The 115,343-nt window shown below is 39.1% G+C and carries 106 protein-coding genes, 2 pseudogenes and 1 riboswitch (1 of these 109 cut by a window edge); of the genes and pseudogenes, 32 read left to right on the forward strand and 76 right to left on the reverse strand.

Annotated features, from left to right (window positions below):
- Positions 1–803: the 5' portion of a GerAB/ArcD/ProY family transporter gene (locus tag CEF16_RS13235; protein ID WP_245917861.1), read on the reverse strand. It extends 244 nt beyond the left edge of the window; only the first 803 of its 1,047 coding nucleotides appear in the window; it begins with the start codon at positions 801–803; its stop codon lies off the left edge, out of view.
- A gap of 515 nt (positions 804–1,318) precedes the next feature.
- Here CEF16_RS13235 and CEF16_RS23315 point away from each other — a divergent pair.
- Positions 1,319–1,621 (forward strand): hypothetical protein, encoded by a 303-nt coding sequence (locus CEF16_RS23315; protein ID WP_091583692.1) that lies wholly within the window; start codon positions 1,319–1,321, stop codon positions 1,619–1,621.
- 313 nt (positions 1,622–1,934) lie between these two features.
- On the opposite strand, the gene CEF16_RS13245 is transcribed toward CEF16_RS23315, so the two are convergent.
- On the reverse strand, positions 1,935–2,411 hold the full coding sequence (locus CEF16_RS13245) for an RDD family protein (protein ID WP_245917862.1): 477 nt from the start codon (positions 2,409–2,411) through the stop codon (positions 1,935–1,937).
- A 242-nt stretch (positions 2,412–2,653) separates the two neighbouring features.
- Between CEF16_RS13245 and CEF16_RS25335 the strand changes: the two are divergent.
- Positions 2,654–2,811 (forward strand): annotated as a pseudogene (locus CEF16_RS25335) (Ada metal-binding domain-containing protein).
- Between the two features lie 291 nt (positions 2,812–3,102).
- Here CEF16_RS25335 and sdaAA read toward each other — a convergent pair.
- The 4 genes from sdaAA to CEF16_RS13270 form a co-directional block, all read right to left on the reverse strand.
- A complete protein-coding gene (sdaAA, locus tag CEF16_RS13255) occupies positions 3,103–3,993 on the reverse strand; it encodes an L-serine ammonia-lyase, iron-sulfur-dependent, subunit alpha (RefSeq protein WP_091583687.1) in 891 nt (296 codons plus the stop codon).
- Entirely contained in the window at positions 3,983–4,510 is a 528-nt protein-coding gene (locus CEF16_RS13260; protein ID WP_091583684.1) for a serine dehydratase beta chain, read from the reverse strand. The genes sdaAA and CEF16_RS13260 overlap by 11 nt, the downstream gene beginning before the upstream one ends.
- A gap of 84 nt (positions 4,511–4,594) precedes the next feature.
- Positions 4,595–5,845: a serine hydroxymethyltransferase gene (gene glyA, locus CEF16_RS13265; protein ID WP_091583680.1), complete on the reverse strand. Its 1,251-nt coding sequence runs from the start codon at positions 5,843–5,845 to the stop codon at positions 4,595–4,597.
- Positions 5,846–5,994: 149 nt separating this feature from the next.
- Positions 5,995–6,096, reverse strand: a riboswitch (glycine riboswitch).
- Between the two features lie 6 nt (positions 6,097–6,102).
- Entirely contained in the window at positions 6,103–6,306 is a 204-nt protein-coding gene (locus tag CEF16_RS13270; RefSeq protein ID WP_091583677.1) for a hypothetical protein, read from the reverse strand.
- A 381-nt stretch (positions 6,307–6,687) separates the two neighbouring features.
- Here CEF16_RS13270 and CEF16_RS13275 point away from each other — a divergent pair, with 381 nt between their 5' ends.
- Together CEF16_RS13275 and CEF16_RS13280 are read left to right on the forward strand one after the other, a co-directional pair.
- Positions 6,688–6,882: a hypothetical protein gene (locus tag CEF16_RS13275; RefSeq protein ID WP_091583675.1), complete on the forward strand. Its 195-nt coding sequence runs from the start codon at positions 6,688–6,690 to the stop codon at positions 6,880–6,882.
- A gap of 124 nt (positions 6,883–7,006) precedes the next feature.
- On the forward strand, positions 7,007–7,600 hold the full coding sequence (locus CEF16_RS13280) for a DJ-1/PfpI family protein (RefSeq protein WP_091583672.1): 594 nt from the start codon (positions 7,007–7,009) through the stop codon (positions 7,598–7,600).
- A gap of 392 nt (positions 7,601–7,992) precedes the next feature.
- On the opposite strand, the gene CEF16_RS13285 is transcribed toward CEF16_RS13280, so the two are convergent.
- On the reverse strand, positions 7,993–9,960 hold the full coding sequence (locus CEF16_RS13285) for a penicillin-binding transpeptidase domain-containing protein (RefSeq protein ID WP_091583669.1): 1,968 nt from the start codon (positions 9,958–9,960) through the stop codon (positions 7,993–7,995).
- Between the two features lie 396 nt (positions 9,961–10,356).
- Between CEF16_RS13285 and CEF16_RS13290 the strand changes: the two genes are divergently transcribed.
- Positions 10,357–11,259: a 5'-3' exonuclease gene (locus tag CEF16_RS13290; RefSeq protein WP_091583666.1), complete on the forward strand. Its 903-nt coding sequence runs from the start codon at positions 10,357–10,359 to the stop codon at positions 11,257–11,259.
- A 376-nt stretch (positions 11,260–11,635) separates the two neighbouring features.
- Positions 11,636–12,135: pseudogene (locus tag CEF16_RS13295) on the forward strand (MFS transporter); the annotation flags it as partial.
- 114 nt (positions 12,136–12,249) lie between these two features.
- On the opposite strand, the gene CEF16_RS24890 reads toward CEF16_RS13295, so the two are convergent.
- Together CEF16_RS24890 and CEF16_RS13300 are read right to left on the reverse strand one after the other, a co-directional pair.
- A complete protein-coding gene (locus CEF16_RS24890; RefSeq protein ID WP_281259174.1) occupies positions 12,250–12,378 on the reverse strand; it encodes a hypothetical protein in 129 nt (42 codons plus the stop codon).
- Between the two features lie 438 nt (positions 12,379–12,816).
- Positions 12,817–13,104, reverse strand: coding sequence for a hypothetical protein (locus CEF16_RS13300; protein WP_091583661.1), 288 nt, complete (start codon positions 13,102–13,104; stop codon positions 12,817–12,819).
- Positions 13,105–13,398: 294 nt separating this feature from the next.
- Here CEF16_RS13300 and CEF16_RS13305 point away from each other — a divergent pair, with 294 nt between their 5' ends.
- The gene (locus CEF16_RS13305; protein WP_091583658.1) at positions 13,399–13,728 is read left to right on the forward strand and encodes a helix-turn-helix domain-containing protein; all 330 of its coding nucleotides are present in this window, start codon (positions 13,399–13,401) and stop codon (positions 13,726–13,728) included.
- A 239-nt stretch (positions 13,729–13,967) separates the two neighbouring features.
- Here CEF16_RS13305 and CEF16_RS13310 read toward each other — a convergent pair whose 3' ends face one another.
- From CEF16_RS13310 to CEF16_RS13335, 6 genes are all read right to left on the reverse strand, one after another.
- Complete coding sequence (locus CEF16_RS13310) at positions 13,968–14,237, reverse strand: hypothetical protein (protein ID WP_091583656.1); 270 nt, start codon at positions 14,235–14,237, stop codon at positions 13,968–13,970.
- A gap of 360 nt (positions 14,238–14,597) precedes the next feature.
- Positions 14,598–15,914, reverse strand: a complete 1,317-nt coding sequence (locus tag CEF16_RS13315) for a DUF4062 domain-containing protein (protein WP_170031927.1) — start codon at positions 15,912–15,914, stop codon at positions 14,598–14,600.
- Positions 15,915–16,213: 299 nt separating this feature from the next.
- Complete coding sequence (locus CEF16_RS13320) at positions 16,214–16,891, reverse strand: DUF3889 domain-containing protein (protein WP_245917863.1); 678 nt, start codon at positions 16,889–16,891, stop codon at positions 16,214–16,216.
- Between the two features lie 122 nt (positions 16,892–17,013).
- Positions 17,014–17,373, reverse strand: a complete 360-nt coding sequence (locus CEF16_RS13325) for a DUF4064 domain-containing protein (RefSeq protein WP_091583650.1) — start codon at positions 17,371–17,373, stop codon at positions 17,014–17,016.
- Positions 17,374–17,574: 201 nt separating this feature from the next.
- On the reverse strand, positions 17,575–18,498 hold the full coding sequence (locus tag CEF16_RS13330) for a CobW family GTP-binding protein (RefSeq protein WP_091583647.1): 924 nt from the start codon (positions 18,496–18,498) through the stop codon (positions 17,575–17,577).
- Positions 18,499–18,542: 44 nt separating this feature from the next.
- On the reverse strand, positions 18,543–18,911 hold the full coding sequence (locus tag CEF16_RS13335; protein WP_091583644.1) for a (2Fe-2S) ferredoxin domain-containing protein: 369 nt from the start codon (positions 18,909–18,911) through the stop codon (positions 18,543–18,545).
- A gap of 269 nt (positions 18,912–19,180) precedes the next feature.
- Between CEF16_RS13335 and CEF16_RS13340 the strand changes: the two genes are divergently transcribed.
- Both CEF16_RS13340 and CEF16_RS13345 read left to right on the forward strand, forming a co-directional pair.
- A complete protein-coding gene (locus CEF16_RS13340; protein ID WP_091583641.1) occupies positions 19,181–19,615 on the forward strand; it encodes a helix-turn-helix domain-containing protein in 435 nt (144 codons plus the stop codon).
- A 201-nt stretch (positions 19,616–19,816) separates the two neighbouring features.
- Positions 19,817–20,254, forward strand: coding sequence for a hypothetical protein (locus CEF16_RS13345; protein WP_091583639.1), 438 nt, complete (start codon positions 19,817–19,819; stop codon positions 20,252–20,254).
- Between the two features lie 640 nt (positions 20,255–20,894).
- On the opposite strand, the gene CEF16_RS13350 is transcribed toward CEF16_RS13345, so the two are convergent.
- A complete protein-coding gene (locus tag CEF16_RS13350; RefSeq protein WP_091583636.1) occupies positions 20,895–21,272 on the reverse strand; it encodes a winged helix-turn-helix transcriptional regulator in 378 nt (125 codons plus the stop codon).
- A 236-nt stretch (positions 21,273–21,508) separates the two neighbouring features.
- Between CEF16_RS13350 and fdhA the strand changes: the two genes are divergently transcribed.
- The gene (gene fdhA / locus CEF16_RS13355; RefSeq protein ID WP_091583633.1) at positions 21,509–22,726 is read left to right on the forward strand and encodes a formaldehyde dehydrogenase, glutathione-independent; all 1,218 of its coding nucleotides are present in this window, start codon (positions 21,509–21,511) and stop codon (positions 22,724–22,726) included.
- Positions 22,727–22,810: 84 nt separating this feature from the next.
- Here fdhA and CEF16_RS13360 read toward each other — a convergent pair whose 3' ends face one another.
- Positions 22,811–23,350 carry a helix-turn-helix domain-containing protein gene (locus CEF16_RS13360; protein WP_091583630.1) on the reverse strand — a complete coding sequence of 180 codons (540 nt, stop codon included), beginning with the start codon at positions 23,348–23,350 and terminating at the stop codon, positions 22,811–22,813.
- 173 nt (positions 23,351–23,523) lie between these two features.
- Here CEF16_RS13360 and CEF16_RS13365 point away from each other — a divergent pair, with 173 nt between their 5' ends.
- On the forward strand, positions 23,524–24,306 hold the full coding sequence (locus CEF16_RS13365) for a dioxygenase family protein (RefSeq protein WP_091583627.1): 783 nt from the start codon (positions 23,524–23,526) through the stop codon (positions 24,304–24,306).
- Between the two features lie 34 nt (positions 24,307–24,340).
- On the opposite strand, the gene CEF16_RS13370 is transcribed toward CEF16_RS13365, so the two are convergent.
- Positions 24,341–25,234, reverse strand: a complete 894-nt coding sequence (locus CEF16_RS13370) for a hypothetical protein (protein ID WP_091583625.1) — start codon at positions 25,232–25,234, stop codon at positions 24,341–24,343.
- Between the two features lie 228 nt (positions 25,235–25,462).
- Between CEF16_RS13370 and CEF16_RS13375 the strand changes: the two genes are divergently transcribed.
- Complete coding sequence (locus CEF16_RS13375; RefSeq protein WP_091583622.1) at positions 25,463–26,815, forward strand: bifunctional folylpolyglutamate synthase/dihydrofolate synthase; 1,353 nt, start codon at positions 25,463–25,465, stop codon at positions 26,813–26,815.
- Between the two features lie 7 nt (positions 26,816–26,822).
- Here CEF16_RS13375 and CEF16_RS13380 read toward each other — a convergent pair whose 3' ends face one another.
- The 7 genes from CEF16_RS13380 to CEF16_RS13410 form a co-directional block, all read right to left on the reverse strand.
- Positions 26,823–27,617, reverse strand: a complete 795-nt coding sequence (locus CEF16_RS13380) for an ATP-grasp domain-containing protein (protein WP_170031930.1) — start codon at positions 27,615–27,617, stop codon at positions 26,823–26,825.
- A 277-nt stretch (positions 27,618–27,894) separates the two neighbouring features.
- The gene (deoB, locus tag CEF16_RS13385; RefSeq protein ID WP_091583616.1) at positions 27,895–29,073 is read right to left on the reverse strand and encodes a phosphopentomutase; all 1,179 of its coding nucleotides are present in this window, start codon (positions 29,071–29,073) and stop codon (positions 27,895–27,897) included.
- A gap of 114 nt (positions 29,074–29,187) precedes the next feature.
- Positions 29,188–30,405 carry a NupC/NupG family nucleoside CNT transporter gene (locus CEF16_RS13390; protein WP_091583614.1) on the reverse strand — a complete coding sequence of 406 codons (1,218 nt, stop codon included), beginning with the start codon at positions 30,403–30,405 and terminating at the stop codon, positions 29,188–29,190.
- 116 nt (positions 30,406–30,521) lie between these two features.
- Positions 30,522–31,373 carry a 5'-nucleotidase, lipoprotein e(P4) family gene (locus tag CEF16_RS13395; RefSeq protein ID WP_139185935.1) on the reverse strand — a complete coding sequence of 284 codons (852 nt, stop codon included), beginning with the start codon at positions 31,371–31,373 and terminating at the stop codon, positions 30,522–30,524.
- Positions 31,374–31,522: 149 nt separating this feature from the next.
- Entirely contained in the window at positions 31,523–32,809 is a 1,287-nt protein-coding gene (locus CEF16_RS13400) for an NCS2 family permease (protein WP_091583608.1), read from the reverse strand.
- Positions 32,810–32,866: 57 nt separating this feature from the next.
- The gene (locus CEF16_RS13405; protein WP_091583606.1) at positions 32,867–33,694 is read right to left on the reverse strand and encodes a purine-nucleoside phosphorylase; all 828 of its coding nucleotides are present in this window, start codon (positions 33,692–33,694) and stop codon (positions 32,867–32,869) included.
- A gap of 85 nt (positions 33,695–33,779) precedes the next feature.
- Positions 33,780–35,090, reverse strand: a complete 1,311-nt coding sequence (locus CEF16_RS13410) for an amidohydrolase family protein (protein WP_091583603.1) — start codon at positions 35,088–35,090, stop codon at positions 33,780–33,782.
- A gap of 337 nt (positions 35,091–35,427) precedes the next feature.
- On the opposite strand from CEF16_RS13410, the gene CEF16_RS13415 reads away from it, so the two are divergent.
- Both CEF16_RS13415 and CEF16_RS13420 read left to right on the forward strand, forming a co-directional pair.
- Positions 35,428–36,186, forward strand: a complete 759-nt coding sequence (locus CEF16_RS13415) for a TrmB family transcriptional regulator (protein WP_091583600.1) — start codon at positions 35,428–35,430, stop codon at positions 36,184–36,186.
- A gap of 482 nt (positions 36,187–36,668) precedes the next feature.
- Positions 36,669–37,772, forward strand: coding sequence for a GerAB/ArcD/ProY family transporter (locus CEF16_RS13420; protein ID WP_091583598.1), 1,104 nt, complete (start codon positions 36,669–36,671; stop codon positions 37,770–37,772).
- A 31-nt stretch (positions 37,773–37,803) separates the two neighbouring features.
- Here CEF16_RS13420 and CEF16_RS13425 read toward each other — a convergent pair whose 3' ends face one another.
- From CEF16_RS13425 to CEF16_RS13460, 8 genes are all read right to left on the reverse strand, one after another.
- Positions 37,804–38,037, reverse strand: coding sequence for a hypothetical protein (locus CEF16_RS13425; protein ID WP_091583596.1), 234 nt, complete (start codon positions 38,035–38,037; stop codon positions 37,804–37,806).
- Between the two features lie 2 nt (positions 38,038–38,039).
- Positions 38,040–39,263 carry a Ger(x)C family spore germination protein gene (locus tag CEF16_RS13430; RefSeq protein WP_170031933.1) on the reverse strand — a complete coding sequence of 408 codons (1,224 nt, stop codon included), beginning with the start codon at positions 39,261–39,263 and terminating at the stop codon, positions 38,040–38,042.
- 13 nt (positions 39,264–39,276) lie between these two features.
- Positions 39,277–40,902, reverse strand: a complete 1,626-nt coding sequence (locus CEF16_RS13435; protein WP_091583590.1) for a spore germination protein — start codon at positions 40,900–40,902, stop codon at positions 39,277–39,279.
- Positions 40,903–41,155: 253 nt separating this feature from the next.
- Positions 41,156–42,625, reverse strand: coding sequence for an APC family permease (locus CEF16_RS13440; protein ID WP_091583587.1), 1,470 nt, complete (start codon positions 42,623–42,625; stop codon positions 41,156–41,158).
- A gap of 452 nt (positions 42,626–43,077) precedes the next feature.
- Positions 43,078–43,419 (reverse strand): hypothetical protein, encoded by a 342-nt coding sequence (locus CEF16_RS13445; protein WP_091583584.1) that lies wholly within the window; start codon positions 43,417–43,419, stop codon positions 43,078–43,080.
- Between the two features lie 4 nt (positions 43,420–43,423).
- The gene (locus tag CEF16_RS13450) at positions 43,424–44,344 is read right to left on the reverse strand and encodes a selenium metabolism-associated LysR family transcriptional regulator (RefSeq protein ID WP_091583581.1); all 921 of its coding nucleotides are present in this window, start codon (positions 44,342–44,344) and stop codon (positions 43,424–43,426) included.
- A 105-nt stretch (positions 44,345–44,449) separates the two neighbouring features.
- Positions 44,450–46,219, reverse strand: coding sequence for a sulfoacetaldehyde acetyltransferase (gene xsc / locus CEF16_RS13455; RefSeq protein ID WP_091583578.1), 1,770 nt, complete (start codon positions 46,217–46,219; stop codon positions 44,450–44,452).
- Positions 46,220–46,466: 247 nt separating this feature from the next.
- Positions 46,467–47,189 carry a GntR family transcriptional regulator gene (locus tag CEF16_RS13460; protein WP_091583575.1) on the reverse strand — a complete coding sequence of 241 codons (723 nt, stop codon included), beginning with the start codon at positions 47,187–47,189 and terminating at the stop codon, positions 46,467–46,469.
- A 294-nt stretch (positions 47,190–47,483) separates the two neighbouring features.
- Here CEF16_RS13460 and ald point away from each other — a divergent pair, with 294 nt between their 5' ends.
- Genes ald through CEF16_RS13485 form a run of 5 tightly spaced genes read left to right on the forward strand, consistent with a single transcriptional unit; the run spans position 47,484 to position 54,392 of the window.
- Positions 47,484–48,617 carry an alanine dehydrogenase gene (ald, locus tag CEF16_RS13465; RefSeq protein ID WP_091583572.1) on the forward strand — a complete coding sequence of 378 codons (1,134 nt, stop codon included), beginning with the start codon at positions 47,484–47,486 and terminating at the stop codon, positions 48,615–48,617.
- A 14-nt stretch (positions 48,618–48,631) separates the two neighbouring features.
- Entirely contained in the window at positions 48,632–49,993 is a 1,362-nt protein-coding gene (locus CEF16_RS13470; protein WP_091583569.1) for an aminotransferase, read from the forward strand.
- Between the two features lie 15 nt (positions 49,994–50,008).
- Positions 50,009–51,262, forward strand: a complete 1,254-nt coding sequence (locus CEF16_RS13475; RefSeq protein WP_091583566.1) for a M20 family metallo-hydrolase — start codon at positions 50,009–50,011, stop codon at positions 51,260–51,262.
- Positions 51,259–52,719 carry a sodium:solute symporter family protein gene (locus tag CEF16_RS13480; RefSeq protein WP_091583563.1) on the forward strand — a complete coding sequence of 487 codons (1,461 nt, stop codon included), beginning with the start codon at positions 51,259–51,261 and terminating at the stop codon, positions 52,717–52,719. Before CEF16_RS13475 ends, CEF16_RS13480 begins: the two co-directional genes overlap by 4 nt.
- A 17-nt stretch (positions 52,720–52,736) precedes the next feature.
- Complete coding sequence (locus tag CEF16_RS13485) at positions 52,737–54,392, forward strand: amidohydrolase (protein ID WP_091583560.1); 1,656 nt, start codon at positions 52,737–52,739, stop codon at positions 54,390–54,392.
- A 119-nt stretch (positions 54,393–54,511) separates the two neighbouring features.
- Here CEF16_RS13485 and pta read toward each other — a convergent pair whose 3' ends face one another.
- Positions 54,512–55,522: a phosphate acetyltransferase gene (gene pta, locus CEF16_RS13490; protein ID WP_091583557.1), complete on the reverse strand. Its 1,011-nt coding sequence runs from the start codon at positions 55,520–55,522 to the stop codon at positions 54,512–54,514.
- Positions 55,523–55,883: 361 nt separating this feature from the next.
- On the opposite strand from pta, the gene CEF16_RS13495 reads away from it, so the two are divergent.
- On the forward strand, positions 55,884–56,954 hold the full coding sequence (locus CEF16_RS13495; protein ID WP_091583555.1) for a YVTN family beta-propeller repeat protein: 1,071 nt from the start codon (positions 55,884–55,886) through the stop codon (positions 56,952–56,954).
- A 464-nt stretch (positions 56,955–57,418) separates the two neighbouring features.
- Here CEF16_RS13495 and CEF16_RS13500 read toward each other — a convergent pair whose 3' ends face one another.
- The 11 genes from CEF16_RS13500 to CEF16_RS13550 form a co-directional block, all read right to left on the reverse strand.
- Complete coding sequence (locus CEF16_RS13500; RefSeq protein WP_091583552.1) at positions 57,419–58,171, reverse strand: anti-sigma factor; 753 nt, start codon at positions 58,169–58,171, stop codon at positions 57,419–57,421.
- Entirely contained in the window at positions 58,161–58,736 is a 576-nt protein-coding gene (locus CEF16_RS13505) for an RNA polymerase sigma factor (RefSeq protein ID WP_091583549.1), read from the reverse strand. The genes CEF16_RS13500 and CEF16_RS13505 overlap by 11 nt, the downstream gene beginning before the upstream one ends.
- 367 nt (positions 58,737–59,103) lie before the next feature.
- Positions 59,104–59,607, reverse strand: coding sequence for a COG4315 family predicted lipoprotein (locus tag CEF16_RS13510; protein ID WP_245917864.1), 504 nt, complete (start codon positions 59,605–59,607; stop codon positions 59,104–59,106).
- 137 nt (positions 59,608–59,744) lie between these two features.
- Positions 59,745–60,803, reverse strand: a complete 1,059-nt coding sequence (locus CEF16_RS13515; RefSeq protein ID WP_245917865.1) for a YeiH family protein — start codon at positions 60,801–60,803, stop codon at positions 59,745–59,747.
- A gap of 220 nt (positions 60,804–61,023) precedes the next feature.
- Positions 61,024–61,857 (reverse strand): YitT family protein, encoded by an 834-nt coding sequence (locus tag CEF16_RS13520; protein ID WP_091583543.1) that lies wholly within the window; start codon positions 61,855–61,857, stop codon positions 61,024–61,026.
- A 240-nt stretch (positions 61,858–62,097) separates the two neighbouring features.
- Positions 62,098–63,411 (reverse strand): NCS2 family permease, encoded by a 1,314-nt coding sequence (locus tag CEF16_RS13525; RefSeq protein ID WP_211295857.1) that lies wholly within the window; start codon positions 63,409–63,411, stop codon positions 62,098–62,100.
- 33 nt (positions 63,412–63,444) lie between these two features.
- Positions 63,445–65,151, reverse strand: a complete 1,707-nt coding sequence (locus tag CEF16_RS13530; RefSeq protein ID WP_091583540.1) for an adenine deaminase C-terminal domain-containing protein — start codon at positions 65,149–65,151, stop codon at positions 63,445–63,447.
- Between the two features lie 194 nt (positions 65,152–65,345).
- Positions 65,346–65,690, reverse strand: a complete 345-nt coding sequence (locus CEF16_RS13535; RefSeq protein WP_342750477.1) for a Na-translocating system protein MpsC family protein — start codon at positions 65,688–65,690, stop codon at positions 65,346–65,348.
- Between the two features lie 802 nt (positions 65,691–66,492).
- Positions 66,493–67,476 carry a bile acid:sodium symporter family protein gene (locus tag CEF16_RS13540; RefSeq protein WP_091583535.1) on the reverse strand — a complete coding sequence of 328 codons (984 nt, stop codon included), beginning with the start codon at positions 67,474–67,476 and terminating at the stop codon, positions 66,493–66,495.
- Positions 67,473–68,867: an FAD-binding oxidoreductase gene (locus CEF16_RS13545; protein ID WP_091583533.1), complete on the reverse strand. Its 1,395-nt coding sequence runs from the start codon at positions 68,865–68,867 to the stop codon at positions 67,473–67,475. The genes CEF16_RS13540 and CEF16_RS13545 overlap by 4 nt, the downstream gene beginning before the upstream one ends.
- Positions 68,868–69,152: 285 nt before the next feature.
- A complete protein-coding gene (locus CEF16_RS13550; protein ID WP_091583530.1) occupies positions 69,153–69,725 on the reverse strand; it encodes a substrate-binding domain-containing protein in 573 nt (190 codons plus the stop codon).
- 111 nt (positions 69,726–69,836) lie between these two features.
- On the opposite strand from CEF16_RS13550, the gene CEF16_RS13555 reads away from it, so the two are divergent.
- On the forward strand, positions 69,837–70,283 hold the full coding sequence (locus tag CEF16_RS13555) for a GntR family transcriptional regulator (RefSeq protein ID WP_170031936.1): 447 nt from the start codon (positions 69,837–69,839) through the stop codon (positions 70,281–70,283).
- Between the two features lie 44 nt (positions 70,284–70,327).
- On the opposite strand, the gene CEF16_RS13560 is transcribed toward CEF16_RS13555, so the two are convergent.
- The gene (locus CEF16_RS13560; RefSeq protein WP_091583525.1) at positions 70,328–71,326 is read right to left on the reverse strand and encodes a LacI family DNA-binding transcriptional regulator; all 999 of its coding nucleotides are present in this window, start codon (positions 71,324–71,326) and stop codon (positions 70,328–70,330) included.
- Between the two features lie 230 nt (positions 71,327–71,556).
- Here CEF16_RS13560 and CEF16_RS13565 point away from each other — a divergent pair, with 230 nt between their 5' ends.
- Both CEF16_RS13565 and CEF16_RS24080 read left to right on the forward strand, forming a co-directional pair.
- Positions 71,557–72,012, forward strand: coding sequence for a hypothetical protein (locus CEF16_RS13565; protein WP_211295858.1), 456 nt, complete (start codon positions 71,557–71,559; stop codon positions 72,010–72,012).
- Entirely contained in the window at positions 72,012–72,179 is a 168-nt protein-coding gene (locus CEF16_RS24080) for a hypothetical protein (protein ID WP_211295859.1), read from the forward strand. Before CEF16_RS13565 ends, CEF16_RS24080 begins: the two co-directional genes overlap by 1 nt.
- A 171-nt stretch (positions 72,180–72,350) precedes the next feature.
- Here the strand turns inward: CEF16_RS24080 and bglA are convergent, their stop codons facing one another.
- Complete coding sequence (gene bglA / locus CEF16_RS13570) at positions 72,351–73,790, reverse strand: 6-phospho-beta-glucosidase BglA (protein ID WP_091583522.1); 1,440 nt, start codon at positions 73,788–73,790, stop codon at positions 72,351–72,353.
- Between the two features lie 13 nt (positions 73,791–73,803).
- Positions 73,804–75,711 (reverse strand): beta-glucoside-specific PTS transporter subunit IIABC, encoded by a 1,908-nt coding sequence (locus CEF16_RS13575; RefSeq protein ID WP_091583519.1) that lies wholly within the window; start codon positions 75,709–75,711, stop codon positions 73,804–73,806.
- 168 nt (positions 75,712–75,879) lie between these two features.
- Between CEF16_RS13575 and CEF16_RS13580 the strand changes: the two genes are divergently transcribed.
- On the forward strand, positions 75,880–76,590 hold the full coding sequence (locus CEF16_RS13580; protein WP_091583517.1) for a GntR family transcriptional regulator: 711 nt from the start codon (positions 75,880–75,882) through the stop codon (positions 76,588–76,590).
- Positions 76,591–77,793: 1,203 nt separating this feature from the next.
- On the forward strand, positions 77,794–78,210 hold the full coding sequence (locus CEF16_RS13585; RefSeq protein ID WP_245917866.1) for a hypothetical protein: 417 nt from the start codon (positions 77,794–77,796) through the stop codon (positions 78,208–78,210).
- A gap of 51 nt (positions 78,211–78,261) precedes the next feature.
- Here the strand turns inward: CEF16_RS13585 and cysC are convergent, their stop codons facing one another.
- The 6 genes from cysC to CEF16_RS13605 form a co-directional block, all read right to left on the reverse strand.
- Entirely contained in the window at positions 78,262–80,088 is a 1,827-nt protein-coding gene (gene cysC, locus CEF16_RS13590; protein WP_091583512.1) for an adenylyl-sulfate kinase, read from the reverse strand.
- Between the two features lies 1 nt (position 80,089).
- Positions 80,090–80,989: a sulfate adenylyltransferase subunit CysD gene (gene cysD / locus CEF16_RS13595; RefSeq protein WP_091583509.1), complete on the reverse strand. Its 900-nt coding sequence runs from the start codon at positions 80,987–80,989 to the stop codon at positions 80,090–80,092.
- Between the two features lie 285 nt (positions 80,990–81,274).
- On the reverse strand, positions 81,275–81,739 hold the full coding sequence (locus CEF16_RS24440; protein ID WP_245917867.1) for a transposase: 465 nt from the start codon (positions 81,737–81,739) through the stop codon (positions 81,275–81,277).
- Positions 81,740–81,757: 18 nt separating this feature from the next.
- A complete protein-coding gene (locus CEF16_RS24445; RefSeq protein ID WP_245917868.1) occupies positions 81,758–82,198 on the reverse strand; it encodes an IS110 family transposase in 441 nt (146 codons plus the stop codon).
- Positions 82,199–82,342: 144 nt separating this feature from the next.
- Complete coding sequence (locus tag CEF16_RS24895; protein ID WP_281259176.1) at positions 82,343–82,477, reverse strand: hypothetical protein; 135 nt, start codon at positions 82,475–82,477, stop codon at positions 82,343–82,345.
- 822 nt (positions 82,478–83,299) lie between these two features.
- Complete coding sequence (locus tag CEF16_RS13605) at positions 83,300–84,874, reverse strand: cation:proton antiporter (protein WP_091584065.1); 1,575 nt, start codon at positions 84,872–84,874, stop codon at positions 83,300–83,302.
- A 359-nt stretch (positions 84,875–85,233) separates the two neighbouring features.
- Between CEF16_RS13605 and CEF16_RS13610 the strand changes: the two genes are divergently transcribed.
- From CEF16_RS13610 to CEF16_RS13620, 3 genes are all read left to right on the forward strand, one after another.
- The gene (locus tag CEF16_RS13610) at positions 85,234–85,824 is read left to right on the forward strand and encodes a TetR/AcrR family transcriptional regulator (RefSeq protein WP_091583506.1); all 591 of its coding nucleotides are present in this window, start codon (positions 85,234–85,236) and stop codon (positions 85,822–85,824) included.
- A gap of 104 nt (positions 85,825–85,928) precedes the next feature.
- The gene (locus tag CEF16_RS13615; RefSeq protein WP_091583503.1) at positions 85,929–87,335 is read left to right on the forward strand and encodes an MFS transporter; all 1,407 of its coding nucleotides are present in this window, start codon (positions 85,929–85,931) and stop codon (positions 87,333–87,335) included.
- A gap of 417 nt (positions 87,336–87,752) precedes the next feature.
- Positions 87,753–88,313: an NADPH-dependent FMN reductase gene (locus tag CEF16_RS13620; RefSeq protein WP_091583500.1), complete on the forward strand. Its 561-nt coding sequence runs from the start codon at positions 87,753–87,755 to the stop codon at positions 88,311–88,313.
- Between the two features lie 139 nt (positions 88,314–88,452).
- On the opposite strand, the gene CEF16_RS13625 is transcribed toward CEF16_RS13620, so the two are convergent.
- The 15 genes from CEF16_RS13625 to CEF16_RS13695 all read right to left on the reverse strand — a co-directional run bounded on the left by CEF16_RS13625 (position 88,453) and on the right by CEF16_RS13695 (position 104,408).
- Complete coding sequence (locus CEF16_RS13625) at positions 88,453–88,749, reverse strand: hypothetical protein (protein ID WP_091583497.1); 297 nt, start codon at positions 88,747–88,749, stop codon at positions 88,453–88,455.
- Between the two features lie 411 nt (positions 88,750–89,160).
- On the reverse strand, positions 89,161–89,919 hold the full coding sequence (locus CEF16_RS13630; protein ID WP_245917869.1) for an HpcH/HpaI aldolase family protein: 759 nt from the start codon (positions 89,917–89,919) through the stop codon (positions 89,161–89,163).
- 4 nt (positions 89,920–89,923) lie between these two features.
- The gene (locus tag CEF16_RS13635; protein ID WP_091583495.1) at positions 89,924–90,631 is read right to left on the reverse strand and encodes an alpha/beta fold hydrolase; all 708 of its coding nucleotides are present in this window, start codon (positions 90,629–90,631) and stop codon (positions 89,924–89,926) included.
- Between the two features lie 41 nt (positions 90,632–90,672).
- Positions 90,673–91,935: a histidinol dehydrogenase gene (gene hisD, locus CEF16_RS13640; protein ID WP_091583492.1), complete on the reverse strand. Its 1,263-nt coding sequence runs from the start codon at positions 91,933–91,935 to the stop codon at positions 90,673–90,675.
- Positions 91,936–91,956: 21 nt separating this feature from the next.
- Positions 91,957–92,796 (reverse strand): carbohydrate ABC transporter permease, encoded by an 840-nt coding sequence (locus CEF16_RS13645; protein WP_091583489.1) that lies wholly within the window; start codon positions 92,794–92,796, stop codon positions 91,957–91,959.
- On the reverse strand, positions 92,796–93,674 hold the full coding sequence (locus tag CEF16_RS13650) for a carbohydrate ABC transporter permease (protein WP_091583486.1): 879 nt from the start codon (positions 93,672–93,674) through the stop codon (positions 92,796–92,798). The genes CEF16_RS13645 and CEF16_RS13650 overlap by 1 nt, the downstream gene beginning before the upstream one ends.
- A gap of 107 nt (positions 93,675–93,781) precedes the next feature.
- Positions 93,782–95,131: an ABC transporter substrate-binding protein gene (locus CEF16_RS13655; protein ID WP_245917870.1), complete on the reverse strand. Its 1,350-nt coding sequence runs from the start codon at positions 95,129–95,131 to the stop codon at positions 93,782–93,784.
- A gap of 183 nt (positions 95,132–95,314) precedes the next feature.
- Entirely contained in the window at positions 95,315–96,682 is a 1,368-nt protein-coding gene (locus CEF16_RS13660) for an amidase (RefSeq protein ID WP_091583483.1), read from the reverse strand.
- Positions 96,683–96,713: 31 nt separating this feature from the next.
- On the reverse strand, positions 96,714–98,000 hold the full coding sequence (locus CEF16_RS13665; RefSeq protein ID WP_245917871.1) for an ester cyclase: 1,287 nt from the start codon (positions 97,998–98,000) through the stop codon (positions 96,714–96,716).
- Positions 98,001–98,092: 92 nt separating this feature from the next.
- Positions 98,093–98,701: a cupin domain-containing protein gene (locus CEF16_RS13670; RefSeq protein WP_091583480.1), complete on the reverse strand. Its 609-nt coding sequence runs from the start codon at positions 98,699–98,701 to the stop codon at positions 98,093–98,095.
- Between the two features lie 35 nt (positions 98,702–98,736).
- The gene (locus tag CEF16_RS13675; protein WP_091583476.1) at positions 98,737–99,504 is read right to left on the reverse strand and encodes an SDR family NAD(P)-dependent oxidoreductase; all 768 of its coding nucleotides are present in this window, start codon (positions 99,502–99,504) and stop codon (positions 98,737–98,739) included.
- 125 nt (positions 99,505–99,629) lie between these two features.
- The gene (locus CEF16_RS13680; RefSeq protein WP_091583473.1) at positions 99,630–100,655 is read right to left on the reverse strand and encodes a LacI family DNA-binding transcriptional regulator; all 1,026 of its coding nucleotides are present in this window, start codon (positions 100,653–100,655) and stop codon (positions 99,630–99,632) included.
- A gap of 144 nt (positions 100,656–100,799) precedes the next feature.
- Positions 100,800–102,080 (reverse strand): histidinol dehydrogenase, encoded by a 1,281-nt coding sequence (gene hisD, locus CEF16_RS13685; RefSeq protein WP_091583471.1) that lies wholly within the window; start codon positions 102,078–102,080, stop codon positions 100,800–100,802.
- Between the two features lie 473 nt (positions 102,081–102,553).
- Entirely contained in the window at positions 102,554–103,156 is a 603-nt protein-coding gene (locus CEF16_RS13690) for a flavin reductase family protein (protein WP_091583468.1), read from the reverse strand.
- On the reverse strand, positions 103,146–104,408 hold the full coding sequence (locus CEF16_RS13695) for an MFS transporter (protein ID WP_091583466.1): 1,263 nt from the start codon (positions 104,406–104,408) through the stop codon (positions 103,146–103,148). Before CEF16_RS13695 ends, CEF16_RS13690 begins: the two co-directional genes overlap by 11 nt.
- 277 nt (positions 104,409–104,685) lie before the next feature.
- Here CEF16_RS13695 and CEF16_RS13700 point away from each other — a divergent pair, with 277 nt between their 5' ends.
- The gene (locus tag CEF16_RS13700) at positions 104,686–105,348 is read left to right on the forward strand and encodes a GntR family transcriptional regulator (RefSeq protein ID WP_091583463.1); all 663 of its coding nucleotides are present in this window, start codon (positions 104,686–104,688) and stop codon (positions 105,346–105,348) included.
- A gap of 763 nt (positions 105,349–106,111) precedes the next feature.
- Here CEF16_RS13700 and CEF16_RS13715 read toward each other — a convergent pair.
- Together CEF16_RS13715 and CEF16_RS23800 are read right to left on the reverse strand one after the other, a co-directional pair.
- Positions 106,112–106,612 carry a flavin reductase family protein gene (locus CEF16_RS13715; RefSeq protein WP_091583455.1) on the reverse strand — a complete coding sequence of 167 codons (501 nt, stop codon included), beginning with the start codon at positions 106,610–106,612 and terminating at the stop codon, positions 106,112–106,114.
- A gap of 177 nt (positions 106,613–106,789) precedes the next feature.
- Entirely contained in the window at positions 106,790–106,939 is a 150-nt protein-coding gene (locus CEF16_RS23800) for a hypothetical protein (protein ID WP_170031939.1), read from the reverse strand.
- A 165-nt stretch (positions 106,940–107,104) separates the two neighbouring features.
- Here CEF16_RS23800 and CEF16_RS13720 point away from each other — a divergent pair, with 165 nt between their 5' ends.
- The 3 genes from CEF16_RS13720 to CEF16_RS13730 all read left to right on the forward strand — a co-directional run bounded on the left by CEF16_RS13720 (position 107,105) and on the right by CEF16_RS13730 (position 109,967).
- Positions 107,105–107,341, forward strand: coding sequence for a hypothetical protein (locus tag CEF16_RS13720; RefSeq protein WP_091583452.1), 237 nt, complete (start codon positions 107,105–107,107; stop codon positions 107,339–107,341).
- 281 nt (positions 107,342–107,622) lie between these two features.
- Positions 107,623–108,876: a YheC/YheD family protein gene (locus tag CEF16_RS13725; protein ID WP_091583449.1), complete on the forward strand. Its 1,254-nt coding sequence runs from the start codon at positions 107,623–107,625 to the stop codon at positions 108,874–108,876.
- Positions 108,877–108,911: 35 nt separating this feature from the next.
- Positions 108,912–109,967 (forward strand): YheC/YheD family protein, encoded by a 1,056-nt coding sequence (locus tag CEF16_RS13730; RefSeq protein WP_091583447.1) that lies wholly within the window; start codon positions 108,912–108,914, stop codon positions 109,965–109,967.
- A gap of 453 nt (positions 109,968–110,420) precedes the next feature.
- Here CEF16_RS13730 and CEF16_RS13740 read toward each other — a convergent pair whose 3' ends face one another.
- From CEF16_RS13740 to CEF16_RS13760, 5 genes are all read right to left on the reverse strand, one after another.
- Complete coding sequence (locus tag CEF16_RS13740) at positions 110,421–111,602, reverse strand: pyridoxal phosphate-dependent aminotransferase (RefSeq protein ID WP_091583441.1); 1,182 nt, start codon at positions 111,600–111,602, stop codon at positions 110,421–110,423.
- 128 nt (positions 111,603–111,730) lie between these two features.
- Positions 111,731–112,510 carry an SGNH/GDSL hydrolase family protein gene (locus tag CEF16_RS13745; protein ID WP_091583439.1) on the reverse strand — a complete coding sequence of 260 codons (780 nt, stop codon included), beginning with the start codon at positions 112,508–112,510 and terminating at the stop codon, positions 111,731–111,733.
- 387 nt (positions 112,511–112,897) lie between these two features.
- Complete coding sequence (locus CEF16_RS13750; RefSeq protein ID WP_091583436.1) at positions 112,898–113,338, reverse strand: hypothetical protein; 441 nt, start codon at positions 113,336–113,338, stop codon at positions 112,898–112,900.
- Positions 113,328–113,786 (reverse strand): DUF2243 domain-containing protein, encoded by a 459-nt coding sequence (locus tag CEF16_RS13755; RefSeq protein ID WP_245917872.1) that lies wholly within the window; start codon positions 113,784–113,786, stop codon positions 113,328–113,330. Before CEF16_RS13755 ends, CEF16_RS13750 begins: the two co-directional genes overlap by 11 nt.
- Before the next feature lie 143 nt (positions 113,787–113,929).
- Entirely contained in the window at positions 113,930–114,871 is a 942-nt protein-coding gene (locus CEF16_RS13760; RefSeq protein ID WP_091583430.1) for a C40 family peptidase, read from the reverse strand.
- Positions 114,872–115,343: the final 472 nt, after the last annotated feature.

Here is a 115,343-nt window from a genome sequence, read left to right on the forward strand (position 1 = left end):
TTAATAAAACCACCGATAATAAGCGCAATCATAAAAAAGACATCTAACCGTTCCAGAAATTCGGCCACCTGAATCGATTGGATTGTGGAAAGGAGAGGAAACTGCGAGCGTGTATAAATATCAACACCAAGAACCGTGATATTAACTGCCATAACAATCGCAAGATTAATGCCGACAATACCAATGGCCGACATTCCAGCAATTTTCACTTTTTTCGGTCTGTTGACATATGGCAGTATCATAGTAAAAACGATAATCTCTCCAAAAGAAACGTACCATGTTTGCGTAAAGAAGGTGTTAAGCACACGACCTATACCTTCTTCGAGAACCGGTTTCAAATTGTTTAAATCCATGACACCGGAAATCACAAGTAATAAGAATCCAACAACCGCAAATATATATATTAATACAAAAAGGAATTCTCCCATTCTCGCTAATACTTCAATGCCTTTACAGACTGCATATACGATGACAAGAAGCAGCAGGACATTGGTAATAAACAGCGGAGTCTCCTGATAGGAGAACGTTACGAGCATTTCACCAAAATCCCGCAATATTCTTGCAGCAAGATATAAAAAATACACGATATAAACACAAGCAAGAATCTTGCCGAAACATTTCCCGATTATTTTTTGTATATACTCTGTTGGCATCATATCCGGATAACATCTATAAAGACGGTAATGGATAAAAAACATGAACAAGCCGCCTGCCATTCCTAAAAGAACGGCAATCCAGGCATCTTGCTTTGCATCAATACCAAGAGGGATCAAGATAGCACTACCATGTCCGAACAAAAACATCAGAACAAAGAGCTAGCTTGCATTGATCTTTGCTTTCTCCACTCATTGGTCACATCCTTTTATTCTTACAATGATTTGATTATTATTCATGGGCGCCGTAAGAAAGTATTAATCGTAATATGCACGTCGCATTTGAGAAATAAACTCGGTTCTAATCAATACTAGTGATCCTAAAAACATGGAAGCCAAAAGTTTAGAATATCCCCACACGGATTTTTATTCATTTATAAAAATCTTCCTTGCGAAAATTTACAAATTTAATGATATTAAAAGCAAATTAACAATCGTCCCTAACAATTTCAATTTAAACCAATAATTACCATAATGTCATGTGATAATATAAAACAGCTTCAAAAACAGACGCAAGACATAGACGAATCTCCCCCCCTCTGGTAGGTTAGCTTTAGCTGATTAGAAAAATTTGGCTTTCTGCTAAGTCCAAATGGGAGAAGTCTTAGTCTTTTCTCATGTAAAATCAGCGCCCAAAATCTAACCTGAAATGAGGGATTTACAAGATGAACAAAAAAATGCTTTACACTGCTGCTTCAGCTTTAATGGCCATGGGAGTACTTACAGCTTGCGGCGGAGAAGCGGAAGAAGAGGAACCGGCCGTGGAAGAGGAACCAGCAGAAGACGCAGGAACCGATTTGAATGAAGATACAGAACAGAACACAGAAGAGGAAGGAACAGAAGAAGAAGGAACAGAAGAAGAAGGAGCAGAAGAGGAAGGAGCAGAAGAGGAAGAAATGGAAGAAGGTGATTTAGAACTAGATGACGCAGAAGATGACAGCGAGGAAGAGACAGAAGAAGGTGCATAATTAGGAAAACTTGGCTTACCGCCTAGTCCAAATGCCGGAAGTCGTAGTTTTGCTTATACTTTAATCCTTTAACAAAGTTAAACATTCTTAAAGTATAAAAAGGAACAGTATGTATTTTAAATAAATCATTCATTTTTCATAACGTTGTCCACTGCATCCCCGTTCTCATAAGGACAATTCCAGGCCCCTTTATCCGGTACAAAAAGGATTGCCTCTTTCTAAGGATAAGCAATCCTTTCCTAGCCGGATATTTTCATAAAACAATCCCATTTATGAAGGAGAAACATTTATAACGCGAGTTTTCGTTATCAGATCATAGTGATTGTTTCTTTCTCGTAACCACCGCACTCCATATATACACGAATATAAGTATATAAACCATTCCTCCCATAACATAAAAAGTGAACGATATTTCTCCATCTCCAGCACTGATTATCCGATACACGAAAAAGTGTGACAGTTCCCATGGCAGAAACTTTAATAACGTTCGAAAAAAACCGAGTCGTAAAGAAAGACCTTCCCCGTTTTTATCGACGACGCGAAGCCCCATTTTCCGTTTACCCAACGATTGACCACCAATTTTGGAATCACTAATAATAAAGTAGAGAGATACCGGCAAAGTCACCATGAAGAAACCTGCAAACTGCGCTGTAATAAGCGATCCACTGAACCACATTTGCATGGACGGAAAGAAAAACACATTTATCACAAGAAGCAGACCTAGGTAAGCAAAAATAAAGACATAGTCAATCATAAACGCTTTAAAACGATGCATCAGAGAAGCATTCATTCTTGTCACCTTTTTTATAGAGATAAATGTTGCAGACATAGAGTACGAATGATTTGTATTCTCTTATTCGAACTCAAGTACTACAAGGCAAGAAAGTAAATTGAAAAGTACCCATGATGTGAAATAAAAGCTTTATAACAATATCGCTTCACGGAGGCTGATTATCATGGAATACACATACACTTCCCCCTTGTCTTCTGATCCAAAATGGGAGGCTGTCATAACTGGTAATAAGCTTTGAAATGTTTTATTATGCTATAAGGACGACAGGTATATGCAGACCATCCTGCTCTTCTAAAACCCCCAAAAGGATCAATGTATTATTTTTCAGGAGCGTACAAGAAGCGGAAACAGAAGGTTTCGGCCTTGCAAGCGATGCAGGCCGGAACTAACACTCTAATGAAGAAATGGTAAAACAAGCAAATTCTTTTTAAAAAAACTCGGCTTGCCGCCAAGGTGGAAGACGTAGTTTTACTTTGATACTTTAGCAAATGTAAACTCCCTCATTGAAGTAAGGTTATCTTTATTTTTTTCTTGATTACTCATTATTTCAATGTAGGAATGTGAAGGCCCTCTCGTATTTTTGGACAGTTTTACCTATTCGTGTTTTCTTGATTTCTTGTTTCAATGTTTTCAATTTTTTAAAGGCTGGAGTAGTAAAAGTTATAACCATATAGAGAGCACTTTTCCTTTACTCGAAACCACCTTTTTTCTTAAACATTCTTTCTTTTACTTGTTGGCCGGTTTCCGTTGCAGCCAGCCCGCCAAGTGCAGTTTCTTTTAGAGTTCGAGGCATTTCGCTGCCAATATCATACATGGCTTTAATCACTTCATCACATGGAATTCTGCTTTTTACCCCTGCCAGAGATAAATCAGCAGCTGAAAATGCTATGGCAGTGCCCATAACATTCCGTTTAATACAAGGTACTTCGACAAGCCCTGCTACTGGATCGCATACCAATCCCAATAATGACTTAAGAGCAATAGCTGCAGCATGAACCGCTTGTTCAGGTGACCCGCCTTTAAGTTCTACGATGGCCCCTGCAGCCATGGCCGTAGCAGAACCTACTTCTGCCTGGCACCCTCCTGCTGCCCCTGAAATAAATGATCGATTAGCAATGACATATCCAAGGGCGCTTGCGGTAAATAATCCTTCTACTAATTTTTCAAAAGGAGTATTATCGTTTTTGTGTAAAGAAAAGAGAACACCTGGCAATACGCCCGCAGCTCCAGCAGTAGGCGTTGCTACTATAATCCCCATTTTGGCATTACTTTCAGAAGTTGCTATAGAGAAACTCATCGCATCACCAATGTAATTGCCCGAGAGAATAGATTCTTTTTTTACATACTCATTAACACGTAGTGCATCTCCGCCAGAAATTCCGCTAGGTGAAGATGATGGATCCTGAATACCGAGGTCAATGGTATCTTTCATTTGTTGTAAACGAGCTGTCATTTTATCAATTAATGCTTCATGGGTTTTTCCAGAATTTTCAACTTCCATATCCAACATAACTTCACTGATTGTTTTTCCCTCTTCTTCACATTGTTGAATCAGCTCCTTCATTGATTCAATCTTCATAAGATCCTCCCAATGAAGTTTGTCTTTTTAAACTGCACATGTAAGGTTGTGCAAGCTTCGAAATATTTTCATTTGTACTTATTGGTATATCTACTGTTTTTCCATTTAATAAAAAGATTTTTGACAGGCCGCCGCCTAAAGAGGCTCCCCCTGCAACCATTGTATATCCTTGTCTTCCAGCTTCTACTTTTACCGTATTCGGATGAGAAAAATAAGGACAGTAATCCTGTAGATGGATGTCAAAGATAAACCCTCGCTTATTAGCAATTTCCACTGCGGATTTAATATTTGAATCGTTTGTACGCATTCCTAACATTCCACCTACTAAAGCTTTATCTGTACCATGGCCCAAATGAGTTTCAGAGAACGATTCATAAAGTGTGATGGAAGCATATTCAGGAGGGCCGCCTAAAAGTTCATAAATAAAATTTCCAATAGAAACAACACCTGCTGTATGAGAGCTTGAGGGACCGACCATGATAGGGCCGATAATGTCAAAACAACTTTTAAATTCCATGGTGTTACCTCCTCCGCCTAATTAATGCAATAATCTTTAGTGACTTCATCCTGTATAGGGAGCAGGAGTATATCTGCGACATTCTTATACTTTTATCGAAGGTTGGAATACTGGATAACGTTGGCATATCGACTTTGTTGTCTCTTTAGCCTTATTAAGAGCTGATGCACTCCCTTTGTTTTTTAAGATGGAAGCTATAACTTTTGCTATATCCTTCATTTCGTCATTTTTCATCCCCCTGGTTGTTAAGGCAGCTGTTCCCATTCGAATGCCGCTAGTAACAAAAGGGCTTTGCGAATCAAATGGAATGGTGTTTTTATTAACCGTTATTCCAGCTTGCTCCAAATATTGTTCTGCTTCTTTTCCTGTTAGTCCCCACGATTCGACATTTAAAAGGACAAGGTGGTTATCCGTTCCATTTGATACTAAGGAAGCTCCATGTTGTTTAAGTGCCTCTCCCAAGGTATATGCATTGCTCATTACTTGTTTTGCATAGATAGTAAAATCTGGGGCTAATGCTTCAAGAAAACTTACTGCCTTAGCAGCAATAACGTGCATTAAAGGGCCGCCTTGGATTCCTGGAAAAACAGCTTTATTGACTTTTTTTATCATTTCTTCATCGTTCGACAAAATAAATCCCCCACGCGGACCTCGTAATGTTTTGTGCGTAGTACTGGTTACCACATCTGCATATGGAAGCGGCGAAGGATGGACACCTCCAGCTATCAGGCCGGCAATGTGTGCCATATCGACCATTAAAATCGCTCCCACTTTGTCTGCGATCGCTCTAAAGTTGGCGAAATTGATTATTCTAGGGTAAGCGCTTGTTCCAGCGATGATTAATTTGGGCTTTTCTTTCATTGCTATGGCTTCCAATTCTTCATAATCAATCGTTTGATTATCTTCTCGTACTCCATATGACACAACATCAAACCATTTTCCTGATATACTAACTGGACTCCCATGTGTTAAATGACCTCCGTGAGACAGATCCATACCCATTACTTTATCCCCAGGTTTAAGTAAAGCGTAAAATACTGCTAAATTTGCTTGTGCACCTGAATGCGATTGAACATTAGCGTACTTCGTACCAAACAACGATTTTAAACGTTCCATAGCAAGATCCTCGACTATATCCACATATTTACATCCTCCATAATAACGCTTGCCAGGATAGCCTTCTGCATATTTATTTGTCAGTTCACTTCCCATTACTTCTAACACATCTGGACTCACAAAATTTTCTGATGCAATCAATTCCAACGTATTATGCTGGCGTGACTTTTCTTGTTCGATCGCTTCATAAATCTTCGGATCATTCACTTTTACACTCATATAAAGAGTCCTCCTTCGAAATAATTTTGGACATAAAAAAGGACAGAGAAAGGTGGTATGTTCACCCTTCTCTGTCCTTTTACCTGAGAGTTTAGCCTTTAGTAAGGCAGCCCCTTTGGTGGCATTAATTAATGCGCTCTCCAGAGATGCGTCTCATTGTGGTACATATACCTGAGAGATTGGTTCCAAGGGTTTGTTTTTGGAACTTGCTCCTTCGGTGGCTAAGCTTTGCGCTCTCCCACAATGATCATTCGCCTTTATTTGAATTTATAATAATCTAAAAATTCACCATTGTCAATATTTAAAATTGCAAAAACTTTTTGAGTATTAGAAATCACATTGCTGATATGAGCTCTTTTAAAGGGATATAATATAACGTTTTCAAATATAGAATGATCAGCAGCTTGGCTTATTTCGCAGCCTGCATTGGTTACAGTTGTGCTTTGTTGTACTTTCGTCAAAGAAGACTCTAACGGGTTCACTTCAGACGTGCAAACAAGTCATTCACAGACCAAATCGCATGAGATTTCACAACGAAATTCTCATGCGTTTTTTTATTGTTATATAAAGGATTCCTATATCTCGTTCATACATTCACACCTTGAATCACACCCAAATTCGCAAGGGGGAGAAAAAATTATTTCCTGACTGTGATTTTTTTTGCGATTTTGTGTGTGATTGGTCGTGCTTAATGAAGGGGTTTGGATATAAATGATAAAATGAATAGTAGAAGGACATAAGAACTGATAAGAGATTATTCTTCAACTAACGGAGCAGTAATGTTTAATAAGGGTTTTGGGTTTTTATGGTAAAATTTTAAAAGTTGAATAGGGGTAATTTCAATGAATAAAAAACAACTTTATCCTTATTTGATAATGAATATCAGTGTAAATTTTATTCTTATACTTAATTTGTTTAGACCTATGGATATTTGGTGGTATTTAGCTCTTATAGCCTTACTATTAAATCTTCCAGGAACGTTTGTAATTCTAAGAAGATATAAAAAAGCATCAAAGGAATCGAATTTTCCAAAGTAAATAAAAAAATTGTCATTGTTAAACTATTGGGTGGCGAATGCTGAAAAAGAGTATTCGTTTTTATGCTATTTGGCAGGATTGTTCAATAAAGGTAATCCATTTATAACTCAGGGGAGGGATTGGAATGTCTCAACGTACTGTTGGTATTTTAATATTTAATGAAGTGGAAGTATTAGATTTTGCTGGACCATTTGAGGTTTTTTCTTTGGCAACTTTACCTGATTCGGATATTAAGCCGTTTATAGTTGAAACAATCTCAGAAGATGGAGAAATGATTTCAGCCAGAAATGGTCTAAAGGTTACTCCAGACTATAGTTTTAATAACCATCCTAAATTAGATATTATTATTATTCCAGGGGGATATGGTGCTGAAGAAATTGAAATCAATAACCCTAAAGTAATTCAATGGATAGAGAAACAACAATCAAAGACAGAATTTATGACTTCTGTTTGTACAGGTGCATTTCTCCTTGCTAAATCAGGGCTTTTAAATGGAAAAAGGGCTACCACACATTGGATGGACATTGATAGATTAGAAAATGATTTTCCTTTAGTATCAGTGCTTCGTGATGTTAAATTTATTGATGAAGGGTCAATTATTACATCTGGTGGTATTTCAGCAGGTATTAACATGTCCTTCCATCTAATTTCTCGGATTTATGGAAAATCAGTTTCTAAAGAAATAGCAAAGAGAATGGAATATGATATCAAGTTATAAGTAATACTCTTCAACTAATGGGTGCGTTTGTTGAAGAATAAAAAAGAGTTTGGATTTTTTCTTATCCAAGCTCTTTTTGTGTGAATCATACTGTGAATTCCATTGGATATTTCTGTGATTGAACATGTGTTTTCCCATGTGATTCACCAGTTTGCACCCAACAAGTGAACCCGTTAATATTTTTTCTCCCGCTTTTTAAGTGTACAAGCCATGTTTAGTTCATAAAACATTCGTCTAAACGAGTTCCAATTCCTCTTGAACAGCACCCCATATTTCATTAAATGGTACACCAATACATGAGGCAGGGTATAGTATTCGTGTCCACACGGATAATACCCTGCCTTTTTTAACTTTCAGCCTTCCCTCAAACGATTGTGCCTCGAAACAAGACTTTAATCACCAAACAAGTTCTTCACTTTTTCTACTGTATATTCACTTCCGCCGCGTCCCTGTACATTTTCAATCATCATAGTGATCAGCATATCTTCATTTTCATAATCATAGGCCGCAAACCAGCCATTTTCCGTTCCGCCCTCTTCTCCTTGGGTCGTTTTTAGTTCTGCCGTTCCTGTTTTCCCGGCAATCGTTAGTTCATTCATAACGGGTTCATACGCTGAACCTCTTTCATTTTCAACGATACCACGCAAGCCTTGTGTAATAATCTCTGTATCTTCTGCGGGAACGACTTGTTCCTGCCATACTTCTTTTGGATCATCACTAAGCTCGAGGGTTGGCTTTAGCATATCACCATCATTCAATAAGGGTGTATATACCACTGCCAGATGTATCGGTGACATCAGCATTTCGCCTTGTCCATATCCCGTGTCGGCGAGTAATATATCTTTATCCAATCCTTCATTTGATATAGCAGAGCCATTGACCGGAAACTCGTAAGGAATATCTTCTTCAAAACCAAAGCTGCGTAATCCTTCGGTAAAATTCTCTGCTCCGGTGTGAAGTGCAGCTTGGGCAAAATAAATATTATCTGACGTAATCAAAGCATCTTTTAAATTCACTTCATTTAATCGATCGGAAACGCGTGTCACTTTATAGCCGCCCCAGCTCTGATCCGGCTGCCAGCTCTTTCCTTCGATCGTTTTCGCTTCCTTTGCATCAAGACTTCCGTTTTGTAGAGCAATAGAAGCTGTAATCGGCTTAATTGTGGATCCTGGCGCGTACCGATTATTAAATCTAGCGGAAAACGGGGTTTCTGGGTGTTCATTTACTTCTTCAAATTCTCCGTCCGGCCATCCGAATACAAAATGATTTGGATCATATGCTGGTGTACTAACGAGTGCAAGTGTTTCCCCGGTTTTTGGATGAAGCGCCACTCCAGCACCAGCGTCGCCTTCCATTTCATCATACATCTTTTGTTGAAAAGAAGCGTCTATTGTCGTCGTTATATCCGTTCCGTTCTCCACTTCTTTTTCAGCAATCGTCGTATCACTTTCTGGAATGTAGATCCGCCAGCCCTTAGATCCATGGAGCTTTTCCTCATACACACTTTCAAGCCCGGTACTCCCTACAACCGACCCAGCACCGTACTCATTTTTTGGAAGCTCCTCTAAGTCCACAGCGTTTACTTGACGGATATAACCAGTGAGATGGGCTGCTTTTTCAGCAAAAGGATAATAGCGTGCTGAAGACTCTTGAATCATTATCCCATCAATTTCTAAAAGGTCTTCTTCTATATCCTCTTTATCCGGCCTTAATTTCGTTACAGGAACAAAGGACTCATCCGACACCCAGTCGGCGTCTAACGCTGATTCAATCTCTTCTTCATCGATATCAAGAAGTTCCACCAGTTCTTTAATGGAATCATCCTCCATTTTCCCAGGAACAAGCCCTGCTTGTTGAACCGGTGAATTAATCGCAAGCGGAGATCCATCCCGAGCGAAAATTTCGCCGCGAACCGGTTCGTCGGAAGTGACTTGAACGGTCTCTTCTTCCTGAAGCTCCGGAAAAATAAAGGAAGAATCCCAATGAACTTTCCACGTCTCATCATCATCTGATTCTTCTTTCACAAGCTCGGCTTCATCATCAAAAGAAATTTCTCCGGCCACTGTTTCCATCGACACTTCATACGGCCGAGGAACGTCTTCCTCTTTTTCTTCTGAAACTTCTGCTGCTTCTACTGTAATCTCCTCAGCTTCGATCCCATCATATATTGTCTCGTAGCGCTCTACAAAGGTTTTTTTATCAATGTTTTGCTGTGATTCTTCGGATAGGTATGTATACATCGTTTCAAAATCCTGTTCATTCCAGGCAGAAACAAACTCGTTCATCACTTCCTCCTGGGTCGGCCCGTTCGAACAAGCAGCAAGACCGATAATAAAAAATGGCAGTATATATTTTTTCATCTATATACCCTCCGTTCGTCTGAATCTCCCATCAATCTATTGTACTAGAGAACAAATATATTATAACCTTCCTTCTTTAAAATAACAGAAAGCTAAAATACAAAAATTATCCCTGTGGTGTGAATTTTTTCACTTGCTGATTTAATTGTTCAGCTAATTTTCCCAGAGAGTCAGCATTTTCAGAGATTTCGTGTTTTTTGAATCCGTTAGAAGCAGCCCAATAGACTTAATATTATTAAATGATAATGGTTCGTAAAATCCAACACAAAATTACCTTTTTATTCAATAAATACTACTTATTGGAATAAAAATGTTACAGAGTATCAGCCTATATCACTGAACAACGTTTCGAATTTTTGATATAGTAAACGTAGGAAAAAAGGAGAGGAAAAGAATATGCAAAAAAATAAAATAATGCTAGTGGACGGAATGGCTCTTTTATTCCGGGCATTTTACGCGACAGCCATGAGCAATTACTATATGGTTAACAGCAAAGGCCTGCCAACAAACGGGGTATACGGTCTGGTCAAACATCTGTTTACGGCAGTTAATCGATATCAGCCAACACATGTGATTTGCTGCTGGGATATGGGAAGCCACACCTTCCGAAATGACCTCTACCCTGATTACAAAGCGAATCGCGGTGCTCCTCCTGAGGAACTGATTCCGCAATTTGACCTTGCTAGAGAGGTTGTTGAAGCATTGAACATTCCAAACGTAGGTGTTGAAGGCTATGAAGCCGATGATTGCATCGGTACGCTAAGCAGCGTTTTCAGCGGGGATAATGAGGTATTGATTCTCTCCGGCGATCAAGACCTGCTTCAATTGCTGCAGCCAAACGTTACGGTTTTGCTTCTGAAAAAAGGCTATGGCCATTACGCTGAATATAACGCAGCTTCTTTTACCGAAGAAAAAGGTATTTCCCCGTCCCAAATGGTGGATGTCAAAGCACTGATGGGTGACACGAGCGACAATTATCCCGGTGTGCGCGGCATCGGTGAAAAAACAGCTTTGAAACTATTAAAACAGCACCAGACGATCGAAGGAATACTAGAAAATCTGGATGCCTTAACAAAAGGACAGCGCACCAAAATTGAAGAGAACCTCGAGATGCTCCACCTTTCTCGCCAGCTTGCTCGTATTCATTGTGAAGCCGGCATTACATGCTCACTAGAAGATGCCTTGTATGCAATTGACGATATGAAAATGGCCGCCGCTTTTGACGACCTCGAATTTCGCAACTGGCGTAAGAACCTTATCATTCAGCAGGAAGAAAAAATAGTTGATCCCTTCTCTTGAACTTCTCCACTTAGCTTACGCTTACTGGGGGAGTTCTGCGCCCCCAGCGTAACTCTCAGTTATTGAAGAGGCTTATAACGGTTTCCCCTTCATTTTTCCATTCTTTAACCCATTGCAACACAAGCTGTGTTCTTATTTTATATGTACCGTGTTCCATTTCGATATGTCTTATAAATCGATTTTCTCGGTTAAGAAAGAAGTAAACGCATCGACCGCAGGAGTTGGATAGTAGTGATTATGGTGTACTACATAAAAATGACGCTTACAACTGATCCCGCTTACGTTTTTAAAGGTTGTATAATTCCAAGCTTTTGTTCTATTTCGAACGTCATTTTTGAAAGAAAGGCAATCCCTCCTTCAGTAATAACTGCTTGACAGCATTATGACAATAACACCTATACACATGAAGAATCACGGACATGGTTTGAGTGAGGTAGGAATTGTAATTGGTATTCATATCGGGGCCATGTACCTGCCATCCCTTGTGACGGGAGTAATTGTCGATAAGGCTGGACGAACAATTTGACCATCGTTTCTGGTTTCACACTGCTGGCTGCGGGCTTCTTGCAGCTGCTGCACCTGTACATTCCGTTACAGTGCTCGCTATTGCTCTCGCATTACTTGGGGTTGGCTGGAACGTTGGATTGATTACTGGAACTGCGCTCATTGTAGATGCAACAAACCCGCCTGCCCAGGCAAAAACACAAGGATCTGTTGATGTCTTCATCGCTTTGGCAGGGGCCTCGGGGGGGGGGCACTATCAGGAATATTGTAGGAGTTTCAAGTTTTGCAACCTTATCCGTTGCTGGGGGTATCCTTTCATTACTGCCTCTTCCCCTCATTATCTGGTCCCGACGCAATCAAAATAAAAAGTGACATTATTAAAAAGGATACGGTGGAACGAGAATTTTGTCATATTGCAATAGTATCATACAATTGTCTCTATTGTAGCTGAAGCTTGGCCGGAGTTTGAAGTGGCTGATGCTGCTCTTAAGCAAAATATTCTTTACATTTATTAGCCATCAGTTTTTTGTGATAGTCCGTAGTTTCTTGATCTACTTTTTCATTTTTGACTTGTACCGTAAGCAATTCTTTTGCTGCCAGCTTAATTAACAGCACGATTAATAGATGCCGACCACCATGGATAGTAAATGTACGGAAACGGATAGTATTTTGGAAATAACGGCGAGTAAACAGAGCATTTCGGATAGTAAATGGCTTTAAATAGATAGTATTTCCATATTATTTGAAAACCCTTATATTGTATAGAAGCCCAATTAGAGATATTATCTTTTTAGGTTCCCTTATTTAGTTTTATTTTTCTTTCTGATGTGATCCCTTTACCTCATCATCCTGCTGACACGGATAACCTAGGAGCTGAATGGTTTGTGATAATTGCTGCTCTTTTTTATCCATTTTATATTGCAGCCGTTAATTTAGTTGGCATTGTTAAAGAATAATGTCTTCCGATCGACAAAAGGGCTCCCATTCACTGTTCAAAAGCAGCGTTTTGGGACAGCCCTATATTTAAAAATGTTGAACATCGTGCTCCAATCGCTACTTAGGCGCTGACATCGTTTTTTGTAACACCGCATATTCCTCTACGGTATTCCCTTTTTGCTCCGTATACATTTTATAATAATGACAGAAACGGTAACGTTTGTTTGCTTTGTTCCATGCTTTTTTTGGCTTTTTTCCTTTTTTGTCTGCTTTGTATATTTCCATAGAGAAAAAATCTTCTTTATCGATCACAGCCGCCATCATGGGTGAATTAGAAAGTAAAAAATATCCCCTTTTCCACTCACGCGCCTCTGCGTCTTTATTATCATTTCCATAGACCCTCACTTCCAATTACCTCCTGCATTTCCATTTAACTTGATTTTATAAGATTCTTTGTGATCATGCAAAAAGTCACAAAAACAGTTAAATGGCAATAGCAGCTTTTATTCTATACGAATAGGCTTTTTAATATCGGGAGGCAGCGAATCCTTCTCAGACCTTTACATCTGAAATTTTTGTAGTATTATTAATTTAGCTCTTTGTCTTTTTTGTGACAAAGATAGATGAATATCATAATTTTTCGACATTTAAACACTTTACACCATAGAAACTGGAACATTGTATAGGAGGATTTACAGGATGATTGGTCAAAGAATCGTCCATTATCGGATGAAAAATAATATGTCCATATTGGAGCTAGCACAAAAAACAGGGATTTCCACCAGCCATTTGAAAAAAATAGAAGAAGACAAATATTCATATCCATCTGTTCAAAAGCTTGAACAGATAGCGAACGTGTTAAATATCCCTGTTCAGCTCTTGCTCGGACCGCAGACTTCACAAGAAAAAGAAACTGAGCTAGATGACGTTTGGATTGAAGTCGTAAAGGAAGCAATGGAGTCTGGAGTGTCAAAGGAACAATTTAAAGCTTTTATAGAAAACAAAAAAAGAGAACGAGATGATGAATAATTTTTTATTTTTCTGCTTCTTCATTCCTCGTCGATTAGACCTGGTTTATACATAATCAACGCCGTTCTGTTGTGGTTCATTACGTATTAAACGAGGCGGATGTTATGATTTGTTTCTACTTTAGGAATGTTTAACTTTATTAAAGGATCAAAGTATAAGCAAAACTACGACTTCCGGCATTTGGACTTGGCGGTAAGCCAAGTTTTTCTAAGAAGATATATACCATAATTTGCAGGCACCTATTGCTCGTTTTCTAGTTTAAAACTTTCCGTTTCTCCGTTCCAATGAATGGAGGCTTCTATCTCGTCATCTTCATTAGTGACCGCACAGCCACTGCAGCCGCTTCCGCTATGTTCTAAAAATTCTTCGTCATTTAACGGTGCACCATGCACCGTTATATCATCCATTTCATAATTAACCACCTTAGGGGCTGGTTCCTCTCCAATATAGCGGATAATGTACTCTATATCCTCCCTGTCAGCTTTTTGAATGTGGGCAGTGTATTTCACAGACCAATTTTCTCCTTCTCCTTCGAAATGAAGAGTCTCCTGGTTATTGCACCCCGCTAAGGTCAAAAGACTGAAAAGGAAGAAAGTCTTTTACCGTTCATGTCCCTTCCCCCTCAAAACCCAAAAGAATAATAATCGCTAATCTTCATACTTCACTTTTAAGAAACAAACTCTGCAACAAAGACTAAGGTTAGGAAAATATAATGGACATACCTATCGTACAAACTTGAATTCTTTTATATCATTCAAGATACCCTCTCGGTAACTTCTAAGCACAAGAGACTCTATTTACGTTTCAGGCAGCATTATGATGTTTGGTTAGCAATGGATGAATGGATCATTACATTACAGTAAAAAATGTTAACGTTTCTTTCGGAACAAAGTCTTTCCTCTATGCAATGCTTTTTCGAGGGATTCAAGGTTTCGGGAAATAGACGACTGCATCATGCCCTGTTTTTCATGCGAGTAAAACCGCACACTGTCTTTTGGGATTACTGTTTTCCTCCCTATCAGCAATTTCAAATATTCGATATGATACTCATTTTGCTCCATGACCGCACGTTCTATTTCTTCCGTATACGCTTTAATTTGTTCTTCTGTCATTACATCATCTAAAGAAAAATGCAAATACAAGACGAAAGGATTAATAGGTTCGGCGATGTAAATGGACTGTGTCTCTTCTCTGTAACCGATCGTTCTCTTTTTAAACGGGTCAGCGTCGAGCGACATTTTTTCTGGGGCTCTGATGTCACCGGTTAGGCCAATTAGAGATAAATATTCCTCTTCAACAGAATAATAAAGAGCTGCAGCAAAACAGTCATTAATGGTGTTTACGACGGCAGGGTTATAATCAGGTGCTTGCACAATGTCGACGGGTTGATTGAAAAACGAGATTGCTTTTTCTAAAAAAGCAGACCACCTTTTCCTGCTGTCCCCTGTATCTTGAAGTATCTCATTATACGCATGAAGCGTCATGAGCGAATAATCAGCATAATGAAGAAGCCGAGCAGCCTGATTTTTTAATGTTTGAATGTTTTCTCTTTCTGAGATAAAACCAATAACAGAGCGTAACGATGTGCTTAGCATCGCAGAAATGTTTTGGGCCTGTTCCTTACCCTTTGAAATGTCAAAATCATAAAGCCAATGTCCGTTTTGAAACAACTCAAAGAGAAACGCCCAAATAAACGGATCGGCCGTTTCAAGAAATTGTTTTGCCAGACCTTCGCTTTCTATTTCATCTATTATCCAATGTTCAAACGGATCATACGGAGAATCGGGTGCACGGTGATGGTCGTTTAAAAAGGTGTTGTGAAGGGACTCTAGTTTTTTTTGTATTCTAAAAAAACTTTCTTTTACCTCTGGGGAGACAAACACAAGGATGTGCTTTTTTTCCATAACAGCTGCTTTATACTCTAAATAAGCCGGCGTCACATTTCCTGGCAAGAGTTTTGGACTGGCACCTGCTTTTCGGTGAATGAGAAGGACAAAAACATCGCTTGCTTTCACGACGTCCTGGCATTGCTTTAACGTATCCTTTTCCCACGTGCCAAAATCCCCGTCTTCAAATATAGGAACGTGATGTCCACTCTCTTCTAAATGCTTTTTCACTATTTTCCGCGGTATTTTTAAATCTTCTTCATAAGCAGAGCTTATAAATATCCTCGTTTTATTGATCAAGGGAACAACCTCCCTTATCATAAGATTGATTTTAACCATCAGGAAGAGATGTCTGCATATAATTATCATCTCCCCTTCCCTTTTACTACCTAGATTTTACCATAATTTTCAACTTCTCGTATTAACTGAGGTTATGAATATTATTCCCTTTTTTTGTCTCTAACCTTTAACAAATTTAAACGTTCCTAAAGTAGAAATAAAAAGGCAAAAGGGAGACGAGGATCACCTGCTTAGAATGGTTTTATTCCAATTCAAAAAAGAACTGCCTCCAGCTTGTGAGACAGTCCCTTCTATTATTTTCACATTTCCTGTATATCAAAAGAGATCACTTGGTTTGTGTTTGTTTGATAAATAACATTGCCGCGGACTTGCCTGGATTGGTGCGGTGATTGCAATAGCAGATCATATGTTTCTTTTGTCTGCTGTGGATTCATGTGGGTTTTCCCAACGGCCTGGAAATTGGTCACATAATAACTCGGATAAGCCGTCTGTGTAATGGCCGATAAATACTCTCCCCATCTTCCATTACCCATTCCTGAATCTGGCTGCTGTATTGGCGTAATCTCAACATTTAAGACACCTACTTCAAGGTTGGCACCTAATGCTTCAAAAGCGTTGCGGTGAAGATTAATTTTATTAGGCGGATAGCCTCTCGTCTGATCGACAACCGTTACCGTCACTTCTTTGTCAGGAGAAGTAAGATTTTTAATTCTTAAGGATTGGCCGCATTGATAAGGAGAATTTTCTCCAACCGAAGCTGTCATGTAATTATTGTGAGACCAGGGGATACCGCATTTTGTTACTGGTCCTCCCTCTGTCCAGGTAGCCTGCCCCCGAACAGCTTGCTGACGATCAAAATCATTAGAAAACCCTGAATAACTTCTATCTTCCATGTAATAAGGGTGTTTTTCATAAGGCTCGGTGTGATAAGGGTAAAAGGCATATGGGTTTCCTGTTGGGTAATAATAAAAGTACATATTTCTCCTCCTTTCTTTAAAACTCTGGGTTACTATATGCCTAAAATAGGTTGGCCTGTTACAAAAAAATACTGGTAAAAATTGGACAGAGCGCTTTATTCAATTGGTGATTTAATGGTGATTTAACTTTCTTCTGATTTACTTGGAGACTGCAATTGCTTTTCTTTACGCAAAATCCCCATTAGTCCCGCTGGTACAAGAAATAGTGCCGGAACCACACCAAATAGACCAATAGAAAACAAAATGGCTATGCCGCTTATAGCCATTAACCAGCCGCCTGTTTTCGGTTTAAACTTCACAACGATCGCTCCTGCAATCGCTAAAGCACTGAACAAAAAAGCACTAGCACCTAATCCTGTCAAACTGCTGGCCGTTTCATTAAAAGCTTCATCAAGGCTTCCCATAAATAACGCAAAAAAGGCACCGCCAAATCCAATCAACCCTCCAATAATCCCAAGTACCATTTCCGTCACTCTGCTCATCCAGCCTTCCCCCTCTAATATAAGAATAAGTGCACATAGGAATCATATTTTATGAGAAAGATATTTATTACCTGAATTTACCATAACCATTAAGCCATAAAGAAAGGACAGACTCAAATGAAAGATAAGTCTGCCCCATTCCCTTATGTCCTGTTTTGACAAAGTTATTGCTGTGTCCTTTATTACATGAACTTAAGTTTTTTATAGCTTTTGAAGCCCTCCCTTAATTTTGTTCTCATCAAGGTCTTCTCCTATGATAACCAATAAAGGATCAATGTCTCTATCTTGCTGGTACTTCTCAAAGGTTAATCCACCGTGCGAGTAATTAAATAAAAACATTTCTGGTCCACTCGTAAAGATGACAAATCCTTTCATGCGAAAGACATTTCCTTCAATTTTTTTTATCCACTGAGAAAACTTGAGCCGGCTGACAGGTTGAGGCAGCGGCAATGTTAATGAGTGAAGATGCAAGTCTTCCACAGCGTGTGCCTTCCTTTCTGCAGACGGCAAAGAGGAATGATTGGTTTTTGAAAATAATTCGGATAAAGATATATTTGCATACGCACAATGGAAAATGCTTGCCTTTGGGTTTATTTCTTTTAACGTTTGATTTACAGCCTTTTGTTCGCTGGTGCTCACTTTGTCTATCTTATTGAGCACCACGATATCAGCGTATTTTACTTGTTCTTTCATCAGCTTCTTTACTTTAATACTTCCTTTTTTATCGTTCCATTGTTTCGCGTCAACCAGGGTGATGACCGCTTTTATGTTTAGTTTGTCTGCGATAAAAGGATGAGTACAAGCCTCGATCACATCTACAGGATGAGCAGCACCGGTTACTTCTACATAAATCGCATCGAGTTCGTTTTCTTTTAATAAATGATCTAGTTGCTGGCTGAGCTGTCCTTGGATTGTACAACAGATACAGCCGTTCAAAAGCTCTTTTAAAGGCGTATTGGCGGGAATTACAGCTGAATCAATGCTTTTCTCCCCCAATTCATTCATCAAAACAGCCACGTTCCTGCCAATCTCTTGTTCTTTTTGAAGTAATTGTCTGAGCAGCGTACTTTTCCCGCTTCCTAGAAAGCCGCTCAACATGTAAATTTCTGTTCGGTGATTGTTCAAAATGTATTAAACCCTCCCGCTTTGTGTGATCCTTCCCATACCTATTATGTTTTGGATTTAGATATACCAATAGATGAAATATTAGTAGGCTGGAAGTTTGCATGCTGGTACCGGTAAGCAATGTAAGGGTGAAGAGGTTCATTTTTTTGAATGTGTTGATTAATGATTTTTCTTCCCATATCCGGGGTTATCGTTTTATACCAAATGCCTTCTGGATAAACCAGTACCACGCAGGCATCCTCACATCTCCCGTTACAGCGCGTGCGAGTGGTATGTATATATTCATCAAGACCAAGGCTTTTTATTTCATCGCGAATCGCCTGTGTTACCTCTTCTCCATTTTTCCTCATGCAGCTGCCGCCATTGCAGATTAATACATGATGCGTTGTATTCGATAAATTCCAAGTAACCATATGTTTATCCCTCAAATCAAAAATCGTAATCATTACTATTTATAATTAAAAATTTTAGTCGACTTTTCTTTACTAGTCAACCGTTCTTTATGCTTAAAAGACTACGATCCTTATTTTCTTAAAGAAATATGCATTAGAAAAACTCGACTTGCCGCCGAGTTTTTATGGCTGAAGGATCATTTTTTTTTGTAATTGCAAAACATCTTGATTAATAGATTGTTCTTTTTCATAAGCAAAAAAAAAAGCTCCCCTGCCAAGTGAAAACGGGAGTGGAAGCACAAAACAAAAGGCTTTCCAGCTGCTTGAAACACGTTTTTTCCACAGTAGAAGAAATGAACCATCACGTTTCCCATCACAGCGAAATATTACGGCGGGGGTCTACTGAAAACGACGTTCTTATGTTTCTTGCAGAGCGATCATTAACTTATCCTAGAACAAGCTGGATTAAAGTTAAAAACATCGCCGCAGCGGTCTGCAAAAGTATTCGTACTGTTGGTTACGCCCTGAAATCGTTAGAAGAGAAAAAGATAATTCAGCGTATTCCGGTAATGAGAGAGACAAAAGGCGGCAACAGCAGTAATCTAATTGCGATTCTGCCTTTTTCACCCCGTGTCTTCAGACCGTCAATTTCCTACCGCTCGTCCCCTGAAACCGCTGATGCATGCCTGCCTTTTCTTAGTGATGGGTTTACTTTTAAACACTAGCTTGGCTCCACTAATCTCATTTGGTGACTGATCCACCCAGCTAAAGTGTTCAGCAAGTCGAACTGCTGTTTTGTTAAAAGATCGTACATTGTTAGTTTAGAGAGATACTTTTCCCTGAATCTTTCACCCAGTTAATCCCAGTTATTTTCCAAAGTATATATATTTACTGAGGATCCTACAATGTATGTGAGGTGATCTGACATGGTCGTTAATATCTTATTATTCTTACTATTCCCTTGGGTCTTTGGAGTATGGTTATTCAAAAGGGACAAAACGATTTTCTTGCGCATGTTTCCTTTTGGGATGGCAGTAGCAATCGTGATTGACTTATGGGGCCAATACCATAATTATTGGATATTAAAGCCTGTTCTTAAGAAAAGACAATACTTGACGACGATGCCTTTGAATTTTGGGTTATATCCTATATTGAGCGCATTAGTCTGTTATATTATAAAAAACAGCAAAGAACGGCCATCTTCTTGGATATTAGTGTTTACGTGCCTGTTAACCGTGATTGAATTTACGTCTAAGATATTCGGTTTTGCAGCGTATAGAAATGGATGGAATCTTATGAAAACTTTTCTTGCATATTTAGTAGCCCTTCATTTAGTCTATCGTTATTATGTGTGGCGATGCTAACGCGTAAATAAATATACTAAACTCGATTGTGAATTAAGTTTGTTGGAGATCCTTTTACATGGTAAAATGACAGAAACCTATTCTGCATTTAAGTTAAATTTTAAAAAGGTCACCACAGTGGTTGTGACGACCTTTCTCGTGGTTTTATTTGTTTGTACCGAGGTTTCTCCTTATTATTCGTTTTCAAATTTTTTCATTTCCGTGCTCACTTTTCGGACTCTTATTCCTTGGCGATCGAGCTACAGGTTTTTACACTTTAGAAAAGTTTAACTTTGTTAAAGGATCAAAGTATAAGCAAAACTACGACTTCTGCCATAAGGACTCGGCGGCAAGCGGAGTTTTTCTAACGGATTTCCATGATTGAATTTTTGGCTGATGGATTCATGTCCCATTTTTATGTTTAGTTCTTTAACATGTTTTATTAATCAACATGTTTAGTTATTGTTGAACGTTTGCATTTGAACCGTGCAGGAGTTGTTCGTTCCGTTCTGAAATGCCATTGCCGCTAACAAGCTGCTGGCGTAGTCTTATTTCCTTTCATAGCAGCAGCTTCTACCGCCTTATCAATCTCTTAAGTTTTGATTATTTAGAATTAACTGTATATTATTCAAATTGAATTTGATTCGCTAACCTAGCCATTTTATTGCTCTACCATAACTTCTTCTGTATAGTATTTCATATGCTTCTGGCCCCACTCGTACATACTATCAATAATCGGCATCAAGCTTTTTCCTCGTTCCGTTATGGTATACTCCACTCTTGGCGGAACTTCTGGATAGACTTCTCGATGCAAAAGGCCATCTTCTTCTAATTCTCGTAATTGTGTTGTTAATACTTTGTGGGTAATCTTCGGAAAAACTCGTCGTATTTCATTAAAGCGCATCGTACCATCCTTTCCGATATGATACAGCATTGTGATTTTCCACTTTCCGCTTATCAATGAAAGGGTTAACTCCTTTTCGCAATTGAATTTGCCGCTTCTAACCTTCTTTAACACTTCTTTCCGTAAATCTTCCACTAAGAACCCACTTCCCTTCCATAGTATCCTTTAGGTTACTATCTTACATATAAGTGCGTACTTTCCGACAACTTAGTTAAACTTATAGAATTTTACTTAAGGAATACATCGAAACTATTGGTTTACGTTACAATTCCTTTTTTTAACTGCTTATTGCTAGTGTAAGCAATGTTATCTGAAACATCAATTGTGCAGTCCCCAGGAACATTCCCAAAAGAATACAGGAGGGTAAAAATATGTCTGGAAACCGTGCTGTTGCTTATGCAGGACCTGGTGCAGTAGAAGTAAAAGATACTGATTTTCCAGAGTTGATGTTACGAGATGGCCCAGGGGTCAATCCGCTTAATGTAGGCAGAAAATGTGAACACGGGGTTATTTTAAAAGTCATTACTACAAATATCTGCGGAAGTGACCAACACATGGTGCGCGGCAGAACCACCGCACCCGAAGGTCTTATTCTCGGTCATGAAATAACCGGTGAAGTAATTGAAACAGGCCGAGATGTAGAATTCATCAAAAAAGGAGATTTGGTATCTGTCCCTTTTAACATTGCCTGCGGACGCTGTCAGGCATGTAAGGAACAAAATACCCACGTTTGTCTCAATGTAAATCCCGACCGTCCTGGATCAGCTTATGGATATGTTGATATGGGAGGATGGGTTGGAGGTCAGTCAGAGTATGTGATGGTTCCTTATGCTGATTTTCAGTTATTGAAATTCCCAGATAAAGATCAAGCAATGGATAAAATTCTGGACCTCACTATGCTCTCTGATATTTTCCCTACAGGATTTCATGGCGCTTACAGTGCCGGGGTTCAACCCGGTTCCACTGTATATGTAGCTGGTGCCGGCCCAGTAGGACTGGCCGCAGCCCACTCCGCACAGCTGCTGGGAGCTTCCGTTGTTATTGTTGGAGATTTAATACCAGAACGACTCCAGCAAGCACAAAGTTTTGGCTGCGAAACCGTGAATCTTCGGGACCATGATAATTTAGGAGAACAAATCGAACAGATTTTAGGGATACCTGAGGTAGACTGTGCCATTGATTGTGTAGGATTTGAAGCACACGGTCACGGGCAAGATGCCAACGAAGCTCCTGCCACTGTTTTAAACTCTATTATGGATGTCACCAAGGTGAGCGGTAAGCTAGGTATTCCAGGCCTTTATGTTACCGAGGATCCAGGAGCAGTAGATGAAGCGGCAAAACAAGGCTCTCTCAGCATCCGTTTTGGTTTAGGCTGGGCGAAAGCACATACGTTTGTGACAGGGCAGACACCAGTTATGAAATATCACCGCTCTCTTATGAATTCCATTTTTCATGGAAAAGCTGACATTGCAAAAGCTGTAAACGCTACTCTTATTTCTTTAGATGAAGCTCCGCAAGGGTACAGCGAATTTGACAGCGGTGTCGCCAAGAAGTTTGTTATCGACCCTCATAACATGTTCCATAAATAGTCATTCAGCATCTGCTTTTTTGGCAGATGCTTTTGCTATCCAGCTCATTTTTTTCTCAAAGACCTTTCGTTAAATAATCTGTTACTACATATCTATTTCTTCTGAGTAAATAGCAATAAGGAGGATAGCTGATTCGTCACCAATGTTTTTGACGTGGTGGGGGACACTCGCATTCCAGCTAAAGGAATCTCCTTCTTCTAAAATGACCGAATCCTCCCCTTGTTCGGCGAGAATTTTTCCTTGTAGAACGATATGACATTCTTCCCCTTCATGAGCATGAGGTTCTTCGCCTGTGGAGGCGCCGGGCGGCATATCGATGCGCTGCATCCGCAAGCCTCCTTTGTGCGTCAAATGCTCCACTTTCACATTTTCATTGTTATGAATCGTATGCTGGCGCTCATGTTCACGAAGCACTCGTATTTTCTGTTTTTTTTCTAATAGAAGATAAGGAAGCGGTACCTTCAGAAAATGAGCAACCGTCTGCAGCGTATTAATCGAAGGAGATGTATTATTGTTTTCCATATTACTGATGAACCCTTTAGAAAGACCTGTTCCTTCACTCATTTCAGCAATGGTGATTTTTTTCTTTTTACGGATGGACCGAACGGCAGAGCCGATATCCAAGGCAATTCACCCCTTTTGTTTCCCTATAAAAAACTTATTTCTATATATGACAAACATATAGATTGACGCTTCATTGTCCTTTTGTTATCTTTTATATAATAAAGTTTCATATAAGAAAACAATACCATACATGTCACAGCTCTGCCAATCTATAATAAGGAGGATGTTTTTCTATGATCCCGTCTTTTTTCATCGCACACGGTGCACCTTTATTAGCTTTAGAAAATAACAGCTATACGCAATTTTTACATCAATTAGGCCAAGAACTGCCTCGTCCACAAGCAATCGTCTTGTTTTCAGCCCACTGGGAGTCCCCTGCTCAGATGGTCAGTGAAGTCGAAGAGTATGAAACGATCCATGATTTCGGCGGATTTCCAGAGGAACTGTTTCGCATGAACTATCCTGCGAACGGTTACCCAGAGCTTGCCAAGGAAATTGAAAATATATTCAGCCATCATGGAATTTCGTATCACATGGATGCGACACGCGGATTAGATCATGGAGCCTGGGTCGTGTTGAAATTACTTTATCCAAACGCTGATATTCCAGTCGTTTCTATGTCTGTAAACCCTGCCCTCTCCCCACAGGAACAATACAAGATTGGAAAAGCACTGACATCATTAAGAGAAAAAGACGTGATGGTCATTGGGAGCGGCGGACTTGTGCATAACTTATCGATCCTTCGAATGGACAAAGATGATGACAAGGTTGAAGAATGGGTGCTGGAGTTTGATGAATGGCTGAAACAGACAGTCAATAATTGGGACACTGAAACGTTGTTCGATTATCAAAACCAAGCCCCCCACGCCAGCAAAGCAGTTCCTCCGTTTGGAAAAGAACATTTCATTCCGCTGTTCTACGCCATGGGAGCGGCTGACAACAAACAAACAGCACGTTTGCTGCACAACAGCTACCGGTACAGAAATCTCAGCCATTCTATATGGCAGTTTGGATAGAAAAAAGTGGTCCCCTGCGCGGGTACCACTTTTTTTACAAATTTAAACCGTTTGGCATATCTCTGTTTTGAAAAAACTGAAAAATTGCAGTGATCGAAGTGACAACACAAACCAAGACAAAACCATACGCTAGCAGCATCATAATCGAAACGTCAAAAATGGAGCGGCCCATTATCGTTTGTACCCCAATACAGAGAACGACAAGGATCCAGGCTATACCGGTGACATGGATTAGGCGGTTTTTACGTTTTTCCGAGATTCCCTTCTCCAACATCCAGCCAAGCAAAGGCACTAGCTGCAGCCCATGGAATCCTAACCCATGCAGCCAAATAATATTACCACCCATTCCCGTGTATCGACTTTGGATAGCAATAATCCAAAGCCCAGCCGTAAAGGACATCATTGTCGTAATCATTCCGTAACGAATGCCGAGCATAATGGACGGGCGCTGTTTCATCGATCCTTCTCGAAAAAACATCCATCCAAAGAACGCATAATACACAATCATTGAAATCGCCACAAGCGCAAAGATTCCTCCAAACACCAAATCCGATACTTGCCCATACTGGGAAAAACGCGGATCCAAGCCTCTAAAGTGCTGAATCGTTTCAATCCCGTAACTATAAAGAGCAAGAATGATATAAGAACGTGTAAAAAAACGGCGTTTCCCTGGACTTAACCCAGCAAAAGGAACAATAGCAGCTGTTGTTAATAGGAAAAGTCCGATGGCAAAATTAAACGAAATAGCTTTCGTAAGATCTCCTTCGGGCGGAATAACAGCCCCAAAAAAGACACTGTAAATCGCACAGATGCTGCCTAAAACAAACCCCAAAAGTCCAGTTAACACCAGACCCTTTTCGCCTTTAAAAAAGACAGGATTCGGGGCTGGAACATCCCCGTCAGCCATTGCTGCAGTCCTTTCATTCACATAACTTTCCTCCCTTCTTTTAGTCCGTTTATCTTATTCTCAATACATGAAATATTTTCCTCTAAGTAAGAAAGAATTTATAAAAATTAAATATTTCTTTATAAAAGAAAAAATTTTAATCGCAGCTGTTTTAGGAGTACAATATTACTGACACACGACATGTCATTTGTCTATGTCAAATAAATTAACGGCTAGGTGACATTTTAAGAAAGAAACGAAGGAGCTCTTATGAAAATACATACACAAAAAGAGGCGGAAGATTTAATATACGCGTCTTATTTACGAGCAATAAATAACATAACCGAAAATAGCGATAAAAAAGTAAAAAAGCCCGAGTTAACGAGAAGATTGCTTGATTATGCTGGTTCCCCTGATAAGGGAGAAAAATATATTTTGGTGACTGGGAGTAAAGGAAAGGGATCGACGTCGAGGTTTATTTCTTCTTTACTCAGTCATCTTGGTTTTAAGGTCGGATTGTTTACATCGCCTCACTTAGTAAACTTTAATGAACGGATTCGGATTGACGGAAAGACTATACCCGAAGATGACTTTATCCGGATTAGTAATAAGATTAAAAATGGATTTGATGCAATAGAAAAGAAACTGCCTGCTGATCAATACCAAGGTCCGATTGGTATTGCGTTGGCCATGGCTGTGATATATTTTAAAGAAAATAAAACAGACATTAATGTGATTGAGTGCGGCAGAGGCGGAAAATTTGACGATGCAAATGTTTTAGATAATAACTGGGCCGTCATTACTCCGATAATGAAGGAACATGTTCATCAGCTTGGCCCTGACATGAGCGATATTGTCTTACATAAATTAGGCATTATAAAAAGCAGCACCAATCATGTCTACATCAATAAACAAAGAAAAGATGTCTTTCCTATCATAGAAAATCTTTTAAAAAACAAAGACGGTATATCTTATTATAATAAACATTTTCGCACTGAAAATATTTTCATAAAGGAAAATGGAACGTCCTTTGACGTACACACAACAAATGGAAGGTATAAGAATCTAACGGTCCCATTACTAGGAGAATTCCAAGCCGTCAATGCTTCGGCTGCGGTCAAAGTCTGTGAGGATATCATTGGGAAAGCAATAGATGATGGTATACTGAAAAAATGCATGGAGAATATAAAGTGGCCCGGGAGATGTGAGGTAGTAAAAAAGGAACCAACTATCATCTTAGACGGGGCCATTAACGAATCTTCTGCTAACTATATAAAGGAAGTAATACATGTCATAAATAAATCCGGGGAAAAAAATATCATTTCAATTGTAGGTGTTCCTAAAGATAAAGACTACCATGGAGTAATTCGAGTATTAAGCGACGTTTCTCAGCAGTTATGGATTACAAAACCGGATATCACTCATTTGACCTTCCCAACAGACGCACTGGAATACGCTCAAAACATCCTGCCAGATAGCAAAGAATTTGCCTATCTTAAGGACGCTCTCGATTATGCACAAACGTCAACAGAAACAGATATCATATTAGTTGTTGGTACACAAACATTCATCGGGAATGCCAAACGATGTTTAGGCCACTCTTTATTAGATATAGGAAAATGATCACCTGTTAAAGCGTTTCAAATCGTTTATGGATAGCCTCTCGATATATTTCAGAAATGTTTTCTTTCTCTTTCGGGTTATCCCTTAAATAATTTTCAAGCATCACTTGATCATTCACTTCTAATACGAGCAGCCCATGAGACGTATCTAATATATCGACGGAACAATAGTTTAACTCTAAGGCATGAGAGGCTCTCTCTGCTATTTCTCCTAAAAGAGGCATCCTCTCTTTTTCCATGTGCTTAGAAGCAGCCCCATTAATAAGATTATGTTTCCAAGAGTTTGTCCGCTCTTTTTTTAAAAAGAGTTTTGGCGTTCCGTATAACGTAACCACTCTATACTCAAAGGTAGACGAATAAAACGGAGAGACCGCCACATTGACATGAAGCGAAAACAAGTAATCCAGTGTTTCTTTTAATTTTTCTAGGTTATCTATTTTAAACACATTCTTCCCTTGCGCCCCATTATCAGGTTTTACTACTACCTTTTCATTGAATGTGAAAAACAGATCCTCCGCCGGTTGGAAAGGATCGCTCGCCTGAAACCTTGAGTGTTTGTTTAATAAAAAAACATGTTCAATTGCCTTGATGTCATGAGATGCGAGAACATCATACGTTCCACTTTTGCTTGCCGCCAGCTTAGCGGAAGAACTTGTATTTAACCCCATTTCCAAGTCATTCATCAAAAATGACTTCTCACCCTTTTTCACTTTATAAAGATAATCCGGCGTAATTTCCTCAAACGTAATCCCATCATGTGCGACAGATTGTTGAATCATCGATAAATACGGTCTGTTTGTCATGATTGCTTCTTTCCCTTTATGTTTTGGTGTGCTGCTTGAAAAGCTTCTTTTAACCAGCACCTCCATGGTACCAAAAATTCAGGCTCATGTATGTTTCAGTCCCATTTCTACTTTACAGGGATGATTTATTTCTATTGCTAATTGGGGCTGCCGCTTCATCTATGTTATCCTTCACAAGGTATACCTTTCTTTCCTATTGCACAGGAGCATAAAGAAATAAGACAAAAATAAAATTGCAGCGTGATAGTTTGGTGACCAGGTTAATTTAAAGCGTTCTCTATAAGTTATCCAAAAAGCTTTCACCATGTTTTGGCATATCTACGTGGAAATTTTCAGCAATCGTTGCTCCCACATCTGCAAATGTATTTCTTATTCCTAAGTTACTTCCCTCATTTTGCCTTTTATAATGAACAAGCAGCGGGACATACTCACGAGTATGATCGGTACCATGATGAACGGGGTCATTACCGTGATCTGCAGTAATTATTAATAGGTCGTCTTCTTTTATCTTTTCAATCACCTCTGATAAACGTGAGTCAAATTCTTCTAATGATTTCCCGTAGCCAATGGGGTCTCTTCGATGTCCAAAAATGGCATCGAAATCTACTAAGTTAACAAAAGTTAATCCTGTAAAATTCACATCCAACATTTGTATTAATTTGTTCATTCCATCCATATTAGATGTAGTACGTAATGTTTCAGTTACTCCTTCTCCGTCATAAATGTCCGATATTTTTCCAATGGCAATTGAACTGTACCCTCTATCTTTCAATTCATTCATCACAGTCCTGCCAAAAGGCTTTAGTGCATAATCATGGCGATTTGAGGTTCTTTCCCAGGCACCTGCTTGGCCAATAAATGGACGAGCGATTACCCTGCCCACCATATATTTTTCATCTAACGTTAAATCTCTAACAATTTCACAAATCTTATAAAGTTCCTCAAGAGGAACTACCTTTTCATGGGCTGCAATTTGTAATACGGAATCTGCTGAAGTATATACGATGAGGCTGCCAGTATTGTAATGATGTTCACCTAATTCGTTTATAATACTTGTGCCTGATGCTGGTTTATTCCCAATTACGTTTCTACCGGTTTTTTTCTTCAATTTTTCAATTAGTTCTTGCGGAAAGCCATTAGGAAATGTCCGAAATGGTTGTCTTATGTTCAGCCCCATAATTTCCCAGTGCCCTGTCATGGTATCTTTTCCCTCGGAAGCTTCTTTCATTTTTCCATAATGACCAAGCGGCTTTATTACTTTTTCAACTCCCTCTAATTCACGAATGTGAGTTAACCCAATCTTAGCAAGGTTGGGAAGATTCAATCCACCTGTTCTCTCAGCAATATGACCGAGTGTGTCGGCTCCTATATCATTAAAGCGATTAGCATCAGGAGCTTCACCGATTCCTACAGAATCAAGTACAATTAAAAACACTCTTTTAAACTTTTTCATCATAATCGTCCTTTCTCCTACTCTATCCATAATTACCAAAGGTATCATGGTAAACTTACAGTTATGATTTAATTTTCCGATACTAATGTGTTTGATAGTTTTTCCTTTCCGATATAGTTAGAAGAACATTCCCGCAATTGCTGCACTAAGTAATGAAGCAAGAGCCCCAGCTAAGATAGCTCGTAAACCAAGGCGTGCAATATCGCTGCGGCGTTCTGGAGCAAGTCCACCAAGTCCCCCTAAAAGAATAGCTAACGACCCCAGGTTCGCAAATCCACAAAGAGCAAAACTGACAACTGCAACCGTTTTGTCAGTAAGTTCTGGAATTTCTGGTGAAAAAGCAGCATAAGCAACGAACTCATTTAATACAATTTTTTGCCCGATAAAACTTCCAGCTTCCATTGCTTCAGACCAAGGGACACCGATAGCAAATGCGACTGGTGCAAAAAGTACACCTAGAATTGCTTCAAGCGTTAATCCATTAAATCCAAACCACCCACCAAAACCACTTAATACTCCATTAATTAATGCAATTAAAGAAATAAATGCCAAAAGCATTGCCCCTACATTCAATGCTAATTGTAAACCAATACCCGCACCACGAGCTGCTGCATCAATAACATTTGTAGATTCGGTATCCTTTCCGACTTTGATTTCATCAGTTGCTTCAACATTTTCCGTTTCAGGGATAATTACTTTAGCCATGATTAAACCGGCCGGTGCTGCCATAAAACTTGCTGCTAATAAATATTCTAACGGAACTCCCATCAATGAATATCCAATTAATACAGAACCTGCTACAGACGCAAGACCACCCGTCATGACTGCGAATAACTCGGAGTTTGTCATATCTTTTAGGTATGGTCGAACAACTATCGGCGCTTCTGTTTGACCTACAAATATATTTGCAGCTGCTGACATTGATTCTGCCTTACTTGTACCTAACATCTTTGAGAGCACTCCTCCAAGCAGTTTGATCAGCCACTGCATAACGCCTATGTAATAAAGTATTGATATTAACGAAGAAAAGAAAATAATAATCGATAAAACTTCGATTGCAAAAACAAAACCAATATTTGCTTCTTCTTCAAACAGACCCTCAAATAGAAAATTAACACCTTCATTTGCATAACTAATAATATCTGTCACCCTTAGCGTTAGCCAATGTAGAACAGCACGCCCTACTTCCCACTTTAAAACAATAAAAGCAAACAATATTTGTATGCTCAACCCTCCTAAAATGGTTTGTAATTTAATCGCTTTTCGATTAGCAGAAAAAAGATAGGCGATGAAAAAAATCGTAATCACACCAAAAATTCCCCATAAAACATTCATTATCAAAACACTCTCCAAAAAATAATAGATTTACCTATAGCTTTAAACGCTTTCATTAACAGAACAAAAAATCGTAGTTCTCCTGAGAAAAAACACGTATGAGCTGTTTATTATCATTACGGTTTAAACACATTTAAACTTTCTTTTCTATCTTTCTTTTTTTCTTCATCTGTTTTCTCCCAATCATATTCGTACACTGCTCCTTCCCAATCACCATACATTGGATTTGGAAATACAATAAATTTGTTTCCAAATTCAGCTCTTAAATCTTGAACTGTATCCAAACGTTCTTTAACATTCTTCTCTTCAAACAAATCAGAAAAGTCATTTAGGTTATCACCAAATAGTAATAATACTTCATGTTCAGCTAACACACTTTCTCTTCTATTTTCTTTGCTAGATGTGTCTGATTCTAATAAAATATGACTATCTTTCACTTGCGGAAATCCTTTATTTTGAAGATTTTTTATCGTTGCGTCCATTTGCTCTACTCTTCTATTAGAAATGTAAAAAATATCTACACCTTTCGAATCTACATAGTTAAGGAAATCTAAAGATCCTGGTAAAGGTTCTGCTTCTGCTTTATTAACCCATTCATCCCAATGATTAGGGTAAACATCACCAGAAGATGCTAAATAAGCGTTATAAGGACTGTTATCTAAAACAGTTTCATCAATATCCAAAATAATAGCTGGTTTTTTTTCCGTTCCCGCTGCTAATTTTTTATCTAACATTGTTTTACCAATATTATAACCTTGTAAATAAAGTGATTTGTTTTCTCCTGAAGTTTGGTACCAAACTAGTGACATAGTTAATTGTTCTTCTAGAGGTGCCTCGTTTTCTGTTGTTGTCTGTTCTACTGGTTTCGTATCTATTGTTTCTGAAGTATCGTTATTTACTGAACATGCTGCTAAGCCGTTAACTATAATTGCAAAGCCTAATATCGTTTTTACTATTTTTTTGTTCATAACTGCCATTTTTTAACACCCCATTGTAAATATAAAATGTTTAATACTTATTGATTGCGGTTTCAAAATTCATGCTATATATTGACTGTCTAATTAGATCTTTCTGCTTTAAAGTGAAGACTAGAAATAGGTAAACAATTAAGTAGATGCTAATGTACCAGCACAGAAGAAGCGACTATATTTAACAGAAAGAGAACAGCAATTAAATAAACGAGGAATGACACCTGTTTCGACTTTCCAAGTGCTATTTTGACCATGGGATATACAATAAAACCAAAAGCCAAACCATCAGCGATACTAGATGTCAATGGTATACAAACAATAATTAAAAAAGCAGGAAACCCCTCAGAAAATTCGTGAAAAGGGATGTGAAGAACACTTTTCATCATAAGTGCACCAATAATGATTAATACCGGTGCAACAGCGTTTCCCGGTATCAGTTGGATAAATGGCAAGGCTATTGCGGAAAGGGCGAATAAGATTGCCGTTACAAGAGCAGGTATACCTGTTTTTCCGCCTTCCGATATTCCAGACGCACTTTCAGCAGAAGCAATGGCCGGACTTGTACCGAAAATTCCCGAAGCTACGGTAGAGAGTGCCACTGCCTTATAAGCACGAGGGAATTTTTTAATATCTGGCAGCATTCCGCTAAGCAAACCCATATTCTCAAATAGAACAATCATTGTCATAGAAAAAACAGCAATCCAAAAGGGAATCTGTAAAATACTAAATTCTCCTGAGGCAAATATATGGCTATATGCCTGAACATTTATTCCATCACCAGTGATTTCCTTTTTATTCGTCATTCCTAAAGTCAATAGACTAGTAAAGAATAAGCCAATCAACAAACTTCCGGTAATATTACGAGCAAACAACACTAGTGTGATCACCAGACCTGCTAGTGTTGAAATGACAACAGGATTCCCAAAATTTCCAAGAGTAACAATGGTCGTTTCACTAGATTGTATAATTCCTCCTTTTTGTAATCCGATAAAGGTAAGATAAAAGCCAATCCCCACTGTTATCCCGTGTTTTAAGGAATTAGGAACAGATGCTAGAATCCGTCCCCCAAATGAAGAGATACTGACTAGAAAAAAAAGTATTCCTGAGACAATGACCACAGCCAGTCCTTGGTGTGGAGTTAGTCCCATAGATTGAATCATAGAATAGCTAAAGAAAGCATTGATCCCCATACCAGGGATCACAATGATCGGTGCATTAACCCATAGAGCCATCAATAGACAACCGACAATGGAAGTCACAATAGTTGCTATGATACTAACGCTTAACGGTATTCCAGCGTCTTTTAAAATCAAGGGATTCACTAATATAATGTAAGCACTTGTGAAAAAGGAGGTTATCCCTGCCATAAGTTCTCTTTTCCACGTCGTTCTGTAAAACTCCAAGTGAAAATGTTGTCGTAAATATTGAATCACAACTTAACCTCCTACTCATAAATTCTATGAAATTGTTTATTTGACTAATATTGAAAGTTAAAATCTATTTATTCTTGCAACCGTTTCTTTAACTAACTGTATAAATTGACTCTTTATCTTTTCTGTAGTTTCCATTACTTCATCGTGATTTAAGGAGTTTTCAGAAATTCCGGCCGCCATATTACTAATACAAGAAATACCAAGCACCTCTAATCCGGAATGTTTGGCTGCAATTACTTCTGGAACAGTTGACATTCCAACAGCACTAGCTCCAATTATATTTAAAAAGTTCACCTCGGCTGGTGTTTCATAATTAGGTCCAATCACTCCAGCATAGACACCTTCAACAACATTTATTTTGTTCTTTTTCGCTACTTCTTTTGTCAATTTAATCAAATTATTTGAATAAGCTTCAGACATATCCGGGAACCTTTCACCAAACTCTTCTTCATTAGGACCAATTAACGGGTTTTTAGACATCAAGTTAATATGATCTCGAATAATCATTAAATCACCAGGTTTAAAAGCAGCATTTATACCACCAGCAGAGTTTGTCACAACTAATTTCTGAACTCCTAATGCTTTCATCACACGAATGGGATAGGTTACAGATTCAAGAGAATGACCTTCATAGTAATGAAACCTTCCTTGCATTACCAATACGCACTTCCCATTTAGATTACCTATTATAATTTGACCTGCATGGCCTTTCACGGTTGAAATAGGAAAATGAGGAATTTTATCATATGGAATATAAATTGGATTTTCGATATCCTCCGCTAATGCACCAAGTCCAGACCCCAAGATTAATCCAATCGTTGGGAGTCGATCGATCTTTGAAAGTAAGTATTCCTTTGTTTGTTGAACTTTTCTACTAAAATTCATTTTATTGCTCCTTTCATATTGATAAATAATGTAAGTGAAAGTTTTGTATATAAAAAATATTATAAATTTTAAGAATGTCTTTTAATTAACTAGAAAGTGTCCCCTTTAGTTCATTAGCTTCGGCAATTACTCTTTCTTCATCTATTGTTAAACAAATACCGTCTTTCACCACTTCTTTACCATCAATATAGACATCACATACATCGTTTCCGCGCGCTGCATAAAGCAAGTGAGAATATGCCTGGCTTATTGGTTGTAAATGCTCCTTGTTGTAAGGATTAATGGTGATAAAATCTGCCTTTTTGTTTACTTCAAGAGAACCCGTGTATTCCATGCCAATGGCTTGAGCTCCAATCCGGGTAGCTAAGCTAAGTGCAAGTTGAACGGGGAATTTTGTTGGATCTTTATAAATACCTTTTTGTAAAAGTGCAGCAGTTCTGATTTCTTCGAACATATCAAAATTATTATTAGAAGCTACGCTATCTGTTGCAATTCCTACTTTAACCCCCGTTTCTAACAGACTTACAATATCTGCAATTCCAGACCCCAGTTTTAAATTACTAATAGGATTGTGAGCAACTCGTACACCATATTGATTTAACATCGCTCTTTCTTCATCATTAAGGAACACACCATGGGCAATTACCGTTGGTCGCTCAAAAATACCTAACTGACGAAGATGCTCAATAGGACGGACATCATAACGATTTTCTATTTCTAAAATTTCACCCTCCGTTTCTGAAACGTGAATGTGAATTCCTACATCATTTTCCTCAGCGATCCGTACACACTCTATAAGAGTTTCTGGATTACAAGCATATGGACTATGGGGAGCTACCATAGTTGTTAGACGACCTTTAGCAAACATTTTATATTTCTTAGTAAAGCGCTCAGCTTCTTTGAAATTCGCTTTCTGTTCCATTCGCGTTTCCGAACTAAAAATTGTTTGAGAAAAAGCTCCACGAATACCAGTTTTGCTTATTTGATGTATTACCTCATCTGAATCTATACCATTTGGATTAAACATATCTGAGAATGTAGTTGTTCCTGTTTTTAACATTTCTAAAATGCCAAGTTGAGCACTTGTAGAAGCAATTTCTGTTGTAAATTGTTTTTCCATAGGCCATATTTTGGTTTCAAGCCAAGGCTTTAACAGCATGTCATCTCCACTACCACGCAACAAGGTCATTACAACATGTGAATGGGTATTTACTAGACCAGGAAGAACCCACTTTCCACCAAGATCCACTACTTGATCTATATCTATCAGTTTGTTGGGATCGTGTTGACCTATATAGACAATTGATTGATTTTCTACAATCATCATTCCGTTTTCAAAAATTTGGTTTTTCTTATTCATAGTAAAAAAGGCAGCGTTAACGTACACCGTTTTCATTACTAATTCCTCCATGCCACTTCATATAATTTCAGCAGTTCTTTTAACTATTACGTTTAAAATGATTACACCTCTATCAGTTTTCTTCACCTTCATATGCTTAGAATTTACTAATAGCGCTTTCGTTCAGTTTCATGTTGAAATTATTTATTATTTTATTATTTTTGGTTACTACTATAATAGTAACCATTTAAAAGCCTACACGAACGTTATATTATTTGTCAATTAAAATTAAAAAATTTATAATGTTAAAGAAGTAAATATAGTGTCAGAGTACAGGTCTAAGGAATGCTCATCTTTTGGTAGTTAATAGAAAAAAAGAAAAGTAGGAGTAAATATGTTACAAAAATTTGGTTTTTCACAATATGAAAGTAAAATTTATGAAACGCTTGTATCTATGGAGGACCCATTGGATGCAGCCACAATTGTTAAATATTCCGGAGTACCTAAAGCAAAAGTTTATGAGGTTCTTTCGCGTATGATTGATAAAGGCCTAGTGATGGACTCTACTTCAGAAAAGAAAAAGCTTTATACTGCTTTGCCTTTACCGCTTGTTATTGAAAAACTAACTACTGAATTTGAAAATAACATTCAGCAATTAAAAAAGAATAAATTTAGAAAACCGTTTTCTGATGATCGTGTTTGGAGCTTAAAAATGGACACGTCTATTCGAGTACAAAGTAAACAACTTATTCAAAAAGCGGAAAATTTTATTCGTATTTCCGGATGGAAAGATGACTTGTTAGAATATTTACCATTACTTGAAGAAAAAGAGAGAAATGGAGTGGCATGTGAAGTGCTTGTGGTAGGTGATTTAAAAACAAATTTATCTAATGTTCATACTCTTATACCTGCTGAAGAGCACACTGCATTAGAAAGATTTAGATTAATTATTGCCGATGATCAAGAAGTAATCTTTGCAGGGGTGGAAAACCATTCTTGGCAATCGATAAATACAAGGGCGAAGCCATTTGTAAAGGTATTTACTGAGTTTTTTCACCATGACGTTGCTTTAACTAAAATTCAAGAGAAGCATTATCATCTATTAATGGAGGATGATGAAATAAGAACTCTCCTTATGAAGCTGCGTTACTAAGATTTTAACACTATAACCAATGTTGGAATCATAAATCTACATAATGACTAATCCTTTCAAAGTGACCAGGAATGTCGGGGTTCAAAAGATTACCACGTTATATAATAGAACAAATTGTTCAAGTATTTACCGTTGCTTTAATAAAAGCAGTCACGATACACTGTAACAACTTCGGTTGTGATTCTTGTTTCTCACTTCTCCCAAATGTCACCAGGCAGCCGATGTGAGCTTCTAGCCTTAAACGAAAAATGCATGAATTACAGAAGGTCCGGCTCATTAAATAATATCCCCTCGGGTCTAAGGAAAAAGCTGCCATTTACATGGACCTGTCTCACCCCTAAAATTAAATATCCCTGTTCATCTCTTCTTACTATACTTCTGTTTTCTATAAACTAATGTCTTAATTCCCTCATTTCAAATCTTTTTAAAATGTTAAAAGGTTGTCAATAATGACTAGGTAGACAACCTTTGAGGTGAATAGCATGTTTGATAAATGGAAAATATCAGCAAGTCAATTTATGATATTGGTCATTTTATTTACAGTTGGCAGTGCTATCTTGATTGTACCATCAGGCCTTGTTTCTGATGCTAAACAAGATGCCTGGCTCGCAGCAATTTTTGGAATAGGAATTGGTGTGTGCTTGGTAATATTATATATCGCGTTAGGCAGCCTTTTTCCTGATATGACCTTGATTGAGGTACATGAAAAACTTTTGGGGAAATGGTTAGGAAAAGCCGTCTCTCTCTTTTTTATAACTACTTTATTCTTAGGTGGTCCTGTTACCGTTTTATTTTATTTAGGTAATTTTATGACCGCAGAAATCATCCTTGAAACACCATTGCTGGCAATTAACATCTTTTTTGCCATCGTTGTCATATTGGGAGTCCGCTTTGGGATCGAAACATTGGCACGTACTGCGGAAATAGTATTTCCTTGGTTTATTTTACTTTTTATCGGCCTTATTATTTTTCTGTCTCCCGAAATGAAATTTGAAAATTTTCAACCTGTTTTAGAAAGAGGAATAAAACCAGTAATCCCTGCAATCTTGTCATTTTTAGGCATCACCTATTTTCCTCTGGTCGTTCTTTTAATGATCTTTCCATCTTATATTAATCATCCAAAAACAGCCCGAAAAACTTTTTTGATTGGCAGCTTCATCGGTTCGATTCTAATAGGAATCATCGTCACTTTATGTATTTTGGTGCTCGGTCCTTCTTTAACGGAGCTATATATATATCCCAGCTATGCGTTGGCAAAAAAAATTAATATAGGAAATTTTTTAACACGAATAGAGGTCATCATGGCTATCATATGGCTGATTTCCCTTTATTTCCGATTAACTATTTATTTTTATATTACTGTTGTAGCTCTTGCCAAAATTTTTAATTTAAACGATTATCGTCCGCTTACACTTCCTTTAGGGATGATACTGGTTGTTTTGTCTATTATAGTTTTTCCAGATACAATATACGGACAAAGATGGGATGCCCACACCTGGGTGCCTTATATTTTCACATTTGGTTTTATTTGGCCGCTTTTTTTGTTAGGAGTGGGGATTTTCCGAAAAAATACGGAAGAAAAATAGGCCGCTGCTCTCTGCATTCATAATGACACCGTTATTTGAAAGGGGCAAATAAGACGTCATGTATCGGCTTAAAAATAGCTTCAATCCAAGCTAACGGGGTCGGAAGCTGATCTACTAAACTTTGGGTGAGAGATAACGCAGCGCCAATGAGCAGGAGAATGGAAAACATCAACAGTTCTTTTTTCTGCTTCTTTTTTCGAAGTCCTGGTACTTCAATGGCAGCTATGATAGCGACCACTATAAGAATTCCTGCTGCATGCAGCATGTTTATTCCTCCTCCAGGTTTTTAAGAAATGGATTACCAACTGTTCCCGTTTTCCTTATATTGAATGTAACCTTCACGTCTACCGGCAGATCAGAAAATTCTTGCTCCCAATTTTTTTGAAGCAGTTTCCATGCTTTAGGATCCTCACGGTGGATTACTTCTCCGAAACCGAAAATATCACTTCTAAAATCATTTTGTGCTGTTTGAATGGATGATTGCATTAGACTTTTGATTTTTTCCTCCGCAAGTTTTTCTATCTGGTTTAGCATGTTCTCCTTCTTTACATCGATCCCACACATTACTTCTCCTAAATTCCCTTCTGCTTGAACATTTATCTCAATTCTTGGCTGATTGTTGTGAACATTTCCTTTTAATTCAGTTGATGAGCGTGTCAATTCAAGCGCGATTTTTTCTTTCTCTGCGTTTGGACACGACGTGTCAATGGTCGGATTGACAATGTCATCCATAATGAAGTTGTATCCTTGGCTTTCCCTCTCATTTAACCAACCGATCAATTTATCTTTTTTAAAAGCAGCAACCTCTGAAAATTCAAATTGTGTCAAGGCCGGGATACTTTCCGCATTGGTCTTGGATGTACCGGCTTCTGGATCTCCGGAAATCTGCACACCCGTTATTACTGGATTTTTCTTTTTAGTGACAAGATCTGTAATTAACTGATCAATCGTTACTGTTACCGTTGAAGAAAAGTGTTCATGAGAGGTTTCTAACGAAAAAAACATTTTCTGTGCTGGAATTTTTTCCATAGGTGTCAAAATATCCAGTATACTTTTCGCAGTAGTATTCTTAGCAATAAGAAAGTAAAAATCGGTTCGGAATTCATGATCTCGTATTAAAAACTCTAACACCTTGTTGATACCGTCTTTTTTGGCCAGTTCTTCACCAATTACAACGGTACGGAGGTGGGCAGCATATATTTTTTTCGGAACTTTTGTTGTTAGTCTTCGTACAGCTTCAAATAACGTGCTCCCTACCCCCTGGTAGGTAGTAATCGACGTTCGTGCTTCTTCTCCTCCTTCTTTTTCGGCGATCTCTCCGGGGTTGATAACCTGTACAGTTACCCTATATTTATCTTCTTGCTTATCAAGACCTAACGACGAAACGATTGACATCTCATTTAATTCCTGACTGCTCCAGCAGCCAGATAAAACGATTACCATGATAGAGCCTATAAAAAACAGGATGAACATTTCTTTGCATCTTGTCATTAGTCCACCTCTATTATTCCTTTGGTTCATGTCTGGAATCAGGTTTAGAGTTTAAGGGTTTATCCTCTCGTACAATATTTTTTTGACTGATTAACCGAGGACGAGAAAACATCCCTCGCCACGGCAGGCGAAATAGAGCATCTTTTTGATCAGCAGCGATGAAAGGTCCAAAGGGAACCATATAAGGAACACCAAAAGATCGTAGATTAGCTGTATGAAGAACAAGCGCCATTAAGCCGATAAAAATCCCAAACAAACCGAAAATGGCGGCTAGAAACATCATTGGAAATCGAAGCAAACGAACTGCAATACCCATATCGTAAGAGGGCATGACGAAGGTGGAAATGGCGGTAAGAGAGACAATGATCACCATTCCAGCAGAGACAAGCCCGGCTTCGACAGCTGCAATTCCAATCACAAACGTCCCTACGATTGAGACAGCTTGACCTGCAGCTTTAGGCATCCTTGTTCCCGCTTCACGCAAGACTTCAAAAATGGTCTCCATCAAAAGTGCTTCCACAAACACAGGAAATGGGATGCCTTCACGCTGCGCTGCCAGGCTGATTAATAAAGGTGTCGGAATCATTTCCTGATGAAATGCCGTCAGTGCAATATATAAAGAAGGAGCAAGCATCCCAGTAAAAAAAGCTCCTATTCGTAAAAAACGGAGAAATGTTCCAATAGTCGCCCGCTGATAATAATCTTCATTTACTTGAAAATATTCGATAAACGTAGCGGGTGCTGTCAAAACAAAAGGGGTTCCGTTGACAAGAAGTGCCACTCGCCCTTCTAATAATTTAGCTGCCACCACATCCGGCCGTTCTGAGTTAAACATAGTAGGAAAAGGTGTAAATGTTTCATCCTGAATAAGCTCCTCGATATAACCACTTTCTAACACGCTGTCAATATCAATCCGGGCCAGCCGCCTGCGTACTTCTTCCACTATCTTATCGTTCACAATTCCATTGATATACATGATCGCAACAGCTGTTTTTGTGGAACGTCCGATCCGTTTTGTTTCAAGCCATAGATTTGGATTTTCAATTTTTCGCCTGACTAATGATGTGTTGGTACGGAGATTTTCCGTGAAACCTTCTTGCGGCCCGCGTACTGCCTGTTCAGTTACTGGTTCCGTAACGGCCCGTTGATCTCCGCCTTTCGTGTTAACCATTATCCCTTCCGTCTGTCCATCAAAAAGAATGGCCGTGTCTCCTGATAGAACGGAAGCAAAAAGCGAGTCGAAATTGTCGATTTTTTTGGTGTTTTCAGCTGATAAGGAGCCTTCCTTCAATACTTCTACTACTTGATCACAAAAGAAGTGATGCTCATCTTTCTCTTCAATTTCTCTCACAGGGGCCCTTAGTGCTCCCATAAGATCACGGATGGATTCATTATTAACAAGTCCATCTAGATAGATGATGCCTGCTTTAATAAGTCTGTCCTGTCCAATATAAATAACCCGTGTCACCACATCTGTACTGCTTCCCAGTGTACGTGTGATTTCCTCAACATTTTCCTGCAGTCTATCATGCAAAACTGATTGTTGTGTTTCTTTCGAATGAGAAGATTGTACGTTCGACTCTGCTTGCAAAGACTTTTTTAATATGTTTTTGAGTTTCCGCTTCCGTTTAAATCCCATTCGAATTCTCCCTATTTTCCGTTATTTTAATAATTATTAACGCTATTAAGGGATTTTATAACAGGGGAGCAATGTTCAAAATGTTTACTTTTGCTCTTGTTTATGAGCAATATTAGAAAAACTTGGCTTACCGCCAAGTCCTAAATAACGGAAGCCGTAGTTTTGCTTATACTTTGATCCTTTAACAAGTCTAAAGTATAAATAAAAAGCTGCCCAAGTGAAAAATCACGTTGGAACAGCTTCAATCTTGTCTTTAATTTACGTTTTCTACTTTTTCATCACTGTTTGATTTTTCTCCTAGTATCAAATATCTTAGTTCCTTGTCTGATATATTATTTAACTCTTCTCGTTTTTTCATATAAAAAACCATTCCTAGAATAACCCATACTACTAACGCTATTCTTGATTCCATCCCTAAAAACGCTGGGGAACCTGGGATTAGTAATAACCCCATAAAAATAATACTAGCGGTCATCCCTATTAAGGAAATGAGTTTCTTTCTAGGACTTACTGTTTCTACTTGAAGCGCACCGCCGTCATGATTGGACCACTTGAACATCGTGTAGGCCGTATAACATGTATAAAAATAAGCAATGGAAACACCAATGGCTGACATATCAACAATCCAAAGCAATACTTCCCTTCCAAACCAGGGGGCAAGCATGGCGATCATCGTCGTAAAAATAATTCCTAAGTGAGGGGTATTGTACTTCGGATGTAACTTTGAAAATCCTTTTGGTAAAAATTTAGCTCTCGACATGGCAAATAGTAACCGCGAGGCAGACATGATAAAACCGTTTAATCCGGTAAATATCCCCATTGTTAAAGCTAACACTAAAATTGTCAGGCCAAATGCTCCTAACGTATCGACTACAGCTGTTCCTGTCCCCCAGTCATAGTTTTGATTTGCTAATTCCTGCCATGGCATAATTAATGCGGTCGTATAAACCATGGCACAGTACAAAATGGCTGCAGCGATTAATGCAAAAATAATTAAAGAAAAAGCTTTTTTTGAAGAAAATTTAAATTCTTCAGCTGCTTGCGGGACATTATCAAAACCTACATACGCCCAAGGAGCAATGGCAACAATGGATATGACCGCGGCAAAAGCTGTTTTTTCTGTTGGAAAATAAGGCTCGACATGACTAACGCTAGAGCCGGGATTGAAACCAACCGTGATAAAAAGTGTAAAAATACTCAATATCATCACACTGCAAAAAAAGAATTGCATTCTTCCAGATATGACCCCGCCCTTTATGTTGAAATAAGTGAAAATGCCTAGAAGGAGTGTAGCTGCCATGATTTCAAATAGATAAACATCCCAACCGGCAATCTGATACATTTGCAGGTTCTCAACAAGGCTTGGAAAAACAAACTTAAACATTAAAGCAAAGGCTGAAGCATTTAGTGCAACAATACAGATATAGCCAAGGGTTAAAAACCAGCCGCATACAAAGGCGTGTTTCTTCCCCAGACTTAAAAATGCGTAGGTAAACTCTCCTCCAGAAACAGGAAAAGATTTGATCAAAACACCATAACTGACTGCTATAAGCATCATCAATAACGCACCAATAACAAAACCTAGCATAACTCCTAACGGCCCTGCATCAGACATCCATACAGAAGGTTGTACAAATGCACCCCAACCGATGGAAGAACCAAGTGCAATCGCCCAAATCCAATGTGGCTTAAATGACTTATTCAAAGTAGGTCTGTCACTCATATTCAAAAACCCCTTCGCACATTTTTATAACAGTGCGGCCGCTGACTGTTTCTTTTTTAAAGTCCCTCATAGTCTCTTTCACGTAAAGATTGTGTACTCATTTCAAAACTGATTCATCCTATCCTCCTTTTCCGCAATGTGGTACGGACGTCCTTACCCCTTATTATAATTGAACCACATTCTTTGAATTATCGCACTATTTATAATTAATTAAATATTAAAAAATGTTAAATGAGCTGTATTTGAAATTTTTATGAGGAATTATGTACTAAAAGAAAAGCACAAGCACCCTGTCTTACCACTGATTCCTATGGCGGAAGTCGCAGTTTTGCTTATACTTTGATCCTTTAACAAAGTTAAATTTTCCTAAAGTTTAAAAAAAGGAAGTTCAGCTAAGGAACTTCTACTAAAAACGAACCGTTGACATGAAGGATTTCCTGCTAAGTTCGCAATCACAATCCTTTTTCCTTATATTCCATTTTTTGCAAATATACATTACTATTTGCTATCACCTCTTCACAGCTCTCTATCGTTTGGACACGGGCTTTAGAGAAATCTTTTCTATCAGCATAGGTCCGTACACGAAGTAATTGATTATATAAGTGCGTTAACGGTAAATACAAGGGAAGGTAAGATAGTTTTTTAGCGTCTTCTAAGAATTCGTTGTTGATTTGTTCTACAGCATTTGCTGCTACGGCAATAAATGTCTCAATAGTGGAATCATTTATTTCTCTGCACAATCCCGTTACATACAGATTCAGTTCTTTTATGCGCTTATATTGTTTAAGATCCACCTTTTCAGTCCTCCTTTACTCGTTGGTTGTTACATTCATTTTTTTCCCGAATTAACGCAAGAAATTTTTCAGACACTAAAGACAAAGTTTGATTTTTTTTATATATAAAATAAAAACAGCGGGTAAGCTCGACACCTTGAATAGGAAACGTTTCAAATAAACCAAGAGACAATTCTTTTCTTATGGCATGTTTGGATAAAATAGATACTCCAAGACCTGCTTCCACTGCTGTTTTAACAGCTTCTGTACTTCCCAGCTCAAGGACAATATTTAAGTCTTCCGGGGAGATTCCATTGTTTTTCAAATGCTGATGAACAACAGTACGCGTGCCAGAACCCTTTTCTCTCAAAACAATAGGAGTTGTACTTAGTTCTTCAATGGTGATCATCTGTTTAAGTTCGGTGAAGTATCCTTTTCTAGCAACCAATAATAGTTCATCAGACATGAAAGGCTCCATTTCCAAAACCGGCTCCTCTAATTCAGCCTCAATAAGTCCAATTTCTAATTCTTCATTTTTAACCATTTCTGCAATATACTGACTATTAATGATTTCTGTATCTAATTCGACTCTGGGGTACTTCGTTTTAAATTCATAAAGCAAGGAAGGAAGAATATTTTCACCAATTGTTAAGCTGCTAGCGACGATCAGTTTTCCGTGAAGTTCGCCTAACAATTGATGAATGTCATTTTGCGCTTGAATTTGTGTGTTTAAAATTTCTTTTGCATAAGGATAAAGTGTTTTAGCCGCTTGTGTTAATTCTACATACTTTTTAGTCCGAACAAATAGCGTTGCATTTATTGCACTTTCAAGTGCCTTAATTTGTGAAGTGATCGTGGGCTGGGATAAATAGAGGATACGTGCCGCTTCGGAAAAGCTTTTTTGGTCTGCAACGGTCAAAAAGGTCTTTAAATGGTCATGGTTCAATCTAATCCCACCTTTCTTCTGGCATCAAAACCAAGAATATAACAATATGCGCTAAGAAGAAATAGCCCCTGAACATTACATATATGTCCAGGGACTTCTTTTTTCTTACCAATTACGGTGATCAAGATGCGCATACTTGTCGAGATGGCGTACTGGCATTTTTAAGGCATCCTTTCGAAATGGTGGTGCGAGCTGTGTGCCGTCAACTTTGATGTTTAATACGGTAGGGCGGTCTGAATGCAGAGCTTCTGTAAAGGCGCGCTTTAAATCTTCCGGGTTATCCACTGTTTCTCCTGCAGCTCCCATGCTGCGGGCTACTTCGGCAAAGTCCGGCCCTTCAATATCCGCTCCAACAAAACGGTTATTGTAATAGTCTACCTGATTTTTCTTCTCCGCGCACCAGGCCCCGTTATTAATGACACATGCAACAACCGGAATCTTCTGTTCCACGGCGGTGCTCACTTCATGCAGACTCATCCCCCATGCTCCGTCCCCGGCAATCGAAACAACCGGAGCGTCTGGCTTTCCTTTTTTTGCTCCAATCGCTGCTGGGTAAGCAAACCCGCAGTTCCCAAATGTCAGGGCCGCCAAATGCTTCCGTGGTTCATTAAAACGGAGATATGAGTTGGATGTAGACGACGTGTTCCCTATGTCAGAAGTAACGATTGTATCATCAGTAATGAGATTGGATATCTCCAGTAAAGCCCGGCGCGGGTTCATTGGTTCTCCATTCTCCATAGCGAGCTCTTCTATCTCTGTCACCCACTTCTGGCGCTCTTCTTTAATAGACATGCGGCGCTGTGTGTCTACAGGTCGATTAGGGTCTGCTTGGCTGAGACGAGTATAAAGTTCTTCGGAGACATCTTTGGCATCTCCTAAAATGCCGCATTCAATCGGATGAGTTCGTGCAATATTACGGTGGTTGATATCTACTTGAATTATTTTTGCATTTTTCGGGAAATAGTCAATATCATAGGCTGGTAATGTACCAAATACCGACAGACGGGTGCCGATCGCTAGTAACACGTCCGCATCCTGTAAAGTACGCATCGCTGATTTGGCTCCCATATAGCCAATCGGGCCTACTGCTAATTCATGATTCCACGGAAAAGCGTCATTATGCATATAAGAAGTAGCGACAGGAGCAGAAAGATGTTCGGCGATATTTTTTACGTCCTCTATCGCATCAGCATCTACAACCCCACGCCCGGATATAATCGCAGGTTTTTTTGCATCTTTTAATAATTCAACTGCCCGGTCCAGCGTTTTAGAATCACCAAATCCACGTTTGGTTACACGGTACTGATGCGGCTGCAGAATTTGTTCTTCGATTTCGCCAAAGAATAAATCGCGCGGAATATCAAAGAGAACAGGTCCTTTTTCTGCATATGCAATGCGAAACGCCGTCCGCAGACAATCAGCCACCCTGCTGACATGAGGAACCTGCACGGTTTCTTTTGTGATCGATTCAAAAATTGATACTTGATTCGCTTCTTGGAAGCCGTCCCAGCCTATTGTCGGTGTGCCGGCAGATGGGGAGATGACCACCATCGGCGTGTGCGCCAAATGAGCAGCTGCGACAGAAGTAACCATGTTCGTGATTCCCGGGCCGTTTTGTCCAATAACTACCCCTGCTTTACCCGTTACGCGGGTATATCCATCTGCCATATGGGCTGCGCTTTGTTCGTGGCGCACCGGAATAAACTCAATCCCTGCCTCTGGCAAAAGATCTAACATGTCCATAAACGCTGAGCCTAGGATCCCGTACATATGATCAATGCCTTCAGCAACAAGTGTTTCTACAATAGCCTCACTTGGCGTCATCTTCACCTTCTTTTCAAAATGAATGCCTGTTGGTGTTTGTGTCTGCATCATGATTCCTCCTTTGTTTAAATAAAAAAATAAGTAGGGATAAAAACGTGTTTCCTGTCTTGCTTTCATTGATTAGTGGTACGGACGACAGGACCACATTATCCGAAATGATGTAATGAACTTAACCATGTACCCTTTTATTAAAACAGAATTTTCTAAAAAAATAAACAACTATTTTTATTTTTCTTATTATAAAGTGTGATAGAATCCATTAAAAAACGTAATAATTGAAGGCGCACTTACTAGCGCCCTAACCGTTTTTACGTTCTAAATCAATCGAAAAAGAATACATATCCGGACGGAAATAGCTATTTGAAAATTCTATCCATTGCTCATCCGCCGATGTAATAAAACGTTCCGAAATCAATACGCTTTCATCTTCTTCAAATTGGAGTAATTCTGAGTCTTCTTTCTCGATCTTGCCTACTTTTATCACTTGCTTTGCTTTATTCAACCGGAGCAGCAATTTATTTTCCAACAAATCATAAATCGTTTCTGTGTTCAAATCAAATTGGGTTAACTGCCTTCCTATATTTAATGGATAATAATCATTTTCTAACGCAATGGGATGTCCATCCGCAAAGCGAAGCCGTTTAATAAAATAGACCGTTTCATCACCGATCATTTTTTGGAGCGGCTCTGGAGGCCTTGCTTCCCCATGGGTTATTAATTGCACGTCAGGTTGAAGATTCATTTCCGTAATTGTTTCTGTCGTGCTTTTTAAATTTCCGAGCCAATCTTGAATTGGTTTAGGAGAAACAAATGTCCCAACACCATGTCTTTTGATTAAGAGGCCTTCTTTAACTAAAGATGAAATAGCCTCTCGTACAGTGCTTCTACTCACTCCATATTCATCCATAAACTCTCTTTCACTTGGAAGACGATCCGAATAAAATCCATTATTGATCCGTTCTGACAGTTTCTTTTTAAGCTGAGCATGTAATGGCAATGGGTTTTTATGATCTAGTTTCATCTTTGTCCCTCATTTCTATCTCGTTTGTCTACATTATAGATTGGTATCACTGTTTTTCCAATGATTTAATAATACTTCCTCTTTTTATTATTTCAATCCACTTCTTTCGTAATTGTATCTCACCCTTACATTTCAACATCTATTACTATTTTAAATAACTATTATTTAAAAAACAAAAAACTTATTTTATTTAAAACATTGTGACAATTTATATTTTGTGTTTAAATGGATATAACTTCAAGTGGTTAGGTCGTCCGTACCATTGCTTGTAATTTTAAGAAGGAGGTTTCGTCTATGAAAATTGGAATTCCAGCTGAAATAAAAAATAATGAAAAAAGAGTAGCCATTACGCCAGGCGGCGCAGCTAATCTATTAAGGGCTGGACATGAAATCATCATTGAAACGGAGGCTGGTGCAGGAAGCGGGTTCAGCGATGAAAATTATCTTGAGGCCGGCGCATCCATCGTAAAGACAGCTGAAGAAGCCTGGTCTTGTGAGATGGTAATGAAAGTGAAAGAACCACTTGAAGAAGAATTTAGGTTCTTCCGTGAAGATCTTATACTATTCACCTATCTTCATCTTGCAGCCGAGCTTAAGTTAACGAAAGCGTTGCGGGATAGTAAAGTCACGGCCCTTGCCTATGAAACATTAACACTTAAAGACGGATCCTTGCCACTGCTTACTCCAATGAGCGAAGTGGCTGGACGAATGTCTGTTCAAATTGGCGCTCAATTTCTAGAAGGTTCTAAAGGCGGCAAAGGCGTCATGTTAGGTGGCGTTCCCGGGGTGCCTCCAGCAGCAGTGACTATTGTTGGAGGAGGCATTGTCGGAACGAATGCAGCCAAAATGGCGCTTGGATTAGGGGCTAGAGTAAACATCTTAGACATTAGCTCTAAACGCCTTCGGGAACTAGACGATCAGTTTAATGGACAAGTAACTACGATTATGTCAAATCCCCATAACCTTTATGAAGCCGTAAAGACTTCAGATTTACTAATAGGTGCTGTTTTAATACCAGGAGCGAGAGCACCTAAACTAGTGAAAGAAAGCATGGTTCAGGATATGAATAAAGGTTCTGTCATTGTAGACGTTGCTATAGATCAAGGTGGTTCGATTGAAACGATTGACCGCATTACTACACACGATGCACCTAATTATACAAAATATGGAGTCGTTCACTATGCGGTTGCCAATATTCCGGGTTCTGTTTCTCGAACGTCTACCCTTGCTTTAACGAACAATACAGCACCTTATGCTCAAGCCATTGCATCTCTTGGACTTGAGGAAGCAATCAACAAACATCCAGAACTAACATCTGCCATAAACACCATGAACGGAAGCATTGCCCACCCCGCTGTTGCAGCAGCCCATGACATGACGTATGAGCCTAGTGAAGATTTTTTAAAAGCAAAAACGATGACAGTATAAGGAGGAGTCGTATTATGGTTCAACAAAAAATAGAAGAAAATAGACTTACCCAGCAAGACCACGACCATCTTTGGCACGCCATGCACAAATACAACCCAGATGCTCCCCCCATGATCGCAGCACACGGTGAAGGTTCTTGGTTTACAGATATGGAAGGAAACAAATATATGGACGGTGTATCTGGTTTATGGTGCTTAAACCTTGGCCACGGCCAAACGGAAATTACAGAAACTGCCAAAAATCAAATGGACAGATTGGCTTATTTTCCGCTAACCTTCAGCCATCAACCGGCGATTGAACTTTCCGCTAAATTAAGTGAACTGCTTGGCGGAGGGTATCGTACTTTCTTTTCCAATGGAGGATCCGATGCGAACGAAACGGCTTTTAAAATAACGAGACAATACCATAAACAAACCGGAAATCCAGATAAATACAAGTTTATTTCCAGATATCGTGCTTATCATGGAACAACGATGGGGGCCATGAGTGCGACTGCCCAAGCCCAGCGCCGCGTCAAGTACGATCCAGGGGTCCCAGGATTTCTGCATGTTCCGCCTCCTTACGCTTATCGAAGTACGTTTAATAACCCAGAACAAGATGATGAAATGGCTGCCAGCCTGCTTGAACAAGTGATCATTTGGGAAGGAGCAGAAACCGTTGCTGGTTTTATTATGGAACCATATATATCAGGCGGCGGGGTCATTAAACCGCAATCTGACCGTTATTTAAAACGTGTTCGTGAAATTTGTGATAAATATAATGTCCTCCTTATTATCGATGAAGTGGTTTCAGGGTTTGGACGCACGGGCCAAATGTTTGGGTATATGCATGCCAAAGGAGTACAGCCGGATATCATCACAACAGCAAAAGGCTTAACAAGCGGCTATCTTCCCTTAGGTGCTACGTCTATTAAAAATGAGATCTATGAAACGTTTAAAGAAAACGACGGAAACAACCATTTCCGTCACGTTTCCACATACGGCGGTCATCCAGCAGCATGTGCCGTTGCTTTAAAGAATATCGAAATTATTGAGCGAGAAAATATAGTAGAACGAGTAGCCTCTCTTGATGAAAAAATTCTAAGTCAGTTAAAAGAGTTAGAATCTCACCCCTATGTTGGTGAAGTACGAGACATCGGTTTTCTATATGGTTTGGAATTAGTTGCAGACAAAACGACAAAAGAACCAGTAAGCGACGCATATATCGGCAGTATACTTGGGGCTTGTAAAAAGAAAGGACTAATTCTCGGGAAAAATGGAGATACCGTCCCTCAACTTGGCAATGTTCTCATCATTGCCCCGCCATTAACCTCTACAGAAGAAGATTTGCAATTTTTGGTTCAAACGTTAACAGAAGCATTAAATGCTGCTAGATGATAAGGAGGTCCGTATATGCCGATTAACTCTAGACGTTTGAAGCATATTTTTTCAGATCTTTCTTATATCGGAGAAGAAAGTGACGGCAGTATTACTCGTTTAGCTCTTACGGACGAAGATAAAAGCGCGAGGGACCGGTTTATTCAACTACTGTGTGAGCATGACCTCAGCGTGCGCGTAGATGACTTCGGAAATATTTATGGACGGCTGGAAGGAAAAAACCCTTCCTCCCCTCCTATTGTCATTGGTTCCCACCTCGACACCGTCCGCCATGGTGGATTATATGATGGTACGGTTGGGGTGACTGCTGGATTAGAAATTCTAATTGCTTTAAAAGAAGAACAATGGAAACCTGATATTCCAATTGAAGTCGTTTCTTTTACGAACGAAGAAGGCGCTCGTTTCCCTCATCCGATGCTTGGAAGCAGCGCTTTAGTAAATGCCGCTCCTGAGAAAACAATAAGGGAAATGAAAGATAGTGAAGGATTCACTTTTCAACAGGAACTGGAACGAATTGGTTACGACGGTGAAAGAAACGCCAGGTTAAATCGTGTACACATGTATTGTGAAATTCATATTGAGCAAGGGCCCTTATTAGAAAAATCGAACAAGCCCATTGGGATAATAAAAGGGATTCAAGGACTTTCCTGGCACAAGGTCATTTTCAAAGGAAGAAGTGACCATGCAGCATCTACTCCCTATCATGATAGACAAGATCCTATGCGTGCAACCGTTCATACTATGGAGAAATTATACGAAAAAGCAGAACAACAACTTACCACCGGCACATTTACCATAGGCAAAGTAGAGGTACAACCTAACATTTCAAATGTAATAGCTAAAGAAGTGACGACTTTTTTAGATATTCGAAATCAAGACAAAAAAGCTTTACAAAAAGATGTTGATACTATTCGATCTGTTATCCATGACTGTAACACGTCAGAAAATGTTGAAATTCAAGATTTAGCCTTTCAACACCCCGTAACATTTTCTTCCAGGCTCCTTGAAGAACTGGAGAATATATGTGGACAATCCGGAATAGAGACAGAAACAATGTTCAGCGGTGCCGGACATGATGCGATCTATATGCCAAGATTAGGTGAAACGATTATGATGTTTGTACCAAGCAAAGACGGAATTAGCCATTCAAAGGAAGAGTACAGCGACTGGAAAGACATTTACCAAAGTGCAGAAATACTGTATGAGTTAGTAAAAAAAGAAAGTTCACTGAGTAAAAGCAGTACTTTTATGAAGGAGGCTAATAAATGAGCTGGTACATTACGTATACCATCATTTACTTTTTAATCATGTTTGCTTTTGGATTCTATTATTACACGAAAGTAAAGACATCAGATAATTACCTGATTGCCAATTGGAGTATGGGCTTTTGGTCAATTACCGGCACAATGATTAGTACCGCTTGTGGTGCTGCTGTATTTATTGGATGGGTCGGTATGGGCTTTAATGTAGGAATTGCAGGTTATTTTCAATTTGCTTTTCCTGCCATGATTATTACCCTATTGTTGTTTTATTTCTTTGCTAGTCCTCTGAGACGTCAGAAACTTTATACTATTGCTGATCTTTTTAGCGAAAGATTTGGAAAGCAAGCCGGTATTATTCCTTCCGTGCTTTCTGCCATTATTTACTCTGTTCCGACATTAGCTTTACAGATTGTCGGTATGACAACTGTATTTACTATTGCCTTCGGGTTAAATGATTCCACTGGTATGCTGCTTGGCTTTGCTATGGTGTTGGGATTTACGATCCTCGGCGGTTTGCCTGCTACTATCATTACTGATGCACTGCAAAGTATCATACTAGTCGTAGGAATCACTACCTTATTTGTTTCGAGTATTTTTTATGGCGGTGGTATTGGGAATGTTTTATCAGAGACTCCTGCAGAGTATTTAACCCCCTTAGGAAACGTAGGATTATCTGGCGTTTTACTATTCGCTCTTTCTGTCGGCCCCTTTTATCTCGTTTGGCAATCAACGTGGCAAAGAATATTCGCATCCAAAGATGAAAAAGTCGCCAAGAAAGCTGGTGTCACCAGTGTTTTGATTATTTTACTCATATCCATACTGCCTTACTCCATTGGAGTTATGGCCCGTCAATATGTGCCTAATGATTTAAACCCCGATTTAATTTTCTCCTATGTAACGGTTGAGCTGCTTCATCCAGCTATCGGCGGGATCATCCTTGTGGGCCTTTTAGCTGCTTTGATGACAGGGGCAACTTCTTTTATCTTACAAGGAAGTTCCAACCTGACAAGAGACATGTACCAACGCTTATTTGATCCAAATGCATCAGAAAAAAGATTAATGACAGCTTCTAGACTATCGGTTGTTATTATTTCTATTTTAGGTTTAATTGTAGCTTTCAATATGTCCGATATTATAACAACTTACGAATGGGCTCTCCGTATCATTGGTGCAACGCTTGTGATCCCGTTTTTAGCAGCTATGTTCTGGAGAGGAGTAACCAAAAAAGGGGTCTTGGCAAGTATGGTTGCAGCTATGATAGGAACCATCCTCCATCCTTTTTTAAACATCCCGATAGAACACACGATATTTGGTCTTGGTCTGTCCCTTATCACTCTTGTCGTCATCAGCTTATTGTCAGAACATTCAGATGAAGAACAGGTAAAAGCGTTATATTGGGAAGTTCTTCAATCGAACAGCCGTGGAGAAGAAGAAAAGAACGAGCCTATAAGCAAAGTAAAATAATAGAAGGAGGACAAACATTGAATACATTAATCATTAACGCCAATATCTATACTATGAACCCTCAGCAGCCTCAAGCTAAAGCGATGTTAATTGAAAATGGCGTCATAAAAAAGCTTTGGAATAAAGGTGGAACCGATGAGATTATAGTAGAAGCGGGTTCAGATACTCCTGTTATTGATGCAAAAGGACAATTGATGCTCCCAGGGTTTATTGATACACATAACCACTTAATTATGTATGCGCAAAACAAAAACGAAGCCAATTGTTCTGCTTCCAATTGCGAATCTATCCAGGACATTCAACAAAAACTCATCGAACAAAAGCGAATGACTTCACCATCAGACTGGGTGATTGGCTGGGGATATGATGATACATTGTTAAAAGAAAACCGCCATCCGGTCAGGGAGGAGTTAGACGATGTTATTCCCCATCAACCGGCTATTATTAAGCATATATCCGGACACTTTATGGTGGCGAACACAAAAGCTTTAGAAGCTGCAGGTATAACGGAAACGGAAGAAGATCCACAAGGAGGGCATTTCGGCCGATATTCTAATGGCATCTTAAACGGCATTCTACACGAAGTTGGAGCCATTCAACGATTAGTAGCCTATTTACCTGAAAAATCAGAAGACATATTATTAGAAGAACTAAAAGCAGGGGCAAAAGACTATATCCGTGAAGGCATTACAACGAGCACAGAGGCTGCCGTCGGTATCTTCTCCGCTAAAAAAGAGCTCCCCCTGCTTGTACAAGCACTAGAAGAAGGTCATCTTCCCTTTGACCTTCGGTTAATGATCATGGAAGATGCTCTTCAGTTCGAAGGTAAAGATTATAAAGATGATGTCAAAGCGCTAGATCAATTATTAAAGAATAAAAGTAATGGCCGTATGGGCATAGATAGCGTTAAATTTTTTCAAGACGGATCGATCCAATTGCGCACGGCAGCGTTAAGCGATCCCTATATAGGAACAACCGAGCATGGAATGCTTGTGTTCGAGCAAGAAGATTTTAATAAAAAGGTAAGAAAATATCATGATCAAAAAGTTCGGGTAAGTTCTCATGGCAACGGGGATCAAGCTATTCATTCTATCTTGGAAGCTTATAAAAAAGCACAGGATGAAAATCCTCATCCTCATGCAAATCACCGCGTAGAGCATGCCCAAACGATACAGGATATTGATTTAGAGCTTGCTGCTGCCTATAACTTTCCTTTGTCCTTTTTCATCAATCATATCTACTATTGGGGCGATAGACACAGGGATATCTTTCTAGGAAAACAGCGCGCAGAGCAAATGAATCCTTTACGTAAAGCAGAAAAGTTTGGTATATTATTTACCCTGCACTCTGACTGTCCGATCACGCCGATTTCTCCATTATTCTCCATCTGGGCAGCCTGCTGCCGTCAAACACGCAATGGAGATGTATTAGGGGAAAACCAATGTCTCTCGGTAGAAAAAGCAGTCGAAACCATGACCATCGACGGGGCACGATTAAATGGTGAAGAGAACATGAAAGGCAGTCTGGCACCAGGAAAGATCGCAGACTTTATCACTCTTGATAAAAACATTTTTGAAGCGGATCCCATGCAGATACGAGACGCCTCTGTCACAGCCACTTGGAAAAATGGGCAGCTAATCTATGAAAAAGAAAAAACATTTGAAACGTTATAAGAAAAACTCGAGTTGCCGCCAATTGCAAATGGCGGAAGTCATAGTTGATCCTTTAACAAAATTAAACATTTCTAAAATATAAGCAAAAACAGGAGAACCTTTCAACCGGTTCTCCTGTTTCATTGTACACTCTTACCTAATTCAGCCTGATGTTGTTCGATACACTGTAACCCCGTAATGAGAGCCATGTAGTAGATGTCAGTGCTGCTGCACCCTCTAGAAAGATCATTGACTGGCTTATTTAAGCCTTGGAGAATCGGGCCCAATGCCTGAAAACCTCCTAACCTCTGTGTGATTTTATACGCTATGTTCGCAGCATCAAGGTTGGGGAAAACAAATACATTGGCGTTGCCTTGCAAAGGGGAGTAAGGCGATTTTTTTTGAGCAATTTCAGGGATGATGGCTGCATCAAATTGAATTTCTCCGTCCACAGGCCACTTAGGATAGTTCTGTTTAAATATACGGACAGCTTCATGGACCACTGCTGTCTCTTCCGATTGAGCAGATCCATTCGTAGAATAGCTTAAAAATGCAACGCGCGGATTTATATTAAACATTTCAGTAGAACAAGCGGTAAGATTAGCAATTTCAGCTAAATCCCGACTTTGCGGAGAAACATTTACTGCACAATCTGCAAAAAAGTAAACCGTTTTTTCTTTCAACATAACAAAATAGCTGCTTATCCGTTTGACAGAAGGCTTCGTCTTAATAAGCTGCATGGCTGGTTTTAAAATATCACGGGTCGCATACTGTGCCCCTCCGACAAATCCATTTACTTCCCCGCGTTCTAAGAGCATCATTCCAAAGTAATTTGGCTCTTGGATGAGATTCTCTGCCTCTGCTTTTGTCATTTTAGATTTGCGTTTATCATACATTGCATCTCTATACGTGTTGAGTTGGGGACATGTTTGCGGATCACAGACTTTTACCGTTTCGGGTATAGATGAGAACAAGTCCTTCCATTTTTTTATCAATTCTTTTTCCCGTCCAATTAACACAGGACGAATGAGCTTTTCTATATCTAATTGATACGCTGCTTGAAGAACACGTTCGTCTTCCCCTTCTGGAAAAACAATCGTCGGATACGCATTGCGTACATTTTCAATAATTTCGGAAAATAATATATTCATAACCATCCCTCTTTCCAAAAATAATGTTAATACTTACTTAGGCTCCCCATAAATAAATAGCCGCTAAGGTTTTTAAAACCTACGAAATCCAACGTACCAATGAAAATTATGCAAAGTCATTATTCAGAAAGAATGTAGGAAACGATTCTCAAACTATAGCCAAAAATTCTGGAAACATTTCTTAATTCAATTATATAAGAATTCATATTGGTTCGGTTATCAGGATGTTAGAACCTTTTCATTACTATTTTTTATAAGTCGAACTGTGAGATAGGAGTAATAATTTAGTAAAATTTTTCAAACCGCTTGAAGCATTTATTCGTTGCCTAATAAGAAAGAAATCATACAGGAGGTTTGTTAAATGAAGAAACGAATGGTTGTTTTTGTTATCTTTTTTCTTGTAATACTTACCAGCGTTTCAGCATGTACAGGAGAAGATGAAAAGATTGCTGGGCCAACGGGTAACCCAGAAGAGAACGATGAAGTGAGACAGGCTTCAGGTGGACCTTATAAAGAAGCACTGGTATATGTTAATAATAAAGATTCAAACAATCTTCAAGTTATCCATCCGACTACACATGAAGTTGTTCGTAATATAGATGTAGGAGAAAAACCGACTTATAACGAAATCAGCCCAAAAGGAAATAATGTGTATGTCGTCAACAGTAAATCTGAAGATGTCTCGATTATCGATGCAAAAACAGCGGAAGTAATCAAAACTATTCCGGTTGGAAAGACGCCAAAAGGTATTAATTTTACTCCAGATGGAAAATGGGTGTATGTTGTTAACGAAGGAGATAACACTGTTACAGTGATTGATAATGAGTCGATGGAAAAAACATCAACCATTGATGTCGGCGAGTCCCCCCATAACGGTGTAGCAAGCGTTGATAGCAGCACGTTTTACGTCACAAATACTGGATCCGACTCTATTTCAGTGATTGACACTGCGTCTCAACAGGTGACCAATACAATTAAAGAAGTAGAAGGATCTCCTCACAATATAAATATTACTCCAGACGGAAAAACTCTGCTCGTTACCTTGACACAAACGAGTGAGGTTGGGGTGGTGGATATAAAGGATGCTGAAATGTCTGAAGTTATTCCTGTAGGAACCGGACATCACGTGTTAGATGTCACCAAGGATGGAAAATATGCGTATGTGGGAAATATCGGGACCAACTTTGTCTCGGTCATTGACATTTCAGCGGAAAAAGAAATAAAGCAAATTGAGGTTGGAAAGGGGCCTCACGGTATAATCGTTTCAGCAAACGGCGATGCTGTTTATGCTGCTATCAGCGGTGAAAATAAGGTCACCGTCATTGACAGAAAAACAAACGAAGTAGTCGACAATATAGATGTTGATTCATTTCCTTTCTTTATAAGTACTTTAGAAAGCCACTCTTTAGACAAAAAGAGAACAGATAATTAATTCTCCGGTATAATTTATCATTGGGGAGCTGTCCCATAAGTCAGTTCTCAGCAAACGAACTGGAATATACTCGCTTTCCGCGGGCGGCGGTTCAGCCTCCTCGTGAGCAAAAACCGCTCACTGAGGGGTCTTCACACTGTCGCTTTTCCCGCAGGAGTCTCACATATTCCAGTTACTAGATGATTTTCATCCCCTAAACTAAACTTTTGGGACAGCCTCCTTTCTTGATTTTATGCTTGAATGTCTGGATTAAGACTCAATTACCTTGAACGTACTGGCGACGATCGTCAGGTTTATACATTAGAAGTAATACTGCACCCAGGACAGTATGCTTTCGTTTCCCTCTCTTCCCTTTGCCTGCAGGTGCATACTTTCATAAAGTCTAATTCTCCCATATCCTCCTAAGACGGAGATGCTTATACACCCTGTTCACAGGATAACAGCAGAGAACTTTTGCTTTTCTATTACGAAGTTCCCAGCACTTTTTGGCCTTGCGGCTGGGTATTATATGGAGTCGGTTCTAACGTGATGCCAATATCATCAAATGATTGATTTTTTGGTAGACGATAGGTAATTAGACCATTACCGTTTTCATTTGGTTTTAACGTACCTGCATTTTGCCGATTTCCATTCTTCAACAACCAAACTTGATAGACTTCCTCCTCTTTTACAGTTGGCATATTGTTTAGGTTTATTACAAGACTAGTACTACTACCTTCTTGAATAAGGTAGGCAGTACCATTTGCTGAAACTGCCGCATCCTCCCCTTGTAAAGCATAAGTTGTGATTATTTGAGCTGGATCAGCTTCTTCGTTTTCTAAAGTTGTTATGGTATCTTTTAATTGGAGATTGCTCCAGAACAGTCCGATCATACCAATGACTAAAAGTATGGCAATCCCAGCAGATATTGGCGAGAAATTTTTCGTTAAAGTTTCTTTTATTCGTGTTAATAAATGGTGTTTTTTATCTTTCGTAGTATGAGTCTGTTTCGATGTTTCGTTTTCTGCAAAAATAAATTCCATGACTTCTTGTTTCAGCGTTTCAGGAACCTCTGCTTCTTCTATATCATTAGAAAGCGTCTGCCAAACACCCTTAAAAGAATCTACTTCCTTTTTACAGTGACTGCATGTTTGAAGGTGCTGTTCAAATAGTTCTTTTTCATTCTCGCTAAGCTCATCGATAATATATAAAGACAGGTTTTCGCATTTATTTTCCATGGCGAACCCCTCCTATGTCTTCGCTGAAATAATGGCGCAGTTTTTTTAGAGTTTGATGCAGCCTGCTTTTAATTGTACCAAGCGGCTTATTTTCCATTTGAGCAATTTCTCGTAAGGAGTAACCTTCCCAGTATACTAAATGAAGAAGATGCTGTTGAGACGGAGAGAGTGACTGTTTGGCTTCACGAATTTGCTGTTTCAAAGAAACTTGCTGGACAATATCTTCTGTCTCGTAATCTTGTATTTGCCTCCATTCATGAGGCTCTAATTGAATGATCCCTTTATGTTTTCGGTCGCTTCGAATAAGATCAATCGCGATGTTGCGAGTAATGGTAAGAAGCCAGTTTGCAAATTGTCCTTTCGTGGAGTTGTACGTTTGTTTTGTTGTCCAAAGCCGGAGAAAGACATGTTGGACAATTTCTTTTGTTTTTTCTGTATTGCCTTTCGTCATTTTTAAGGAAAAACTGTAGATAAGCTTTACATACCGATCATACAGTTCTTCAAGTGCTGGACGGTGGTTTTGCACAATTAATTTGGTAAGTTCTTCATCCGTTTTCCGTTTCAAGCTGCGTTCCCTCCCTTGTGAAGTAAGTTGTTCTTTTAATGGTAAACTTTAGAAAAACTTGGCTTACCGCCAAGTTAAAATGGCAATATACTTTGATCCTTTAACAAAGTTAATCATTCCTAAAGTATAAAAAGAAAAAACTGTCACAGAAGGACAGTTCTTTCTTCATCAGGCAGGAAAATAAGTTGACGTTTAAAGATCCAGTTTCAGTGCACACATGATAAAACCGTGTACGCAGGAGAAAGTTCTTTAGATTTTTCCGCCAACGCCACATCTTAGGGCATTGCCTCCTCTTTATCTACTTGTGCGTATTTAACCGAACTTCCTTTTTTTCAGAGTGTTTGCGCTTTTCTTATAACATGTCATATTATTTAAACGTTGTGTCACTGTTAACTATATACCAGAGATCTTTAACACCTTGACCGTGAACATCACCTGGGGATTCATCTTTAACAAAGTAGTAAAGCGGATAACCTTTATACGTTGTTTGTTTATCTTCTGTATCTTCTCGAGTGATCGTACCGAAGTCATCTTTGTTGAAGTTTTGGGGAACGTCATTTAAGTGTTCTGCATAGAAAGGCGGCCAGTTTTCAAGACATTCACCACTGCAGTTTGAAGTACCTGGTTCATCATTTGCAAAGTAATAAAGTGCTCGGCCATCGGCGTCCGTAAGAAAATCACCAACACTTTGATGTTCCATTAATTCTAAAGAAGAAGATTTTTCAGCTGCTTTTTCGGTACTACTCTCCATCTCTTTTTTCGATACTTCTACCTGATCTGAATTTGGATTCTCCTCGACTTCTTCAATACCGCATGCTCCAAGGAATACCCCGGCTAATAGCAATGCAGATAACAAACTCAAAATGTTCATTTTTCGCTCCATCTCCTTTTATTTTCTATTCACTAAAGGAAACGGAAGCAGAGCAAAAACGGTTCGATAAAAATAGATTTAATGTACAAGTGGGTCCAGATGCCCATAGCCACAACATTACGAAAATGGTAAATAATTTAAACAACAGTAAACGTAAGGAGGGCCAGCAGTATGGAAACAATTGTCATAGCTATGAAAGGAAGTAATGCTTTTGTACGCAGTGCCTTAAAATTAACATTCAAACCCAGCCCTACCATTGCCATCGTGAGAATAAACGTAGACAGGTCAGAAACTCCGTCTATCACATACGTTGGAATTTGCAAATAAGGACCAATAACATAGCTTCCAACCAGACTCATTACAATAAAGCCAATGAGAAACCAAGGAAAATCCATTTTTGCTTGCCCGCTTTCACTCTTGTTTTGCTTTTTCATCCAATACATCAAAATAAAACAGAGTGGAATCAATAGGAAAACACGTCCTAGCTTTGCTAAAAGAGCGATCGCTAAGGCATCTTCTCCTGCAGGTGCTGCAGCTAATGCTACATGAGCAATTTCGTGTAAACTTATTCCAGACCATATGCCGTACTCTTCCTCCGTAAGTGGTAAAATAGGCTGCAGGACGGTATAAAGAAGAGCGAAAATGGTGCCGGTTAATGCAATAATCCCTACTCCAATCGCTGTATCCTCTTCTTTTGATTTTATAATCGGTGATACAGCAGCAATGGCAGCCGCTCCGCATACCCCCGTTCCGACACCTAGAAGAAGAGACAAATTAAAGTCCGCTTTCAACCATTTAGCAATGAATACCATGGCAAGAACCGCAAAAATTATAGTACCCGCCCCCCGAACTAACAAAGGCAGGCCTTGACTAAAAATGACCGCAATATTTAATTGCAACCCATAAAGTACAATAGCGTACCTGAGCAGCTTTTTAGACGAAAATTCGATACCCTTTCGAATTTTTTCTGGATACTCCCAAATTTGCCGACAGACAATCGCAATTAATATGGCACAAGCAAGCGGACCTACCCGATCAAACCCTGTAATATTGGATAAACCAACACCTAGAAGAGCAATGAAAAACGTAAATGCAATTCCTCCGCTCCACTGTAAAAAACGATAAGATTTCTTGTTGTCCGTACGTCCGGATGGCTCATGATAAGTTTCCTTCATTTCATATTGTTGTGGCTGCATGGTTTCGTGCTCCTTTCTAACAAGTGGCCATTCGTAAACAATGTCTTTGATTTTACGATACCACAGAAAACAGCACTGCTATTATTTGACTTCTTAATGGCTTACATATAAAAATATAATAATCACGGGAGAGCCACAGATTCAATGATTAGTAAATTCAAGGAAAGAAAAGCTTTCAATCACTACAACAAATCGAAATAAAGGGGGTATCCCAATATCCCTAGGCTTCTTTATAACCCCTTTTAAAGATTTCTTGTACATTGCTCGTTGTGACATATGCATCTTCATCAATCTGCTCAATGATGCGGCGGAGTTGAACAATTTCGCGTTTATTAATGACGATATAAAGAATTTTCCGGACGTCCTTCGTATAGCCTCCTCGTCCTTCTAAGATGGTAACACCGCGTCCCATTCTATTTATCAGTTCATCGAGAACTTCTTCTTGATATTTGGAAATAATCATTACGGCGGTACGCTCATTTGCACCCTCCACAATTTTGTCAATGACTTTCGCACCAACAAACACAGCAATCAATGTATACATAGCTTTTTCTTTTCCAATAACAAAGGCAGACATTAAAATGACTGCTATATCAATAACGAGCATGGCTTTCCCAATGCTCCAACCTAAAAGCTTATTACATAATTTAGCTAAAGTCGTTGCTCCCCCCGATGTACCCCCAGCTCGAAAAATCATTCCAAGCCCAATACCGACAAATAATCCAGCAAACATAGCGGCGAGCAAACTATCGTCATTTAATTCTTCCCCCCACCCATATGTAATTTCTAAAAAGAGAGACATAAAAATGATAGCAATCATGGTATAAATGGTTGTCTTAATCGTAAAAAATTTGTAGCCAATTGCTACCAGCAAAAGATTCAAAATCAAATTGACTATTCCAGGCGACCAGCCAAATAGATAATAAGTAATGATGGTTATTCCGATTACGCCACCTTCAGACAACGTGTTTGGAATAGCGAAATAATTTATACCGATTGCAAATATAAATGTTCCTATTATTATAATAAAAATATCGCTGACTCTTTGTTTCATCGAACTCCCCTCCTTTTCTTCTCCATTGACTATACCTCTTAAAATCATAGTGCTCAAGGGCTTAGTTTAGTTTTGTGCATTGCTCGATAAACATATCAGAACAACAAAACCTACTCCCTTTATAAGAAGTAGGTTGTTCTCTACGCAGATCTATGGAGGCTGCGACTTATGAGGCAGCTATTTGCTATTTACTAAAGTAGAATAGAATTGTTTTTTCTTGTGCTGTGTGAAAAATAAACATTATAAGTGCGCAAGCGTTGCAAAGTAATAAATAAGCGGCAGGACTAAGAAGTAGAGTCCTGGATGCACTTCTTTATATCGGCCCGACAAGCTTTTAACAATCACAAAAATAATGATTCCTGCTGCAATGCCATTTCCAAAATTAAAAGTAAAAATAGTTACAACAATAGTCATGAAAGCAGGCAGCGATTCGGTTGTGTCCGAAAAGTCTATATTTTTAACAGCTGAAAGCATCATTAGTCCCACCAATATGAGTGCAGGTGCTGTAGCAGCATTTGGGATAATTAAAATAATAGGCGTAATAAATATCGTTAATAAAAATAATAATCCAGTTGTAACAGCAGTCAGCCCGGTACGACCACCAGATTCCACACCTGCAGCCGACTCTACATAGGTTGTTAAAACAGGAACGGATAAAAACGAGCCTAGTGTTGTACCGGAAGCATCCGTTAGAAAAGGCCTGTTTATGTTAGGCAAATTCCCCTCTTTATCAAGTAAATTCCCTTTTCCCGCGACTCCAAGCATCGTTCCAAGAGAGGAAAAGAAGTCTGGAACAAAAAATGCGAGCAAAAAAGGCAGATAAGCAATTTGAAGAGCATCGATGATATCTAGTTGAAACATTAAAGGTCCTACATTGTCAGGCATAGAAAAAATAGAATCAGGTATTTCCGTTAATCCAAAAGGTATGCCGACTAATGTGGTTGCAACAATTCCGATTAAGAGATGCCCCATAACTTTTCGTGCCAACAGAACACTCATGATAAGAAAACCAAATAAAGCAAGAAGGGTTTCAGGTGCAGCAAGATCTCCAAGTACTAGAGAGTTTGAACTTTCACTAGCAACCACCAGGCCGGCATTTCTAAAACCGATTAATGCAATGAACAGACCAACACCGGCCCCGATGGAAAGTTTAATAGCCGGGGGCATAATTTTTACGACAAGTTCTCTCAAACCAAGAACTGTAAATAATATAAAGAGAACGCCAGATATAAAAACCAATCCAATACCTGTTTGCCAAGCCAATCCTTCTGTAGATACCAGCGTTACAGCGAGAAATGCTACAGAACCCAGGCCGGGAGCAAGTGCAAACGGCCGGTTGGCAAACACTCCCATTATAATCGTCATAACACCAGTTGCAATAATCACAGCTACGGTAACTTGATCTACCGGCATGTTTCCTTCACTTAGTAAATTGGGTACAACAACAACTAAATATACCATCGTCATAAACGTTGTTAAACCAGCCGTTAATTCCGTTCGTACATTCGTATCATACGAAGATAGTTTAAAAAATCGTTCTACAAATGCTTTCACTATTATCACGTCCCTTTCTATACATAGTAGATATTAAAGAAATAATGGCACGATTTGACCTTCATTCACTCGAATCAAGCCTAAATCTGTAATTTTTAACTCCGGGCTGACAGGAAGGGAATGAGTACTTATAGACATTATTGGATTGTAGTGTTTATATCCTAAATGTTTCATGGCCTTTCTTAACTCATTTGTCTTTTCAGCCACTTCTGCAAGCGGGGCTTCCGTTATAACTCCACCCAATGGAAGATGTAAGAAAGCTTTAACTTCTTCATCTTCAACGACGCAAATGCCCCCTTGATTTTCAATAACTTTATTTGCCGCAATACAGAGGTCTGTCTTGTTTTGTCCAACCGTTAATAAGTTATGGTTATCGTGAGCATACGTTGTTGCGATAGCTCCTTTTTTTATAGTGTCTCCACCAATTAACCCCAGCGCTTTATTGCCATTTTTTCCGTAACGTTCAAAAACAGCAACTAAACCATAGCAGCTCGCTTCCCATTGTAATTCTCCAGCCTCGATTTTGATCTGAGCGCTGGATTCTTTTGTAAAAGTAGATCCATCGGAAATAGTCATTATTCGACAATCCTGAAATCCAGAATCTAACGGTGCTTTTATCGTAAAATCCTCTTCCTGACGTTCTGATAATTGAACACTTTGATAGAACGAATTGGGAAACATGCTTGTCTTAGTTTGCTGGTCATACGTTTCATATTTATCGAAAGCTTTCTTCCCGCTTTTATACACTTGATCAATGTCAAAAGCAGGAAGGTCATTTAACAAGATGAAATCAGCAATCTTGTTTGGAGCAATGCTTCCCCGGTCTGTGAACTGCATCCGTTTAGCAGGCGTTGCTGTTGCTGCATAAATAGCTGCTTCTTTGGACATGCCCATATGAATGGCCTTTTTAATAATATGGTTAAGATGGCCTTTTTCCAAAAATGTATCAGCCATCACATCGTCGGTTACGAAACAAAAGTGTTCACTTCTGTCGTGTTTGATGAGGTGGTTGATTATATCTTGATTCATAGACTTTTCTTGAATTTCAATAAACATTCCCAGTTTTATCCGCTTTTCCATCCCTTCTACGGTTTGATGGGTATGATCAGAGTCAATACCTGAGAAAATAAAATAGTTTAAATCTAAATCCGACTTAATCGGACAATGACCTTCAATAATAAAATGAGGGTCGCGATGGCGAAGGTGATTTAATATTTGCTGGGTTTTTCCGCCTGAATTTCGAAGGAGATCTGTATAATCCATAACTTCACCGAGACAAACCACATTCTTCTTTTTTCGAAGGGCATCAATTTCTTCAATATTAATTTCTCCTCCAGTGGTTTCAAAAGCTGTCGAAGGGACGGAACTAGGGATAGCGTGAAATATATCTGCGGCACACGAATCCGACGCGTTCATCATAGCCGTCACGCCTTCCATTCCAAAAACATTAGCCATTTCATGGGAATCTGCAACAATGGATGTCACCCCATTTTTAATTAATCCAAAGGAAAATGTACTCGGGGTAACCATCGTACTTTCAATATGCAAATGAATATCAATCAACCCAGGGATCATATAGCGGTTCTGTCCTTGTATCACTTCTTTTGCCTCAAAGCTTTCTTGCCCCAAATCTCCAATATAAAAAAATCGTCCTTCTTTAATCGCTGCATTACCTGAGATAAATTTTTTCACAGATGACTGAAAGATTTGAACATTTAATATTAGCAAATCTACTTTCATTGCCATTCCTCCTTTAACTAAATAGAAGTAACCATTCCATATTTTGTATATAAAAAAAAGAAAAGTGCCCCTGTTAGAAGATAGCTTTCTAACAAGACCACTTTTCTTTGTAAACAAAAAACAGTGTCACCTGTAATGATCGCATATTGTTGTCTTCGTTTAAGATAGATCCTAAACGAAAATCAATGCTTATTCTATTTCATAACAACATTCGTAAAGGCCAATTGTGTAGGAGAATCGTAATCCCTGAATATTGCTTCAATCTGAATGTTTAATTCTGTTTCCAACTTTTCGTATAATTGGGATTTAAACATAGAAGATAATTGAAAATCAACAGCCTGTTTAAGATCCGGATTTTCCTTTTCTAAAGATAATGAACGGGTTGCCCGATGATGCTTTGCCCTGATGGTAATCAAATCCTCTTCAATAGATACTTTTAAAGAGGCCGTTCCAACACCAAATAATTCTTTTGAAACAGCATTGTACAAACGGTATAGTTCCTTCTTGTTATCAGCAGAATCTTCAAGATACACCATCATCTCATCCTTGCAACCACATTTAGTACTTGTAAGCTATGTTAACGGATAATTTCAAAACTTGCAATACTAATATCATTTCCTATATTCCTTCAATGGAACATACGAAAAATAGTTGTTATTTATATGTTACTCAACATTCGCAGTCCAAGACAGGTATGCCATAATCTATCCTTGCTATCATTAACTTTTGATAAATATTCTCATTTTTTCTTTCACAAATACTCTATTTCACGCTTTCCCGTGGAAAGAGTTTCCGATTATTCTAACTACCTTCCAAAGTATCATAAAGGCTGACCCAAATGGCTGATGGGCCAAGCATCTAACTTTCCAATCTATTTAATAACATTTAATTTTAATTTACCTCTACTTTTCAGTAAGTAGGATCGTCGTTTAGATGCAGCGGTGAAAAGTTAATGAGACAGTCTACCCACATTTCATATAACCCTATTGGGTATGACGGGAGTCCGATTCTTAGTTTTAGTGCCCTCATCAGTAAACTGAGCGTTTGATGATAAAAATAAACAACTTCTATTTGAGCGGCTTAGTCTTTGTTTCACTTCTGGCGTTCCTTTAAATCTATTAATAGATAATCAAACGTTTGAATAATAGATAAAAAAGAACCTCATAAGGAATATCACAGGCTGAAACAGACGAAACTAGAATGCACCTATATTTTATAACTTTTGTCGCACTACCCCCACCTTCCCTTTAATTTGTGTAAAAATATTGTTAATACATTATGGAGTTTAGGGCCTGGCGGCATTCCTCATTTCCCTTACAAAGCATGAGACTTGCCTTTTTTTCAAAAGTCTTCAACCCTAGACTTTGGTGAAGTATTAAGTGGTACAGCCTCTTCAGTATTCACTGGTCTTTTGGACCAAAACGTGGCTAGGATCGGGCCGGATATATTATGCCATACTGCCGCTATTACATTTGGTAACGCAGCCAATGGACCAAAGTGAGCTGCAGCCAAGGCTACTCCCAATCCGGAATTCTGCATACCGACTTCGATAGAAACGGCTCTCCGTTTACTTTCATCCAACCTCATTATCCCTGCAGCCGAATATCCGAGTACTAGTCCTAATAGATTATGAAGCATAACAGCTGAGAAAATAAGAAGCCCTGAGGCGGCAATACTCTCTACATTTGCTGATACAACAGCTGATACGATAATAATGATAGTAATAACGGAGATTAATGGGATAACTGAACTACTTTTATTAATGGCTCTCGGAAATAATTTTCTAATCATAAGACCAAGCGCTATCGGAATAATGATGACTTGAACGATCGAAACAAACATCGAGACGGGATCAACTGGTAACCATTGTCCGGCCAGCATCAATAAAATGAGCGGTGTAGCTACAGGGGCAAGTAAGGTAGAAAGTGACGTCATAGCAACGGAGAGAGCTAAATTTCCTTTCGCTAAATAAACCATCACATTAGAAGCTGTCCCACCAGGAACAGCACCTAATAGAACCAGCCCCGCAGCTAATTCATTAGATAGATTCAATGCAAATGCAATGGTGAAAGCGATTAGCGGCATAATCAAATATTGAGCTAACACACCAATAATAACAGGTAAAGGTTTGCTGACGACTAACTTAAAATCAACCGGCTTTAGGGTAAGCCCCATTCCAAACATCACAATTCCTAAAAAAATAGTGATATAACTGTTAAAAAAGAGAAAAGGGTCTGGAACAAAATAAGCTATCACTGCAACACCAATAACCCAAATCGCAAAGTATCTTCCTGCTATATTACTGATCAATTCTAGTTCTTTCATACGCTTCTCCCTTTTTGATGAATAAGTTTGTTTGGATTAAAAATCCTCTTTGAATCTAATGCTGATTTGATGTTTTCCATGACTTGTAATGCCTGTCCATGCTCTTTTTGCTGATATTTCATTTTACCGATACCTACTCCATGTTCTCCAGTGCAGGTCCCATCGCGCTGTAAGGCATAGTCCACAATTTGCTGATTCAGCTGTTCTGCTTTTTTGACTTCTTCCGCGTCGTTGGTATTCAACATTAGCAGGACATGATAATTACCATCCCCCACGTGACCAAGGATGCCGCCGTGAAGATCTAATTCATTCACTTTTTCTCTAGCGTGTTTTATTGCACCGGCTAATTCGGAAATCGGAACACAAACATCTGTCACCATTAACTTTTTGCCTGGATTCCCATGTATATAAGCGTAGGCGAGATTGTGTCTTGCTTCCCATAAACGGTTTCTTGCTGCATTATCCTCTTCAAAATAAATCTCTTCACAAAGGTGATCTGCTACGATCTCCTTCGTAAATTCAACATCATGGTTAAGTCCAGGTTCATTCCCATGAAACTCTAAAAACAAGGTAGGTTTTTCTTTGTAGTTCGTGTCACTAAACAAGTTCGCTTGCTTCATGGAAGGCTCATCAACAAGCTCTACTCTTGCAATAGGCACACCTGCTTGTAAAATGGAAACAACGGCTTCTACTGCGTCATCTATACTGGTGAAAGAAGCTCTAGCAGCAACAATATGCTCAGGAATGCCATACACCTTTAACGTTAATTCGGTTATACAGCCTAGCGTTCCTTCTGAACCGACAAACAAACTATTTAAATGGTAACCGGACGATGACTTTTGTGCTAAGTTCCCAGTATGTATCATTTGTCCGTCCGAAAGAATAACTTCTAAATCATGAACTTGATCTCGCATAACCCCATACTTTACAGATGTCGTCCCACTAGCATTCGTTGCAGCCATACCGCCTAGAGTAGCATCTGCTCCAGGGTCAACGGAGAAAAAAAGTCCATATTTTTTAAGTTCTTTATTTAATTGGGACCGTGTGATACCTGGCTGAACTCTAACTAAAAAATCTTTTTCCCGTACTTCCAGCACTTTGTTCATTTTGGAAAAATCTATCGTAATACCGTGATCATATGGAATAACATGACCTTCTAAACTTGTTCCCAACCCATAAGGAATAATCGGTGTATGATGCTCACTGGCTACTTTCACAATCTTACTTACCTCATCAGCACTGTTAGGAAAGACGACAACATCCGGCAAACTGGTTTTGTGATACGATTCGTCATGACTATGCTGTACCCTCATTGTTTTATTCATCGTTACCTGATGGTCTTTTAAAAACGCTTTCAAATCATTGAATACATGGTTCACTGTTAGGCTCATACAAATTTCTCCTTTAACAACAAATAATATCTTGATCTAATTGTACAGAATAATCTAATAGTTTCATACAGTTTTCACCCCAGCTAACTTTCCGCTTGCCATAAAAGCTGCTTTGTTGCTACCTTTAAACCTTCCTCTATTCCAATTCTATGTTTTTTCTAGCATAACGTTAGAAAACCTTGACTTACCGCCAAAAGTCCAAGTAGCGGAAGTCTTAGGTTTTTTAATTGTACATCTTATAATTATCAATAACATCTAACTACCATTTAGAAGCAGTTAGTTCTATCATACACACCCACAAGATTTCCTTACGATTAAAGAAGGTGGTAATTCGATATGCTTATTATAGTTTGGATTGTGTATTTTACTCAAAAGGACATCAAATGCTGTTTTACCAATGGTAGCTGGTGGTTGTACTATATTTGTAATCGGGGGATCTACGATAGAGGCCGAAGCAAAATCTCCGAATCCGATTAAAGCAATATCATCAGGAATCTTTAAAAATAACTCCTTTATTTGTGAAATGGCTCCTATCGTCATCAAATCATTGAGTACAAAAAGAGCTGATATATCGTTATGTCTGTTTAGCAATGATTTTACTGCTGCAGCACCTCCCGCAACGGTTGCATGACCAAGTTCCATGTAACTTTCATTAAAGGATAAATTGTATTGTTTTAAAGCCTCTTTATAGCCTTTTATCCGCTCATCTGTCGTAGATACGTTGGAAACACCGTATATCATCCCTATTTTTTTATGACCGTGCTTTAATAAGTGACAAGCAGCGTCATATCCAGTTTGAAAGTTATCCCCCGTAACTTTAGGAGTGTTTTTAGCAAGGTCAGTGTAACGGTTAACCAAAACTACCGGGAAATCTTATGAGGAGCTTAACAGTCATTTAGCCCAGCCCCAGGCAGGGACAGCTTAATTGTTATTGATACAATGTAATAAAAAATGATAGGAGTGTTACACGTGCCGGCACCAACTTTAAAGGAAAAAGCGTACCAAGAAATGAAAAAATTATTATTGACTGGAGAAATAAAGCCAGGAGATTTTCTATCGGAAAGAACATTAGTAGATCGTCTTGATATGAGTCGTACTCCCATTCGTTCCGCGTTAGATCGTTTAGAGTTAGATGGTTTTATTAAGCAGTCCCCCCAGCAAGGAATTGTCGTACAAGAATTATCCATTAATAAAGCGGCTGAGATTTATGAACTGCGAAAAGCACTGGAGTCTTTCGTCGTAAATAAACTGTCAAATATGGAACTGACTAAACAACAACGCAGTATTATTGAAGAAAATTTATCCTTGCAAAAACGTTATGTGGAGGAAAATGACATCCCACAATTCACGTTAAAAGATGCTGAATTTCACCACCAGTTAATTACATTTGGTTTCTTTAAACTCTTCACTACCTAGTATTGAACCACAATATTTTATTTTGAAACGCTGTCATAAAGCATTTAGCACCCACATGATTTTCTTGTAATAAGTGTAGGCGGCAGTTCAATGTGTTTATTATATTCCGGATTGTTTATTTTGCTTAACAGCACATCAAATGCCGTCTTGCCAATCGTTTCGGGCGGCAGGACAATGTTGGTTACAGGCGGATCAATGATATTAGCGGAAGCAAAATCTCCAAAACCCATAAGAGCAATGTCCTTTGGGATTCTTAATGATAACTCTTTAATTTTAGATATAGCACCAATAGTCATTAAATCATTTAAAATGAAAAGGGCAGAAATGTCCTTTTCCCTGTTTAACAACGACTTAACAGCCTCAGCTCCGCCCTCCACTGTAGCGTGCCCTTGTTCAATAAAGGAATCATCGAATGGTACATGATATTTTTTCAAAGCATCTTTATATCCTTCAATACGGTTTACTGTCGTTGAGACATTCGCTACTGCATAAATAATGCCAATTTTTTTATAGCCATGTTTGAGTAAGTGCGTTGTCGCATCAAAACCTGTTTGGTAATTATCCCCTGTCACTTTAGGTACGTTTTTTACGCTAGGATCATCGCGATTGACCAAAACAATGGGAAAGTTGTCGTCTGTGAAACTATTTAAATAACTGGCGCCGCTTGAAGTTGGAGCCAGGATAATTCCATCGACCATTTGTGCATGCAGTAAATTGATGGTTTCTTTTTCATAACTGCTGTTTTCATTCGTATTAATTAATAGTAAATTATATCCCATTTCTCTTGCACGTTTTTCCGCTCCATATACCATCCCTGTTACAAATGAATCCGGAAAGCTCGATACAATTAAGCCGGCAGTCTTGGTAGATTGTTTTCTAAGATTTTTAGCGGTTGAATTAGGGATATAATTATATTTACGAATGACTTCCATAATTTTATTTTGTTTCTCTTCTGATATATGTTTCGTACCGTTAATCACATGAGAAACCGTAGCTGTAGAAACATTTGCTTCTTTAGCTATATCTTTCATTGTCATTTTCATCTCGAGCTCACCTCCAGGTTAATCCATTTCCGAAATGCTCTATTTACATATTACCCTTCTATTAAAAAGGAAGCAAATACAGTTTATAACAGGCTGTTCCATCGTTAAATCGACAAATGACGAAAACTAAAAATTTAAAAATTCAGAAATATACGTTGAAATAAAAGCGTTTACATCTTATGCTGGAAACAAGTTAATTAAATCGATTAACCAAAAAAGGAGGATTATTCATGACAAAAACTACTTCGGTTTCATCGGAAAAAATAAATTTAATTAAAGAAAAAGCTAAAATGTCAAGGCTGGAAACCATCCGTTTAATAGCAAAAGCAAAAAGCGGACACTATGGTTCTTCTTTCTCTAGTTCAGAAATATTTGCAACGCTTTACTATCACATTTTAAATTATGACCCTAACAATCCAAAATGGCCCAGCAGAGATAGTTTTGTCATGGGGAAAGGGCATTCTGCGGTAGGTGTTTATCCAATATTGGCTGATGTAGGATTTTTCCCTAAAGAAGAGCTGGACACTTATACAGATTTGGGCAGTCCGTTTGGCGACCATCCGGATATGAATAAAATCAACGGCGTTGACTTCAGCTCTGGTTCCATCGGCCACGGATTGTCGGTCGGCGTAGGAATGTCGCTTGCAGCACGTGTAATAACGAGAAATACAGATCGTATATTTTAATGGGTGATGGCGAGCTTCAAGAAGGACAAGTATGGGAAGCAGCTATGAGCGCGGGAAACTTCAAATTGGGCAACCTTGTAGCGATTATCGACAATAACAAAGTAACGGTAGATGGAAACACAGAAGAATTAATGAATATAAACCCAGGAATTTTGCCGGGAATTTAGTAAGGAAGAGAATATTTGATGGGGAGTAGGAGCGGTTCGCTCTTGCTCCTTTACTAACTTAAAAAAAATTAATTCTTTTCTTTTTTACTTCGATTGAATACAAAAAAACCCAAATAAGGCACTTTAATAAGTGTCCATTACTTAGGTTTTCATTCATCATGTGTCTTTTATTTATAACTCTTCACCATTCGTTTGAATAACTTTCTTATACCAGTCAAATGAATCTTTTTTATACCGCTTCATGGATCCTCTGCCTTCATTATCTCGATCGACATATATCATGCCGTACCGTTTTTTCATTTCCCCTGTTGTAAAGGAAACGATGTCAATGATGCCCCATGGTGTATAACCGATTAAATCAACCCCGTCATACATTACCGCTTTTTCTAAGGCTTCAATGTGTGATTTTAAATATTCGATTCTTTCTGGGTCATGGATAGAACCATCCTCTTCTACCGTATCTATCGCACCAAAACCATTCTCTACGATAAATAGTGGTATTTGGTAACGATCATACAGACGGTTTAATGTGTATCGGAGTCCGGTTGGATCAATCGCCCAGCCCCAGTCGCTGGCTTTGATGTATGGGTTTTCTACTCCATTCGGCAAGGCACCGTTAACGATGTCTCCAGTATTATCCTTTTCTACATCACTTTTTACGGTTGTTGACATGTAATAACTAAAGCCTAAATAATCTATTGTCCCATTTCTTAAGATTTCTTCATCTCCGTCTTCGAACTTGATATTATATCCTTCTCTTTCAAATTCTTTTAACACGTAGTTCGGGTAATAACCACGAACGTGTACGTCAGGGAAGAAAAACCGCTGTCTCATGTACTCTTCAGCTAACATGATGTCTTCTGGATTGGACGAATAAGGATAAATAGGAACATGCGAAACCATACCCCCCATTTTGAAATTTGGGTTAATTTCTTTTCCTTTTGCTATAGCCAATGCACTTGCGATTAATTCATGATGGCCGGCTTGATACATGACTTCTTTCGCGTTTTCACCCTCTTTTACCACTACCCCTGAATTTGTCCATAAAAACAGAGGATTGCTCACATCCATCTTGTTATTAATTTCGTTAAATGTCATCCAGTATGTCACTTTATCTTTATACCGTTCAAAACAGACTTCAGCGAATTTCACGAAAAAGTCTACTACTTTTCTATTGCGGAATCCGCCATATTCTCTAGCCAGATGGAGCGGCATTTCAAAGTGAGATAACGTAATAACAGGTTCAATGCCGTGCTTTAAGAGTTCATCCAATACCTTATCATAGAACTGCAGCCCTTCTTCGCAAGGTTCCTCTTCATCCCCTTTCGGGAAAATTCTGCTCCACCCGATAGAAGTTCTTAAACACTTTAATCCCATTTCACCAAATAGTGCGATATCTTCTTTATAGTTACTATAGAAATCAATGGCTTCATGGTTTGGATAAAACTTATCCTCTTCGATTGTTTCCGTTATTTCTCTAGATACGCCGTGCGCCCCGGCGGTCATAACATCAACAACACTAGGTCCTTTACCACCTTGATTCCAACCACCTTCGAATTGATGTGCAGCTAAAGCGCCGCCCCACAGAAAATCTTTTGGCATGTTACCCATTTTTCATTCCTCCCTATTTTACTACTGTAAATAATTTCTGGTCTAGTTTGCTATTTTCAATTTCTTCATTAATAACTTCTTCATAGTCAGCGGAATTCGTTACGATAATAGGCGTAGTGGTTTTTATTCCTTCCTTTTCAATGACTTCTCTATCAAATTCGATGAGTTGATCACCTTTCTTAAATGAATCGCCCTCTTTTACGTTTAACGTGAAATGTTTTCCATCTAATTTCACTGTATCTAAGCCAATATGAACAAGTAATTCCACACCTGCTTCTGATCGCAAGCCGATCGCATGCTTGGTAGGGGCGACCATTACCACTGTTCCATCAAATGGACCATATAATTTGTTGTCCGATGGCTGAATCGCATACCCTTGCCCCATTGCACCGGAGCTGAATACTTCATCCGGAACTTCTGAAAGTGATATTACTTTACCTATTAATGGAGCATCTATTGATTCTTCATTCTCTTGAGGTTTATTTGATGGTGAATTATCTCCACGCTGTGCTTGCTCTTCTACTAAGTTCTCACTGCCTGCTTTTTTTGCTGTATCTACCCCATATCCGAAGATTTGAATTAACGTAACAGGAAGAATAATTGCAATCACAACACCTAATAAAATCCCCCATATTGACAGTGGATAATCTGCATCTATACCATTTACAATGGTTAATGGTCCTGGCAGCCCTGCATATGCAAAGTAATAAGGATTAAAGAAACTTGCTGCTATACAACCAATCGCCCCTGAAATACAACCAAATATAAACGGCTTCTTAAATCTTAGCGTTACCCCGTAAATGGCTGGCTCTGTAATGCCGAATAATCCTGTAATACCAGCTGAAGTACTGACTTTACGCACTTCTTGACTTTTTGCTTTTAAAATCACACCAAGTACCGCACCAACTTGAGCGATAACAGCGATCATTTGATACGCCTGGAATGAATCTCGACCATATAAATCATAATTCGCTATGATCATTGGTGTGATTCCCCAGTGGACACCAAAAATAACTAGCACCTGCCAGAATGCACCAATAATAGCTCCAGCCACTGCAGGTGCGTTTTCTGCTAAGAAGTTGTACCCATCAGCAATCCAAATGGCCCCCATGGTGGTAAAAGGACCAATTAATAAAATCGTTAAAGGTACCATAATTAAAATACAGAAAAAGGGAACAAATAATGGCCTGATCACTTCGTTCATTCTCTTATTTAAAAACTTTTCCACATAAGACAAAATCCACACTAAAAAGATTGGCGGCAGCACGGATGACGTATATACCGTTTCCGTTAATGGAAGACCTAAGAAAGTAATGCTATTTCCTTCTGCAATTTGTCCTGCCATTTCTCCCCATGTCGGACTAACTAATGCCGCACAACAGGCTACTGCGATATACGTGTTTGTTTTAAAGTGTTTTGATGCTGTAATGGCTATAAAAATAGGTAAAAACACAAAAGGAGCCCATGAGATAAAACTTAACACTTCGTAGGTTCCCGTTTCTACAAAACTATCAGATAATAAGTTAATTAATATTAACGAGCCTTGCAAAATACCAGCTGCAGCTAAAATATATATAAATGGTGCAAAAACTGCTGACATCGTAGCAATAACACGATTTAATATAGTTCCTTTGCTTTCACTTTCTTCATCGGATGTTTCCACGTTTACTAAGCTGGAAAACTCCTCATAAACTTCTCCAACATGCTGGCCAATAACCACTTGGAATTGCCCGTTATTTTCTACAACTGTAATGACTCCAGGCATTTCTGATACTTCTTCTCTGGCTGCCGGCTTAGATCGCTTCAGGACAATTCTAAGTCTCGTGGCACAACGACTAACACCAAGAACATTTTCTTCTCCACCAACAGCTTTTAATATATCCTTTGCAAGTTTAGGATAATCTCTTATCTTTTCTGCCATTTCCAACCCCCTCCAACTATTATATGCTTACATTATAATTGTACCGGTATAATTTATCAATAACCTAATAAATATTTTATAAATGTAAATTTTAATTGGATGAGCATTTGAACCATTTATGTTACAATCCTATTAACGTGTCGATAAAGAAAATAATGAGGAATGCAAATGTTAAAGTATCAACAAATCGCAACCGAAATTGAAAAGTATATTGAAGATAATAAGCTGCAGCAGGGAAATAAGCTGCCAGTATTGGAAACATTAATGGCTCAATTTGCAGCAAGTAAAAGTACTATTACGAAGGCATTAGATCTATTGGAGAAAAAAGGGGTAGTCTATCAAGTTAGAGGCAGCGGAATCTTTGTGAGAAGGCATAAGAGAAAAGGATATATCAGCTTGCTTTCGAATCAGGGGTTTAAAAAGGAGCTGGAAGGGTTTCATATTACGTCAGAAGTCATTGAATTGGACGTAAGAAAACCGACAGAAGAAGCGGCTTATAATTTAAATATGAATGTCGAGGACGATGTGTATTATGTAAAAAGAGTACAGTATATGAACAAGAAAACATTATGCCTCGAAGAATCGTTTTACAATAAGTCGATCATTACGTATTTAAATAATGAAATTGTTTCGGACTCGATATTTAAATACATTAATGAAGGATTAGGGTTAAAGGTCGGTTTTTCAGATATGTTTCTTCAAGTAAATAAGATTAATGAGGAAGAAGCAAAGTATTTAGGGTTGGAAACAGGGGCACCTGGCCTTTACATCGAAACCATTTATCATTTAACCAATGGCCAGTCCTTTGACTTTTCGAAACTTACGTATAACTACGAACAATCCCAGTTTTTCATCCAGGCGAATAGTCATTTTTTATAAATAAACATTAGAAAAAGTCGTTTCTCTATTAATATTATCCATTCATTTAAAATGAAAAAAGCTGCTACCAACATGCTTGGGATAGCAGCTTTGCTTTATTCTTAATCCAAATACTCCCTAATTTGCTTCACAATCGGTTGCTTCTTCTTAAGAATATTGAGCTGTATCAAGGTTCTGGTGCTTCATATGTGCTGGAGATCCATAAAGAATAATAATGGTTCTTCTTTAAAAGTTGCGGTGGGTATCATAAACAGATCTATTTGACCGGATACATAGATTATAAATGGAGGTTATTGTGGTGAAGATAGGGTTGTCTATGTCGCGCAATAGATTAAAGCCACATGTATAATATAAGGACAAGTCGATAAGGAATTGATGGCAGAACGTACAAAAAGGCTTTCCATGTGGTTCCCTTAAAAACACAACTCCGATTTGGGCAATGAGAGACTCTTTTGATTGAAAAGAGTTTTAGTTATTTGATAATTCTAAAAGGAAATTGGCATATTTATTTCTAAGCTTCTTTACTTCTTTCGTCAATCTTCACTTCTATATAAAAAAAACGGATTGTGGTTCACTTTCTTCAGTAGTAAAGAAATTGTTTTTATAATTAATCAATCAAAAAGCCCAAACCTAATGAGTGATGAGCATTAGAAACTGTTTCGTTAACATCAAATTAAGGACAGGCTAATTTTGGGTTCTTATATTCAGCCTTTCGCTTATATACTACTTGACCTACTTCTTCTGCGCCTTTTACGGAAGGAGCAAACACTAATAGCTTCTACTGTATAGGAAAAATGATCAGAGGATTGAACTTTGACTTTTTTAATCATTAAACACACCCCCAAAACTCCCTCCAAATACTGATCCATTTTCTTCCTATTATACTTTATTTTATGGTTAAATAGTTTTAGAAAACTTCATAAAGAAAGGGAAATATATAATAAGTATGGTCTACGTTCGATACTAAATTTTTCTTCTCCATTCCATGCATAATAGGTTTCTTGATGGTGCTGAGGCGGAGTTATTGATAAAAAAGAATCCCCCCTTTAATCCCCTTTTTATTGCTCCTTTCTAAATCCTGCTTGCCTAGCAGATATTTCGTTTAATAATTGCTCCCCTTCATGAATAGGATTAATATGAAAAATACAAAAGGGGAAGTGCTTTATTAATTACAAGGGAATACTGCCAATAGCAGCCATCACATTGATATTATTGTTGATCATCGTTCTCTTTTTTACCTTTTTACGATCCCCGAGTGAGCAGGCGAAGGAAACAGTTAAAGAATTTTATAGGTATGAGCAGCAAGGGGATTTTGCTCAGTCCTGGGAGTTATTTCACTCTGATATGAAAGAGAAGTTCTCCAAAGGGCACTACATCCAGGATCGTGCACATGTGTTTATGAATCACTTTGATGTTACCACTTTTTCATTTACTTTGGATAAGCCAGAAAAAATAAAAAACTGGCAGATGAACAAAGACTCTAGTAAGTTAGAGGAAGTGTATCAGGTAAATGTGATCCAGACCTTTAAAGGGAAATACGGTAATTTTGATATATCTCAAGAGGTATATGTGGCTCAAGAAGATGAGGAATGGAAAGTTTTATGGGATTACAATAAATAATTATAAAAAGGAAGCTGCTACCTTCAAATATGGATAGCAGCTTCCTTTTTTTTAGTCCAAATACTCCATAATCTTCTTCACCACGTAATCCGTTGCTTCTTCTAAGGAATACCCGCTTGTATCAATTTCAATCTCTGGGTTTTCTGGTGCTTCGTATGGGCTCGAGATACCTGTGAAGTTTGGGATTTCTCCAGCGCGGGCTTTTTTGTACAAGCCTTTCACATCGCGTTTTTCGCATTCTTCGAGTGGTGTGCTTACGTAGATTTCGATATAGTCTTCACCGATGATTTCTCTGGCATTATTACGGTCACTTTCAAATGGCGAGATAAACGATGTAAGTGTAATCACACCGGCGTCATTCATGAGCTTCGCTACTTCTGCGATGCGGCGGATGTTTTCGACGCGGTCGCTTTCTTTGAAGCCTAAGTTTTTGTTTAATCCGTGCCGGACATTGTCGCCATCGAGCAGCATGGTGTGGTGGCCGGTGGCTACTAAACGTTTTTCGACTTCGTTGGCAAGAGTCGATTTTCCGGAACCGGAAAGGCCGGTGAACCAAAGGGTTATTGGTTTCTGTCCTTTTTGCTGAGCCCGGATGCCTCTTGTAATATCTGTTTCTTGCCATTCCACGTTTGTTGAGCGACGAAGGGAGTGTTCAATCACCCCGCAGGCTGAAGTCATGTTTGTGACGCGATCGATTAAAATAAGTCCGCCTAGTGCTTCATTGTTATCAAACTTATCGAACACCATCTTTTCAGACAGAGATATATCACATTCGGCTAATTCGTTTTTATGAATTTGATCGGCTGGAATTTCGTCTCCCGTGTTCGTGTCCATCTTATGTTTAATCGACATCACAGTACCAGGAAGAATTTTTGTTCCTATTTTCACTAGGTAGTTCCTGCCTGGGACAAGCGGAGAGTCATCCATCCATAGAATGTTTGCTGTAAACATGTCCGTCACTTGAATACGGTCGGCTGTTGTTAATACACAGCCACGAGAAACATCAACTTCACGGTCCAATTCAATGGTTGCAGGCTGCCCAACAACAGCGGAATCTACTTCTTTATCGGTTACTAGTAAACTTTTTACTTTTGCTTTTTCATTACTTGGCAGGGTGGTAATCTCATCCCCAACGGCAATATTTCCGGCTTCTACTTGTCCTTGAAAACCACGGAAATCATGGTTTGGCCGGCTGACACGCTGCACCGGCATGGCAAAGCTATCTTGTGCGATGTCTATGTGAACATCAATACCTTCTAAATACAAAAGCAATGGCAGTCCGTTATACCAAGGCGTATTGCTGGATTTTTGGGTAATGTTGTCCCCTGCTGTAGCGGAAACAGGGATAACTTCCACACTTTCAAGATTAAAACCATACGTCAACTGCTTAAACTCCTGCTTAATTTCTTCAAATCGATTCTGGTCATAATCGATTAAATCCATTTTGTTAACCGCTAAAACGAGATGTTTAATGCCCATTAACGAACAAATTCTAGCATGGCGTTTCGTTTGGGTGATAACCCCTTTTGTAGCGTCGACTAAAATAACGGCAAGATCGGCAAAAGAAGCACCAACCGCCATGTTCCTTGTGTATTCTTCGTGACCTGGTGTGTCTGCCACGATAAACGAACGGTCATCGGTTGTGAAATAACGGTACGCCACATCAATCGTAATCCCCTGCTCTCGTTCTGCCATTAATCCATCAAGAAGAAGCGAATAATCAATGTCGCCGCCGCGGCTTCCTACTTTACTATCAAGCTCTAACGCTTTTTCCTGATCGGCAAATAATAGTTTCGCATCATAAAGCATGTGTCCAATTAACGTTGATTTTCCGTCATCTACACTTCCGCACGTAATAAACTTTAATAGACTCTTCATTTTAGAAATACCCCTCTCTCTTGCGTCGTTCCATGCTGCCTGCCGCTTCTTGGTCAATGACACGGCTGGTCCGTTCAGAAGAAACGGCACCAAGTGTTTCTTCAATGATTTCTTCTAACGTATCCGCATCGGATTCAACACCGCCAGTGAGAGGGTAGCAGCCTAATGTCCGGAAGCGAACGCTTTTGTTTACAACTTCTTCGCCCGGCTCTAATTTCATGCGGTCATCATCCACCATCACGATATTTCCATCGCGATAAACAACCGGTCTTTCTTTTGCAAAATACAACGGCACAATGTCAATATTTTCTTTTTTGATATATTGCCAAATATCTTTTTCCGTCCAGTTAGAAAGCGGGAAAACACGCATGCTTTCGCCTTTTTGAATGCGGGTATTATAAAGCTTCCACATCTCCGGCTTTTGGTTTTTCGGATCCCACGCATGGTTTTTATTACGGAACGAAAATACACGCTCTTTTGCGCGGGATTTTTCTTCATCACGGCGTCCGCCGCCAAATGCAGCAGTGAATCCATATTTGTCCAAACCTTGTTTTAAAGCTTGTGTTTTCATAATGTCCGTGTAGGCAGAACCATGGTCAAACGGGTTCATCCCTTGTTCCACACCTTCTTGATTGGTATGTACAATCATTTCAATCCCTAGTTCTTCCGCCTTACGATCCCGGAATTCTATCATTTCTTTAAACTTCCAAGTTGTGTCAATATGCATGAAAGGAAACGGCGGTTTCTCCGGGTAAAAAGCTTTCATGGCTAAATTCAGCATCACAGAGCTGTCTTTCCCGATCGAATAAAGCATCACCGGTTTTTCACATTCTGCGGCTACTTCTCGAATAATGTATATCGCTTCGGCCTCCAGCTGGTCAAGGTGAGTTAGTTCCTGCATCAAAATGCGCCTCCTCTATAAATGATATTTTTAATCATTTTTAATCACGGCGTTTTCCGTTAATGCAAGTATACCATATAAGAATAGTCGGGTTAATTGTTTTTTTAAAGGAAATATTTATTCTTCGTCTCTATGTAAAGATAAGGTTGGAGTGTAATGTACAAAAACTCTTACAATATGACGGTGAGACAGGCAATCAATAATCAATTTTACGGTTTTCACCTTTGCCTCCGAGCCCTATATCATTCCCTTTTTACATCATCTTTTTTCTAGTTTATTCGTAACTTAATCCGCACCATTCGTTTGAACTTCACCATCAAACTCATGGGAAATCCCCCAAATGAAACCTGCTAATTCTCTCGCAATGGCCGTAATGGCTTTCCCACTCTCTTTTCCGCGTCCTAATAGACGGAAATATTTTTTATGCAAGCGATTTTGAGCCTTCCATGAAATGCCCAAAATATTAGTCGGGTGTCCTTTTTGTCGTTTTTTCAACTCCCCTTTGACTGCAGGTTGATATCTATAGCTCCACGCGGCCTCTATCAACAATCTCCGTACGTGCCGATTCCCTTTTTTGGTTATGCTACCTAATCTCCGGCATTCCCAACTGGAACTTTCACTTGGTACCAGCCCTGTGTATGCCATAAATTGTGTTGGAACCTGGAATCTCTTAAAGGATCCGATTTCCGCAGCCAAACTAGTCGCTGTAATAACGGCTACTCCTCGTAATGTCATAAGAGTTTGAATCATTGGGGCATGAACACCTTCTTACGCTTGCTCTTCAATTTCCTTTTCCAATACGTTTAATCGCTGCTGAAACTCTTTTAGTTGCTGCAAATATTCTTGGAATACCACCCGGGATGCCGATCGTTTAAATGTCAATTTATCCAGCCAATCCCAATATTTTACTGTCCATTTTTTTGTGCCTCTAGGCGGTTTGATTTCATTTCTTAGAAGGAATTTTGTTAGTCTATGCTTAGCTCTTAACCCATCTTCTTTTACATCCTCCCGTGCTCGAACTAAATCACGTAAGGCCTCATCATCTTCTGTTGGTACATAGATAGGTGTCAATTCTCCGGCACGATAAAGTTTGGCAAGATTAATAGCGTCGCGTTTGTCGGTCTTTACACGATCGCCGGGCTTCTGTGGGATCAACGATGGGGCAATGACTTCACATTTAAACCTACGTATTTTGTCCATATCATTCATATTACTAGCTCCTTTCGTATTGTAGCTCTGCTTTGGTAATGTTTACTAGTCATTTAGTATTACCAAATTAATTATCTACGTTGTTACGATTAGGGGCTAGTTTCGTTCATGATAACTTTGATCCTTTAACAAAGTTAAATATTCCTAAAGTACGAGTAAAAATGCATGCCCATCTTCGTATCTAATATTTTCAATTTCGACACCCTTTACTTTATAATCTTGTTCCTTTAAGTAGTTAACCTTCTTCATATAAAACTTTTCCGCTTCTTCTTCGCTCAATGTCGTACCGTCTGTAGGATTGTAAAAGATTATATTTAAAGCAATGCGTGTTTTTGTTCAATATTGTTGAAATAAGCTCCAACAATAGGTACTTTCCCAAAACAAGGAGAGTATCTTTTTGTATGCTTCCCAAGGTATAAACTTTTTCTATTCAACTGATCAATTAAATTGTTTATATATTAAGATTGAGGGTTATTCAGGGTTAATCAAAAAAGTAGTAATGCAAAAAGCCCCTGCTGATTATTGATGCCAAGCAGGGCTTTTAGCTTTTCTTGTACTAGAGAAAAATATCTATTAGTACTTATACAAATTGTTCTAAAGCACAGTAAAAAAAGCTCAAGCGCCTTGCTCACGAGCGAAAAGTTCTGGAGGGCCGGGGTATATGGAGAGCTCATCTTTGCTCTTATTTGTTTCTGCTTGGATGATGAAAAGAGAATCTTCGGAATAACGCCTCTATTTTCAGTGGTAATTGATGCTCTTTTTTAATCTCGATGCACTCGCTGTTTGAAGAACAAATACTATCCGTAAACGTCCATTTACTTGCCCACAATCAACACTTACTCGCCAAACGCTGAAGAAATAGCTATTAGAAAAACTCGAATTATCGTGAGTCCTTATGGCGAAAGTCGTAGTTTTACTTATACTGTTCACAAATAAATTTATACATTCCTAACAGTACTTTCTAACAACAACCCGTGAAATTCCCTTATTTTTCCCAAATTCCTCAGTATATGCTTTTCCAACAACTAGATTCTTTAGACTCCTAAACTGTATAACCTTTTCTCTTACAATAGGTGTCCATAAAAATCCCTTCCTTTGTTTTTACTCACTCTCTAATTCAACCAGTTTGTTTGTAATAATGTCCTGTTCCTTTTCCCCTACTTCACTAGAAATAATGTCTTCTTTTAATAAGCGCCCAATGGCTTCATGCTGAGCATACAAAGAATGTTTTCTTAACGTGATCTGCTGTTTTTGTTTTAGTTCTGAATGTTTTCGAAAAAGCATTTCCATTTTATCTTGTGATTCGGTAATTTTTTGTTGGTATTGTTCGAGTATTTCTTTTGTTACAGCTTCTGTCATGTACAAATTCTCTTTTACTTTGACTATTTCTAAGGTAGCATTTTTAAATCGATACACGCGTGCTATCAGTTCTTCAAATTCTTTATGTCCCTCTTCTTTTTTATTTACCCCTAACCAAGAGATGAGCGGTTTAATCGTTAGACCCTGGCCAACTAATGAAAATAACACCACACTAAAAGCCATAATCAACACTTCTTCTCTGCCTGTAAAATCTCTTGGCAGACTCAGAACCAACGCGATGGATAAGGACCCCTTTAAACCGCCCCAATTTAAAATATGCATCCATGAGCTAGGTACTTTTTTGATAAACCATAAGCTTGTGTACACTGCCACACTCCTGGCTGCAAGTACAATTAGAATGGCTGTAAATATAAGCCCCCACTTCTCCATAATGTCTATTCGTGTAATTTCTAAACCTACCATTAAAAAGACAAGGGAGTTAGCAAGTAATGCAGCTACGTCCCAAAAGTTATTAATATTCAACTTGGTGGCAGGACTCATTCCAATTTTCGCTCCGTAATTTCCTAAAATAAGTGCTGACACCACAACAGCAATAACACCAGATGCATGGAAGGTTTCAGCGAGTAAGAAGGACCCGTAAAAAAGAATGATACTGAAGATAATTTCCAACGGGTAATCATCAAAGTATTTCGTCAAGAGTGAAAATACATACCCCAAGGTTCCTCCAATAATAAAACCGAGTGAAACCACTTTAATGAATTCCCATAATCCATAACCTGCCCCTGCCCAGCCAAGGTCCAGGTAGGAGAGCAGAGAAAAAGCTGATATATTAAAAAGAACTACGGCCAGACCATCATTAAATAAACTTTCCCCTTCAATCACTGTTGCAAGTCTATCGGGAACACCAACGGTCTTAAAAATCGAGAGGACACTGACCGGGTCTGTAGCACTCATGACTGCTGCAAACACAAAGGCTGCCGGAATAGTGAAATGCAACAGCCACATGGATGAAAAACCAATAATCATAAATGATAAAAGGATTCCAATTAATACTAGAGCTAGAATAGGCTTTTTATTTTTATTTAAATGTGAGAACGGGAGTTTCAATGCTGCTTCACCTAGTAACGCGGGTAAAAATAAAGTAATCACAATAAAATTAAAAACTTCCCCTTCTGTGATAACTTGAATTAGAGGGTTTAATACCGGTATGTTTATCAGTCCAATAATGGTTCCTACAACGACAAGCGCGATAGGGTAAGGCTGTTTAAATTTTTTTGCCACAGCGGTAATACCCGCTGCAATCATGACTAAAATAAGGCCTAATGAAAAGATGTGATGTAAATCTAATTCCTCCATCATTTTCCTCCCGTTTAAACGAAGATCCTTTCCGTTCCATTTATTTTCACCAAAAAAACAAAAATTAAAATGTTCAGCACATAAATAAGTACAATACATCTCCCGAGGTTTTTTCACGCATATTTCTCCTATCAGGAAGCTAGGAAGGCTTATGATTATATTGGTTGGTATTCCCTTTTATTTCTTTATACCGCCTATTTACAAGGGGATAAGCTGGTCAAAATTCGTATTGGAGACCAAACCTTTGATAACGGAAAAAGATATTTTCTATTCTTTCGGGTCATTTTGTTGACATCACGAATAAGATGTAATATATTAATGTCAGTAAACACTGACATTATATGAATGAGGGTAATAAAATGAATAGTAATAAAAAGATGGATACTTCTGAAAAGATTATGATGGCAGCAATCGATCTTATGGCGGAACATGGGTACAACGGAGTATCTACGCAAGAAATTGCAATCAGGGCTGGATTTAGTGAAAAAACGCTGTTTCGGCACTTTCAAAGCAAACAAAACTTATTAGAGACCGCCTTTAATCGTTATCATTATGCTGAAGAAATGAAAGACTTGTTTATGAAAAAAATCGTATGGGATCTTCATACGGACTTGTTCATGATTTGTCGCAGCTATCATAGGATTATGTATCAGAATCGAAAATTGATCAAAATTAGTGCTAAGGTGGGTGATACTCTCCCAGGATTTCGCGAAAAAACACATGAACACCCTCAGCAGTTAAAAGAGTTCTTAACAGGATACTTTGAAGAAATGAATAAAAAGGGAAAGATCATTGAAACAGATTTTGAAAGCAAAGCCATTGCATTTTTGTATATGAATTTTGGTACAGCGATGGGCAGGATGAACAATGATCCCATACTCACTAATATCCCTATCGAAACTTTCATTAAAGAAAGTGTTTCGATCTTTACTAGGGCTTTAACCCCCTAGTTATTTTTTCAACACTAATGTCAGTCAGTGGTGACATACATTTAAATATGAACGGGGGGTGATATTGCCAATTAGTTTTTGTTAAAGAAGGGAGAATAAAAGAAATGGAGTATGGTGTACAGCAACAAACTGAAGAGAAGTTGATGAGGGTTGTGATGTTCACTCTTGCCCTTTCAGCTATGAGTGTATTGATGTTTAATTTTGTCCTCCCTCAAATAAGAGAAGAGTTTGGTCTCACGAATGCCCAAGTAAGCTGGGTCACATCATCGTATGCCTTGATTTATGGTGTAGGGACAATTATTTATGGGAAACTCGCAGACCGTTACAAACTTAAGGACCTATTGACTATCGGATTGTTATTTTTTGCGGTTGGTTCAATGACCGGACTTACCTCCCAGACTTTTTGGATGGTCCTTGCCGGGAGGTGTATCCAGGCAATGGGAGCAGCTTCAATACCTGCAGCAGCTATGCTTATTCCGGTCCGCTATTTTCCGCCGGAACGACGTGGTTCAGCTATGGGGATGGTATTCGTCGGGTTGGCCATTGGAAGTGCACTTGGCCCGGTTATTTCTGCATTAATATTAAGTTTTGTTCATTGGCGGTGGTTATTTTGCATTCCTTTTTTCATCTTGATTACGTTGCCTTTCTACCGAAAATATTTAGGGGATGAGCGTGGTGATCACAGAAAACTTGACTGGATAGGAGGAGGGCTGCTAGCTGCTGGAGTAACTTTACTGTTACTAAGTGTTACCGTTGGAGAATGGTTGTTCGCTATTGGCGGAGTGTTGTCTGTTGTGCTTTTCCTTATACGAATTTGTTTCACCTCCGATCCGTTCATACAACCTTATCTTTTTACAATCAAGAGCTATACAATTGGGCTGACAATCACTTTTCTAATAAGCGGGATTGGTTTTTCCCTCTATTACCTTAGCCCTTTACTTTTGGCAGATATCCATCAACTTCCGCCCAGCTGGATCGGTTTTGCACTTGTTCCGGGGGCCGCAGCCTCAGCCATCCTGGGGCGAAGCGGGGGAAGATTGGCAGACTTGAAAGGCAATTCGTATTTGTTCTTTATAGCCTCCATGCTGCTTGTATCTTGTTTTGTTTTACTATCAACATTTACAGGGGTATCCCCCGTGTTCATAGCGATCTTTTTGATACTTGGTAATGTTGGGCAAACCTTCATGATGATAGCGATGTCCAATTCAGTATCGATGACCCTGTCAAAGGAACAGGCTGGAGTAGGAATGGGACTATTAGCAATGTTGAATTTTATTGCAGGCGGGATAGCTGCGGGGGTTTACGGGAAAATGGCGGACCTTGGTGCTGTCAGACATTGGAACCCAGTACATTACTATTCAAACGGTGCCATTTACAGCAATATATTTCTCATCCTCGCTACGCTGCATGTAGGCGTCCTTTCGCTTTACGTTATTCAGTTCAACAGGGGTGTTTTTTCTCGTTCTAAAATTGTCAGGGAAAGCAGTATTAATTGCAATGTCAAAGAATGATCATTGAACTGCCACCACTTAGCTAACGCTTGAAGTGATGGATTCCTGCGAACACTCTCGTAACCGAAGTTATTTTAGCAGGCTGACTCCGCAGTCCCTGCGGTTAATACTCATCGTTCTTACGTTGAACTCAACCTTCCTGCCTCCTGCTTGGTTTTCGCTTTTCAGCAGAGAGAAGCGGTTGAACGTTGAAGATTTCACCTGACAGACGAATTTCCTGTCAGAACCCCATATCTTCCGTTTTCAAAGAGCAATCTGTACAGGAATATGATACCATACGAACGCTTGTTTCGCTATGCAAAAAGGCGATTTATCTCCCCCTTATTTTTGGGCTGCGCCCTGTACAAAATGGAAGAGGGAGTCTTCTCGCCTAAAACGATAAAAAAATTCTAAATTGAATTTAGGGAGGAATACATTATGCAAAAAATAGCTATCATCATCGGAAGCACAAGACCGGGACGAAATGGTGAGGAGATCGCCAGGTGGGTGCACAAAATTGCAAAGCAGCGAGCTGATGCCGATTTTGAGATTGTCGATATTGCAGACTATGATCTTCCCCTGCTGGATGAGCCGATGTCTCCGGCTTCGGGTCAATATACCAAGCCGCATACAAAGAAATGGTCCAGAAAAATCGCTTCCTTCGATGGCTATATCTTCGTTACACCTGAGTATAATCATGCTACTTCCGGGGCACTCAAGAACGCAATCGATTATCTATATAATGAGTGGAACAATAAGGCTGCTGGTTTTGTAGGATATGGTGCTGCAGGAGGTATCAGTGCAGTTGAGAATCTTAGGCTGATTATGGGTGAACTTCAGGTGGCTGACGTACGCGCCCAAGTTCGACTTTCGCTCTTTACCGATTTTGAAAATTTTAGTGACTTTAAACCTGCATCTCATCAGGTATCTTCCGTTGATACGATGATGGACCAGGTAATCGCCTGGAGCGATGCATTGAGTATTCTACGAAATAAATGATAACCAATATTCGAAGCTTCTCTTTTAAAAGAGAGGCTTCATTTTCTTTATACCAATATTTCATGTGGTCGATTACAGTAAATCCCCTCTTTCATTTGCCTATAAAAGATCTTGAAATGACAGACAAAAGAAAAAGACCTTATTTTTTAGGTCTTGAAAAGTCTCCCGAAATGCGTCTAGCAGCGTCTTCTGCATTTCTATTTCTAAATTCTGCTGTGCTGCTGGGCGTCTTCACTTTTACTTTCCTGTTTACTTCATCTTTCCCCTGTTTTTTTCGGTTCTGTGCAAGCTGGAATAGTTGTTTTAATTGCTTTTCATAAATGGCTGCTGCTCTAGGTGAGGGGGAGCGAAGCATTTTATTACGAAGGTACTCAGCTTTTCTTAGTTCTCTAGTGCTTAAATAATCAGCAGCGGTAAACTTCCCCTTAGAAGCCATCTTGTATCACCTCATTGACTGCCTTTTATCCTTTTCCCTTCTGTATCCTATTCACGGCAGGAGTGATTTATTCCAACGAGAAATAAGTAAAAGATTATATTTAAAGTAACGCGTGCTTTTGTTTAATAATGTTGAAATAAGCTTCAATAATCAGGCACTTTCCTTAACTTTTGTATGTTTTTCAAGGTATAAGCTTTTCCTATTCAACTTATCAATTAAATTGTTTACATCTTAAGATTGAGGGTTATTAAGAGTTAATCTTGTCATTTGTTAAAAAGGTGGTAGCCCAAAACGATACATACAATAAGGAATAAAAAGCCCCTGCTGATTAATTTAGAGTGAACTAATTAAATGAGAAACAGGAAAAAAAGACTGACTTGAATATCATTCCAAGTTCAGCCTTCCCCGGTTTTATAATAAATGCTCTTGATTTACTTCATCCAGCGCATTCTTAATAACAGTTGTTAGAACAACAGAGACGAAAGAGGCTCCGTTGTTGATTTGTTCCTTTATGCTGCCTTTTGAAGAAGCAATCGTTCCCACAGGCATCCCGGCTTTTTTACTTTTTTTATATAATTCACTAATTGTTTTTTGAACCTCAGGATTATTGCTCCCATTTTTATAACCCATATTTACTGATAAATCGGTAGGACCAATAAATACCATATCAATGCCAGGCACGTTTATAATTTCTTCAAAATTCTCTACTCCTTCTGGTGTTTCAATTTGAACAGAAATGAAGGTATTTTCATCCGCTATATCCATAAATTCTTTTCCGCTCTTATACCCATAACCGCCTGCCCGCATGGAGAAAGCCGTTCCTCTTTTTCCCTTGGGAGGATATTTCGCTCGTTCCACAACAATTTCAGCATCTTGTTTTGTATTGACCATAGGCACTTGAATACCAAAAGCTCCCCGGTCTAGTGCTTTTTGAATACTTGATTGATCATAATTTGTCCTAACAATCGGAACGAGATCTACTAATAAAGAAGTACGGATGAGCTCTTCAATTTCCGACCAGCTATATGCCCCATGCTCATCATCAATAACAATGAAATCATATCCCGCATAACCCAGCATTTCAATAAGAGCTGAAGAATAAAGGCTGGTGATTACCCCGACGGTAAGTTCCCCTTTTTTCAATTTCTCTTTTACTTTATTTTTTTGCACGCGCTTATTCTTCCCTCCTGTTCTCTTGAAGCCAATAATGCATGACTGCAGTTAATGCTTCGGGTTGGTCAATAGTACTTAAATGGCCGCAATTATCTATAAATATCAATGTAGAATGAGGTATTTCATCTGCCATCTCCTCGTGCATTTCCATAGAACACAAGGCATCCTGCTTACCTGCTGCAATAAGAACTGGGCAGGAAATGGCAGAGAGTACTTTCATTCCATCAGGTCGATTCATATTTGCATATAGCTGGTTCGAAAACCCTGTTAGGCCAATACGTTCACACATACCTTTTATCAGCGAAACCGTATGTTCATCGCTTTTTTTGTTATGCAATAGCGGTGGAATAAATTGATGAGTGATTACTTCATCAAATTGATTATTATCTAACATTCTCTGTTGACTTTTCCACGTCTGTATTTGTTCATCTGCTGCTGCATGTGGATTTGTATCTAGTAATGCAAGCCTTGTTACTCTATCAGGCTGTTGTTTCATTATTTCCATCGCCACGATCCCACCAAGAGATAAACCAGCTAAGGCGAATCTGGTTGGAAATTCATCGAGTATTCTTGATGCCATCGCTGCTACCGACCTACCTTTGGAAATATCTGCAACATAAACATCTGTGAAATGAGAAAAGCTTCGTTTTTGATGTTCCCACAGTTTTTCGTCACACAGCGTACCCGGAATTAAAACAATTGGTTCCATTCACACCCCCCCGCTTTTTTGAATACGTATACAAAAATAAACTACCGATTTTCAGGCATTCGTACTTCCGCCGACAAACGATGACCTTCTAACCCTTCAATACCAGATTGCTTCACAGCATGATCGGCCAATAAATCAACACCTGCTCCTTTTATCTCTTGGTGAGTTACTACTTTGACATAGCTTCCTGCCCACAGACCTCCTGTGTACCTGGCAGCTCGTTGTGTTGGTAATGTATGATTGGTCCCGGATACTTTATCTGAAAACACGACAGAACTATCATGGTCCAGAAATAAAGAGCCGTAATTTTTAAGACGATCCATTAACTGTCTGCTATTGTCCATGTGAACATGGAGATGTTCGATGGCATAATCGTTGCAGATATCTATGCTTTCTTCTAACGACTCTGCTATGATGACCTCCCCCATTTTCTCCCAAGAATCATGAGCAGGAGAGGTTTCTGAGAAGTCTTTTAGAAACTTATCAACTTCCTGTATGGTCTTTTCTGCTGTACCTTTAGAGGTTGAAACTAAAATAGCCCTGGCATGAGGGTCATGCTCTGCCTGTGCTAAAAGATCGGCTGCACAAACTTTGGGTTCAGCTGATTCATCTGCCAAAACGAGTACTTCACTTGGCCCTGCTATTAAATCTATACCTACTTTACCAAAGACCTGCCGCTTTGCTTCTGCAACAAACCGATTCCCCGGCCCTGAAATGACATCTACTTCCGGAACTGATTCTGTTCCCACAGCCATCGCAGCTATAGCTTGTGCTCCTCCGATTGCAAAGATATCCGTAGCTCCTGAACAACGAAGTCCGTATAAAACGGCAGGATGTATGCTCCCGTGGTAATTTGCCGGACTGCAGGCTACGATCTGCTTAGCACCTGCTGCTTTTGCCGGTGCGACTACCATAGGACCGGATGAGAGAAGAGGAAAACGCCCTCCTGGAACATAGGCTCCCACTTTTTCTACTGGCAGGATTCGATGTCCCATTTTTATCCCTTCCCCAAATTCTTTTTCCATCGGCTTCAAGCATTCAAGTTGAGCCTCTGCAAAAGCCGAAACCCTGTCTACTACACGGTCAATTAGCTTTTTTTCCTCAAATGAAAGTGTGCTTATGCTTTCTTCGATTTCCTTCTCTTCCAATTTCAAAGGACGAACAGATTGACTCAATTTTTCTTCATATTCTTTTACGGCAGCATCACCTCTAGTTTTTATATTTGAAATAATATCTTTTACTATTTTTTCTACTTCTTCTGAACCAGATTCTACTGGCTCCTCAGCCTTTTTTAAAAATTTCATTACCTGTGTACCTCCTGTCACTTATTTTAATCCCCCGGAACTCATGCCCAAGACAAATTGCTTTCTAACAATTAACATGAAAATAATTGTCGGAAGGACGTAGACCATACCAGCAGCAGCCATTTCGTTCCAAATTACACCATCCTGTCCAACAAAATAAGATAGTGCAACAGGTAACGTTACCGCTTCTTGATTTGTTAAGATTAACGCAAACATGAATTCATTCCACGTGATAACAAAACAAAACACCGTAGCTGTAATAATACCGGGTTTTGCCATTGGCAGTAAGATGTGCCAAATAACTCTTAAACGACCGGCTCCATCTATCATTCCTGCTTCTTCCATATCTTTTGGAATGTTGTCGATAAAGCCTTTAATCAACCAAATCGCATATGGAATGGTATGTCCTAAATTTACAATGATAAGCGCTAATGTTGTATCAAGAATCCCCCAATTCCTAAACATCACAAAAAACGGAATGACATTTACAATTAAAGGAATGAACTGAGTAGCTAAAATCGCAAACATAAAAAGATTTTTACCAGGAAGCTGAAATCTTGAAATACTATAAGCAGCCATAATACTAACCGGGATTGTAATAAGCAAAGTTACTGCTACGACGATAGTGCTGTTCATATAATAGTTGCCAAAGTTATAAGCAGAACCAAATACTGTCCGGAAATTATCCAAGGTCGGTTCAAAAATGACACTCAAAGTAAAAACTTCCTGCGGCGGCTTAAATGCAGTTAGAAAGATCCAAAATATAGGCAAGAACAGAAAAACGACGATAAGAAGAACACCTATATTCTCTAGAAGAGATGAAGTGGTTCGACGTATAAATCTTCTTGTTTCTTCAGTCATTAGCTCCACTCATCTCCTTTCACTAGCTTTCGCATGTATATTAGAACAAACCCAATGGTTATCATTGCTAAAATATACCCTAATGCAGCACCATAACCCATTTCAAAATAACGAAAGGAAGTATTGTAGATCATAAAGTTTAGCACTTCGGTTGAGTTACCAGGTCCCCCCTGGGTCAATGTAACAATTGGATCAAACTGTTTCAGTGCAAACATTGTCATTAAAATAGCAGCAATTAAAATGATTGGCTGCAACATAGGTATAGTGATTCTAAAAAGGGTTTGAAAAGAATTAGCTCCATCGATTTTAGCTGCCTCAAATACTTCTTTTGGCATGCCCATTAATCCACTTATAAACATAAGACTCATAAATGGCAGCCATATCCACACCGCTACTGAGATGAGTGCGGCTAACGCTGTTTGGGGTGTACCAAGCCAAACCATATCAGCAAGAGGCGGAATAAAGAAACCTATTAACTTATCAAATAAACCGTAATCCGGGTTTAGCATAAACCGCCACGAATAACCCACAAGAGCTGGACTTAATGCAAACGGGATAATTAACACCGCACGAAGAAAGGATAAATGCCGCTTCTCCTTACTAAGAAGTAATCCAACTGCTATACCAAGCGTTATAGTGACAAAAACCGTACATACGGTAAATATTAATGTAACCATTACACTATTCCAAAAATTTTCATCTGAAAACGCATATATAAAATTTCCTAATCCTACAAATTCACCAATTTCAATTGATTTTGTTAAGTCCCATTCGTGAAGGCTGATCCATAATGACCTTATAAGCGGAAATAACGTTGTAAGCCCGATAAGAATAACCGCCGGAGCTAATATAATATACTTGAAATATTTGTTATTCATACTACTTCCCCCTAATGAGGTTGGGAACTTTATACTACCTGGATTTTTAGCCCCGCCTACTCAAAGAGCAGACAAGGTGCGGCTTCCCTGACTCTTTTTACGAACTTTTATTCGTAGTACCCTTCCTCTTCTAAAAGCTGCTCAACATCCTCTGCAGCCTCTTCTAATCTATCTTCCACAGATTCGCCTCTTGCCATATCATTAATCGCACTGTCTAAAATATCTGATACTTGAGGCCATTCTGGAAAGGTAGGCAATGTTTTTGCCGCTTCAAATGCATCTCCTCCAACATTGAAAAAGTTGTCTGCAAGCTCATTTAATTCTTCATCCCTAAAGTTTTCTGTCTGGGAAATGTCGGTTGAAAATTGGTTGGACGGACTTTCTTCCGTTAAAGAATCATATACAATGTCCCTTTCTAGTTCTGGTTCAGTTAACCACTTTAAAAACTCCCATGCAGCTGCTTTATTTTCTGATGTCTCCATCATCCCGATTGGAAAAGTAGAAACATTAGAATTTGAGGCATTTTCGTTTTCCCATGTAGGAACGGTGGTGAACTTAACGTTACCCGCTACTTCTTCAGCAGCACCGTCACTGCTGTTAAATTCAGAGTACACCCACCACCAGCCTATCCACATGGCTGATTCTCCCTGACGGAAATGTGTTCGCGACTCTTGCTCACCAAATGTCACAGAACCAGGTGGAGCAATTTCTTCTTCCAATAGTAAGTCTACATATCTTTGTGTTGCTTCGACGCCTTCCTGATTCTTAAAAATAGGTTTCATGTTCTCATCAAAAATATCTCCGCCATTACTCCACAAATAAGAGGTCCACATGTAAAGATTCTGTCCATTATTGCCTGATTGATAATATGGAGTGATTCCATATAAATCAGTATTTTCTGTAATTTCATTCCCTGCTTCTTCAAGGTCTCCCCAAGTTTCAGGAGCCTCCAGCCCTAAGTCATCAAAAATATCTTCACGGTAAAATAATAATTGTACGTTTGCTCTTGCCGGCAGACTGCGGACACTTCCATCGAATGTTGATAATTCTAATGAAGAAGATGGAAATCTATCAAAATCATAATCATCTGCCTCGGCATAATCATCAAGCGGCTCAAGGAATTGGTTAATGGAGGCCCCCATCACATCTAAATGTGTAACTAGATCAAATGAACTTTCACCAGATATTCCTTCTGCCGTTATTCTGTCCAGTAGATTATCATAAGGGATACCAATAAACTCTACTTCTATGCCTGTTTCTTCTGTGAATTCTTCGCTTCTTGCTTCCCAAGCATTAAATTGACCTATATCACCTTCAGAAACTGCTACTGTGACAGTTTCTCCCTCCAGGTCTTCCGGATCCGTCTCTGATACATCTGATGAATCATTACTACATGCGCTCAAAAAGAGAGCACCTGCCATTGTCCATACAAAGAATGACCATCTCTTTTTAATCATTAAAACGCTCCTTTCTTATTTGGAGATTTTACACTTGCCTGCTATTAGTATCCCTAATATGTGCCACTACGTTGTAATCACATATCATCTCCTTTTTGAATACGTATTCAGATTCAACTTATTTGTTTAACAACCTCAAATCAACAGATAAGTGATAACATTGGGAATTTTCAGCTAAAAACCCTAACATATACCTGAACGCTGCAAATAAAATGGCTGAAGATACGCCTTCTCGTAAATGGACGCTAATTCAAGCAGTTTTCTTTCTTCGTAATAATTTCCTATTAACTGAAGGCCCACTGGAATATTATCATCTGACAATCCACATGGAATCGATAAAGCTGGATGACCTGTTATATTAAAAACACAGGTATTACGGATCATAGAATCATCAATTGCTTCTTTAGTCCCTTTCAGCTCCACATATTTTGTGCCGATTTCGACAGGAAGATGAGGAACTGTGGGAGTTATTAAAACATCTATTTCTCCAAAAAGATTCGTTACCTCCGCTGTCATTTTTCTTCTTTGCTGCAACGCATCAATGTATTCGTGTGCCCCTGTTTTTCTGCTTCTTTCAAATACCTTCTTAGCTTCATTACTATATAATTCTAACGAACTTTTTACTCGTTCCTTATGAACATATCCTACCTCGGGTGTTGCAATATTTCTTGCAGTATTTAAGACATCTTGTATAAAGGATACATCTACTTCTATTAAATCGGCGCCTAATCTTTCTATATCCTTCAAAGCCTTATAGTATTGTTTGCTTACTGCAGGATCTAAATTAACATTAAAATATTGCTTAGGAATTCCAACCCGAAAACCTTTAAGATTTTCCCTTTCAGAGACTTGATAGCTCTTTTTCGTAAGAGCCTGCATCACTATGGATAAATCCTCTGCATTCTGAGCGATGGGACCTGCGTGGTCAAGTGTCCACGAAAGAGGAAAAATCCCTTTTACATCGATCATTCCATACGTAGGTTTTATTCCAAGCACTCCTGTACAAGCTGCTGGTATTCTAATAGAACCAGCTGTATCCGTTCCAATAGAAGTTAGACAGAAATTAGCAGCTACTGCAGCTGCTGATCCTCCACTCGAACCACCAGCAATCCGTTTTGTGTTCCATGGATTTTTAACGCTTCCATAAAAAGGGTTATCAGAAGTAATACCAAAAGCATATTCATGAAGATTTACTTTTCCGATATTAATTGCCCCTGCGTCATTTAATGTTTTTACAACTTCAGCGTTTTCTCTGGGAATATACTCTTTTTCTAACTGAGATCCATTGGTTGTTCTAATCCCTTTCGTATTAATGATGTCTTTATAGGTTACCGGGATACCCTCAAGCAGATGCATATCGTCATCTAGCTTGAGTTTTTTTTCGGATATCTCCGTTCGTGCCAGGACTTCGTCTTCTGGTACAGTAATGAAAGCAGAATAATAATGATCTAATGATTTAATTCTTTGTAAGTAGAATGTAGTAATTTCTCCAGGTGAAAAAGTTTTTTGTTTATACCCTTGAATAATTTCTGAAATTGTCATTTGATCCATTGCTTGCTTTCACCTCTGCCCGCCCATTGCATTAAGATACTCCTGTGAAATTTCCATCTTCTGAAGTAAAATTCTCTTCGCTATCGGTTGTTTCTTCCTCTTCCCCAGAGTAAATTTGTCTTAGTACTTCCATTCCGTCAAAGAGCATCCACTCTTCTTGGATTTTTTCATTTCTAACTTTAAAGTGATTCATTCCATTGATTTCAATAGGTTTACCACTTGGATCACCGAAGTAGCCGATACCTCCATGTATTCCCTGAATCCTCCAGCGTACTGCTACATCCCAATCTTTATCTGATCCTTTTTTGTTGCAGGTTACTCTTTCAACGATGACCTTTCCATTCGGTATAGAAGCAAACAAACTAATGAACATTCCTTGAATTTCGCTGTGCCCTACTAAATCTTTGTTGCACACATAATGAATGACTGCATTGTCTTCATAAAAATTTTTTACATAATTAAATGATCTTCTTTCCCAAACTTTATTAAACATCTCAAGAATAAAATCTCCAATTTCAAATCCTTGGAACTTAGGAATATACTTCTTTGGCGCTAACCCTTCTTCCGCTGTTTCGGCAGTACCGAATTTCAGGGGAGGAGCTAGTTTCTCTGTTTGCTTAGCCGTTCTTTTTGCAATTTCAATGGGATCAAATCCTAACTGCTGAACGAGATGGAATGTATCCATTACCAGCCACTCTTCGTAGATCTTGTTTTCATGGATTAAGCAATCAGCTGTGGTTCTAAACACCACTCTTTTTCCTGTAGCCGGTCCATATAACGTATCCCCTAAATTCGTAGCTACTGAACGACCTCTATGAGAGGTAAAATAGCCATCCTCGTCATTTCCGGACCAAATAACACTCCAGCCTAGACCTGTTCTATCAGGGAAAGCCTGCAACGTTTGCAGCGTTCCAGAAATAACTTCGTTCACACCATGACTGTTTATTAAACCTCGGTGTATTTGTACGCCGTGGCTGTAGGTATCGTATATTAACCCAATATCTTTTTCTTTCCAAATTTGCCTAGTAATCCTAACTATATAATCAACAATATTATGGTAGTCACCAAAGCCATTCATGCTTTGCTTTTTAAGATCTTTTTCTGGAATACTCAAGTAATCGTCATCATCTTTTGAATCGACCGCGTTTACATTATTACTATCTGCATAATAAACCAGGTTATCAAGTTCGTGATTGGAGGCTTTTTCGGTAACTGTTTGAGGTATAACACCTTTATCCGATGATTTTTCATTAGAAGTATCATTTTTTTGCGGCTGCCTGCTCATTTTTTCCTCATTTCCATTATTTTCGTTCTTCACAGGAAGTCCTCCTTATGAACTCTATAATTGTATACGTATTCAATTTAGCACATCGTTTCTTTCAATTCAATATTTTCAGACTATTAATATTCTTATTTCTCACCCATTTTCAACTTTTCGGCTATTTCTTTCTCTAATTCTTTGAAATTATCAGGAGGAACCATTTTCCCTTTCTCGTCAGCATCAAATCCATGTTCTGCAGCCTTTTTTATTACCTCTTCAGCCCAGTAAGGATCTTTTCCTTCGAACACCTTATGCTGTTCAAGAATAGCAAATAACCATGCATCTTCATCACTTACATTCTCAAGTCCTCGATACAGGCCAGGAGGAAGAGATATTAAATCCCACTCTTCTATAATAGCTTCTCCTTCTATTTTATCTTCTTCATTCCCCCAATAAAAGCGCCACTTTCCGCTTAAAGGAATAAAGGATTCGATATAATCATGGGTATGGTAAGCCGGCCCATTTCCTGGCGGTGCTTTCACCATTCCAATTTGAAAGCCGTGCGGATCAGTAATAATTGGATTGTAGTCCGGGTTTTCACTAGCAGTGTCACCGATAACTGCATAATTGATTCTTTGATGACCGGGAAGAATACTATCAATAAACATTAACGAAATACCTCTTGATTTCAAATCATCAAATCTTACAATTCTTTTTTCCATATCTTCATTTGTAATTTTAGGATGTTTCTTACTCATATTGAGACCCCTTCCGTTATTTTGAAGTTATGTTTTTACCAAACTGTCCATCCGCCATCTACAGCTAACGTCTGGCCAGTAACCATATTTGAAGAATCTGAAGCTAAATACAATATCGCTCCCATTAAGTCCTCTGTTTTTGCCAGCCGCCCTAAAGGAATACGTGATAAAACCTCTTTTCTGAACTCTTCATCCTCAAACATAGGGGCTGTCATTGGCGTTTCTATAAAGGTTGGCGCAATTGCGTTCACGTTTACCTGGTGAGATGCCCATTCGATAGCTAATGCCTTTGTCATTTGGGAGACCCCTCCCTTGCTAGAGCAATACGGAGCGCGATTATAATAGCCTACTAGAGCCATTTGAGAAGACATGTTTATAATTTTCCCTTGTTTTTGAGCAATCATATATTTTCCAACTGCCTGGCTTATAAAAAAAGCACTTTTCATATTTAAATCAATTACTTTATCCCAATCTACTTCATTTATTTCAGCAGCTGGTTTTGTGATATTAATGCCTGCATTATTTATGAGTACATCTATTTGTCCAAACTCTTGATGGATGCTTTTAACTAAATCAGGGATTTTCTCTGTGTTCATCAAATCAAAAGGAAAAATTTCTGCATTTCCTCCATACGTTTCTATTTGCTTTTTTACGGCATCAAGTTCTCTTTCATCTCTTGCTGTTAATGCTAAGTCAGCTCCCAGGCCGGCAAGCTGAAGCGCAATTTCTTTTCCTATTCCTTTACTCGCTCCGGTAATAATAACTTTTTTACCTTCAAGCTGAAAAAACCGGGCTAGATTCAAATTATCACCTCCTTTAATTAATTGTATACGTATTCAAAATTGAAAGAAAAAATATTGTTTTTTAATATAGTTTTTTATGTGAATGAATACGTATACAATATTACATCTGCTTGTAAATAATATTACTAATCTTTTATACGTCTCTTTGTCGTACTTCGAACGATCAGCTCAGGTTCAAGGACAGTCTGTTCTGGTCCTTTATTTTTTGAATGGTCGTCTTCTATGAATCTTGTTAATTTTTCTACTACCATTGAAGACATTCTTTTATGCTGCTGAGATATAGTCGTGAGATGAATAAAAGGACTAGAAGATAATGTTATATCATCAAACCCAATAATCGAAATATCTTCAGGAATCTTAATATTTTTATTTTTACAGATTTCCATTACTGTAACCGCAATTTGGTCAGACGCTGCAAAGATAGCAGTGGGCCGGTCTTTCATTGCCCATAATTTATCAAGAAACTTGCTAATTGATTGGTGGGAAATATTACCTGTATATACTAGTTCAGGGTCATATTTTAACCCATTATCGGACAAGGCTTGCTTATACCCTTCCATTCTTTCAAATAAAGTAGAATACTTTAAGGGCAGCGTAATATAAGCAATTTTTTCATGCTCCAGCCCCAGTAAGTGTTCCGTAGCCAATACAGCTCCTTTGGTATTATTTAATACCACCGAATGACAGTGCTCAGTATCCACCTTTGTATTATATAAAATAACAGGAAAATTTGATTCATAGAGATATTGTATTTCTTCGTCAAATCTTTCTACGGAACCGATAATCATCCCATCTACCCTTTTTCCAATAAAAGTATCTATTGATTTCTTGAGATTTCCGCTTTCATGATTTGTATTGGAAAGGATAACATCATATCCCAGTTCTCTAGCCTCGCTTATAATTACTTTTGCCGTTTCAGCAAAAAAAGAATTGGAAATGTCACCCACAATCAATCCTATTGTAGTTGTTTTTCGTATGTTTAAACTTCTAGCAACTTGGTCTGGAGTAAACCCCATTTCTGCTATTGCAGAAAGAACTTTTTCGCGTGTGGATTGGCGGATATAGGGGTATTTATTGATGACTCTAGATACCGTTGCCTGAGACACACCTGCTTTTTTTGCCACATCTTTAGAAGTAACGCGATCCTTCATGATAACGTACCACCTTCTTTGAATGCGAATTCAACTGTACTTAAAACGTAGCATACTTTTTATTTACTGGCAATTCTTCCCTATTTAATAATACGTTGAAAAATCGCGATTTACACATTTTACTAACGGGCAATTACGCAGGCCTCAGCATTTTTCTTTGTACCGTTCCACTCGTAAAGCCGCTTGCTGTTTATGGCCCATAAACCCTTCTATTTCACATAAACGCTCTGCATATTCTCCGATATCTACAGACGCTTCAGGAGTTACTCGCTGGTAAGTACAATTTTTTAAAAACTTTCCTACCCAAAGACCGCCTGTGTATCTAGCTGCTTTCTTCGTTGGCAGCGTGTGGTTGGTACCAATTACCTTGTCTCCATATGCTACATTTGTTTCCGGCCCCAAGAAAAGCGCACCAAAGTTCGTTAGGTTCTCTAAAAAATAATCCGGGTTTTCTGTGAGCACTTCTACGTGTTCATAAGCTAATTGATCTGCTGCCTCTACCGCTTCTTCTAAACTACCAACTAATATAATAGAACCGTAATCTCTCCATGCTGTTCGCGCAATCTCTGCTGTTGGCAAAGTTTCTAGCTGGCGGTTGATTTCTTCCTCTAACCCGTAAGCATGTTCGGAAGACGTCGTAATTAATGCCCCTGGTGAGGTAGGACCATGCTCGGCTTGCCCTAAAATATCTGTAGCTATCATCTCCAAATCAGCTGTTTCATCAGCTATTACCAGTGTCTCTGTAGGACCTGCTAATAAATCAATTCCCACACGCCCAAACAATTGTCTTTTTGCTTCCGCCACAAAGGCATTGCCAGGTCCCACAATCATATCAACAGGGGATAAGCTTTCAGTGCCAACAGCCATTGTCGTCATAGCCTGGACACCGCCTAAAATATAAATTTCATCAACCCCAGCAAAATACATCGCTGCTACGGTCGCTGCAGGGATGCGGCCTTGAGATGGAGGAGTACAAGCAATAACTCTTTTTACCCCTGCTGTTTTTGCGGTAAGAATACTCATATGAGAAGAAGCTACCATTGGATAACGGCCGCCTGGTATATAACACCCCACACTATTTACCGGAATATTTTTATGTCCTAAAAAAACTCCGGGACGTGTTTCCACCTCGATATCTTGAATGCTTTCCAGCTGTTTTTCAGCAAAATGTTTAATTTGCTTCTGAGCGAACTTGATATCTTCAATATCCTGTTCTGGTACCTCACTGATAATATCTTGAATTTTTAGCTCCGAAAGCAAAAAGTGTTCTGGATCCCACTTGTCGAACTTTTTTGACAAACCTCTTACTGCTGCGTCGCCTCTATTTTCAATATCTTCAATAATATCAGCAACAGCTTGCTGCGTCTTACGATCCGCGTCTTTTACTTCACTTGCATTTTTCCCTTGTTTTATGAAGTCCGCCATTCTGTTCCCTCCTTTTTGTATACGTATTCAAAACCTATTATAATTCCCCGTTTTCATTATGTAAAGGCATACATTTTAAAAAATCAAAAAACTTTTGAAATATTACCAGTAATATGATTAGAATGGTATCTATCTTCTCCCCCTATCCAAAAGGTTATTTCAATAGTCTTTTCCCTCTCAGCCAACAGGAATGTTGGTTGTACTGCCTGGGAGAAAAAGAACGAACAACTCCTTATACCTTCTCCTCCACGACTGTTGCTCGTCCAATCGAATAATATTCTAAACCTGCACCCTTTGCCTCAGTTAGTTCAAAAAATTCCAACCGTGTTTGTAAAAACCGACAAATCCAGTCCCTTCACTTGCTCCCATTCGGTTTATAGAAATGCAGCGCCTGATTGAGAAATATCTTCTTCTAGGCTTTACACGAGGATAGGTAATTAAAAAGGGTCTGGTTGTCCAGATCCTTTGCTTTGTTATTCTTTTGGCAGTCGAAAAGATGGGGTGAGGGCTGCGTAGTCTCCAGCAAGACGGGCGAGCGGTTTCCATTTTACAATGTCAGTTTTAAAGTTTCCTGCATAAGCTGCGTCATCCACGCGGGCGCGCAGTACTTGGCCGAGCACCATATGGTCCGTTCCGACCGGGATGATTCTGTCGAGTTTGCATTCAAACGCGATTGGCGATTCTTGGACAGCCGGAACACTGATCGTTTCGGATGGTTCTGGAGTGAGCTCTGCTTTTTCGAATGCTACATGCATGGATGATTCGTGCATGGCGTTTCCAAGGGCTTCTGGGACGACATTAATAACGTATTCTTCTGTTTCTCGGATATTCGTGAGTGTATCTTTAATGGTCCCTTCTCTTTCCTGCACACCTGGCCCGATTGATACCGCAAGTGTCGGCGGCTGCCTCGATGCAACCGTGAAAAAACTGAAGGGCGCTAGATTTAAGACACCGTCTTTACTTTTGGAAGAAACCCAGGCGATTGGCCGCGGTACAACTGATCCAATTAAAATTTTGTACATTTGCTGGGTTTCCAGTTCACCTGGGTTAAAGACATGGGCTTGGTTATTCGGCATTGTTTATATCTCCTTTCTTTTTCTCAAATAAATGTAAGGATATGAATAGCGCGGCAGTGATCACAAGTACCACCGCTAGCGCGTACCAGCCGGCGGTGAATGTGCCGGTTATATCAGTAATAAAGCCAAACAGAGGCGGTCCGATTATAACACCCCAGGAACCGACGCTGATGCTGAACCCGCTTGCAAGACCAGCTTGCTTCAACGGCACAAGCTCCGTAGCTGCATTCATCCACAAACCGTTAAAACCGGCAATACATAGGCCAAACACAAACGCGAGCAGCGCTACGTAAGTAAATGGTGTTCCTGGTGGAAGCAGCGCCATCACCACAGCGGAAGCAGCAGAGATGATGGCAATCATACTTAAAAGGATAAAACGATTCCCTTTGAACAAGCGGTCACTCACCACGCCCCACATGACCCTGCCGACCGAGCCCGCGATTTCTGAAATAACAAGCAGTATCGCAGCAAGCGCAACCGATATGCCAATCACCTGGGTCGTGTAAATAATGATATACGTGTTAACGATCATTTGCGCGCTGCTTAACCCGACCGCACCAAAGCTGACAAGGAGTACTGCCTTGTTTTTTCCCATACTTAATAATGTTTTCCACGTGTTTTCCTTTTTTGCACTTGGTGTTTTTGAGGTTGCCTTGGCATCGCGGTAACGAAGGTAACTGATGAGGCCGGCTACGGTTAAAAGGAAAGCTGCTCCGATAAATACTGGGCGCCACCCGTAGGCTGCGGATAGCGGTACTAAAAGAAGCGAGGCAAGGGCTGATCCAACAGTAACACCCATTTGCTTGATACCCATCGCTGTACCGCGGCTGCGGCGCTCAAACCAGTAGAGAATACCACGGTTGGATGTTGGGTGCATCGCTCCGTAACCGAGACCTCCAATGACGACAAACATCAATAACAGCATAAAATTTGACGTAAGCGCTGCGAAGAAAAAACTGAGACCAAGGCACAGCGAGAGCGCCAATAGGAGAGGCCTCGTTCCGACACGGTCGACTAACATGCCGGATGGAATCGAAACAGCAAACTGTCCAAAGAAGAGAGCAGCCGGCAGCATCCCGATCTGAGCGTTCGTTAACATTAAACTTTCACCAATAAACACACCAAGCGGCGCCAGACTTCGACCGGCAAATGCAACAAGCACCTGGGTGAAAAGCAGCCAGCCCAGCATGCGCCACGGCTGGTTTCGGACACTTGGATCGCTGGTGTGATGTGCTAGAGTTTGATTTTCCATACGTCCTGCCTTCTTTACCATAATGTTTCCATTATACAACACGAAGCGCTGTTATGTCGGGTATGAATCTTCCAATATATTGTATACAAACTTTCTGTTTCATTTTCAATTATGATATTTGTAGGAGGAATGTTCTCTCTCAATCTGATACCTTTTTGCTATTTTGTATTGTTCATTTCTATATACATCCATTATAATAGTATTAACATCCTTCTATTTTTTATTTTTTCTTTTTTAAAATTTCAAAATTGTATACATTATGGTTGAGGTGTTTCGTATGGGAGTTTACGAAAATATTAAACATGCCATCATTACGGAAGTGTATCCCCCTGGGTTTCGGTTAACAGAAGAAGCGCTGACAAAAGACTGGAACGTAAGCCGCACCCCCATCCGTGAAGCATTAAAAAAATTGGAGTTTGACGGGCTGATTACTCCATTAAAACGAGGGTTTATTGTGCGGACGTTTTCCAAAGAAGATTTGCAGCAAGTCTACGATTTACGGGCGCTGCTTGAAAGTTATGCCGCCGCGCAGGCCGCTATGAATCGAACAGAGGAAGATATTCTATTTATTCAAGATGCCATTCGTGCATATGAAATAGCTATGGAAATAAAAGAAAAAGACATGGACCAAAATCAAGCCATTGTAGAAGCGAACAGCCGCTTCCATAGAGGTGTTATAAACGCAAGCTGCAATAATCATGTCCGTGATTTAATAGACAAAGTCGTCGTGCTGCCGCTTATGTTCCGCTCCTTCTATCATTTTGATCAAACGGATATTGATCAATCTTTTCAAATGCACAAAACCATCGCCCGAGCTATTGAAGAAAATGATCCATACCGCGCCAAAAGTGCTATGGAAGAACATATTCTGCGCGGCCGTGATTTTGTCCTGCAGCATTACGAAAGCGATGCTACTACCGTTAGTCAAACGATTGATTGATACAAATGTTCGCTTTTTGGGTGCTCTTTATCCGGAGCGCTCTTTTTTTGTTTTGTTAGTAGCAGCGGTTATATATGGTACTTGGAAGGTTTGAATGGTGTGTGGAGAAGTAGCAGCAATGAGCTCGTTTGAATGCTTCTTTATGGTGCACTTTTCCAGGGTCTGGCCCGCCTTTTTTCGGAAGGGGAAAGATCTCTTTTTTGAAGTGTGAGCATAAGAGGAGTGGGTATGGGCCGGGTGGAAGCGTTTATGCGCTGTCTTTCCAAATTTTTGACTCCCTTTCTTACATTTATGCGCCTTTTCATCCTGGCTTTTGTCAGTGAACATCATAACAGAACACTCTCTATGACTTGATGTATTTATGCTTTCTTTTGAATCATTATGCGCCGCTTTTTCTCCTTTATGCCGCGCTTTTCTCTTTTTATGATCCTCTTCTTTTTTTGGGCGTGTTTTCCATACAAAGGGTGGAGGAGCGTTTTTATTTTAGTATCTGCATTCAATGTTTTTTGTGCGTTAACTTGATGTATTTATGCTTTCTTTTGAATCATTTATGCGCCGCTTTTTCTCCTTTATGCCGCGCTTTTCTCTTTTTATGATCCGCTCTCTTTTTCAAGGAACCGGATATGGGCCAGGTGGAAGTATTTATGCGGTCTTTTTCCCGATTTATGACACCCTTTCCAAAATATATGCACCAGGGTTCTTCACCCCAAAAAAGGCCAGGCCCTCTCTTGCAGGGGGCCTGGCCCTTGAACGTCAAACTATGTTATTTTCCATAAAATTCAGCAGGGATGGGACCGAAGCAGCGGCGATGATAAAGCATTGGGTCTTTTTCTTTATCAATTTGAATGTTTTGAACTTCCCCAATCAGAATCGTATGGTCGCCTGCTTCGACTTGCTTAAATGTCTTACATTCAAGCACGGCAAAAGCATCGGAGATTACCGGCAGGTTATGTTCAGAAATACTCCATTCACATGTACCAAAGCGGTCTGTATCCTTGCTCGCAAATGTTTTGCAAAGTTCTTGCTGCTCTCCGGCTAAAATGTGAACCGCAAAACCATCAGCTTGTTTAAAGGCACCGAGGGAAGACACTTTATGATCAATCGACCAAAGCACGAGCAGCGGATCTATCGATACCGAAGCAAATGAGTTAACGGTTAAACCCACCGGCTCCCCTTTTTCATTACTGGATGTAACGATGGTCACCCCGGTTGGATAATTCCCCATCGCTTCTTTAAATAATGTTTCTTTTTCTTGGGTTTGCATAATGTTTTCCTCCCTTATTCTTTTCTTGGCAGTAAAGCATACAATAAGATCTACTTATTTGATTGCTAAAGATTAACCCGCATTATTTACACTTCTTTGTTCACATGTTAAATTCCTGCTTTTTTACGTCATGAATTGTCAAAAATTTTAATAAACGGAGAAGTCAGCTCCCTCCTATTAGCTGTTTGCGATTTGCAGCTTGTTTTCTGCGGCGAGTTGTTTTATTAATGCTTTCATTTGACGTTTTATGACAGCATCTCCGATAACGTCATCATTCTCTACAACAAGCGCGTCGATATGGTGCTGGCACAGCTTGCTTACATGCACACGGTATCGGTTATTTAACGCACCCAGCAGCAGAAGTAACGGCTCATACGGTGAATTTTATGATTAAGGTTGGAAAAGGGCGGCCTGCCTATGATATCGTTCAGCGAATTAGTATCAATACAGTATGACGAAACCAATTAGCTAAAGGTAAGGAATAAAGAATCGGTGGGTGCAGCGCATGAAAGCTGGATGTATATCTTCCATAACGAACTTGAAGACCGTGACTGCACGATTTATATGAAAAAAGAAACAAACAAACCAGAACAAATCGTTTTTTATGAAACTTGTCAGGTAGGCGACATGCTTGGAACGAACCAGTGCTCCTGTGAGTACCACTTTGCCGATTATTACGGCAAACCAATATTGATTCTTCCGTTTGCTTTTATCCCTTTAACATGGTGAATATAGGTTAAGAAATCTATTAAGGTTTTCCGTCGTTCGGTGATGTCTTTTATTCCGGTTAACGACCATATTAAACAAATTTTCTCCGAATATGCCGAGACGAATTAAAGACATGCCCCATTACCTTATCCTGTATCCCGGAACCTTTGAACAAAAATGTTTCCGGGATTTTTTGCTTTTTCTGGGGAAAATGGGTGTTTGCCCCCCTATAAGAATCCATCCATGAAACGTCTAACCGGCATAGGATATTTAAGTCTAATGCAAAGGGGTGAATATAAAATATGGATGTGGATGAAAACAAACATTCAGGAGGAGAAGAACCTTTGAATAATACTATCACTACACTGCAGCGTGCTCTTAGAAGCAGTAACTTAGAGGATGCAAAAAAATTAGCTGTTAAAAAAGAAACGGCAAAGAACAATGACCATTTTGGGGTTTTGGTGTCCCCTAAAAACTTTAAAGCTCTATCAGAACAAAAGCCTCATTTTCGCACAAAAAAATTAATTAAAATTAATCATAAAGATGCTCGTTTCAAATTGTATTTTTTCTCTGTTAATTCGATTGATATACAAAATCAACTTATTACAGGGATATATTATGACATTTCCGATGGTAAATGGAAAAAAGACATTTACCCTTATCCAAATTTCCTTTATCGACGAGGCGGTGTCTCTAAAAAATATAAAAGACGTTACCGTTCCTTTGTTCATCAATGCAAGAAAAAGGATACGTGTTTCTTAAACCCATCTTCCTTAGGAAACTGGGAGGTGTACAACTATTTTAATAGGATTGGGTCCTTGAAAAAATATTTACAAGAAACAATTTTATATAAGGAACCCGATGATTTATTTAACATGCTCGAAAAACACCGGATTGTCTATTTAAAAGGAATGACCGGCAGAAAAGCAAAAAATGTCACCCGGATTGAACAGACATCAGATCAACGTTACAGATTCAGGTATTACAATGCTTCCGATAAAAAAGTTCAAACGATCACCTTTAAAAAACAAGAAGAAATGCTCTCTTTTATTAGTAATTTTTACAAAGGGAAACAGTTTATGATTCAAAAAGCGATTGATCTGCTAGAGATTAATAATAGACGGATCGATTTACGCGCAGAACTGCAAAGAACGAGTACAGGGTCCATTTCCATTTGCGGAATCAGTGCCAGGTTAGGCAGAGCAAAATCCCCTGTCACCACTCATGCAGATGCCATTAACATGGATGGTTTGTTTAAGTTTCTAAAATTGTCGCCTGCCGAAGAAGCAAGATTGGTAATTAAAATGGAAAACTTTTTATACAAAGTTTACCGAGAAACGGAAAATAAATATGGCACCTTCGCCGAAATGGGCATAGACTTTGCGCTCGACCAAGACCTTAATATTAAGTTTATTGAGTGTAACAGCCAAAGTGCGAAAGTGTCCTTATACAAAGCACATGGTGACAAAGCATTAGAGCAGTCTTTAATCAATGTATTATTATATGCGAAATCGATTCAAAGAGAAAAAAGAGCAAAAATGAAAAAGGCAAACTAGCCGATTTTTCACTATGATTTGAAAGGAGGAAATCTATGATAGGAATTATTTTACCAACTCGTGTGATGAAGCAGCTTATGCGAGGTGAAGAGCTTCATCCCACGGTACAATATTATAAAAAACTTTCCCGAAATAATAACGTTGACATTTGTTTTTATGCGATGAAAAAACTATCTCTGAAAACCAAAGACGTAATGGGCTGGGTGTATTACCATGCAGAAAACAAACTCGTTAGGAAGAAATTCGCTGTTCCAAAAGTGAACGTATACCGAGTTGGATCTTATTTAAGAAATAAAAAGTCTATTAAAAAAATAAAGCAGTTGAGGAAAAAAGAGGGCATCATGTTTTTTCACGCAGTCACCAATTACGAACGAAGCAAATATAAAGTCTATCAATATTTAGCATCAAACCCAAAAACCGCCCCATTCTTACCAGAAACTTCCATGCTGTCGTATTCAACCATGGTAAAAATGATTGACCGCTACAACAAGCTCTATATTAAACCGATCCGCAGCTCTAGAGGAAAAAACATTTATGTTTTGAAGAAAACAAAACAAGGCTTTACCATGACGCACGTCGCGAATTTTAAAGAGAAAAACGTAAAAATGGCCAGAGGCGAATTATATGACTTCTATCAAAAGACGTTTACCTCTCCTGAAAAGTTTCTCGTACAGGAAGGTATTGTTTCCGACGAATATAAAGGGAAAAAGTTTGACTTCAGAGTATCCCCGCAAAAAAATAAGAATGGCAAATGGCAGATAACTGGAATGATTGCCAGAGTGGCCAAAAAATGTGACAACATTACTAACCTTGATCAAGGCGGGCGTGTCAAATATAAGTTAAAACATTTAACCACTAAGGAAGGACGCAGGAACATTAAAAAAGCAGCCCTTCGGATAGCGAAGACGATCGAAGCCAAATTTCCTCAAGTGATTGATTTAGGACTGGATATGGCCGTTGATAAACAAGGAAATGCCTGGCTGATCGAGGCAAACTTCCGGCCCTACCGGCGCAGGATCAACATTAGGCATACCCGTATTCCTTTTGAATATGCGGTATGGTACCTTAAACAGCAAACAGCAGCAACGTAAAAGTGTGTGGGGCCTGACCCGGACGGGGGCCAGACCCCATACATTTTATTAACCGGTTTGGTTTTTGGGTTTGTGCAGCGTTTTGTCGCTGATTTGCATGGTTTCTGTTTCGGTATGAGCCATTTTTTTGGAGTTATGGGCATTTTCTCTTCCTTTATGTATCACGGGGCTGGAGCGGGAGGCGGTATGGGCCGTCCCTCATTGATTTGCATGGTTCCAACCTTGTTATGAGCCGCTTTTTGGAGTTATGAGCACTCTCCTTCTTTTTTGCCAAGCGGGGTCTAGCCCTCCATAATTAAAGCAGCCTAAATGGGAGCTGCTTTTTTTATTTATATTTTCGCTCCACCTTTATCGTCGATGTGATTCTCTTATCAGCGAAAACTTTGTCACTTACGAGCGAAAAATGTCCCGATTCAAGCAATTTCAGCCAAACTATCAGCGAAAATAGAGTGTTTACCCTTTTCGAAAGAGCGGCAACTGTGCTATACGCTCACCTACTTCGCACAGTCTTTTTTCTGAATCAAGCAGTCCGACACGGACGTAGCCTTCCCCGTGTTCGCCAAATCCTCTACCGGGTGCTGTCGCCACATGCGCTTGTTCTAGCAGCAGATCTGAAAATTGTTCGGATGTATAACCATCGGGAACCGGAAGCCAGGCAAAGAAAGTACCTTTGGGAGCTTTTATATCCCAGCCGATGGAACGTATTTTTTCAACAAATGCATTTCGTCTGGATTCGTATGTATCGACTAGTTGCCGGACAGGTTCCTGGTCGGCGGTCAGAGCATGGACAGCTGCTTCTTGAATGGCTCCAAATAAGCTGACATATAAATGATCTTGAATTAAATTAATAGCTTCTATTACAGATGAATTTCCAACAGCCATGCCTGTACGCCAACCGGCCATGTTGTATGTTTTCGACAGAGTGTACATTTCCACGCCAATATCCTTTGCTCCGTTTGATTGGAGAAAGCTCTGCGGCTTTGTCCCATCATAACCGATTGCACCGTACGCAAAATCATGCACCACACATATGTTGTGCCGTTTTGCCAGATCTACTGTTTTATCGAAAAAAGCCTTATCTGCTGTTGCAGCAGTTGGATTGTTCGGATAATTTAAAAATAATAGTTTCGCTTTTTTTAGTATTTTTTGGGGAATAATCGTATAATCCGGCAAAAACTGATTTTTCTCAAGCAGCGGCATGGTTTCTATGCTGGCGTTTGCTAGAGCAGTGCCGGATAAGTAATCAGGATAGCCTGGGTCTGGAAGGAGAGCTGTGTCTCCTTCATTTAAAAGGCACTGACTTATCTCAACCAAACCTGTTTTTGCACCAAACAAGATTGCTACTTCTGTCTCCGGATCTAGTTCTACATCATATTCTCTTTTATAAAAATCCGCTGTTGCTTGTTTTAATTCCGAGCGGCCTCTGAATGGAGGATATTTGTGATTTTTCGGATTTTCTGCTGTTTGCTGTAGCATTTTTACAATATGCTGAGGAGTTGGCAGATCAGGATTTCCTTGACCAAGGTTTATGATATCGTGCCCTTGTGCCTTTAACCGTTCTACTTTTTTTACTAAACCGGCAAAAAACTGCTCTGGCAGTCTTTTTAATGCCTTCGATTGCTCAAACTGCACCACGAAACTCTCTCCCTTTTTTAAGTTCTGTTTCTTTCAGTATGCCTATTTCTTGGAGAAATGAAAAGACTAGAAGAGAAAGATGATGGTTCTTTTTGACAAAATACAACTATTTCCCGGGAAATCCCTTGTTATTTCTCTTTATTTTCAGTAGCTTGATTACTAAAATAGTCGAGCAATGCTTCTGCCCATAATTTATTTCCGAGATCATTCGGGTGAATGCCGTCTACATTTAAAGTATCTCCTACAGTGATACTTGTTCTTTCATATATTTTGTCAAAATACGGCCAAAAATCTATATATTCCCAACCATTCTCTTTTATGTGTAATTCAGTTTCTTTCACATACTCTGGGTACGTCATACCATTGTTTGTGTATTTTTCTCCATTTCTTCGTTGGTTGGAAGGCTGAATGATAACGTGAGTTTCCGGCAGTTCTGATTCAAACGTTTCCATAATCGTATCTATATTTTCTTTCGTTGCCCGAATATCTAATCTTGAAAAATCATTTAGGGCTGCTGTTTCAAAGATAATTAAGGTTGGCTCATAAGCTGTGACTTCCTTTGTAATTCCTTCTTCGATAATATTTTTCGTAGAAAACCCATCCAGCCCAAAGTTTTTACTTTCTAGATCAGGGTATTCTTGCTGAAGTACAGAGGTAAATCGCTCTGTCCATCGTTTGTCAGGTACGCTTGCCCCGGTTCCTTCTGTCACACTGCTTCCCACGAAAGCAATCTTTGTATCATTATGGAAACGGCCATCACCTTCGAAAGAAATCTGTTTTTCTTTTATAGGGGTGCCTTCAACAGAGGGACCACTTACGAATTTGTGTTGGTAGTAAACATATCCGCCAGTTAATACTGCTAAGACAGCTGCACCAAGGATAATGATTGTAGACGTTTTTTTCATCATGATTGCTCCTTCTAAAAGAGATCGATTTGCTACGTCCGTTGCTATACCCTTTGGTGTCTTCCATTAATCAGTAAGAATTTTCCTCCATCCTCATCTAACTAACATAATTATAAACATGTTATATTTTATAGTGGTTAGATTTGTGCCTGGCCCTCACACTGTAAATAAAATAATTTGAAGATAGTCATTTACTAGACAGCAAAAAAGCTTCCCTTATTAGAAGCTTTTATCACGTATATGCATGTATTAAGAGTTGCCGTAATAGTAGTAATATTGCTGCTGTAATGCTTTTCGTTGATTTAAAACTGTGCCGAGGATAGCAGCAACGGCTTTTTTCTAGTATTCTTTTGCTTTTAAACCAGCTTGCTTGTCAGTTTGGTAAATCATTTACTCTTTTTCTATTCTTTCTTCATAGAAAATAACTTGCCCATTACGCTGCAGCATTTTATGGTGATTTGTCGTTAGAAAGACTTGTACGACGTCTCCCTTCTCTAACTTGCCTGCATCATGATACGTACTATATATGCGGCTCTTTTTTTCACCATTTACATATAAGTGAGCATGTCCTTCGTAAAAGCTGCCTTTTTCTGATCCTATTTTTTCCGGAGTAAAAGTAAAGTTTTCTACATCTAAGATGAGGAGCCTATGGTTTCTATCATCTTTTCTCAGCTCTCCGTCTATCGCAGGAACTGCTTCCCCATCTGGAACTTCTACAGCTTCATGGGAATGGTCATCAGCGCCGGCATAATGACTGTTTTCATGATGTAAATACACCATCACAGAAACGAACGAAAAAATGACAATAAAACTAATGATTCTATACCTCATATTTGACCCCCGTGTTTCGCCGGATAATATAGCCTATTAAAATTAAAAATATACCGCACGCCAAAAAGGCTACATCATACATGAGAGCATTCGGGTCTCCTGGTTTAACGCGGTGAATTTGAAGGAGATGATGATTAATGAGGCCTTCTACAACATTGAAAATACCCCCGCCTATCAAAAAGAAACCTGCTAATAGACGAATGCCCTTTGAAATATCTGTCGGTTTTCCGCCAAGCCATAATACGATGCCGCCCGCAATTAATGTTATTGTCACAGCTAAATGAAACAAACCGTCACTTATAATTTGCCCTTGCCGGCTGGTTTCCATCACGACACTGTGCCATTGAAGGAGCTGATGAAAAATAACACCGTCTAAAGCACCTAATGTGCCAAATCCCATTAAAAAACTTCCAATAATAATTAATTTTCTTTTCGTATCTATTGTCACGGCAGATTCTCTCCCTTTTCCTAGGTTCATAGTTTAATGTTTTCCTAAAACAGGAAATAAAAAACCTATTTTTTGCCTGAAAGAAAGAGAATTAAAAAGCAGTCCCTGATAATTAATAAGGGACTGCTTGGATATATATTTCGTTAGTTAAGACGACCTGCACCAAGGTAACGCTGCTTCCAATAAGAAGAAGACATGTTTGCAATCGTCACTCCTGTAGAGCTGCCAGCGTGAATAAATTGTCCTCCGCCAAGATAGATTCCAGCATGAGAAGGACCGCTAGTGTATGTTTCAAAGAACACCAGATCTCCAACACGTGGACTCGATACTTTAGAGCTCGCTTTGTAAATAGATGCTACCGTGCGGGGGATGCTTTTTCCTGCTTTGTTAAATACATATTGTAAATACCCGCTGCAGTCGAACCCGCTTGGAGACGTGCCGCCCCAAACATATGGCGATCCTATGTAATGGCGTGCGTTCGATATGAGCTTGTCCGAAAAGCCAGTAGACGAATTGGACGTGGTTTGGCTGCTTGTCGCCGATTTTACGCTCCCACCGTTTAATGCTAAAAACGTTCGTGGGCCGGCTATACCGTCCACATCGATACCGGCGGAACGCTGAAACGAACGAACAGAACTTGCCGTAACTGGTCCAAATACACCGTCAATGCTCCCGCTGTGATGGCCTTTTCTTTTAAGGGTCTGTTGCAGCTGACGAACATCGTTTCCACGTTCTCCTTGGCGAAGCGTTCGTGAAAATGCAGCTTGGTTCGGAGCAGATGCACTCGCGTTAACAGAACTGTTTCTTATCCCCATCGCACCAAATGTTTGAGGCCCGGCAATTCCATCTGTGCCAATGCCTGCGCTGTTTTGATACGAACGAACTGCTTTTGCTGTAACAGGACCAAATATTCCATCAATGGATCCATGCAAGAACCCCTCACCTTTCAGCCATTGTTGTAGTTCGGTCACGTCAGCGTGACGCATTCCTTGTTTTAACGTTTGATCACCCAGAGCGGCGTCAGCCATAGCTGGAGTAAAAAGAACTGTTGCAGTAAGTGCTGTAGATAACAAATATTTTTTCATGATTGCCTGTATCGCCTCTTTCCTGCTGTTTCTCTTAGGTGGGTAGAGTGCCGCATCGAAATTATAGAATGATAGTATTCTCAGATTTTGAGAGCGATCAATCTTTTATCATATATATTAGATATTGTGGAGAAAGGCGAATCATACACCTCCATATAATTTTTCATGCAAGATTTTCCAACATTTTGCACCATCAAATTATATGTCGGGTTTTGTCTGCTATCAATAAATTATCTGCTTTTGTTACGCAACTGTAATGATTGGTGGAAAAGTGTAATACATAATAGAACTTTTCCCCTATTTCTTTTTTAAACGACTAGAGCTTGGATGCACTCGAAAGGTTCTAAGTTGTTCGGTTGAATCAGATTATTGTTCATTTACGTTTTATTTTTGTGTATTTTCTTTAAAAAGCTGTTCACATCATTTGAAGTTTTTCATTACTGAAGGACTTTGGTTCATATGTTTCGTCCTC

Source organism: Alteribacillus bidgolensis (genome assembly GCF_002886255.1).
GTDB classification, from domain to species: Bacteria; Bacillota; Bacilli; order Bacillales; family Marinococcaceae; genus Alteribacillus; species Alteribacillus bidgolensis.

Coding starts and splice junctions, on each gene's coding strand:
- CEF16_RS23315 (WP_091583692.1), top strand. CDS start 1,319: ATGAACAAAAAAATGCTTTACACTGCTGCTTCAGCTTTAATGGCCATG.
- CEF16_RS13245 (WP_245917862.1), bottom strand. CDS start 2,411: ATGAATGCTTCTCTGATGCATCGTTTTAAAGCGTTTATGATTGACTAT.
- sdaAA (WP_091583687.1), bottom strand. CDS start 3,993: ATGAAGATTGAATCAATGAAGGAGCTGATTCAACAATGTGAAGAAGAG.
- CEF16_RS13260 (WP_091583684.1), bottom strand. CDS start 4,510: ATGGAATTTAAAAGTTGTTTTGACATTATCGGCCCTATCATGGTCGGT.
- glyA (WP_091583680.1), bottom strand. CDS start 5,845: ATGAGTGTAAAAGTGAATGATCCGAAGATTTATGAAGCGATCGAACAA.
- CEF16_RS13275 (WP_091583675.1), top strand. CDS start 6,688: ATGAATAAAAAACAACTTTATCCTTATTTGATAATGAATATCAGTGTA.
- CEF16_RS13280 (WP_091583672.1), top strand. CDS start 7,007: ATGTCTCAACGTACTGTTGGTATTTTAATATTTAATGAAGTGGAAGTA.
- CEF16_RS13285 (WP_091583669.1), bottom strand. CDS start 9,960: ATGAAAAAATATATACTGCCATTTTTTATTATCGGTCTTGCTGCTTGT.
- CEF16_RS13290 (WP_091583666.1), top strand. CDS start 10,357: ATGCAAAAAAATAAAATAATGCTAGTGGACGGAATGGCTCTTTTATTC.
- CEF16_RS13305 (WP_091583658.1), top strand. CDS start 13,399: ATGATTGGTCAAAGAATCGTCCATTATCGGATGAAAAATAATATGTCC.
- CEF16_RS13320 (WP_245917863.1), bottom strand. CDS start 16,891: ATGTACTTTTATTATTACCCAACAGGAAACCCATATGCCTTTTACCCT.
- CEF16_RS13325 (WP_091583650.1), bottom strand. CDS start 17,373: ATGAGCAGAGTGACGGAAATGGTACTTGGGATTATTGGAGGGTTGATT.
- CEF16_RS13335 (WP_091583644.1), bottom strand. CDS start 18,911: ATGGTTACTTGGAATTTATCGAATACAACGCATCATGTATTAATCTGC.
- CEF16_RS13345 (WP_091583639.1), top strand. CDS start 19,817: ATGGTCGTTAATATCTTATTATTCTTACTATTCCCTTGGGTCTTTGGA.
- fdhA (WP_091583633.1), top strand. CDS start 21,509: ATGTCTGGAAACCGTGCTGTTGCTTATGCAGGACCTGGTGCAGTAGAA.
- CEF16_RS13365 (WP_091583627.1), top strand. CDS start 23,524: ATGATCCCGTCTTTTTTCATCGCACACGGTGCACCTTTATTAGCTTTA.
- CEF16_RS13375 (WP_091583622.1), top strand. CDS start 25,463: ATGAAAATACATACACAAAAAGAGGCGGAAGATTTAATATACGCGTCT.
- CEF16_RS13380 (WP_170031930.1), bottom strand. CDS start 27,617: ATGACAAACAGACCGTATTTATCGATGATTCAACAATCTGTCGCACAT.
- deoB (WP_091583616.1), bottom strand. CDS start 29,073: ATGATGAAAAAGTTTAAAAGAGTGTTTTTAATTGTACTTGATTCTGTA.
- CEF16_RS13390 (WP_091583614.1), bottom strand. CDS start 30,405: ATGAATGTTTTATGGGGAATTTTTGGTGTGATTACGATTTTTTTCATC.
- CEF16_RS13395 (WP_139185935.1), bottom strand. CDS start 31,373: ATGAACAAAAAAATAGTAAAAACGATATTAGGCTTTGCAATTATAGTT.
- CEF16_RS13405 (WP_091583606.1), bottom strand. CDS start 33,694: ATGAATTTTAGTAGAAAAGTTCAACAAACAAAGGAATACTTACTTTCA.
- CEF16_RS13410 (WP_091583603.1), bottom strand. CDS start 35,090: ATGAAAACGGTGTACGTTAACGCTGCCTTTTTTACTATGAATAAGAAA.
- CEF16_RS13415 (WP_091583600.1), top strand. CDS start 35,428: ATGTTACAAAAATTTGGTTTTTCACAATATGAAAGTAAAATTTATGAA.
- CEF16_RS13420 (WP_091583598.1), top strand. CDS start 36,669: ATGTTTGATAAATGGAAAATATCAGCAAGTCAATTTATGATATTGGTC.
- CEF16_RS13425 (WP_091583596.1), bottom strand. CDS start 38,037: ATGCTGCATGCAGCAGGAATTCTTATAGTGGTCGCTATCATAGCTGCC.
- CEF16_RS13430 (WP_170031933.1), bottom strand. CDS start 39,263: ATGACAAGATGCAAAGAAATGTTCATCCTGTTTTTTATAGGCTCTATC.
- CEF16_RS13435 (WP_091583590.1), bottom strand. CDS start 40,902: ATGGGATTTAAACGGAAGCGGAAACTCAAAAACATATTAAAAAAGTCT.
- CEF16_RS13440 (WP_091583587.1), bottom strand. CDS start 42,625: ATGAGTGACAGACCTACTTTGAATAAGTCATTTAAGCCACATTGGATT.
- xsc (WP_091583578.1), bottom strand. CDS start 46,219: ATGATGCAGACACAAACACCAACAGGCATTCATTTTGAAAAGAAGGTG.
- CEF16_RS13460 (WP_091583575.1), bottom strand. CDS start 47,189: ATGAAACTAGATCATAAAAACCCATTGCCATTACATGCTCAGCTTAAA.
- ald (WP_091583572.1), top strand. CDS start 47,484: ATGAAAATTGGAATTCCAGCTGAAATAAAAAATAATGAAAAAAGAGTA.
- CEF16_RS13470 (WP_091583569.1), top strand. CDS start 48,632: ATGGTTCAACAAAAAATAGAAGAAAATAGACTTACCCAGCAAGACCAC.
- CEF16_RS13475 (WP_091583566.1), top strand. CDS start 50,009: ATGCCGATTAACTCTAGACGTTTGAAGCATATTTTTTCAGATCTTTCT.
- CEF16_RS13480 (WP_091583563.1), top strand. CDS start 51,259: ATGAGCTGGTACATTACGTATACCATCATTTACTTTTTAATCATGTTT.
- pta (WP_091583557.1), bottom strand. CDS start 55,522: ATGAATATATTATTTTCCGAAATTATTGAAAATGTACGCAATGCGTAT.
- CEF16_RS13495 (WP_091583555.1), top strand. CDS start 55,884: ATGAAGAAACGAATGGTTGTTTTTGTTATCTTTTTTCTTGTAATACTT.
- CEF16_RS13500 (WP_091583552.1), bottom strand. CDS start 58,171: ATGGAAAATAAATGCGAAAACCTGTCTTTATATATTATCGATGAGCTT.
- CEF16_RS13510 (WP_245917864.1), bottom strand. CDS start 59,607: ATGAACATTTTGAGTTTGTTATCTGCATTGCTATTAGCCGGGGTATTC.
- CEF16_RS13515 (WP_245917865.1), bottom strand. CDS start 60,803: ATGCAGCCACAACAATATGAAATGAAGGAAACTTATCATGAGCCATCC.
- CEF16_RS13520 (WP_091583543.1), bottom strand. CDS start 61,857: ATGAAACAAAGAGTCAGCGATATTTTTATTATAATAATAGGAACATTT.
- CEF16_RS13530 (WP_091583540.1), bottom strand. CDS start 65,151: ATGAAAGTAGATTTGCTAATATTAAATGTTCAAATCTTTCAGTCATCT.
- CEF16_RS13535 (WP_342750477.1), bottom strand. CDS start 65,690: ATGATGGTGTATCTTGAAGATTCTGCTGATAACAAGAAGGAACTATAC.
- CEF16_RS13540 (WP_091583535.1), bottom strand. CDS start 67,476: ATGAAAGAACTAGAATTGATCAGTAATATAGCAGGAAGATACTTTGCG.
- CEF16_RS13545 (WP_091583533.1), bottom strand. CDS start 68,867: ATGAGCCTAACAGTGAACCATGTATTCAATGATTTGAAAGCGTTTTTA.
- CEF16_RS13560 (WP_091583525.1), bottom strand. CDS start 71,326: ATGAAAATGACAATGAAAGATATAGCTAAAGAAGCAAATGTTTCTACA.
- CEF16_RS13565 (WP_211295858.1), top strand. CDS start 71,557: ATGACAAAAACTACTTCGGTTTCATCGGAAAAAATAAATTTAATTAAA.
- CEF16_RS24080 (WP_211295859.1), top strand. CDS start 72,012: ATGGGTGATGGCGAGCTTCAAGAAGGACAAGTATGGGAAGCAGCTATG.
- bglA (WP_091583522.1), bottom strand. CDS start 73,790: ATGGGTAACATGCCAAAAGATTTTCTGTGGGGCGGCGCTTTAGCTGCA.
- CEF16_RS13575 (WP_091583519.1), bottom strand. CDS start 75,711: ATGGCAGAAAAGATAAGAGATTATCCTAAACTTGCAAAGGATATATTA.
- CEF16_RS13580 (WP_091583517.1), top strand. CDS start 75,880: ATGTTAAAGTATCAACAAATCGCAACCGAAATTGAAAAGTATATTGAA.
- cysC (WP_091583512.1), bottom strand. CDS start 80,088: ATGAAGAGTCTATTAAAGTTTATTACGTGCGGAAGTGTAGATGACGGA.
- cysD (WP_091583509.1), bottom strand. CDS start 80,989: ATGCAGGAACTAACTCACCTTGACCAGCTGGAGGCCGAAGCGATATAC.
- CEF16_RS24440 (WP_245917867.1), bottom strand. CDS start 81,739: ATGATTCAAACTCTTATGACATTACGAGGAGTAGCCGTTATTACAGCG.
- CEF16_RS24445 (WP_245917868.1), bottom strand. CDS start 82,198: ATGAATGATATGGACAAAATACGTAGGTTTAAATGTGAAGTCATTGCC.
- CEF16_RS13605 (WP_091584065.1), bottom strand. CDS start 84,874: ATGGAGGAATTAGATTTACATCACATCTTTTCATTAGGCCTTATTTTA.
- CEF16_RS13610 (WP_091583506.1), top strand. CDS start 85,234: ATGAATAGTAATAAAAAGATGGATACTTCTGAAAAGATTATGATGGCA.
- CEF16_RS13615 (WP_091583503.1), top strand. CDS start 85,929: ATGGAGTATGGTGTACAGCAACAAACTGAAGAGAAGTTGATGAGGGTT.
- CEF16_RS13620 (WP_091583500.1), top strand. CDS start 87,753: ATGCAAAAAATAGCTATCATCATCGGAAGCACAAGACCGGGACGAAAT.
- CEF16_RS13625 (WP_091583497.1), bottom strand. CDS start 88,749: ATGGCTTCTAAGGGGAAGTTTACCGCTGCTGATTATTTAAGCACTAGA.
- CEF16_RS13635 (WP_091583495.1), bottom strand. CDS start 90,631: ATGGAACCAATTGTTTTAATTCCGGGTACGCTGTGTGACGAAAAACTG.
- hisD (WP_091583492.1), bottom strand. CDS start 91,935: ATGAAATTTTTAAAAAAGGCTGAGGAGCCAGTAGAATCTGGTTCAGAA.
- CEF16_RS13645 (WP_091583489.1), bottom strand. CDS start 92,796: ATGACTGAAGAAACAAGAAGATTTATACGTCGAACCACTTCATCTCTT.
- CEF16_RS13650 (WP_091583486.1), bottom strand. CDS start 93,674: ATGAATAACAAATATTTCAAGTATATTATATTAGCTCCGGCGGTTATT.
- CEF16_RS13655 (WP_245917870.1), bottom strand. CDS start 95,131: ATGATTAAAAAGAGATGGTCATTCTTTGTATGGACAATGGCAGGTGCT.
- CEF16_RS13660 (WP_091583483.1), bottom strand. CDS start 96,682: ATGGATCAAATGACAATTTCAGAAATTATTCAAGGGTATAAACAAAAA.
- CEF16_RS13670 (WP_091583480.1), bottom strand. CDS start 98,701: ATGAGTAAGAAACATCCTAAAATTACAAATGAAGATATGGAAAAAAGA.
- CEF16_RS13680 (WP_091583473.1), bottom strand. CDS start 100,655: ATGAAGGATCGCGTTACTTCTAAAGATGTGGCAAAAAAAGCAGGTGTG.
- hisD (WP_091583471.1), bottom strand. CDS start 102,080: ATGGCGGACTTCATAAAACAAGGGAAAAATGCAAGTGAAGTAAAAGAC.
- CEF16_RS13690 (WP_091583468.1), bottom strand. CDS start 103,156: ATGCCGAATAACCAAGCCCATGTCTTTAACCCAGGTGAACTGGAAACC.
- CEF16_RS13695 (WP_091583466.1), bottom strand. CDS start 104,408: ATGGAAAATCAAACTCTAGCACATCACACCAGCGATCCAAGTGTCCGA.
- CEF16_RS13700 (WP_091583463.1), top strand. CDS start 104,686: ATGGGAGTTTACGAAAATATTAAACATGCCATCATTACGGAAGTGTAT.
- CEF16_RS13715 (WP_091583455.1), bottom strand. CDS start 106,612: ATGCAAACCCAAGAAAAAGAAACATTATTTAAAGAAGCGATGGGGAAT.
- CEF16_RS13725 (WP_091583449.1), top strand. CDS start 107,623: ATGGATGTGGATGAAAACAAACATTCAGGAGGAGAAGAACCTTTGAAT.
- CEF16_RS13730 (WP_091583447.1), top strand. CDS start 108,912: ATGATAGGAATTATTTTACCAACTCGTGTGATGAAGCAGCTTATGCGA.
- CEF16_RS13745 (WP_091583439.1), bottom strand. CDS start 112,510: ATGATGAAAAAAACGTCTACAATCATTATCCTTGGTGCAGCTGTCTTA.
- CEF16_RS13750 (WP_091583436.1), bottom strand. CDS start 113,338: ATGAGGTATAGAATCATTAGTTTTATTGTCATTTTTTCGTTCGTTTCT.
- CEF16_RS13760 (WP_091583430.1), bottom strand. CDS start 114,871: ATGAAAAAATATTTGTTATCTACAGCACTTACTGCAACAGTTCTTTTT.